We start from the raw sequence: 115,343 nt of genomic DNA, 5'->3' as shown, positions 1-115,343 counted from the left end.
AGCGGCGGCGGCCCTTATGGGGGACCATCAGATCCGCCGTCTGCCGGTGCTGGACGATGAAGGGCGGCTGGCGGGCCTGTTGTCCGTTACCGACATTGCGGTGCACGCGTCGGAACAGCTTGCGGGTGAAGCCTTGGGCGAGATTGCCGAATACCGCTAGTCCGGAACCGGTGTGATCTCGGCGGCCAGGCGCTCCGGCTCAACCCCGGCGATGTCCGACAGGGCAGCGAGGTCTTTGATCCGGACGTCCATGTGATCCGCAGTCTCAACAAGGCCGTTTCTGACAAAGCGGCGCAGGGTCCGGCAGACATGGACCGCCGTGAGGCCGGTGAAATCGCCGATGTGCCTTTGGGTCAGGGGCAGGTGGAAGGCGCAGTTTTCCGACAGCCCGAGCGGTTTGAGCCGCAGGCAAAGCTCGATCAGCGCATAGGCGATCCGGCTTTCCGCGCTGCCGCGCCCCAAGCGCAGCATGCGTTCGGACAGCCTGGCGCGCTCAGCGGCCTGGACCTGTTCATTTGCCCGCGCCAGCCGGGGCGCTTCAGCCAGCATCCGGTGCCAGGCCGCCAGGGGAATGACGGACACCAGGGCGTCGGTAACGGCCTCGATGTTCAGGCCCGCCGTCTTGCCGTCCGCGGATGTCGGGTCCGCGATGTCCCCGGGCAGCATGAAGTCGATCAGCTGAACTTCGCCGTGGAGGGAGGATTTCGACGCCGCAAGCCAGCCTTCGATCACGATGAAAACCTTGCAGCCGGACTCCCCGTCATGCAGCAGGATTTTGTTTTGCGGGATGCGCTGCAGGCTTCTTCGGAAACTGTTCAGCACCGTGTCGCCGGCATCAAAGTCCATCGCGCCAATGCGGAGGCTGGCGACGTTGGTATATTGAATGGGGATTGGGCCTTGCCTCGTCACTGAAACTTTCCCTGCAAGAAATGCCAGTACGGGTCCTGATCCAGATGCCGTACCGCACAATGATCGGCGGTAGAGTGGTATTGGCCTCACGGTGCGGCTGACACGATACTGGCGCCAAGCGATTCTGTCGACCGGACGTGGCAGCGCGGCCGGGAGCGGCCGGTTTCCAAGGTTTCTGGCAGAGGCTTCAGTTCTGGCGCGCAAGCGGCCGTATGTGCAGGCGGAAATCCTCTGTTGCCTGGAACACAACACCGTTCGGCACTTGCTCCCAGGGCTCGTCGAAAGTGACGGGTTCCGAGGCGACCTCGACGGACCTGTAATCCGTATTATGGTGATGTTTGACATGGGTTTCACCGCAGACGGTGCAAATGTGCAGGTGGTCGCGGCGCAGGTGAAACAGGGAGCGGTTGAGCCGTGAGCCAACCAGGCGGGGCCCGTCGGTCAGCACTATGTTGAGACCAGGCGGGCGGGACGGATCGATTTCAGCGCACCAGGCGTTAATCTGGTTAAGCGCGTCGTGCACAGTGTCCAGCAGTCCCTTTTCCGGGTGGCGCAGGAAGAGGCTGAGCAGGTAGCGGAAAACGTGTTCGCTGTCGGTCTGGCCGTGAATTGAGGACCGGTGCAAGGGATCCATACGCTCCAGCAGGCGGAACCGGATTTGTTCGAAATTCGGAATTGTGCCGTTATGCGCAAAAATCCAGCGCCCGTAATGGAACGGATGGGTGTTTTCCACGCTTGTGGCACCCACCGTGGCGCGGCGGACATGGGCAACCGCGGTGCGGCCATAGACCCGCGCGGCGGCCTTGGCGAAGTGTTCGCCGTGATACGCCGCCCAGACCTGTTTTTCGATAATTGGAACGCCGTCGGGATAGTCTGCAACTCCCCAGCCGTGACCATGCATCATGCCTTCCATGTCGCCCTGGCTTTGCGCCATCAGGGCGTTCTGGGCCGTGACCAGGCCGCATTCGACCCGGGTCGGCTCATTGGCGTGCATGGCATAGAGACGGCACATTTTCTGTCCGGTCGGATTGGGCCAGCGGATACTGTGATAGTATGTCCTGCAGGTGCAGCGGTAAAGAAGGGGGGCAGCCTTGAACCGGTCTCGAACCCGGGATGCGCGGGGCGGGTCAGCTGCCGATGCAATTGCAGACCGGCTGGCCCGGGATGAGCCTGCGCTGAGGTCCTCCCGCGATCTGTGGCTGGGTGTGCAGCAGGGCACCGGTAATGGCGCATCGCTGTTCATTGGCGATCAGGTCGGAATTGCGTTGTTCACACCCGAAATGGCCGGAACCCGCGACTATCGCATGGCACTACTGGCCAAACCCGGCGACGCCGTTGTGGTGCGGCAGCGCTGCCCGGAGTTCGAGGATTATCTGTCCAAGTATCCGGGCGTCCGTCAGGTCCGCTTTCTGGAGGCGGATGGTGCGGACCCGGCGCCAGTGTCCAAGCAGTGCCGGACCCGCCCTGCCCTGTTCACCCCTCTGCTGGAGCTGCTCCGGGCCGCGGGGGCGCTGACACTCCACGCCTATCTGGTGACCGGCCACCTGTGGCAGCTGGCACAATCGCTGGCTGCCGCCGCCGGGCTGCCGGTCTATGTCGCGGGCCCGTCGCCGCGGATGTCGCGCCGGGTCAATGACAAGCTGTGGTTCTGGGACGTGGCGCGGGAGGTCGCGGGGCGGGAGGCCGTGCCGCCCACGGCCTTTGCCTTTGGCCCCGCGGCGGCGGCCGGGCAGATGGCCCGCCTGGCGCGGGTGTCCGGAGAGGTTGTGGTTAAAGTTCCGGACAGCGCGGGGGCGGCCGGAAACATCCGTTTTGGCGCGGCGCAGCTTGAAGGTCTTGGCACAGCCGCGCTGCGCGATCAGCTGGAACAACGGCTGCGGGCGACCGGATGGGAGGGCGGCTATCCGGTGCTTGTCGGGGTGTGGGAAAGCGGCGTGAAGAAAAGCCCGTCGGTGCAGATGTGGCTGCCGCACACAAGCGAAGGGCCGCCCGAGATCCTTGGAATATTCGAACAGCGGGTGCAGGGGCACGAGGGCAAATTCGTTGGCGCGCGATACGCCAGCCTGGAACCGGAAACCGGCGAAAGACTGGCAGCGGACGCCTTGCATCTTGGCGCCATCTTCCAAAGGGCAGGCTATTTCGGGCCATGTTCGCTGGATGCGGTTCTGAAGTCGCCACCGTCCGGTGCCGAACAGATCCACTGGATCGAATGCAATGGGCGGTGGAGCGGTGTATCAATCCCGCTTGCCTCCGCAACCAGGCTGCTGGGGCGGCGCCCGGAGGGGATCGTCATCGTGCAGGAAACCCTTGAGCCTGAAGCGCCGGTTGATACCGCCCGGCAGTGCAGCTGTCTGCGGGACTTGCTGTTCCGGCGCGGCCAGTCGTCCGAAGGCGTGATCCTGGTCTCACCGCCGCATCCGCTCCGCCCTTCGCTGAATGCGGCGGCTGTTGCGGGCAGCCAGGCCCGGGCAGAGGCCCTGATGGTAGAAGTGTTCGAGCGGATCAGCCCGGCCGGGTGAGCAGGGCCGGTCCGGGCGGCATTGATGCCCATTAATGCGGTGCGGGCCGAAATGGCCGATCCTGATCCGGCACACATCAGCTGGAGGAAAGATTATGGCGACCACGGGTATCAAGACGCTTGATCATGCGCCGCAGGTTTTCGCCGAATGGCTGAACCAGCTTTGCGATGACCTTGAATGGCCCGACAAATCCAGGGCCTATCTGCTGCTGCACGAAACGCTTCATGCCATTCGCGATTTCCTGTCCGTTGACGAAGCCGCCGACCTGGCGGCCCAGCTGCCTGTGCTGGTCCGGGGTGTGTTCTATGCCGGCTGGGACCCGTCCAAGACCCCGGCGAAACCCCGCAGTAAAAAGGATCTGCTGGCCCGCATTGAAGCGCGGTTCGACAAGGATCCGCTGGACGACCCGGAACGCGCCGTGGCTGCGGTTTTCGACCTGCTGCGCCGCCATGTGTCGAAAGGGGAGTTCGATCAGGTCAAGAACGCGATGCGAAAGCCGATCCGGGACCTTTGGGACTAGCCCGCCACGCGCAGCGAGGCAGAGCCGTATCCGCCAAGCCAATCACCTGCCGGCGCCAGGGTCATTGCGTGACGACCACCGTGCAGGCCGCGTGGTGGAGGACCTTCTGGGAGACACTCCCCATCAGGATTTCGCGCACCAGCCCCAGCCCGCGCCTGCCGATGACGATCATCCCGAAATTCCCGGCCTCGGCGGTTTTCAGAATGCCGTCCGCGTAGTCGCCGGCGCATAGATGCGTAACCACGTCCTGTGCGTCAGCATCCCTGGCGCGATGCTCTGCCCAATTGAGAATGGTTTCGCCGACTGCCAAGACCGCATTTGCCTTGTCGCGCTCCTCAGTGGCGCTGGCAAACAGCCCCAGGAAATTCGCGGGCTGGCCGCGGGGGGTAAGGTCCTGGGCGGCAGCCACTTGTTCATACAGCTGTTCGGACCTGGCGAGCTGCATCATTTCCGCGGGCGGCCGCCCGTGCAGGTAAACGTGAACGATGCTGAGGCCGCGCCCCAGTTTGTTCGACAATTCCGCCGCGCAATCCACTGCGCGATTGCCTGATTCCGATCCGTCAGTAGCAACGAGAATTCTTTCAGCCATGGCCCGCTTCCTGTCATTCTGGAGTGTGACGGGAAGTTTAGTCAGGCAATGGCCTGGGCGCATTGCCTGGCGTTAATAACGCGAGCAGGGCACAACCCGCCAATGTGCTTTTGGGTCCCTTCCATGCGCGCAAAAGCCGGCTCAGGTCCTTTCAGCACTCAGGCAGCCGCACGGATATTCCGGAGCCGGTCCGGGCCGGCTCGAAGGCAGCAGCGGCCTAACAGGAGCCTAATCCCATCAGGCCGCCCGCCCGGTTGAGTTCCCCGCCGGTCATTGTTCCGAGAAGGCCGCGCTGCGAATGGCCTTCAGGGGTTTGAGAAAGTACTCAAACACCGTCTTGCTGCCGAGGCGGATGTCTGCCGAGACGGATAAGCCGGGCCGCAGCTTCATGGTGTGCGTCCTGGCAGTTAAATCCTGATCTAAACGGAGCCGCACAAGGTAAGCAGCTTCGTTGCTGTCCAGAATGTCCGAGCTGGGCGACACGGATACAACCGTGCCGGCAAGGGTCCCGAACTGTGAGGCGTCGAAGGTCAGAAGAGTCAATGCACCCTCAAAGCCGGGCTCGATGCCGCCGATCCGGCTGGCCGGTATCAGCACCTCTGCGAACAATTCGGCGCCTTCGGGCACGACTTCCGCCACGGGTCCGCCGGGGCCGATGACCTGACCTTCGGTATCGACCTCCACCGTCTGGACCACGCCGTCAAACGGGCTAACCAGCACACCGCTGCCGGCGCGCAGCTGGTAGCGGGCGATTTCCTCGCCCAGTTCCGCCAGCTTGGCTTCGGTTTCGGCAACGGTGCGGGCTGCGGTGCTTTTGCGGGCGGCAAGGTATTCGGTCTTTTCGCGCCGGGCCTTTTGCAGGCTGATCTCTGCAGTCCGTTTTTCGGCAGTCACCACTGCGATCTGCTCGCGGACTTCAATCAGGCTCAGTTCAGCCTGGTCTCTGTCCCGGCGGCTGATGAAGCCGCCATCCCTGAAAGACTGATCGAACGAGGCAAGACGCGCGGCCAGGATAACCCGCCGCCGTTCGAGCTCCACCAGGCGGGCGGACGCTTCGGCTTTGCGGGCACCGGCAAGTTCCAGATCTGCTGAGATCAGATCGAGCCGGGAGCGGACCGCCGCGGCCTCAGCCAGGAAGGAAACCTGCTGGCTTTGCCTGAGGCCGGTTTGCCAGCTGCTGGATGGAATGAATTCGGTGCCGTTCAAGATTGCAGACTGCAGGTCCAGTTCCAGGCGCAATGCCGCTTCGCGCACCTTTAACTGCTCCAGCTGCAGCAGGTCGCGCGACCGGTCAAAGGTGACCAGAGGATCCCCCGCGTGCACCTCCGAGCCTTGCCGCACATGAACGGCGGTGACGCGGCCGCCATGCTCGCTCTGCAAGGTGCGCACGCCATCCAGGGGCATGAGGCGGCCCTCTCCGGTAACGGTTTCGTAGACCGGGGTCATGGCGGCCCATGCGACAAAGCCCGCGGCGGCGATTGCAATCAGCCAAATCAGCCGGGTGTACCCCTTGGTGTCCGCCGGCTCAGAAAGGTCGGCCTCCAGCAACAGTGCGCGCCTTTGAATCCCATTGCCGGCCTGTACTCCGGCGGAGGCCGGTGCCGTTTGATTGTTCTGGCCTGTCATGCGGCTTGTTCCTTCTTTCGCCCGGCCGGCTTGGGCATGCCGTCCAGCAGGGGCAGTTCGAGATCCGCGAGGCGGATGTGACTGGGGCGGTGTGTCACCATCAGCGTGGTGACACGGCCTTGGCGGCGCTGGATCGCTTGGATCATCGCGGCTTCAAGGGTCCGGTCCAGGGACTGGGCCGGGTCGTCAAGCAGCAGGACCTGCGGATCGCGCAGCAGCGCCTGTGCGACCGCTAGGGACTGGCGGAAGCCGCTGGGCAGCGTGGCCTGAACCTGGTCCGTCAGCACGGTGTGAATGCCTTTGGGAAGTTTCCCGACCGCGTCGCGCAGGGAGAGTTCATCAAGTATGTCGAACATCTGCGGTTCAGTGGCGAAGGGACAGGCAAGACGCAGGTTCTGGGCCACCGAGCCATGCACAAGCACCGGCCGCGCGGGCACATAGCTTATGAACTGGCGCAGCTGCGACACCGGGATTTGGCTGACGTTGACTCCGTTTATCGTCAGCACACCGGTCTGAGGCTGCAGCAACCCTGCCACCAGCCGCAGCAATGTCGACTTCCCTGCTGCCGACGGGCCGGTGACGGCAACCAGCGCCCCTTCCGGGATCCGCGTGCTCAGACCGCGCACGGCCGGGGCGCTTTTGTTGCCGTAGCGGAAACCGACTGCGTTCAGATGAATGTCCCCCTTGGCCGAGTATTCGTGGTGGACGCGCTTGGGATCGTGCTCCTGGCGCAGGGCGGCCAGCCGGTCCAGCTGCGATGCCACGCCTGCAATCTCAGTCCATTTGGTTGCCAGCTTCAACGCGGATTGCACCGGGGCGATGGCGCGCCATGTCAGCATCACGGCCCCCAGCAACGCGCCGGATGTCAGGCTGCCCTGCATCACCAGAAAGGCGCCGAACAGGGCGGTCAGGCCCCCGGAAACCGGTGTCGCCGATTTGCAAACTGCGTCGATTGCGCTTTGCGCCATCTCTGCGCGCCGCGCTGCAATGGCCTTGCGGCGGGTGACAGTTTCCAGGCGGTCCCGCCATGCCCGCTGCTCGCCTGCGCAGCGGATTGCAACCGAATTCTGGAACAGGTCGCTGGTGATCCGGTTTTCTTCTTCTGCCGCGCTGCGGGCCGCGGTTTCCGCACGGCGCAGACGTGGCACCAGGAAGGCCGCGAACAGGCCGAAAGTCAGCATCAGCACCACGGGAACAAAGCCAAGCGGACCCGCAATGGCGAAAATTGCTGCAACTGTGAGCAAAGCAAAAGGAAGATCAGCGACGGCGTCGGCCACATTGCCGACCAGCAGGGTGGCCATGCGGCTGAATTGCCGGACACGGACCACTTGGGTGCTGACGGGGCTTGCAATTATCTGCTGGAGGGGCAGTGCGATTATCTTGCGCAGTACGGTGGTCGCGACGAGAAATTCCATTCGCGCCGCAATGCGGGCGAGGCTCCGGGCCTTGAGCCTGCGGAAGCCCATGTCGAGCAACAGGAACATGGCCAGTCCGGCCCCAAGCCAGGCGAGAGTGTCGTGAGCCTTGGCCGGGATCACGGCGTCATAGACGGCGATCACCCCGAACGCGATGGCCAGCGCTGCGCCATTGCTGGCGGTCTTGGCCGTCAGGGCCTGCAGCCAGTTCTGCCGGAAACGGGTGATGAGCTGCCTTACAAAACCGCTCTGCGCAGTTTGCGGCGGTTTGCTGAAACTGAGCATCAGAGTCCGGTATGTCACCCCTTCATTGCAGGGCTCGCCCGTCACCGGGTCGACCAGGCTGGAACCGCCCCCGGCACATGGCTGCACGACCAGGATGCGGCCTGTGCCGGTGACCAGTGTTGTCGCAGGCGGGAGGTCTTCAATCCGGCGGCTGCCGAGGCGGCTTTCCGTGCTGGATATCCCGAGCCGCGACAGGATCGACCGCAGGTCCGCGGTGGTCAGCCGGTCCGGCATATGCGGCAGTGCACGCACGAAGCTGTCGCGTGAGCCTGTCCAGCCGAACGTGCCGAGTATCCGGAAAACCGCAGCGACAACCGGGTCCCTGGATGTCACGCCCCAGCATTGGCTTGTATCAATGCCGTCGGCGATGGCATCCAGCCCGAAGGCGCTCTGCGCAGACCCGTCTGCGCCGTTAGCGGGGAGGTGTACGGTCATGCTGCACCCGATGCGCAAATGGCAGTTGAAGTGTTGCGGAGCGGTGCGGCCGGCGTTGTGCGGAGGTCCGCCAGGCGGCCGTTCTCAAGGTGGAACTGACGGTCTGCGATTGCGGCAAACGACGGCCGCTGGGTCACCAGCACCGTGATCGTCTGCTGCCGGCGCCGTTTCAGCGCCTCCAGCAGCAACCGGTCAGAGCGCAGATCCAGCAAGGCATTGGCCTCGTCAAACAGGATGACCTGCGGGGATTTCAACAGCGCTGCTACCATCGGCAATTGCGACTGAACGGCAACGGGGATGCCGGCGCCTGCGGTGTTCATGGGTTTGTACACGAAATCGTCAGGCTGGAGGGCGAAATAGTCAGCCAGCCCCAGCTCCCTGGCAGTTTCCAGTGCTTCGGGCAGGAATTCCGGCCCTCGCATCCCGGTCAGCGCATCCATCACGCTGCCGGCGGAATGCACCGGCGCGGATTGCATGAACGCAAAGCGGCTTGCGATATAATCCGGGTCATAGCGGGCAATGTCGCAGCCGTTGACCAGCACTTTTCCGGAACTCGGCCGGTGCTGGCCCAGCAGTGTTTTCAGGAGGGTGGATTTGCCGCTGCCGCTGGCGCCGCTGATGGCAATCGACTCGCCCCGCTGCAGCGACAGGGTCAGCCCCTCGCACACCAGGTTTCCGGCAGCCGAATGCACATCCAGGTCAACAACTTCCAGGGTTTCAACAGCGTCCGCCGGATGGAGCGTCCCAACCACGGCCGGTGCCGCCAGTGCGCTGTCCAGGCGGTCAAGCGCCGGGCGGATAGCCTGATTTCCGGCAAACGCCGCCTGCAGTTTCACAAAGGGAGCGATGACGCGGCCTGACAGCAGGATGGTCGCAGCCAGTTCCCCAGGGGTCAGCGTCCTGTTGATCACAAAAGGGGCACCGAACATCGCAATGAGCATGGGGGCCGCTTGCGAGATTGCTTCAGCAGATGCATGGCCCGAGGCTTGGCGGTAGACCAGCGTTTGGGTTGCCTCCGCCCCCCGGGCAACCAGTCTCTCATGACGGCGCATCATGAACTCATCCGCGCCAAGCCCTTTCAGATGCTCTATACCGGAAAGCACCTCGGACACAAAACTGCCGGAACGCGCGGAGATGTCACGGCGGTTCTCGTCCAGAGCCTGTATCGTCTTGCGGCCGCGGGTCCGCAGAAACAGAACCGCCGCCAGTATGCCCAGGATCGCCACGGCCAGCCAGGGTTCGATCACCCAGAAAACCGCGAGAAACACGCCAGCAAACGGCAAGTCGACAAGCGACAGCCGCTGACCGCCGGCATTCAGCTGCTGTACTTTGCCGATTGTTTCCAGCGCCTCCTGCCCGGCCTGTCCGGTTCCCGGCTGCCTGGCTTCTGCGGGCTGGTAGAGCATATTATTGTATAGCCGGAGCTTGGTTTCGAGCTCGTAGCGCATCCCGAACGCCGAATGGAGACCGGCAAGGGCGATCCTGACCGCAGCCTCCGCCAGGACTGCGCCCACAAGGATCACCGCCAGCACAACCAGCGTTTCGATCGCGTTGTTGGGAATTACCCTGTCAAAAACCTGAATGGTGATCAGTGGCAGCACCAGCCCAAGGGTATTCGCCAGCGCCGCCCCCATTTCCGCAGAGGCACTGGTTTGCACTTGGTGCCGTCGAAAAACCTTTAAAAACTTTCCGGCCAAGGTTCAGCCCTTCTCTATAGTGCCGCAAAGATAGCGGCGAGAGGTTAACCGTATGGAAAAAATGAATATTCCGAACATTTTCATGGCTCTACCAAGTGATGTTTTCGATGCCGTCAAAGTCAATTTCCTCGCCGTCATCAAACGTGATCCTGCCAGAGGCTCCTTCCGATAGATCCAGCGCTCCGTCGCTCACGCTTTCCACCGAACCGGACTCGACCTGCAGCACCCAGCCATTGCCTTCCACGGTATTTCCGTCAGCAACCACGCCGCCGTCCCCGTTTTCCAGGCGGATCGTATCGTGCCAGCCGCTGCCGCCATCGATCTCGTCAGATCCGTCTCCTGCCGCGTAAAGAAACAGGTCGTCCCCGGCACCGCCGGTCAGGGTGTCATCACCGCTGCCGCCCGCAATAATGTCGTCGCCGTCGCCTCCCATGAGCAGGTCATCGCCGCCGCCGCCGGAGAGGTTGTCGTCGCCGCGGTTGCCTTCGATGGTGTCGGCCTGATCGGTGCCGGTCACGGTGTCGTCGCCGTCGCCCGCGTCGATCTCCTCGATGCTGTCCAGCGTGATGCCGGTGGAGAAGTCGAGCGTCTCGCTTTCGGCGGTGCCCGCGATGGTGTCATTGCCGGTGCCGCCGCGGATTTCCTCGATGGAGGTGAGGTTTCCGAGGCCGTCGGTCACCCGGAACACGTCCGAGTAGCGGCCGCCCTGCAGCGCGTCGTGGCCTTCGCCGCCGTCGACCTGGTCGGTGCCCGCGGAGGAGCCCTGCACCAGGAAGACATCATCGCCGCTGCCGCCTGACAGCTGGTCGTCGCCGCGGTTGCCCTCGATGGTGTCGGCCTGATCGGTGCCGGTCACGGTGTCGTTGCCGTCGCCCGCGTCGATCTCCTCGATGCTGTCGAGCGTGATGCCGGTGGAGAAGTCGAGCGTTTCGCTTTCGGCGGTGCCTGCGATGGTGTCATTGCCGGTGCCGCCGCGGATTTCCTCGATGGAGGTGAGGTTTCCGAGGCCGTCGGTCACCCGGAACACATCCGAGTAGCGGCCGCCCTGCAGCGCGTCGTGGCCTTCGCCGCCGTCGACCTGGTCGGTGCCCGCGGAGGAGCCCTGCACCAGGAAGACATCATCGCCGCTGCCGCCTGACAGCTGGTCGTCGCCGCGGTTGCCCTCGATGGTGTCGGCCTGATCGGTGCCGGTCACGGTGTCGTTGCCGTCGCCCGCGTCGATCTCCTCGATGCTGTCGAGCGTGATGCCGGTGGAGAAGTCGAGCGTTTCGCTTTCGGCGGTGCCTGCGATGGTGTCATTGCCGGTGCCGCCGCGGATTTCCTCGATGGAGGTGAGGTTTCCGAGGCCGTCGGTCACCCGGAACACATCCGAGTAGCGGCCGCCCTGCAGCGCGTCGTGGCCTTCGCCGCCGTCGACCTGGTCGGTGCCCGCGGAGGAGCCCTGCACCAGGAAGACATCATCGCCGCCGCCGCCGGAGAGGTTGTCGTCGCCGCGGTTGCCCTCGATGGTGTCGGCCTGATCGGTGCCGGTCACGGTGTCGTCGCCGTCGCCCGCGTCGATCTCCTCGATGCTGTCCAGCGTGATGCCGGTGGAGAAGTCGAGCGTCTCGCTTTCGGCGGTGCCCGCGATGGTGTCATTGCCGGTGCCGCCGCGGATTTCCTCGATGGAGGTGAGGTTGCCGAGGCCGTCGGTCACCCGGAACACATCCGAATAGCGGCCGCCCTGCAGCGCGTCATGGCCTTCGCCGCCGTCGACCTGGTCGGTGCCCGCGGAGGAGCCCTGGACCAGGAACACGTCATCGCCGCCGCCGCCGGAGAGGTCGTCGTCGCCGCGGTTGCCTTCGATGGTGTCGGCCTGGTCCGTGCCGGTCACGGTGTCGTCGCCGTCGCCCGCGTCGATCTCCTCGATGCTGTCCAGCGTGATGCCGGTGGAGAAGTCGAGCGTCTCGCTTTCGGCGGTGCCCGCGATGGTGTCATTGCCGGTGCCGCCGCGGATTTCCTCGATGGAGGTGAGGTTGCCGAGGCCGTCGGTCACCCGGAACACATCCGAATAGCGGCCGCCCTGCAGCGCGTCATGGCCTTCGCCGCCGTCGACCTGGTCGGTGCCCGCGGAGGAGCCCTGGACCAGGAACACGTCATCGCCGCCGCCGCCGGAGAGGTCGTCGTCGCCGCGGTTGCCTTCGATGGTGTCGGCCTGGTCCGTGCCGGTCACGGTGTCGTCGCCGTCGCCCGCGTCGATCTCCTCGATGCTGTCCAGCGTGATGCCGGTGGAGAAGTCGAGCGTCTCGCTTTCGGCGGTGCCCGCGATGGTGTCATTGCCGGTGCCGCCGCGGATTTCCTCGATGGAGGTGAGGTTGCCGAGGCCGTCGGTCACCCGGAACACATCCGAATAGCGGCCGCCCTGCAGCGCGTCATGGCCTTCGCCGCCGTCGACCTGGTCGGTGCCCGCGGAGGAGCCCTGGACCAGGAACACGTCATCGCCGCCGCCGCCGGAGAGGTCGTCGTCGCCGCGGTTGCCTTCGATGGTGTCGGCCTGGTCCGTGCCGGTCACGGTGTCGTCGCCGTCGCCCGCGTCGATCTCCTCGATGCTGTCCAGCGTGATGCCGGTGGAGAAGTCGAGCGTCTCGCTTTCGGCGGTGCCCGCGATGGTGTCATTGCCGGTGCCGCCGCGGATTTCCTCGATGGAGGTGAGGTTGCCGAGGCCGTCGGTCACCCGGAACACGTCCGAATAGCGGCCGCCCTGCAGCGCGTCATGGCCTTCGCCGCCGTCGATCTGGTCGGTGCCCGCGGAGGAGCCCTGGACCAGGAACACGTCATCGCCGCCGCCGCCGGAGAGGTCGTCGTCGCCGCGGTTGCCCTCGATGGTGTCGGCCTGGTCCGTGCCGGTCACGGTGTCGTCGCCGTCGCCCGCGTCGATCTCCTCGATGCTGTCCAGCGTGATGCCGGTGGAGAAGTCGAGCGTCTCGCTTTCGGCGGTGCCCGCGATGGTGTCATTGCCGGTGCCGCCGCGGATTTCCTCGATGGAGGTGAGGTTGCCGAGGCCGTCGGTCACCCGGAACACATCCGAATAGCGGCCGCCCTGCAGCGCGTCATGGCCTTCGCCGCCGTCGACCTGGTCGGTGCCCGCGGAGGAGCCCTGGACCAGGAACACGTCATCGCCGCCGCCGCCGGAGAGGTCGTCGTCGCCGCGGTTGCCTTCGATGGTGTCGGCCTGGTCCGTGCCGGTCACGGTGTCGTCGCCGTCGCCCGCGTCGATCTCCTCGATGCTGTCCAGCGTGATGCCGGTGGAGAAGTCGAGCGTCTCGCTTTCGGCGGTGCCCGCGATGGTGTCATTGCCGGTGCCGCCGCGGATTTCCTCGATGGAGGTGAGGTTTCCGAGGCCGTCGGTCACCCGGAACACATCCGAGTAGCGGCCGCCCTGCAGCGCGTCGTGGCCTTCGCCGCCGTCGACCTGGTCGGTGCCCGCGGAGGAGCCCTGCACCAGGAAGACATCATCGCCGCCGCCGCCGGAGAGGTTGTCGTCGCCGCGTAAACCCTCAATGGTGTCGGCTCCGCCACCGCCGGCCAGATGATCGACTTCGTCAGTGCCCCTTAGGTACATGCCTTCAGGCTCGTCTACGGGTTCCGGGTCGACTTCCGGTTCCGGATCGGAGCCCGTGTCTGTTGCTGGCTCGTCCACGGGTTCCGGGCCGTCCTTCGGCTCGGGGGCCGTGCCCGGGCCTGTTTCAGGCTCGTCTAAAGGGTCCGGGTCGTCTTCCGGCTCCGGATCAGTGCCCGGGTCTGTTGCGGGCTCGTCCACGGGGTCCGGGTCGTCCTCCGGCTCGGGATCGGAGCCCGGGTATGTTGCTGGCTCGTCTTCGGGATCCGGATCGTCCTCCGGCGCCGGATCGGAGCCCGGGTCTGTTGCTGGTTCGTCTACGGGGGCTGGGTCGTCCTCCGGCGCCGGATCGGAGCCCGGGTCTGTTGCTGGTTCGTCTTCGGGATCCGGATCGTCCTCCGGCGCCGGATCGGAGCCCGGGTCTGTTGCTGGTTCGTCTACGGGGTCCGGGTCGTCCTCCGGCGCCGGATCGGAGCCCGGGTCTGTTGCTGGTTCGTCTACGGGGTCTGGGTCGTCCTCCGGCGCCGGATCGGAGCCCGGGTCTGTTGCTGGTTCGTCTACGGGGTCCGGGTCGTCTTCCGGCTCCGGATCGGTGCCCGGGTCTGTTGCGGGCTCGTCTTCGGGATCCGGATCGTCCTCCCGCGCCGGATCGGAGCCCGGGTCTGTTGCTGGTTCGTCTACGGGGTCTGGGTCGTCCTCCGGCGCCGGATTGGAGCCCGGGTCTGTTGCTGGTTCGTCTTCGGGGTCCGGGTCGTCTTCCGGCTCCGGATCGGTGCCCGGGTCTGTTGCTGGCTCGTCTACGGGGTCCGGATCGTCCTCCGGCTCGGGGTCGGTGCCCGGGTCTGTTGCGGGCTCGTCTACGGGGGCCGGGTCGTCCTCCGGCTCTGGGTCCGTACCCGGGTCTGTTTCGGGTACGTCTTCGGGTTCCGGGTCGTCCTCCGGCGCCGGATCGGTGCCCGTGTCTGTTGCTGGCGTGTCTTCGGGTTCCGGGTCGTCTTCCGGCTCCGGATCGGAGACCGGGTCTGTTGCTGGCTCGTCCACCGGGTCCGGCTCGTCCACCGGTTCCGGGTCAGTGCCCGGGTCTGTTGCAGGCTCGTCTACGGGGTCCGGGTCGTCTTCCGGCTCCGGATCAGTGCCCGTGTCTGTTGCTGGCGTGTCTTCGGGTTCCGGGTCGTCTTCCGGCTCCGGATCGGTGCCCGTGTCTGTTGTTGGCTCGTCCACGGGGTCCGGGTCGTCCTCCGGCTTCGGGTCTTCCCCAGGCCCTTCTTCGGGTGCGGAAGTTTCCTTTGGTTTCGGATGGGATCCCACGTCGCTTACGGGAGAGACTGCAAGTGCAGGATTGTCATTTGGTTCTGAAACCAGCCCTGCACTGGGAGCGGGATCACCTGCTTGCACAGGTTTGGAGGGCGTCATCTGCGCAGGCTCTGCCCCGCCGTTGGCCGCATCCTTTGACTGCGGGATTTCGGAACTCGTCACGGAGGAGCTGCCGTCTGATGGGGGAGCGGCGGTTTCCCGAGTGGAGAAGTCCGTATCTGCGGGCGGCTCCGCAGAATGTGCCGGAAGGGCCTCCTGGGGTGACCCGGATGCAGACCGGAGCATCTGCCAGCCTGAACTTGCCAGGTCCTGAAAGTACATTCCAAGTGCCGACAATTTGAGAGAAAAAGCCGAAGCTGCCGCTCCATCTCCTGTTGGAAAAGGCGCGTCGGTGGCAATGCTCTCCTGCTGGTTTTCATTTGATGATTGAAGCTCTTCCCGAGCCTGAATGCGGTCCGGTCTTGCGCCTGAGCCAGCTGTCTCGACTTGTTTCGAATCCGCCACTGCAAATGTCTCCCGGTTGAACTCCCCATTACGTAACCGTGAAACGTTAAGAAAAGTGAGATCCCACCGGTTGTTTGATAAATGTCTTTGTCACGCGCTGTGCGAGTTCGAGACCGGCGTTTTGAAAGGCAGTGACAAGGCCCTTCTGGCTGTGTCCTCACTCGCCGCCGAGCAAGTTTGGAATGTGATTGCAGGCGAAGCCATGGTCGCTTGTTCACTCGTCAGGCGCGCCCTCGGCCTGGCGCTGCCGCATCGGCCTCACCAGCCGTGTTTTGGTGCGAGTGAGCCGGATTTGGTTTTCCATTCCTGAGCGGCGGGCTGACCCGGGCGATACTGCCGGCACGGATACCTGTCATGAAGGCCGCAGGGTAAGTTCATGCTGAGGAAACAGTGCGGCCCGGCCTTCGCTGGAGCCGCGCGGCAAAGCCGTTCAGGTCCAAAAAACTCAATGACAGCCGTCTAGCTGACAGTAATCAGCCAACGGAATCTCCTTGGTGCTTCCCTTGCATAAAGCCCTCTTCACCTTAAGTCTCTTCCGATGCACCCGGGGATTTCGCAATTGAGTAGCGTAAATTGACAGCTTCACGCCCTCCAGAGCAGTTGCTGCACCCCCGTCCGGAGGGGCTTTACTGCCCGGCAGGGGATTTCTTCATTGATCCTGTGCGGCCCGTGCCGCGCGCAATGATCACCCACGGCCATGCCGACCATGCGCGGGCAGGCCACGGCACTGTCTGGGCAAGCCCGCAAACGCTGGAGATCATGGCGATCCGCTATGGCGAGGCGTTTTGCGATACCCGCATTCCGGTAGAAGACAGAACAGAAACGGACCGCATCCGCGTGACCTTTACGCCTGCCGGGCACGTTCTTGGCTCCTGCCAGATTACTGTCGACGATGGCAGCTCAGCCATCACCGTCTCTGGCGACTATGCGCGGGCTGACAACCCGGCTTGTGCGCCGTTCCAGCTGGCACCTTGTGATATCTTCGTCACCGAGGCGACCTTTGGCCTGCCGGTGTTCAATCATCCCGAGCCCCGTTCGGAGATCGAAAAACTGCTGCGGTCCGTCGCTTCTCAGCCTGACCGCTGTCATCTCGTCGGCGCCTACGCCTTGGGCAAGGCGCAGCGGGTCATTGCGCTCCTGAGGCAGGCAGGCTGGGAGCACCCGATTTACATCCACGGCGCATTGCAGCGGTTATGCGACTACCACATCCAGCAGGGCGTTGACCTGGGTGACCTTCGTCCTGCGACAACGGATGAGGGCAAGGCGGCTTTCAAGGGGCAGATCATCCTTGGCCCGCCCTCGGCGTTCGCCGCAACCTGGGCGCAGCGTTTTCCCGATCCGGTTATCTGTTTTGCGAGCGGCTGGATGCAAGTGCGCGCCCGGGCCCGCCAGCGCGGAGTCGAGCTGCCGCTGATCCTCAGCGATCACGCGGACTGGCAGGACCTGACCAGGACGATCCTGGAATTGGCACCGCAACAGGTCTGGGTAACGCATGGCAGGGAAGATGCGCTGGTGCGCTGGTGTGAACTGAACCAGATCGCCGCCCGACCGCTTAGGCTGGTCGGCTATGAAGAGGAAGCGGACTGATGCAGTCTTTCGCCACCCTTCTGGAGCAGCTTGCCTTTACGCCGTCGCGAAACGGCAAGATCGCTCATCTGGTGTCCGCTTTCCGCACGATGCCGGATCCGGAACGCGGCTACGCGCTGGCAGCAATTACCGGAGACCTTGCGCTGCGCAATGTTACGCCATCGCTTTTGCGGGGGCTGGTGGCAGAGGAAACCGATGCCGAGCTGTTCCGCCTGTCGTATGATTTCGTCGGTGATCTGGCAGAGACTGTTGCTCTGATCTGGCCTCATTCCGGTTCGTTGGCCGAGACGCCACTGGCCGATGCGGTGGAGGAGCTGGCCGCGGCTGCGAAGGCAGAACTACCTGCCTTGATTGCCCGCCGTTTGACGCACATGACGCCGTCGCAGCGCTATGCCTACTTGAAGCTTGCCACAGGAGGTTTGCGGGTTGGTGTGTCAGCGCAGCTTGCCAGGAGCGCGCTGGCGCAATTTGGCGGTGTGGAAGTCACTGAGATCGAAGAGCTTTGGCACGGGCTAACCCCGCCCTACCTGCCACTGTTTGACTGGCTCGAAGGCGGTGAGAAGCCGGTTAGCCTGGCGGCTGCCCCTTTTCGGCCGGTGATGCTCTCGACGGCCACCAGTCTGGAGGATCTGGCAGAGTTCGAGCCAGCTGATTTCACGGCGGAATGGAAATGGGATGGCGTTCGTGTTCAGGCGGTGAATGATGGCGGCACGAGGCGTCTCTATTCGCGGACGGGAGAGGACATTTCCCGATCCTTCCCCGATGTGGTCAGCGCCCTGAATTTCGATGGCACGCTGGATGGCGAGTTGCTGGTGAAACGGGGCGAGGAAGTTGCCCCCTTTGGCGACCTGCAAAAACGTCTGGGCCGCAAGAAACCTGGCAAAGCCATATTGGCGAGCCACCCTGCAGCGCTGCGCCTTTATGATCTGCTGTTTCTGAATGGCGAAGACTGGCGCGGGCGGCCGCTGGTTCAGCGCCGGACCGGTCTGCGTGAGATCGTGGCTGACCTCAGTGATCCGCGTATCGACCTTTCGCCTCCCCTTGTCTTTGCCCGCTGGGAAGATCTGGCGGAGCTGCGCGCGAACCCGCCCGAAAGTGTGGTCGAGGGTGTCATGATCAAGCGCCTGAGCAGTGCTTATATTGCTGGGCGTAAACGCGGGCACTGGTTCAAATGGAAGCGCGACCCGATGCTGGTGGACGCCGTTATGCTTTACGCGCAGCGCGGACACGGCAAACGGTCAGGCTATTATTCGGATTTTACGTTTGGTGTGTGGCAGGGTGATCAGCTGGTACCCGTTGGCAAGGCATATTTTGGCTTTACCGATGCGGAACTGAAGGAGCTGGACCGCTTTGTGCGCGGCAACACCATCGACCGGTTCGGGCCAGTGCGCGCCGTCAAGCCTGAGCTGGTGCTTGAAGTGGCCTTCGAAGGTTTGAGCGAGTCCACACGCCATAAAAGCGGTTTGGCAATGCGGTTCCCGCGCATCAACCGGATCAGGACCGACAAGCCGGCTTCAGAAGCGGGGACGGTGGAGGAGCTGAGGCGGCTCCTGTAATGCTTTGATCTGGGTTGAATTGGCGGCGTGCTCCGAGCAGTGCCGCCTGGTTATGCCGAGGCAGCTGCGCCGATCCGCGGACACTAAATGTGGCTGCACTCGTCTTCAGGCTCCCCAGCAAGCGGAAGACATGAACAATTCCGCCTTTGGCGAACCTGCTCAAAACACTTGCGCGGGCGGGGCTGTCTTCCTTGCAGGAAATGTGTGCCTTTGGAGTTCGGGATCTCTTAGAGCAAAAGTGAGCCGACCTGCCTGAACTGTTGTCAACGACAGTTATTGCTTCCGCTGTAAGGCGGCCCGTTCGCCGCGGCCTGCCTTAGGCTCTGATAGGCTGCAACCCCGCAAGATTGCGGATGTGCTGAGCGTTTATATCCTTTGCAAACTGTGCCGGGACGTAAAATTGCGCAAAAGCACCGCAATAAGCAACCATTAAGATTCGCTATCTACCCTGCTTGCATCAATACTCGCAGGAGCAGACTACCAATGAAGACCCCTTTTGCCGCGCTTCTCTGCGCGGCTGCAGCACTCATATCAACTCACGCAAGCGCCGCCGAGGTGGAAGTCCTCGTCGGGGATCTGCCGCCAATGGTCAACAAAGATGGCTCTGGCCGGGAGGCGGAGATCATCGCCACCACACTGGAACGGTGCGGCCATACAGCCAAGTTCACCATCCAGCCGTTCACGCGACACTGGCAGTCGTTTGAGTCAGGAAAAGGCGACGCGGTCGCCACGGTGCCTGTCGGCATGCCTACCGCCGGCACGCAGACTGAACCTTATGTTTCTTATCAGAACGGGATCTCTTTCCTTAAGTCTTCGGGTGCTCAGGTGGGCACCCTAGGAGACCTCAACGGCATGAAGATTGTTGCCTTTGAAGGCGCCGCCAGCATTATTCCGGGTCTTTCGGATGCGACCGGCGGCTTCAAATCCTATCGCGAGATGGCCGATCAGGAAACGCAGAGCAAGCTGCTGTATGGCAAGCGTGTGGATGGCATCCTCGGTGACGGCATGCTGTTTGCCGAGTTCGCTCGTCAACTGCAAGGAATGGGCAGCGCGTCGGGGGTGGATGCCAGCCAGCCGATTGAATTCCGGGCAATCTTTGAACCGACGCCCTACGGCATGAGTTTCCGCGATCCCGCCATCGCTGAAGAGTTCAACCGCTGCTTTGCCGAGCTCGAAGAAGAAGGCAAAATCGCTGAGATCAATACCCGTTGGACCGACAAGTACCGCGATGCTCTGTCGGACAACTACATGTCTTATTGATCCTGGATTCAAACACACATCACCAAGAGGCAGAGGCGAAACTGGTTTTGTACAGCTCGCAAACGCGGGTTGTGCAAATGCAGGTATTCACTGCCTGTTTATGCGTTCGGCACCGGGCTTGGTCTGGTGCCGAAGGCCGCACGGAATTGTGCTCTTCAATTAAGCGGAGTGTCGAATGAGACGCCTGAAGAAACAGATTTTTGCGATGTCGATCAAGAAGCGGCTGCTGTTGCCGATCATCGCATGCATCGTCCTTTCAAACGCAGCCTACACAGCGTTCTGGGCGTCGAAACACTCCAGCGCGCTGCTTGAAGCCTTTGATCGTGAAGTGAACTTGGCGCAGACTTTCATGGCGCCGCCGGTAGCGGCTGCGGTTTGGGATTTCAACAGCGATGCTGCGCTGGGAGCGGTTCAGGGCGTGACCGAGATGCAGGACGCACTGTTCGCCCAGGTCCTGGTGGACGGCGACCCGTTTGCCGAGATTTTTGTGGATGAAAGCCGCCGGGAAGACTGGACTGCCGCGGTGCCTGAACTGCTGGCCGCGACCGATGGCACGACGAGCCTGCAGGCAGGCGCGCTTGCCTACATCACCTTTCCCGTGCTGCATCCCGAAGGAGGGCAAGTTGCGCAAATGGTGCTGGGGTTCAACAACGGCCGGGTGCAGGCGACGATCCAGCAGCTCTATCTGCAGTCGGCTGTCATCAGCCTTGCGGTCTGCCTGATTGTCGGCCTTGTTGTGTTCTTCTCAGCCGCCTCGGTCACCAAGCCGCTGCATCGGATCATCAGTAGAATTACCGCTTTGAGAGAGGGCGATACTGTAAGCCCGGTGCCAGAGGAAGGCCGCAGCGACGAACTCGGGCACCTGGCCGGCGCTGTTGGCCAATTTATCGAAGCGATGCGGGCAAACGCAGAGCTTGAAGAGCAGTCGCACCGCGCCGCGGAGGAGCAGGCGGGCGTCGTGCGGGAGCTGGCTGCCGGTTTGAACAATTTGGCCAAGGGATTGCTGTCGCACCGCATCACCCAGGAGATGAGCGGCGAATACACAACTCTTCGCGCAGACTTTAACCAGACGGCTGAATCGCTGGACGGGCTGATCGGACGTGTGTTGCACACCATCACCGAAATCGAAGAGCAAACCAATCGCATGGCCCAAGGGTCCGACGACCTGTCGCGCCGCACGGAAACTCAGGCGGCGACCCTGGAACAAACAGCCGCAGCGCTGGACCAGATCACCACCAATGTGCGCGACGCTACTGAGCAGACAAGCTCTGTGGAGCACACGGTATCGGACACGCGCGCGGAAGCCTTGCGCTGCGGCGAGATTGTTCAGAGGGCGGTTGAAGCGATGCGGGAGATCGACGATTCAGCGGCCAAGATCTCCGAAATCAACGGTGTGATCGAAGGTATTTCATTCCAGACGAACCTGTTGGCGCTCAATGCCGGAGTCGAGGCAGCCCGCGCAGGCGAAGCGGGCCGGGGTTTTGCTGTTGTCGCCTCGGAAGTCCGCGCCCTGGCTCTAGCCTCATCCAATTCGGCGAACGAAATCAAAGACCTGATCGACGCCAGTTCGGACAAGGTGAAAGTGGGTGTAGGACTGGTCGATGAGGCGGGCCAGGCAATCACCGTGATCATCGAGAAAATTCAGAGAGTATCAGAACTGGCGGTTCAAATCGCGGTATCTTCCCGTGACCAGGCCGCGACCATAAGCGAAATCAATTCTGGGGTGACTGAGCTGGATCGCGTCACCCAGGAGAATGCCAGCATGGTTGAAAGATCCAGCGAGCAAGGGCAGATGCTGAAGCAGGCTGCCGCCGAACTTGCGGAGCTTGCGGCAAGCTTCAAACCCTCTCAGGAGACTGCCATCTCGGCGGTGCAGAGCAGTGCAGCCGGAGCGTGGGGCAGTCAGGGTCTGAATGAGACGCGCCTGGCAAGTTGAACTTGGCAGCAACAACCGGGAATGGCGGGGCGTTTTAGCCCCGCGTGGTGGTGAGCTTCCGCCAGAAATCCGAACGCCGGCAGAAGTTCTGATCTGCAGTTTTCCGGTCTTTGCCGAAACGCCCTCTTCTGCCGCCTGATGGGCGGCAGTCCATCTTCAATCGCGGTGATCAGAGCACGGGGCTGCGGCAAGGCTGCTTCGAGGCTAAGGCAGGCAGTTGCGGCAGAGCGCGCAAAGGCCGGAAACTACAGGATAGGCCTTTGTTGAGCGGTGGCTTCGGGTCCGCATCGCGACGGCGGCTGAAACGCAGGGGTAGTGGCTAAGGGGCCTTATTCATTCATCACCAGCGCGGATTGCTGGCCTGTCATCCTGCGGACCTCAGAGACAGCATCTGCAAGCGCCGGGCCAACCTCGTCAGAGATACGCTGATCAGAGAGGAGCTGTGAGGTCGAGCTTGCCAGAAAAGCGACCGGTTCGCCTAAATCAGACGGGCGGTATGGCACGGCAGCGGCGTTAATTGTCTCGGAAAATCGGTTTCCGCCGCGCACTTGGGTGTAACCGTCAGCCAGGATCTCGCCGTGCGCGGCAGTTCTGATAGCCGCGAATTCCGTCAGCAATTCTTCGGGCTCATCCCCGTGGCTTTCCAGAAACCGGGCGAACTCCTCGTCGCTGAGCGCCCCCAGATACGCTTTGCCGCTGGAAGACGTATGCAGCGGCATCCGGTAGCCGACGTCCAGCCAGATTGCCGAAGAGTTCACCGGCCGCCAAGCCCTTGTCAGCAGCATCCGCCGGTCGTCTCTGATGCTGATTGCTGTCAATGTACCTGTTGCATCTGCCAGCCGCTGCATGACTGGCGAGGCAATCTCGACAAAGGCGAATGAAGCTGCTGCGATGTTGCCCAGTGCAAGCGCCGCCGGGCCGAGGCGGTATTTGTCGTGCCGCCGCCCGTGGGTCAAGTAGCCAAGCGCGCACAAGGTGAAGGTCAGCCTGGAAACCGTCGGCCGCGGAATGCCGGTGCGCTCTGAGATTTCGAGGTTGCCCAGGCCGTCATCCGTCGGGCGGAATGCCCGCAGAATTGTAAGGCCCCGCGCCAGTGTATTTGCAAATCTCTTGTCCGATGAATCGGCTGGCATGGTGTTTCCTGTATCTATGCGGGCGTCCGGCCCATGCGGGGCCTTCACTGTTCGCTGATCTTCAATACTACTGAACCGCATTTGACAGCACCAGAGAGATCGACGGGAAAGCCACCAGCAGAAGCAGCACAACCACATCGATGCTGAGGAACCGCCATATGCCGGAAAAAACCATTCCGACAGGAGCGTCCTTACCGACGACGTTGGACAGGACAAAGACGTTCAGCCCCACCGGCGGAGTGATAAGACCAATCTCGAGCAACTTCACTACAACCACACCGAACCAGATCAAGTTCAGCCCATAGGACTCCACCAGTGGCACCACCAGCGGCAAGGTCAGTACCATGATCCCGATCGGATCCAGAAACATACCCAGCACCAGGTAGACCACGCAGATTGCAAACAGCAGCGTCGCGGTCGAGAATTCAGCCTGCGAAACCCACTCCACCAACGCGGGAGCCATGCCCGTCAGGGCGATGGCCGCAACAAAGATCTTGGCGCCCGCGGCAACAAAAAAGATGGCGCTGGTTTGCACACAGGTTTCCCGGACTGCCTGCCAGATGCCTGCCAGATCCAGCTGCCGCTGCGCCAGGCCGATCACGACAGTCAGCACGACGCTAACGGCCGCCGCTGCCGTGGCGGTGAAGTAGCCGCCGTAGATGCCGACCACGATGACGGCAAAGATCAGCGCCGCAGGCCAGGCCCTGCGGAACGCCGCCATCTTGTCGGCAAAGCTTGCGGCTTCGCCGCGGGCAGGCACCGCCGCCGGGTCTGCCTTGATCCACATGGCAATGACCAGAACAAAGCCCGCCAGCGTCAGAAGCCCCGGCAGAATGCCGGCAATGAACAGCTTGTTCACCGAAGTCTCGGTAAAGATCGCATAGATGATGAACAGGATACTCGGGGGGATCAGAGAGCCGAGTGTACCCCCGGCAGCGACGCTGGCGGTCGCCAGCCTTGGATCGTATCCAAGGCGCAGCATTTCCGGAGTGCAGATCTTTCCCATGGTCGACGCGCAGGCCAGGCTGGAACCGGTAATGGCGGAAAAACCGCCGCAGCCCATGACAGAGGCCACCGCAATGCCGCCGCGCAGGCGAAGCAGCCAAACCTTGGCCGCGTCATAGACCGCAGTCGTGATCCCGGCACGATAGGCGATGTTGCCTAGTGCAATGAACAGCGGGATCATCGACAGATCAAAGGAGTGCAGCAAATCGAACGAGTTGCTGAAGACCAGGGACGAGGTAGCCCGGAATGCACGTTCTGGCATGAAGGTGCCGGTGCGGAACGCAAATATCGTAAAGGCCGCCAATGTCGCCACGCCGATAAGGGCAAAGGCAATCGGCACGCGAATGGCCAGAAGCACAAGCATTACGGCAAAGGCCACAAGGCCGATCAGAGCGGGATCCACGGGCAGTCTCCTCGGCAGATCTTTTGAATGTCAGATGAGTGTCAGGTTTTGTGCGGTGCGATCACACCGCCGCGCATCAGGGTCAGCGCATCGTCCACAGCCATCACCGCAAGGCGAAGCCATCCCAGGGCAATGCCCAGGACAAAGGCGAGCCGTCCCGGCCATTGCGGCAGGTTCAGATCACCGTAAAACACGCTGCCGGTTTGCCACTGATGCAGAAACTCCCTGCCGCCGGAATAGAGGATCGGCGATAGCGCCAGCAGACCGAAGAGGGTGCCGAATACCGTCAGCCACCCCGACACCCGCGGCGGCAGCAGATTGGTCAGGAACTCCACCGCGATATGCGCCCGGTGCGCGGTTGCGGCAGCCAGAGGCATCACAATCGCCAGAACCATCAGTTCACGCACGATGACAATGGTGTCCGGCACCGAACTGCTGAAGAGGTTCAGCGCCACAACATCGGCAAAGATCAGCAGTGCCAGCATAATTATGGCCGCAGCCGAGACATCAACAAAAACCCGTTCCAGCCTGCGAAGCATCCTGTCCTCCCCCTGTATTGCCAGGCGGCGCTGAGGCCGCCTGGTGCCGCAGCGATCAGTTACTGCGTGTCCACGGATACCCCTTGGCCTCAAACTCTGCGGTGTATTCAGCCACTGCTGCGGTGTAGGTTGCCATCAGCCGGTCCGCATCAAAGCCGACGCTGCGGGCATTTTCCATCCAGTCCGCAATGAAAGGTTCAGCCGCAGCATTCAGCGTTGCTTTGTCCGCTTCGCTGAGCTCGATGACCTCGATCTTGCGGGTGGTCTCACCTGCGGTCATCGCTTCCATCGCCTTGTTGTTGGCACCGGTCACAATTTTGGCGAACTGGTCGGCCAGTTCCTCGCCCGCCTGCATCAGCACTTTTTGCTGACCAGTTTCCAGGCTGTCAAAAACCTGCTTGTTCATGAACATGCCGTAACCGCCGATTTGTCCCCAGTTCAGGACAGTGTAGCTGTCGATAACCTCGTCCCATTTCAGCGAAGGAATGATGTAGTCGTAGCCCTGGCTGCAGTCGATCAGCCCGGTGTCCAGACCCTGGTAGGCCTCATAGACCGACAGGTTCACGCGGGTTGCGCCCATTTCACCAAAGACCTTGCCGTACACGCCGGCGCCGCGGACCTTCTTGCCTTTGATGTCTTCAACCGAGCGGATCGGCTCTCCGGCGCAAGCCACGTTCACGGCCGAGGCGGTGAAGGTGCCGATGTAGACCAGGTTCTGGCGGGCAAGATGCTCGGTGATCTGCGGTTCTGAGCGCATCAGGCGGTCAGCTGCGCGCATGGCAACCCAGGCATTTGGTCCTCCGATCGGGAAGTCGGCCAGCGAGTATGCCGCCATCTCCTTCTGGAAATAGGCGGCGATAATGGAACCGGCATCCGCCACCCCGTCGCCGATCCCCTGCACAGCCGCGCTTGCCTTGAACAACGCGCCGCCCCATTGGACGTCCAAGCGCAGATCACCGCCGGAAAGGTCGCTGATCCGGCTGTTGTACCACTTCAGTGCGGCCGGAACCGTGCCCCTGTCCGGGCCGCTGTGGCCGTAATAAATTACGGTTTCCGCAGATACCGCCGTTGCGCCAAGGCTGGCCGCGACAGTCAGCCCTCCCAGAAAATTCTTGATCAATCCCATGACTTGCATCTCCTCCTACAAAGTCGCCAGGTTTATTTTACTATGTGGAATTTTAAAGATCTGTCCAGAACTTTATTTCACATAATGGAATTTAATGATTGCGCTTGACCATAGCTCGCCGCAGGCCGGGCAACCTGCCTTTGCCCTGCATGCATCTGAGTGAACCGCGCCGAAGATTAGACGTTTTCAGCCAATTCGCTGGCAAAGGTTTCGATCAGTTTCGCTTTCAGGATTTTGCCGGTCGGCGCCGCGGGCAGAGCCGCCGCCACTATGATGCGCGACGGACGTTTATAGGGGGCCAGGCGATCATTGAGAAAGCAGCTTAGCTCCGTCTCTGTCACATTGCTGCCGGTAGCGGCGCTAACAAAGGCCAGCACTTCCTCGTTCCCTTCGACAGAACGGCCCACGACGCTTGCCACCACCACATCCGGATGCTCGGTTAGGGCCGCTTCGATTTCGACCGGGTAGACATTGAAACCGGACCTGATGATCAGCTCTTTGGTGCGCCCGGCAATATGCAGCTTGCCTTCGCCGTCAAACCGGCCCAGATCGCCGGTTCGGAAAAAACCGTCCTCTGTCATAGCCGCTGCTGTTTGCTCTTTATCGCGGAAATAGCCCTTCATGACTTGCGGGCCGCCTACCAGGATCTCGCCGATCCCTTCCTCCGGCGTGGCGCCCGGCGCCTCCAAATCGAGCTTGAGAGTGCAATCGCCCATCGGCAGCCCGACGCTTATGTCCGGATCGCCAATGCTATTGCGGGTCGCGCAAACACCCGCTGTGCCCTCGGTAAGCCCGTAGCCGTTTTGCAGCGGCAGGCCGTAAAACGCCTCAGCCTCACGCTTCCATGCGGGATCCAAAGGTGCGCCTCCCGAGGACACAAAACGAAGTTTGGCGGCGTCATAGCGCGGCTTGCCGTGCGAGCGGGCGTAGTTGAGTAAATGGGCATGCATCTGCGGCACGGCGGGCAGCAGGGTCACATCCTCTTGCAGAGCATTGTAAAGGCGCTCCGCCGAGAATTGCGCCTCCATCCGCATTGCTGATCGCGCCAGAGTGACGGACAGCATTGTGACCAGTCCGAAAATATGGCTGAGCGGCAAGGCCAGATAGGTCACATCCGATAGCTGAATACCCCGAACCTCGGCCGACGCAGCGGCCCCTGCGATCAGGTTGGCATGTGTCAGCATGGCCGCCTTGGGCGTGCCTGTTGTGCCTGACGTGTAGAGCAGAAGAGCAACTTGTTCGCGTCCGTCCTCCGATACCGGCTCCGGCGTGGCGCCTGTCCTTGGCATCAGCGCCGCGGCTCCAAAACCGCCATGGATTTCCTGGGCGCCGTAGTGATCAGCATGGGCACGGGCCGCCGCGGAGGAGGCAGCTGTAAAGACCACCGCGCTGGGGTCGGAATGCGCAAAGATCCGGTCCAGCTCAGCTGTGGTCAGCCGCGCATTGATGGCAACCGCAGAAGCGTCCAGCATGCTTGCGCCAAAGAAGAACGCGATCACCTCCACGCAGTTTTCAAACACCAGAACCACCCGGTCGCCTGGCCTGACACCTGCGGTCTTCAATTGCTCCGCTGCGGCCGAAGCCGCTTGCGAGATTTCCAGCCAGGTCAGGCGCCGGCCATCCTGATCCCGCAGCGCCAAGGCGTCGGGGCGTGTTTCAGCGGCTGTTTGCAGCAGCCCGTGTACGCGGTTGTGCATGTCTTTGTTCCTCCCTTGCACTGTCACGCCGCCAGGCCCAGCCGCCCGAAGGCTGCCAGCGCCTCGGCCTCAAGGCGGGCGGTGATTTCGGCAAAGGGCTCCACTTTGTCTACAAACCCCAGCGCATGGCCCGCCGACAGGAGCCCTTGCGACACGTCGCCGGTGGCATAAGCCTGGCGCCCGATCTTGCCGGACACATGCTTTAGCAGCTCCTGGATTCCGATTTCGGGGTTGTCGCGTTCGAGCCGGGCAACCGTTTCTGTTGTTTGGTTGCGCAGGCTGCGCACGGTATTGCGCACCGAGTGCATAGTGAGCTGCGTGTCCAGCTCGCTGGCGTTCACCATTGCCTGCTTGTAATCCGGATGCGCGGTCAGCTCGCTGGCAACCAGAAACCTGGTGCCCATCACCACACCTGCTGCTCCCATGACCAGTGCTGCCACGATCTGCTTGCCGTGACCGATGCCGCCGCCGATCAGCCACGGGATGGTTAGCCGGTCCTCCGCCAGCCCGGCATTGACCATGCTTCCAACCATGTCCATGCCGGGATGGCCGCCGCATTCGGCGCCGACAATCGACACCATGTCAACGCCCACCTGTTCAGCCTTCACCGCATAGCGCAGGCTGGGAACCTTGTGCAGCACAGTGATCCCGGCATCCTTGAGGATCGGCATAAACGCCTCGGGGCTGCGGCCTGAGGTTTCGACAAACTGCACGCCTTCATCCGCGATCAGGCGGAATACCTCTTCGGTCTTCTCCCCCGGCACCAGCTTGGGGATCATCGAGACGTTGACCCCGAAGGGCTTGCCGCCGCACATCTCCCGGCAGCGGCGGATCTCCGCGCGCAGATTATTCATCTCGGGGAAACTTGCGGCAGTGATGAACGAGACGATCCCGGCCCGTGCCGCGGCGGACACGTATTCAGCATTGGCAAGCCATTGCAGGCCGCCCGCCACAACCGGCAGGCGCGTGCCGTAGGTCCGGGTCACGGGCGTATCGAAAACCGCCGGCAGTGCAGATGTGTGGATCATTTCGGTCTCCTTACCGGAATACAGGGGATGTCTTGGCGAGAAAGGCGCCGATGCCCGCCTGGGCCTCGGATCCGCCGAGAGCCTTGGCCATGGCATCGCGTTCATGCGCAAGCTGCTCTTCGAAGCTGGCGGTTTCTGCCTGATTGAGCAGCGCCTTGATGTCGGCGATTGCCGTCTCGGGTCCTTTGGCAACTGCGGCCGCCAGTGCTTCCGCCTGTGCGACTGCGGTGCCTGGCGGGGCTAGTTCGGTTATTGCACCCAGGTGGTGCATCCGCTCGGCGCTAAGCGGCTCGGCCAGTATCGCCATCCGCGCCACAGTTGCCCGCGGCAGCGCCTGCGTCAGTGCATAGGTAGCACCGCCATCCGGCACCAGTCCTGCCTTGACATAGGCCAGGGTAAACCTGGCGCCCTCCCCTGCGACGATCATATCCGCCGCCATCGCCAGCGACAGCCCTGCCCCGGCCGCTCCGCCTTCCACCGCTGCGATGACCGGCTTTGGACAGGTGCGGACCGCGCGGATCAGGGCGTTCAGTTTGCCGATCTGCACCCGGCGCTCTTCGTAGGGCATCTCGCGGCGTTCCTTCAGCATGTTCAAATTGCCGCCGGAGCAGAAGAAGCCGCCTTCGCCCGCCAGGATCACCGCGGCAATGCCCGGATCGGACGCCGCCCGCGCCAGCCCTTCCTGCAGACCCTGATAATACTCATAGGACAGCGCATTGCGCATCGCCGTGTTGCAGTTCCAGATGATCAGGGCCCTGCCCCGGATTTCATGCCGGAATAGCGCACTCATGCCGGATCCTCCGTCTTTGCCTGATAAACCCGTTTGAATACGCCCGTGGACGAGGCGATGAGCCGCCCTGCCTCATCCCGCAGATCGCAGGCGACGAATTTTGTTGTCTTGCCGCCGCCGGTGATCCGCCCGGCGGCCCGCACCTGCCCCTGCCGTGCCGCAGCCATGTAATTGACCGTCAGCGACAGCGTCACAAACGGGGTAATGCCCTCAGGGTCGCAGGACAGGCTGGCCGTTACGCCGCTGGCGGTATCCAGCAGCGTTGCCGCCACCCCGCCATGCAGCATACCCTGCCGGTTCAGATGCAATGCCGAAATCTCCAGCACGCAATGCGCTTCCACCGCTTCCGGATCAATTTCGATGTGATACTCCAAGGCCTCGAACAGCGGGATCATCGGGCGCTCCGGGCGAACCAGCGGCATGGCTCAGGCCACCCTGAGCGAAATGAAGCGTTCCAGATGATAATCCGTGTCGCCGAACAGATGGTCGATCATCGTCAGGCGGCGGGCAAAGTGGGACAGCGCGTATTCATCGGTCATGCCGATGCCGCCGTGCATCTGGATGCATTCCTCAGCCACCAGCGCGCCTGTCCGGCCAATCAGGTTTTTGGCAGCACTTACGTGGATTTCGCGCAGGGCACGCGGCTGCTGCAGGTTGCCTGCCAGGTTGATCACGGCCGAGCGTGCTTGCTCGATCTCGATCAGCATGTCCGCCATCCGGTGCTGCAGCGCCTGGAACTTGCCGATAGGAGTTCCAAACTGCTTGCGCTCCTTCAGGTAGCCGGTGGTGAGTTCCTTGGCGGCCTCCATCGCGCCCAGGGCTTCGGCGCAAATGGCGGTCAAGCCGCGGGCGACTGCAGCCTCCAGCGCGGCAAACCCCTCTCCGGCAGTGCCCAGGCGCGCCTTGGCGGTCAGCCGCACCCCATCCAGGGCGACCGTTGCAGCCGGGATGCTGTCAATATTCCTGTGTCCGCTGACTGTCACGCCGGGCGTATTCACGGGCACCAGAAACAGGGAAATGCCCGCCGTGTCTGCCGCATCCCCCGTCTCTCGGGCTGAAACCACCAGCGATTGCGCCTCTGCGCCGTGCAGCACATGGGTCTTGATGCCCTGCAGCACGATGGCATCGCCGCCCGCAACAGCCGAAGTCTCCACATGGTTCAAGTCATAGCGCGCGGCGGCCTCGCCATGCGCCAGAGCCGCGATATGCGTCCCGGCCATGATCTCATCAGCCAGCCCGCCGCCCAGCTTTGCTATCAGACCGCCAGCCAGCACCGCCGGCAGCACCGGTTCGATCACGCCGGCCCGCCCCAGCTCTTCAAAGACCACCATCAGATCGAAGCCCTGGCCGCCGAAACCGCCTTGCTCTTCGCTGAACAGCGCGCCCAGTACTCCAAGCTCCGCCAGACCGGCATAAACCTCCGCATCATAGGTGGTGCCTGCAGCAATCAGCGCCCGCCGGTTCTCATGCGAATACTTGTCCGCCAGGAACCGCTGCAGCGTGTCGCGGAGCATGGCCCGTTCTTCGGTCAGGTTGAAATCCATATCACATGCTCCCTCTACAGACCCAGAATGGCCTTGGTGATGATGGTGCGCTGCACCTCATTCGACCCGCCAAAGATCGACAGTTTGCGCATGTTGAAATAGTTGGGCGCAGAGGCCGCTGCGTATTCCGGTCCCATGGCATCGGCATTGTCGCCGCCGGTCAGAAAATCAGGCTGGAACGGCAGCGCATCCGGCCCCATCGCCCGGCGCAGCAGCGATGTCAGCTCCTGCCGGATCACTGTGCCCTTCACCTTGAGCATGGAGCTTTCGGCTCCCGGCGCCTGGCCCTTGGCTGCCGCCGACACCACCCGCAGATTGGTGGTCGCCATCGCCATCAGGTCGATCTCGGCCTGCGCCATGCGGGCCGCGAAATGCGGGTTGTCCGCCAGCGGCCGGCCGCCGGATTGGACCCGGGCGGCGACGTGCTTCAGCGTCGCCAGCAGCGCATTTGAAAAGCCCACTCCGGCAATATTGGTGCGCTCATGGGTGAGCAGGTACTTGGCGTAGGTCCAGCCCTTGTTCTCTTCTCCCACGAGGTTTTCCGCAGGAACGCGGACGTTATCAAAGAACACCTCGTTCACCTCCGGCTCGCCATCGATCAGCAAGATGGGCCGCACGGTGACACCGGGCGTGTTCATGTCGATCAGCAGAAACGAGATGCCTCCCTGCTTCTTGGCCTCCGGATCGGTCCGCACCAGGCAGAAGATCCAGTTCGCGTGCTGGCCCAGCGTCGTCCAGGTTTTCTGCCCGTTGACCACATAATGGTCTCCGTCCCGCACCGCGCGGGTCTTGACCGCCGCCAGATCGGACCCTGCGCCCGGCTCGGAATAGCCCTGGCACCACCAATCCTGTCCGTTCAGGATCCGCGGCAGGAATTTCTGCCGTTGCTCCTCGGAGCCAAAGGCCAGCAGCACCGGTGCCAGCATCGACAGGCCAAAGGGAAGGCTGCGCGGCGCGTGAGCCAGGCAGGCTTCTTCCTCAAAGATATGGCGTTGCACCGCATTCCATTCACAACCGCCGTATGCGCGCGGCCAGTTCGGGGCGAGCCATCCGCGTTCGCTCAGCAGGCTGTGCCACAATTCGCTGTCCGCTTTGCTCAGCCGTTTGCCCAGCCGCACCTTCTCGCTCAGCTCCCGCGGCAGCGTGGACTTCAGCCAGTCCCGCACCTCGGCGCGGAACACCTGCTCCTCTTCGGTGAAGTTCAGATCCATCTTGCGCGTTCCCTCAGAAAATCTCGAACAGCCCGGCCGCACCCATGCCGCCGCCGATGCACATGGTCACCACGCCCAGTTTGGCCCCGCGCCGGCGGCCTTCGAGCAGCAGATGTCCGGTCATCCGTGCGCCGGTCATGCCGAACGGGTGGCCGATCGAGATCGAACCGCCGTTGACGTTGCAGATCTCCGGGTCGATCCCCAGCCGGTCGCGGCAGTAGAGGGCCTGTGAGGCAAAGGCCTCGTTCAGCTCCCACAGGGCAATGTCGTCCACCGTCAGCCCGTGGCGCTCCAGCAGGCGCGGCACTGCAAAGACGGGACCGATGCCCATCTCGTCCGGCTCGCACCCGGCCACAGCGAAACCCTTGAAGGCCCCCAGGGGGTCTACCCCCTCGCGCTCGGCCAGACCGCTGTCCATCAGCACCAGCGCCGCCGCGCCGTCGCTCAGCTGTGAGGCATTGCCCGCGGTGACAAAATGCCCCTCGCCCTGCACCGGCGCCAGGCCGGCCAGCCCCTCCAGCGTGGTGTTGGGGCGGTTGCAGTCATCCATGCCAAAGGTCACCTCCTTGCGGGTGACTTCACCGGTTTCCTTATCCTTGAAGGCCTGGGTCACCGTGATCGGCACGATCTCGTCATCGAGCCTGCCCGCTGCCTGCGCGGCAGCCGTGCGCTGCTGGCTGGCCAGGGCCAGTTCATCCTGCGCTTCGCGGCTGATGCCATAGCGCGCCGCCACGATATCGGCGGTCTGGATCATCGGCAGATACAGCTCGGGCTTGTTTTCCAGTATCCAATTCTCCCGGGCCTGCGGCGGGCGCGAAGGCGGCATCTGGCTGATGCTTTCCACCCCGGCCCCGATCGCGGCCGGCGCGCCCTCCATAACGATCGAGTGCGCTGCCATCGCCACTGCCTGCAGCCCGGAGGAGCAGAACCGGTTCACGGTCGCGGCGGAAACCGACACCGGCAGCCCTGCCCGTATTACCGATTGGCGGGCGATGTTGGCGCCGGTCCAGCCTTCGGGGTAGCCGCAGCCGACCAGCGCGTCCTCAATCATGTCCGGCGCAATGCCCGCCCGCTGCACCGCATGGCTGATGGCATGGCCTGCCATTGTGGCACCATGGGTTTCATTGAACGCGCCACGGTAGGATTTGGCCAGACCAGTTCGCGCGGTGGAGACGATGACCGCCTGTTTCATTGGTTTCTCCTTCAGGTGTTCAGGCTGGCAAAGGTCCGGCCTTCAGCGGCCAGTTGCTCCAGCAGAGGCGCGGGCTGCCAAAGGATTGGGTCCTCCTCGTGGAAGCGGCAGATATCCTTCAGGATTTTATCCAGTCCTATCGTGTCGGCATAATGCATCGGGCCACCGCGCCAGCGCGGGAATCCGTATCCGTTCAGCAAAGTCACATCCACATCCAGCGGCCGCAGTGCGATGCCGTCTCCGACCACCCGCGCGGCTTCATTCACCATTGCCGCCATGTAGCGGCTTATGATCTCATCTTCGCCGATTGTGCGCGGTGTGATGCCTTTGGCGGCACGCTCTTCAGCAATGATTTTTTCAACCTCAGGATCAGGACGCGGGTCTTTGATGCTGTCATCGTAGATATAGAATCCGCGTCCGGTCTTGCGTCCGAACCGGCCCAGCTCGCACAGCCGGTCGGCAAATTCAGGATAGGTTTCGCGCGGATCCCTGGTTGGGGCCAGACGTTTGCGGTTTGCCCAGCCGATATCCAGCCCGGCCAGATCGCCCACGGCAAACGGCCCCATCGCCAGGCCAAAGCCAGTCAGTGCCTTGTCCACCGCATAGGGGCTGGCCCCGGCCAGTACCATGCCGTAGACCGCCTTGCTGTAATGCGACAGGATCCGGTTGCCGATAAAACCGTCGCAGACGCCCGCGCGCACCGCTACTTTCTTTAGACGCTTGGCCAGCGCGAAGCCCGTCGCCACTGCGTCCGGAGCGGTTTCCGCGCCCACCACCACTTCCAGCAACCGCATCACATGCGCAGGCGAAAAGAAATGCAGCCCGATCACATCTTGCGGGCGGCTGGTCATAGCGGCGATTGCGTTCAGATCCAGGTAAGAGGTGTTTGACGCCAGAATGGCCCCCGGCTTGCAGACTTGGTCAAGCCGGGTGAACACATCCTTCTTTACGTCCATGCTTTCAAAAACAGCTTCAATCACCAGATCCGCCGGTGCCAAATCCTCAAAGCTAGTGGTTGTGCTGAACGCGCCGGCAAGAATGGCATCGCGCTGCGTTTCGGTCAGTTTGCCGCGTTTCACCGCATTTTCCAGCATCTTTCTGACGCTGGCTGCGGCCTTAGACGCCGCCGCCTTATCGCGTTCGGCCAGCGTCACGTGCAGTCCGCCAAGCAGTGCGCTGACGGCAATCCCGGTCCCCATAGTACCGCCGCCTACAACACCTAAACGGCTGATTTCGCGCGGCTCAACACCTTCGATATCTGGCAGCTTTCCGACCTGGCGCTCCGCAAAGAAGCCGTGGATCAAGGCCTTGCTCTGATCGGACGCCATCAGCTCCTGAAACAGCGCGCGCTCTTTCTTCAGTCCTTCGCTGAGCGGCAACGACATTGCCGCCTCCACAGCACCCAAACAAGCCAATTGTGCAATTGCCCCGCGTGCCGATCTGGCAGTTTCAGACCGGATTTTCTCCAAAACCGCAGGCTCCAGCTGATTGCACGGCAGGCTGCCAACCGGGCGCGGCCCCTTGCCCGCCGCGATCAGCTCGCGGGCAAAGGCGACCCCTTCAGCGGAGGCGTCGCTGCCGTCCGCAATCCGGTCGATCAGACCCCAGGACAGCGCGGTATCAGCATCAACCGGTTTGCCGCCAGTGATCAGCCGGGCCGCCTCTTCAGCCGGGACCAAACGCGGCAGTCGCTGAGTGCCGCCTGCACCGGGGAGCAGCCCCAGCGACACTTCCGGCAGGCCAAACCGGGTGCCCTTCAGCGCGATCCGGTAGTGGCCGCCCAAGGCCACCTCCAACCCGCCGCCAAGCGCATTTCCCTGCATTGCCGCGATTACCGGTACGGGCGACGCTTCGATTTCATTGATTAGATCCGGCAGAACCGGCGCTTGGGATGGCTTGCCGAACTCCCGGATATCCGCACCGGAAAAGAAGCTGCGGCCCGCGCAACAGATGACTACCGCCTTTGTCTGAACGCTGTTCAGCGCTGTCCGCAAACAGTCCTGCATGCCTGCGCGCACCGCGTGGGAAAGAGCATTAACCGGCGGATTATCCACCTTCACAACAGCGATGCCGTCATCCATCGCCAGATTGACCAGGCTTTCCATTTTCCCTCGCACGTTGTTCTCAGAAGCTCTTGCTTATCGATTGGTACGCAATCAGGTTTGAAATTTCAATATGTAAAATCGCATTCCTATTAGCGGAATTTGTCCGGGCATGCCAGGAGCAACACAACTGGCTTGCGGGTACGACCCGGCCGACGCGAACCTGAGCGGAATGAGAATTGCTACACCTTAGGTCAGTAGGCTGCCGGCGGCACTCGCGATGCCCCATCCAGGCAGCAGCAAAGGCTGCGAGCTTAAACCGTACACTCAGTCTTTGCAGTGAACGGCGGTTCAGACCCACCATTGGTCGATCTCTGCGATCTCCTCGTCAGTCCATCCGAAATGATGGGCGAACTCGTGAATAACAATGTGTGCGATCAATTCGTTCAGCCCGACATTGCCGCGATCGCGCCATTCTTCCAGAATCGGCTGCCGGAAAAGCCAGACGACATCTTGAGGCGGTGCCATGTCGAAGACCGATTTCTCGGTCATGGGAATACCCTCGTAGAGCCCCGTAAGATCGCGCGGATCCGCGATGCCAAGATCGTTCAACATGGCTGGCTCAGGCCACTCAGCAATGCGCAGAATGACGTTTTCTGCAGCAGGCCGAAAAGCTCCGGGCATGGAAGCAATGGCGGCACGAGCGCACGTCTCGAAATATTCAAGGTCGTGGTGCATTCACTGAATATGGTATCTTGGAACGGCAGAGTGAACCGCATGGCCGAAGGAAAGGCACCCCGGGCCACAGGTGCAAACAACAGCATTAATAGGCCAAAAGAAGACGTCCAGCGGATCCGGCCGATGCGGCAGGCGCAAAATCATATGTGGAGCAAGCTCATTAAGGCAGCACCGGAAAATTCGCCATTGTTCGGGCAGGTTGCTGCATTCAGCTGGGGCCGTGTGGAAGCCGCCCTTTATCAGTAAAAGCCGCTTTGCAGGCATCCGCCGGGAAAGGGCGGCGCAAATGCCGGCGGATCACAGCGCAAAAATGTCCTGCCGCTCGGAAAATCCCTTAAACTCCACTTGCTGAATTTTTTCTGCCACGGAGGGATCCGGCAGGCTGTTCCGGGTTTGCATGTCAACCAGGATCCTGCGCCCGGAAGCCTTGGTATGCGCTTCCAGCCGGGCTGCCAGGTTCACGGTCTTGCCGACACAGGTGTATGCGGCCCGCTCGTCTGTTCCGGCATAACCCGCCACCACTTCCCCGGTGGCAATGCCGGCTCCCAGCCGTATTTCCGGTGAGCCAGCCGCGCTCTGCTGCTGATTCAGAACCGCTATCATGCTGAACATTTCCTTGGCCGCGGCCACCGCGTTCAGCGCCGGGTTTTCCAGAGGCCGCGGCGCGCCGAACAGGGCCATCAGCCCATCGCCGATCATCAAGTTCACAATACCGCCGTTGCTGCCGACGGCGTCGAACATCAATGTGTAGTATGTGTTCAGCAGCTCGATGGTGGTCTCTGGCGGCAGGTCCTCGGACAGCGCCGTGAAGTCGCGGATGTCGCAGAAAAGGACCGATGCGGTTATCCGCCTGCCGCCAATGGCAAAGCCGGAGTTCTGCAGGTCCAGCGCCACCTCTTGGGTTGCAAACCGGTCCAGCAGCCGTTTCTGTTCATCACGCAGGCGCTTCTTTTCCAGGCTTGAGTTCAGCCGGGCGCCCAGCAGTACCTGGTTCACGGGCTTGGGCAGGTAGTCCTCCGCGCCCAGTTCAATACAGCGTACGATATTGTCCAGCCCCTCCAGCGAGGAGGTGACAATCACCGGTATATCGCGCAGGTCCGGGGCCGCCTTGATCGCCGCCAGCACTTCGAAGCCGTCCATTTCGGGCATTTCGATGTCCAGCAGGATCAGGGCAAACGCCCCGGTCCTGAGCTGTTCCATCGCGATCTTGCCGTTTTCCGCGGCCTCGGCCCGGTGCCCCAGCAGCTCGACATTGCGCGCAAGCAGCAGCCGGTTGACCTTGTTGTCGTCCACAATCAGCACCTGCCCCTGGGTATCAGCCATCCAGCAGCTCCCGCAGCGCAGCACCGGCGCGAATGTGCTCTGCATCCAGCGCGGCAAGATCCGGTACCGGACCGCTGAGCCCAGACAATTCCATCTGCCGCGCCAATTCCGCCAGCGCGCTGGCGCCAAAGGTGTTTGCGTTGGACTTGAGCGAATGCGCTGCGCGGCGGAAACTGTTGCTATCACCCGCTGCCGCCGCCTGCTTCAGTTCCGCAATCATGCCCGGCGCCTCTTCCAGGAAGGTGGCGGCCAGTTCCGCCGCGAAATCCGCGCCGGTGGCGGCCTGCAACTCGGCAAAGACGGCGGGATCCAGGGGGCTGCCGCTCATGGGGTTTCCTTTCCGCGCGGTTGAATACCTTCCAGCGCCTCAATCAGCCGCTCGACACGGATGGGTTTGGCGATGTAGCCATCCATGCCCGCCTCCAGGCACATCTCCCGGTCGCCCTGCATCGCATTTGCGGTCATCGCAATGATCGCGGGCCTGTCGTCATCGGTGTATTTTCTGGTGATCCGCCGCGCGGCCTCCAGCCCGTCCATTTCAGGCATCTGCACATCCATCAGCACGACGTCGTAGACCTGACGCGCCACGCTTTCCAGCGCCTCGATCCCGTTGCTGGCAAGGTCGGCGCGGTAACCCATCTGCTCCAGCAGCCGGACCGCCAGCTTCTGATTCACCAGATTGTCTTCTGCCAGCAGGATCCGCAGCGGGTGGCGCGCGGCGAGTTCCGGATCGGTCACTGATTTGCCCGCCGTGCCGGCCGCAGCCGAAGGCAGAGGAGCCGAGGCAAACAGCCCGGCCAACGTATCGAACAGGTGCGACTGGCGCAGCGGCTTCGCCAGACAGGCCGCAAACAGCCCGTCCTCTGTCCCCGGGGCGCGTTCGCCAAGGCTGCTGAACAGCACCAGCGGCAGGTCGTTTTGCGTCTGCCTGATCCGGCGCGCCAGCGTCACCCCGTCCATTCCGGGCATATGCATGTCCAGGATCGCAAGATCGAATTCAGCATCTGCCGCCAGCACTTCCAGCGCCGCGCCGGCGGAGGCGACGGCGGTTGTCTGGGTCCCCCACTTACGGGTCTGCGCGGCCAGAATCTTGCGGTTGGTTTCGTTGTCATCCACCATGAGGATGCGCTTGCCGGCCAGTTCCGGCTGCTTGCCCAGAAGGCTGCGGGCCTCCGGTTTCGGCAGCCGGGACGGTTCTGCAAGGATGGTGAAACTGAACACTGATCCCCGGCCCGGCCCCTCGCTGGATGCCTGCATTGTGCCGCCCATCAGCTCTGCCAGCCGTTTTGAAATCGCCAGACCCAGCCCGGTGCCGCCGTATTTTCGCGTGGTTGAGGAGTCTGCCTGGCTGAAGGACTGGAACAGGCGGCTCATCCCTTCCTCTGACAGGCCGATGCCGGTATCGCGGACCTCGAAATGCAGTTTCACCCGGCCATCTGCAGGCGGCTCTGAGGTGACTGACAGCACCACCTCGCCGGTGTCGGTGAACTTGACCGCGTTGGACAGCAGGTTGAGCAGGATCTGCCGCAGCCGGGTCAGGTCGGTGCTGATGGCAGGCGGCACGCTGTCGTCCATGATATAGGCGACATCCAGCTGCTTTTTCGCAGCCCGCCCGCTGATCAGGTCCAGTGCGGTTTCGATGCAGTCGCGCAGATCAAATGGGTGCGCCTCTATGGCCATCTGCCCCGCCTCGATCTTGGAAAAATCGAGGATCTCGTTGATGATCCCCAGCAGCGCGTCGCCGCTGTCGCGGATGGTCCGGGCATAGTCGGCCTGCTCACCGTCCAGTTCGGTGTCCATCAGCAGCCCGCTCATGCCGATCACCGCGTTCATCGGAGTGCGGATTTCATGGCTCATCGTGGCGAGGAATGCGCTTTTTGCCTCATTCGCCTTTTCTGCTGTGGCGCGGGCCTCCTGCACTTCCTGGAACAGGCGAACGTTGCCGATGGCAATAACCGCCTGGTCGGCAAAAGACTCCGCCATTGCAATCTCATCCCGTGAAAACGCACGCGCCGCTTTGCGGATGAACCCCAGGCCGCCGATACACTCGCCATCCCGCAGCAGAGGAAGCATCAAGGAGGAGCGGAAGCCGCTGGCGTGATAGATCCGGCGGTCCATCGGAGGAAGCTTCACTTTTGACCAGTCGGGAATGTGCAGGATCTTCTTACGGGTATAGGACTGCGACGGAAAGTTCTGTGCCGGGTCGATTGGATGCCGGGTCTGGTTGATTTCATCTTCCACACCGGCAGGCGACGCCACCGCCGCTTGCCAGAACTCTTTGCCATCGCTTTCAGTAACAATGGCCAGGTCGCAGGAGATCAGTGATACTGCGAGGCGCACGATCTCGTCGAAGACCGGCTTGGTGTCGGTCGGCGACTTGCTGATCACCCGCAAGACATCGGCACTAGCGGTCTGACGCGCCAGGGCTGCCTGGGTCGCGTTGAACATGCGCGCATTTTGAATGGCGATAACCGCCTGGTCGCAGAAACTTTCTGCCAGCCGGATTTGTTCGCCGGTGAAGGCGCGTTTGCTGTCCGCACGCGAAAACGCAAGCACGCCAACGCAGCTGCCGTCGCGCAGCAACGGCAGGTAAAGGCAGGACTGCAAACCGAATTTTGCCACGGTTTCAACTTCATGCGGCGGCAGATCCGCTTCGGCGAAGTCCGGTACGTGCACCATCTTTCCGGTTTCAAAGACCTGGCTCGGGAAATTGAGCTTTGGATCAATCGGAACCGGTTCGGGGTTTAAAGTGTCCATCGGCCCGGTTCTGCGCATCCCCGCGACAGGGGAGAAATGATCCCCGTCCCGGATCAGCACTGCGGCCCCGTCGCAGTCCAGCAGCCGCACCCCCGCCTCTGCGATTGCCAGAAACACCGGTTTGGCATCCTCCTGGGCGCTGCTGATTACCCGGAGGATATCGGCGCTGGCGGTCTGGCGGACCAGCGCATTCTGCAAATCCGTGAACAGCCGCGCATTGCTCAGTGCAATCACTGCCTGCGCCGCAAAGGTTTCAAACAGCGCGATCTGCTTTGGGCTGAAGGCGTTCTTGCGGACATGGGCCAGCGTGATCACGCCAAGGGTTTTGCCGCCCTTAATCAGCGGTACTCCGAGGCTGGACAGGAACCCGCCCTTGCGCGCTTGCTCCCGCCAGCCGTAATCGGGATCGGCCTCAATGTCGGGAATATAGGTTGTTCGGCCGGTCAGCGCGGCCCGTCCGGTCGTCGTAGCCATTCCCGGCACAAATTCCTGTTGCGCCAGAATCTCCTCGAAAATTTCGTTGGCATTGTGAGTGACGGCCACTTCATAGGCGCCGGTTTCCTCGTTCAGGAGCGCTACATAGGCAACTTCCGGGCTGCAAATCCGCACAGCTACCTTTAACACCGACTGCAGCACCGGCTCCAGCTCGTTGGGTGAGCGCGAGATCACACTCAGCACCTCCGATGTCGCGGTCTGATACTCCAGCGCTTCGCTCAGTTCCGCTGTGCGCGCCTGCACCTCTTCGAACAGCCGGGTGTTGCTGATTGCGATCACCGCCTGCGAGGCAAAGGTCTCCAGCAGGCCGATTTGCCGTTGCGAGAAGGCTTGCGGCTGGCTGTGCGCCATCACAATCACCCCCAGGACCACACAATCCTTGATCAGTGGCACACCCAGCGTGCTTCTGAAATTGCCGATCCCTGCCGCTTCCTTCCAAGTGTAGCTGTCGTCGTGCAGCGTGTCGGCTACATAGACCGTCTTTGCGGTCAGAGCGGTCCGGCCGATACAGCTGCCTTGCCCCGGTGCAATCGGATTGTCCTCAAGGTAGCGGAGAAACCGCGGCCGCACGTTGTGCGACTGGCTAATCCGGTACAGGCCGTCTGCCGCGTCCAGCATGGCAAAAAACGCATACTCAGGGTCGCAAAGACGGGAGGCTACCTGGAGTATGGCGGCCAGCACTGGCTCCAGCTCATTGGGCGAACGCGAGATCACGCTCAGCACTTCCGATGTCGCAGTCTGATACTCAAGCGCCTCGCTCAGTTCCGCCGTGCGTTCCTGCACCTCCTCGAACAGCTGCGTATTGCTGATCGCAATCACCGCCTGCGCCGCAAATGTCTCCAAAAGGCTGATCTGTTTCTCTGTGAAGGCGCCGGGCTGCGCGTGGCCAAGGGTAATGACCCCCGCCACGACACCATCCTTGATCAGCGGAACCCCCAGCGCCGAACGGAAATTACCCTGCTTGGCCGCAGTCTTCCACTTAAACCCTGCATCAGTCTCCGTATCCCTGATGTACACGGTCTCCTTCAGCAGCGCCGTCCTTCCCGTGCAGCTGCCGGTTTCAGGTTCAAACGCCTGCTCCGCTAAGAAACGGCGGAAATCCGGTGTCATGCCGTGCGTCGCGGCAACCCGGTATTTGCCGTCGGTGTGATCCACCAGTGTCGCATAGGCGGTCTGCGGCCTGCAGATATCTGAGGCCACTTCCAGAATGATGTCGAGCACCGGCCTGATTTCGTTGGGTGAGCGCGAGATCACGCCCAGCACTTCTGACGTCGCGGTCTGATGCGTTAGCGCTTCCTGCGTGTCCGCAAAAAGCCGCGCATTGCCGATGGCGATGCAGGCCTGCTCCGCAAAGGTTTCCAGCAGATTGATGTCGGCCGCCAGGGCGGCCCTCCCCGTTGGCCACCCCAGAACAAGAACACCCCAAATGCCCGGCCCGGCCTTTACTGGGACGGCAACCATCTCCTTGTAACCGAACTGCCGCGCCGTTTTGCAGTCCGAATAGTCTGGGGCCTGGGCATCGGCCAGATGAACTGTACGGCCCGTGCGAATAACCGGCCCGGTAATGGATCCCTCAACAGGGGGCGCCGGGTAATTCGCCAGGTAGCCGTCCATGAACGCCTGCCCGAAGCCATGGCTTGCGCAGTAATGGATCATGCCGCCGCTATAGCGCCACAGCATACAGAATCGTGCCCCGCACAACTCACTGGCGCTCTTAACTATGGTGTCAAAAACCGGCTGGATGTCTTCCCGCGACTGCCCGATTACCCTTAGGATTTCGGAGGTAGCCGCAAACCGCGCCTTTTCCTGCGCCAACTGCTGCTCAAGCGCTCTTACAGCATCTGCAGGAGGAATCTGCGGCTCTGATTGCGTTCTTCCGTATCCCATCAAAAAGCAAAATCCGGTTGCCGGCAGTCCGGTGCAAATTCAGGATTCTGCCTAAGGCTGATCTCAAATCTTAGCGGATTTTCGGGAATTATCACAGATTTTGTTGTTCACCCCGCTTGTCGCGTCTTGGGCGGGGTCATCAAATGGCGCAACGCTGTGCAAGCGGCTGGCCTCGTGGGCGGACGCAGCCAGCGCTGAGCGCAGGCATGCTGTTCAAGTATGACGCTGTAATGCGGCGCGTCAAACCGGGCCTTGCTGCACGGCGCATTGCGCGCAGATTTCTTTCTCTTTGTGACACTGCTCACAGAGAAATCCCGGCAAACTGGCTATGCCGCACCAGTCCCGGCATCTTGACTTGCACCAGAGCTTCCACCGCCTGTAACTGTCACGTGACGCGGAACAGCAAGAGAACTGCCCCAACAGGAGTGATACGCATGCGCTTGCCCAACTCATTTGCATTTGCCGTGGCCTTGGCTGCGGGGTTTGGCGCCTTGCCTGCTGCTGCCATGGCCCAAGAGGGTCTGAAACCGGTCAAACTGCTGCAAACTTCCTCGGAAGCATTGCTTATGGAACGGCAGTTTTTTGGCCAAGTGGCGGCCAAGCAGACAGTGGACCTTGCGTTTCAGGTTTCCGGGCAAATCTTAAGATTTCCAGTAACTGAAGGCAGTGCAGTGGCAAAGGGCGGTTTGATTGCAGAGCTTGACCTGGAACCGTTCGAACTGCAGCTGGAGCAGGCGCAACTTAGAAAGGAACAGGCTGACCGCACCGTAGCGCGCCTGAAAAACCTGACTGGCACCGTCAGCCAGGTCTCAATCGACGACGCCGAGACCGAGGCAGGGCTGGCACGTGTGGCGCTGCGCGATGCGGAGTATGAATTCGAGCACGCCACCCTGGACGCGCCCTTTGATGCGCTGGTGTCCAGCCGCGAGGTGGAGCAATTCACCACCGTCAGTTCGGGGGCTCCCATCGTGCGGCTGCACGACATGTCTGAACTGTACATCAAAGTTGATGTGCCCGAAGTCCTTTTCCAAAGAGCGGAGGAAAGCGATATTCTGACGATTTCCGCAAACTTCCCTGGCCAGGAAACTGAGTATCCGCTGGAAATTCTGGAATATGACGCCGAAGCCAGCAGCGTCGGCCAGACCTATCAGGTGACATTCCGCCTTACCCCGCCTGAAGACCGCCAAATCCTTCCGGGAGCATCTGCAACTGTGAACGTGCGCGTGAACACCGGCGATACAGGCATCAGAGTGCCCGCCACTGCTTTGGTTACTGCAACCGATGGCAGCACCGGTGTGATGGTCTTTTCGCCTGCGGGCGCTGCGGAGGGCACCGTCGCATGGACCAACGTGAAGGTTGAAGCCACTCAGAACGGAGAGTTCCGCGTGGCGGACGGCCTTGCCGGAGATGAAGAGATCGTGCTGACGGGAGGCGGCGCGCTGAAAGACGGTCAGCAAGTCAGACGCTTTACTGGCTTTGGGAACTGAGGGCAGGCTGATGGACATTGCACGCGGGTCGATCAACCGGCCTCTCTATACCTGGATCATCATGCTGGCTGCTCTGCTTGGCGGCATCTGGGGTTTCCTGAATTTGGGCCGCCTCGAAGATCCGGCCTTCACCATCAAATCTGCGGTCATCGCGACACAGTATCCCGGTGCCAACAGCGAACAGGTTGCGCGCGAAGTCTCCGAGCCCCTGGAATCCGCGATCCAGAAAATGGGCGAGGTCAAGCTGATCACATCCGTGAACCAGCCTGGCTTTTCCCTGATTGAAGTGGAAATGCAGGATACTTTCGACGGCACCGAATTGCCTGCCATCTGGACCAAACTGCGTGCGGAAGTCCGCGATGCCGCCCGCGCTTTGCCCGAGGGCGTCAGCCAGCCCGTTGTGAACGACGGTTTCGGCGATGTGTTCGGCCTGTTCTATGCGGTGACGGCGCAAGGTTACACGGACGCCGAAAGGCATGATCTGGCAACCTACTTGCGGCGTGAGCTGCTGACGGTGGACGGGGTGGCCGATGTTGAAATCGCGGGATTGCCGCAGGAGGCGATCTTTGTCGAACCCACGCTGGCTGTTTCGGTCAATCAGAATGTTCCGATTGACGCGGTGAGCAGTGCTCTGGCCTCATCCAACTCGGTCCGCTCAGCCGGCAGCCTCGACGCAGGGCCTGCAGAAACCCTGATACGTGCGCCCGAAGGTTCGGACTCTGTCTCCGAAATTCAGGGCCTTGCGATTGGCTGGCAGGGCGAGGTGGTCAACGTGATCGACATGGCCGATGTGCATCGCGGCCGCATTGACAACCCGGATCTGATCATCCGCTTTGACGGGGTTGAAGCGTTCACCCTCGGTATTGCTGGCCTTGCCACCGAGAACATTGTCGAAGTGGGCAAGAACGTTGACGCCAAGCTGGCCGCACTGGACAGCCAGATCCCCTATGGTGTCGATCTGAAACCGATCTACCAGCAGCATGTGGTGGTCGAGCAGGCCTCGAACGACTTCCTTGTGAACCTCGCCATGTCGGTGTCCATCGTGGTGATCGTGCTGGCCTTGTTTATGGGTTGGCGTGCGGCTGTTGTTGTGGGCACCACCCTGCTGCTGACCGTGGTGGGCACGCTGTTCTTCATGAACATGTTTTCGATCGAGATGGAGCGGATTTCGCTCGGCGCTTTGATCATCGCCATGGGGATGCTGGTCGACAACGCCATTGTTGTCGCAGAGGGGATGCAGATTGCCATGCTGCGCGGCAAGTCCTCGCGCGAGGCGGCGCATGATGCGGCTTCGAAAACCCAGATTCCGCTGCTCGGCGCCACGGTGATAGGCATCATGGCCTTTGCCGGCATCGGTCTCAGCCCGGACGCTACCGGCGAGTTTCTGTTCTCGCTGTTTGCGGTGATTGCCATTTCGCTGCTGCTCAGCTGGTTCCTGGCACTGACGGCTACGCCGCTGCTGGGCCACTATTTCTTCAAGCAGGGCAAGGAGGGGGACAGTGATGCCTATGGTGGTATCCTGTTCCGCACCTACGGCGCAATTCTGCGGGCGTCGCTGAAGCTGCGATGGATAGTCGTCGCTGGGCTGATCGCCGTCACCGTGGTCTGCTTTATCGGGTTCGGACAGGTGCGGCAGCAGTTCTTTCCGGATTCAAACACGCCGCTGTTCTTCGTCCACTACAAGCTGCCGCAGGGTACCTCGATCCAGACCACCTCTGAGCATCTGAAAGTGTTCGAGGACTGGCTTACTGAACGCGAAGACGTGGTTTCTGTGGCGTCCTTTACCGGTCAGGGCGCAACACGTTTCATGCTGACCTATTCCGCCGAAAAGCCGAATCCCAGCTACGGGCACCTCATCATCCGTACGGAAAACCTGGACGCAATCCCGCTTCTGCAGGCGGAGCTGGAAGAATTTGGCCAGGCCAAATTCCCCGAGGGTGAGTTCCGTACCAAAAGGCTTGTCTTCGGCCCCGGCGGCGGCGACCCGATCCAAGTGCGCTTTTCCGGGCCCGACCCCCGCATTCTGCGCAGTTTGGGCGAGGAAGCAATCCGGCGGCTGGAAGAGGCCTCGCCAAATATTCTGCTGCCGCGCCATAACTGGCGCGAACAGGAGCCGGTCCTGAAACCTGTCTACGCCACTGATCGCGCGCAGACCGCTGGTGTCACCCGCGAGAACATCGCCGACGCGCTGAAATTCTCCACTGACGGCCTGCAAATGGGCGTGTTCAGGGAGCGTGACCGGCTGATCCCCATTGTGGTTCGCCGCGCACCAGAGGATTCATACAATATCTATGATCAGGTCGTGTTCTCTTCCTCTGCCGGAAAGTTCCTGCCGCTGGAGCAGATGATCGACGGCATTGATGTTGAGGTGGAGAACACTCTGGTGCATCGCCGGGACCGGCTGCCGACGCTGACTGTCGGTGCGGACATCCCGCCGGACATGACCGCCGCGACCGTTTTTGCCGAGGTGCAGGAAACAATTGAGGCAATGCAGATACCGCCCGGCTACCTGATGGAATGGGGCGGCGAGCATGAAAGCTCGGGCGACGCCAATGAAAGCCTTGGCAAGCAGCTGCCGGTGACGCTCCTGATCATGGTGCTGATTTCGGTGCTTTTGTTCAACGCGATCCGCCAGCCGGTGATCATCTGGCTCCTGGTGCCGATGTCGGTGAACGGTGTGGTGATCGGGCTACTGGGCACGGGATTCCCCTTCACCTTTACCGCGCTCTTGGGGCTGCTCAGCCTGTCCGGCATGCTGATCAAGAATGGTATCGTGCTGGTCGAGGAGATCGATCTGGTACGCGAAACCGGCAAGCCGCTGCGCGAAGCCATTGTCGAGGCCTCGGTCTCACGTCTGCGCCCGGTAATGCTGGCGGCGGTGACCACTATCCTCGGTATGGCGCCTTTGCTGACTGACGCTTTCTTCGTGTCGATGGCAATCACTATCATGGGCGGTCTGGCCTTTGCCACTGTGCTGACGCTGGTGGCTGCGCCGGTTTTCTACCTGATCTTCTTCAGGGGTGTTGAAAGACGCGAAATGGCAGAGGCCTGATCATATCCTGCAACTCGACCATCAATGCCCCGGCGGAATGCGCCGGCGCTTCCCTGTCAGGATTTGTTCGCGGGCCAGTTTCGGTCTTTTTTGAGTTTCAAAGCCACAAGACCACCGGCCCGGAAAAAGCGATTGCGAAGGAATAGCTGCAATTCTAACAGACCGCTCCCTCTCAAGGACTTCCTGCCTGTTTTTCGGATGATCCCGCTCGGGATAGGTTGCCTGCATAGGCAGAGTTGAAGGCGCCTGCTGCGTTCCGAGGAGTCTAATTGCCACAATGCCAAGGGTGTTGCGCTTAGGCTCAGGACCCATTGATTTCCGCCAAGAGGCATGAGCACGAAGCTGCACGCCGTCTGCGACAGCCTGGGTCGACCGATCAGCTTCTTTGTCACTGCCGGGCAGGTCAGCGACTACATCGGCGCACGGGCATTGGTGAGCAGCCTGCCAAATGTCGATTGGCTGCTGGGGGATCGCGGATACGACGCTGTTTGGTTTAGAGAAGCGTTGAAAGACAAAGGGATACGCCCCTGCATCCCTGGCCGGAAGCAACGAAAGAAGGCTATCAGATACGACAAGCGACGATACAAACGGCGAAACCGCATCGAAATCATGTTCGGCAGGATCAAGGATTGGCGTCGGGTTGCAACCTGATGCGACAGGTGTCCCAAGGTGTTCTTGTCTGCCATCGCTCTCGCTGCAACCGTCATGTTCTGGTTATGAAACAATAACGTGTCCTGGCCCTAGAAAGCTTTTGGAACCGTCTGTTCGCTGCAGGTCTGCTGAAGACGCGGGACGCGCAGACACCGCCGCCTATTGCAGTCGCGGCCAATACCTCTGCATCAAAAGTGCGATGAAGTTCGCCCACATGTCACCGGAAATTTTTCAGTGCAGCAGGTTTCACCGAAGCGGTCATCGAAAACCTGCCTGCGCCATGATTTTCAATCCGCCATTCGCTGCGGCCTGCGTCAACAATCAAGACGCGGGAAAATGGCGCCGATCGCATATCAAGGGCAACTCACCGGAAAGGACGCCCCGGCAGGGCGGAATCAGCCGGGGCGTTCAGGAACTGGGTTCCGCGCCGATGGGACTGGGACGCGGCGGGCTGCGCCGGCTTGCCCCGCGGCCGGCAATCCAGAGATTGCGGCTGCCGCGATGCCGCAGACCTACGCGCTCGCTGCATCGCGTCCCAAGCGGGGCGGCGGATTAGAACGCGCGGGTGTAGCCGAAGCTGAGGCCGTAGCTCTCATAGCCCGCGCTGCCCAGACCGTCGTAGCGCAGCGCCACCGACAGTTCGCCGCCGTTGTCCCAGACCCGGGTGAGGCCGGCGTTCAGTTTGCCGCGCCAGCCCGAATAGGCGGGGAGCACGGTCTCGGCCACCGCGGTGCCGCTGGCGGAGGACCAGACGCCCGCGAACCCGCCGGTCAGCAGCAACTGCCCCGTTCCCAGCGCCACCGGCCGCGCCATGTCGAGGCCGAAAGATGCCTGGCGCAGGTGGATCTTCTGCGCCCCCACCAGATTGCCGAGGCTGTCGGTATAGGCCTTCTGCTCCTCGTTCGCATAAGCCGCGTCGAGATAGGGGGTAAGCCGGACGCCTGCGCGCTCCAGATCCCCCGCCAGGCGCAGCTGCGCCAGCACGCGGCTGGTGTCGAAGTCATCCTCGTAGGTGCCGAAGGGGGCGATGCTGTTGCTGGAGCGGCCGTAGAGCAGCCGCGCGCTGGCATAGAGGTGCTGCCCGTCCAGGCGTGCCACCGCGTAGGGCCCGGCCAGCCAGCCGGTGCCGCTGGCGGAGCTGGCGCCGTCGTCCTCGCTCTGGTGGTCAAACTGCAGCATCGCACCCAGCAGGAATCCGTCTTTCACCCGCAGATGGCCGCCTGCCGCGCCGAAGGCTTGGCGGCTGTCCGCGCTGCCGTTTTCGCTCCAGGAGCCGCGCAGCTGGAACCAGACTGGCTGGCCCGTCCGCGAAGCAAAGGCGAAACTGCCAACGCCTCTGGTCACCTGCGCCTGGGCCGTGCCGCTGCCTGCGCCTGCCTGCGACAGAAAGCTGGTCAGTTCGGGCTGATTTGCAATCAACTGGTTAGCGCGGCTGTAGAGGAATCCTGCGATCTTTTTCTGGGTTTCGGTCACCGTCGTGTCCGCAATCACCAGCGTGTTGGAAGCGGTGGTATCATTCCCTGCCGCATCTTCAGCTGCGCCTGCGGGCACTTGCACGCGGATTTCACCGCTGCCGGTTGCGCGCAGCTGCGCCTCGTAGATAGCGCCGGAGCCGCTCAGCCCGGTCACCGCCGCGTTGCTTGCGGAGATGTCCGCGGCGGTGAAGCCGGTCACATCCTCGCTGAAGGTCACGGTGAGCGTGAAGCTCTCCTGATAGCTGATGCCGTTGACCGGGCCTCCGCTGATCACCACGTCCGGTGCAGTGGTGTCAACCGTGGCAGTGGCGCTGGCGGTTGCCGAGCCAGAACCTGTGGCGGTTGAAACGGTCACATCGCCGCTGGGTTGTGCGCTGGCCGAGGTCGCGCTGTAGGCGCCGGTTGCGCCGCTATCGGCGGCCAGCGGCCGCATCGGGCGCGCCGCTGCGGTTGCAGCCGCGGTGGTCTCGACATGAGAGCCGTCCGGGAAGGTGACCGTGACCAGCGCACCAAGCGCCGCTGTGCCGGTGACGGTGACGGTCCCATTGCCATTTACGGTGATATCGCTGATCGTCGGATCGGGCAGCGGGGAGCCATCTTCGACCGTGACGGTAAAGCTGACCTGCACCGCCGCATTGCCGTCGCTGTCGGTGGCGTCCATGGTCACCGTGGTCTCGCCCACAGGGAAGTCGTAGGTGCCGGTCAGCACGGTGCCGTCGACCGCGTAGGTGATCGCCGGATCCGTGCCGCTGTCATCGCTGACGGAGCCAAGACCGGTCACATCCAGCGAGACGCTGCTTTCACCAGCAGCCGCGGTTGCGGTCTGATCCTCCGGCGCGGTCAGCACCGGGGCCTCGTTGCTGGACACAGTCACGATAAAGCTGACCTGCACCGCCGCATTGCCGTCGCTGTCGGTGGCATCCATGGTTACCGTGGTTTCGCCCACCGGGAAGTCGTAGGCGCCGGTCAGCACCGTGCCGTCCACGGCGTAGGTGATCGCCGGATCCGTGCCGCTGTCATCGCTGACGGAGCCAAGACCGGTCACATCCAGCGAGACGCTGCTATCACCAGCAGCCGCGGTTGCGGTCTGATCCTCCGGCGCTGTCAGCACCGGGGCTTCGTTGCTGGACACAGTCACAGTAAAGCTGACCTGCACCGCCGCATTTCCATCGCTGTCGGTGGCGTCCATGGTCACCGTGGTTTCGCCCACCGGGAAGTCGTAGGTGCCGGTCAGCACGGTGCCGTCCACCGCGTAGGTGATGGCAACTGTGTTATCCGCATTGTCCGCGCTGGATCCCAGACTGGTCACGTCGAGAGCGGCGCTGGCTTCACCCGCAGCGGCCTGGACCGTCTGGTTTTCCGGCGCGGTCAGCACCGGGGCCTCAGCGTCGCTGACGGTCACGGTAAAGCTCACCTCGGTGGCGGCATTGCCTGCCGCGTCGGAGGCGTTCATGGTGACGGTGGTGTCTCCAATGGGGAAGTCATAGGCACCGGTCAGGGTGGTGCCGTCCACGGCGTAGGTGATCGAGGGCGTCACACCCGAGTTGTCCGCCACGGAGCCGAGCGCGGTCACATCAATCGAAGCGGTGGCAGCGCCTGCATCCGCGCTGGCGGTCTGTCTGCCGGGCGCGGTGAGGACCGGCGCCTCGGCGTCGCTGACGGTGACGGTGAAGCTGACTTCGGCGGCGGCGTTGCCTGCCGCATCGGAGACGTTCATGGTGACGGTGGTGTCTCCAATGGGGAAGTCATAGGCACCGGTCAGGGTGGTGCTATCCACCGCATAGGTGATCGAGGGCGTCACGCCCGAGTTGTCCGCCACGGAGCCGAGCGCGGTCACGTCAATCGACGCGGTTGCGGCGCCTAAGTCCGTGCTAGCGGCCTGGCTTCCGGGGGCAGTGAGCACCGGGGCTTCGGCGTCGCTGACGGTGACGGTGAAGCTTACCTCGGTGCCGTCATTGCCTGCCGCGTCGGAGGCGTTCATGGTGACGGTGGTGTCTCCAATGGGGAAGTCATAGGCACCGGTCAGGGTGGTGCCGTCCACGGCGTAGGTGATCGAGGGCGTCACGCCCGAGTTGTCCGCCACGGAGCCGAGCGCGGTCACGTCAATCGACGCGGTTGCGGCGCCTGCGTCCGTGCTGGCGGTCTGGCTGCCGGGCGCGGTCAGCACCGGGGCCTCAGCGTCGCTGACTGTGACGGTAAAGCTCACCTCGGTGGCGGCGTTGCCTGCGGCGTCGGAGGCGTTCATTGTCACCGTGGCTTCCCCGATTGGAAAGTCGTAGGCGCCGGTGAGCGTGGTGCCATCCACCGCATAGGTGATCGTGGGGGTCCCGCCAGCGTTGTCCGCAACCGACCCTAGCGCGGTCACATCGAGCGAGGCGACCGCCGCGCCCGCATCCGCGTTGGCGGTCTGGTTGGCGGGGGCGGTGAGAACCGGGGCCTCGGCGTCGCTGACGGTGACAGTGAAACTCACCTCGGTGGCGGCATTGCCCGCGGCGTCGGAGGCGTTCATCGTGACCGTGGTGACGCCGATCGGGAAGTCAAAAGCGCCGGTGAGGGTGGTCCCGCCCGCGGCGTAGGTGATTGATACGGAAGTGTCGGTGTCGTCACTGCCGGAGCCGAGCGACGTCACGTCAAGCGAGGCCGTAGCCGTGCCGGTGTCGGTATTCGCGGATTGATCGGCCGGCGCGGTCAGGACCGGGGCGGTGGTGTCGGTCAGTGGTGTCGTGGTGTGGCCGTTGGTGCTGAATTCGTGATTGCCCACGGAAAGGCCGTCTGCGTCCTCCGCGAGGGTGAAGGAGAAACCCATGTAGGTGTCGTCTGCAAAGGTCCCGTCGGCGCCATTCTGAACCAGATTGGAAATATGCGATACGTTTGCCCCAATACAGCTGGCGATGGCACTTTCGGTTATTGCGGGGGCGCTGTTATTAATTGAGCCTGCGCTGAAACGCGCCCCGCCCGCAACGTAAGTTAAATCTACGGAGACATACCCGTTTTCGAGATTGGCATCAATATATGAATCAATAGCGCAGCCATTACTGCCTGTGTAGTAATTGTTGTAGCCAGCATCTGCGTTCGTGAACGCGAATCCGAAGGACGGCACGAGGCTCAGCAAGGTCAAGCTGCCAATGCGTGCAAAATAATCAAGTTTCAATTTAACGCTCCAAAACCACGGTTTTCCGCAACTCCACTCCTTAGCCCGGGAAAGGCTACTCAATTGTTAACAAGGTAAGCATGCAGAGCATCTTTCCGCGGTAAAAATGTCGTAAAAAATCAATACCATGGCGCGAACTCCTGGCCCTGGTTCGCGGTTCGCTCATCGGGTTACGCGGCGTTAATTGCGCCATTTGGCCGTTATGAGGTTCAGGTGGGGCGGTCCCGAAAACGGCAATTTGGGTTGGATTGCAAGCAACCGCAGCTCAAGGATCCAGGCCGCGCGTTCCGCCCAAGGGAGTGACATGGCGTAACAATACTCCGCCGCTTCACGTCCTATTCTGGTTTTTGAACGCCTGACCAAAGGGTTGAAAACATGACGGCAAACAGTCGTCCGATGACCTACGTGGGCCTGGACGTATCCATCAGAAAAAGAAATGGTGAGGTGTGATTGAGCAAAGCGGCCATTCGGCTAGCCGCAGTGAATTCAAGCTCCGTCCCGCATCCTGTGAATTTGAGCTTTCCTTGTTGCTGCGTGATTCATGAATGGCCGGATCTCCCGCTGCGCCGCGAAACGAGAATTTGTGCGCGTGCAGAAAAACCGGCAATGTGCGCGCATACAGAAGAAACTCGAGAGATCCGGTATGGGCTCACTGCCGCCATGCGGCGGCAGTGAGCCCAATTAGTCCCTAAGTTAAGGCACTTAGGACAATCGGATTAATTACATCCGGTTTAGTCATCGCTGCCATGTGACCACCGTGCTCAATCTGCTTGAAGTGCCATTCAGGAATGTGCTCTTTCATCAGCTCGACTATCTCACGAATGGACCGGACCGTATCACTTGCTGATATAACAGTCGTATCGTTGGGCAAATCCCTCTGCCATTCAGCAAATGACTTTACCTCATTCATCACCGCATCCCATTCATGGAAGTTTGGAACTAAAGCGCGTGCGAATTTGGCTTTTCGATCAGCAGGCATAGCATCCCAGCTTCCAGCGCCGGTCCAGTAATCCGCAAACACTTCAGCGGCGGCTTCCCATGCCCCGGATTTCCCATTGGACTTGATCGTATCCCGCAAAATGACCGCTTCTTGGTAAGCTTCGGACCGTCCTGATTTTTCCAGAAGATAGAATGGATTAGGCTCGATGAGGACCAAACGGTGAACTTTGTTCTTGAACATAGCAGCCGCCATCATCGCAACACTGCCGCCGAATGAGTGTCCAACGATCGAAACCTTGCCAGCTCCTTTAGGCAAAAGGGGTTCGATTAACCTAGCGTGGTCCGCCAGTCGTTGTGTGCCATCAACTTCCCATGACCGGGTGTCGCCATAGCCAAACAGGTTGATTGCAATGGTATGGAAATCGTTAGCAAGCGTCTCCATCAGGCGCCGCCATTGTTTTGCACCTGCAACACTTGAGTGAATAAGGATTACCTTTTCGCCACTTCCCAATTCGATGAAGTCGGTCTCTTCTAGCTTCATTGTCAGCCTCCAAATGGCTTAATCAACTAGATGTAACATAAGACTGGTAAATTCAGAACAAGCCCAGGATCCGGCGAACCCTCATCGGCAGCTTCGTCCGGCCGCCTGGTCACGCGATGCCAGCTTCATGCTGCGCCCTTGACGTGAGGCAGTTTTCGGTCGCGGCAGCGCGGCGAAAATTGCGCCCTGATCTGGCTACTGGCATGGATTTGCAAAGCGTGCATTCTGCGCTCCGCTGCCCCCTGCGCATACCGCAGCATCACATGAGGCAGCTTAGCCCTGCCGCGGTTCCGCTTCCGGGAAGAGACCCAGATGTTTCGCACGCGCAGCATCGTTGGCCCAGGGTCTTCGGTCTACGGCCGCTTTGGGCTGCCTGCTGTCATTCACGCCTGGTGCGGCGAATGCCCGGTCAGAGCTCATTTTACCGATCTAGCATTTGCAGCAATTTGCATTTGCAGCGAATTTGCGCAAGTTATGCCAACCCAAAGCCGGTTAGGAGGGAACGCAGAAACTGTTGCACGGCGGCCTGCAAAACCCGACCTTGCTCCACTTCGGAGCACGATTGAAACTGAGATCAGGCGACTAAGAATAGAGAGCCTTTAACAGAAGCGTCAGCGCGGGCCTTCTAAGAAGTCGGAAATGTACACAGAATATGCATCGGCCAGAGGTGTTCCGCTGGGCAAATTGTTGGGTGCGGGCAGCACCGTTCAGGCAGGAGCGCCGCCGGTAGGTCGGCAGGCTCCACTCCTCGGGAACCAAGAATACGCGCCGGCCAGATCGAAGCTAACGAAGCGTTCTCAGATCCGTGCAGTTAACTCTCTGCGCTCAAAAACACAGCCCGCCGGTGAATTCTTTCACTGTGAAGCAATGTCAGGAGACAAAAACAGCGTTCTCCAACAGTCGGAAAAATGTCTTTCGTAGTTGTGAGCGTGCCCTGGCCCGCGGGGGCTCGGTGGTGCTGCAAATAGCTCCTCTAGTGCGCTCTGCCAGGATTTAATTCCTGCGCCGTCAACCAGTGCGGCTCCATGGGGCAAGTGATCCGTAAGTCCATCGACGTTGCTGACAAGCAGCCTGCGTCCCGCTGCCAGGGTTTCAATTGCAACCAGCCCGTAGGCCTCCCATCGCGAAGGCATCATAACCGCGTCAAGACCGGCCATGGCTGCCACCGGATTGGAAGAAAAGCCTTTGAAACGTATACGGGGATCACCGGCGGCAAGGTCACGGAGTCGCTTCTCCTCCGCCCCTTGCCCGAAGATATGAAGGGCAAGGTTGGGGTCGCTGAGTTCGCGGAAAGCCTTGATCAAGTCATCGAACCCCTTCTGCGGTTCCAGCCTTCCAATGGCACCGATTGTCTTCACCGCGCCCTCTGGCGGTGCCAGTTCCCGGAAAGCAGACAGATCAACGCAGGAGGGAATGACATGCAGAGCGTCCGGTCGCACGAAACCCTCATCCCTCAGCCAGTTCCCCTGCGCGGTACTGACGGCAACGACATCGTGGAACAGGGCATATGAAAGCTTGAGGAGAGCACCGAACCGCCGTTTCCGCCTGACATTCAGAGCTGTGAAGCATTTGGTGTAACTGTGCTCGACATGAACAAGCCGTGCAGCGGGGTTCAAGACACGCAAGGCAGCCAGCAAGGGTAGAAGGCGCCAGCTGATCGCAAGATGCGAAACGATCACATCCTCTTCCACCCGCCCTATGCAAAGCCTGTTCCGTTTCACCTCCAGCAAACTGTGATCAGTCTCGCGCGTAAGATCAGGCGTTGTCATCATGTGACCCACGACGCGCATCACACCGCCTGCAGTGGTGTCATCAACCAGGTGGGTTACGCGGATAACGGTCATGACATTGCCTCCGTCCGGTGTGCCCGTGCGGCCAGGTCCATTGTTTTTTGCAAAGCCTTCGGCCCCGTCACGGCAAGCAGCCCAGTCGCCGCCAGGGTTGCGCCGGACTTCAACGGCTCCTCCCAAAGCGGCCGCAGGGAACAGGCGAGCCACGCCCTGGCAAGACGTACTGCGCGGCGGCTGTCCAGATCGCTGAGGGCGCGACGGTTGAGGTAGCGGAGCTGATATGCCCGCGCCGCTTCTGTTTCTTCCGCAAAAAACTTGGGGTTGATCTGAGAAAGCTTGCGAACCATCCGCTCCCATGCGGCAAGCTGGCGGTCTGTCGCCGCCGAAAGCCCGCCTGAATTGATCCGGTAGCGTGTGAGCAGGCCCGGGATCCCCTCAAACGCCCAGTTGGTCGTCAATGCAATCCGCAGCCAGCATTCGATGTCCTCGGATTGGCGGAAAGTCTCGTCGAAGTACCAGTCGCGCTCGGTTTCAGACCGGGGCCGGAAGGCAATTTCGTCAAACACTGCCCGCCGGATCACGGCCGCAGATCCGTTTCCGACCGGGTTGCGCTTAAAAATGTGTTTGGCATCGATGTTTTGCAGCCGCGGCCGCTGCGCCTGGCCCGTAAGGGCGCCATCTTCCGAGATAAAAGCAGATCCGGCATAGCTTACGCCTACATGGGGCTTGGCCTCCAGATGGCTGATATGACGGGCCAGCTTTCCCGGCTCCCACATGTCGTCTGCGTCGCAAAACGCCACCACATCGCCCTGTGCGTCGGCAATACCCGCGTTCCGCGCTCCAGCAAGGCCGCGGTTTTTCTGGTGAAGCACGCGAAACCGCGGGTAGCTGCAGAAGCCCGCAGCAATCGCGGCGGTTGTGTCTGTGGAGCCGTCATTGACCACAATGACCTCAAACTCAGTACAGGTTTGCCTCTGCAAGGAAAGAAGAGTGTCAGCGAGCGTTTTCTCGGCATTGAAAGCAGGAACGACAATTGATGTGAAGGCCATGGTTGTGAACCTCAAAAAAGTTAACGGGAAAACAGGTTCCGGCGCAGCGGACGGGGCAGGAACGGCGCCAGAAGAGAGCCGGCCAATGTCAGGCCGCCCCTGCGGAACGGGGAGAAAAATCCGCGCGGGCTTTTGAGAATGCCGGACACGGCCTGTTTCAGCGCATAAGCCGGAGCCCCATTCAGACGAAGCGCCCGGCGGGCAAGGTAGCGGTGGTGAATGGCATGAGAGGCGGCGCTCGGAACCACGCCAAAACCGGCGGCGGTAGCAATTGCCTGTTCACGGCCTGCCCGCATTGCCTCAAGATCCGTCGACAATCCGCCAACGGAAGTGCGGTAGTAGGTATGCAGGCTGTCAATTCCGGTCACCCGCGCGCCGCCGCCGACCAGGCGGATCAGCCACTCCAGGTCTTCGTTGTGGACCATGGCCACGTCAAAGCCGCCGGTTGCCGCAAAGACCCTGCGCCGCACGGCAAAGTTCGACATGGTGCAGACCGGGTTTTCCCCAAGCAGCATGGCGATGGAAAGATCCTGCTCGGGAACTGTTGAAAACACGCGGACATCTGCCGGGTTGGCGTGGAAGAAACCGATCCGTCCATAGGCACCATCGACGGATCCCTGCCGGAAGCCCGCACGGAGCTGCGACAGCTTTTCCCGGTGCCAAATGTCGTCCGCATCGCAGAACGCGATCACATCACCGCCGGCGTGCTCCATAGCGCCGTAGTTGCGGGCTGCACTGGGGCCTTTCCCGGTGTTTTGCACCAGCCGGATCCGGGCATCGGCATCGGCAGCCGCCCGCACCAGGGCTCGGGTGTCATCCGTGGACCCGTCATCAACCACGATGGCTTCCCAGTCGGCGCAGGTTTGCGCCTGGAGCCCGGCCAGGGTTTCCCGGATCGTGGCGGCAGCGTTGAAGCTGGGAATGACTGCGGAGAAATACGGCATGTTTCAAACCTCTGCGGTGCGGTGGCGGAAGGCCCTGGAAAGGGTTGGCAGCGATGCGCCCGTCATCATCAGCGCGGCGACGACGGCATAGCCTGTGGCGACCGCTGTCAGACCATGGGGCGCAAGCAGGCAGGTGTTCAGTATCAACGCCCCGGTGGTAGCAAGCGTGACCCGGAATTCCTGGCCTGGATTGCCGTTTGCCCGCAGCCAGCCTGCGGTTGCGGACCACAGCGTGGTCGGGATCGCAACCAGGCACAGGATCGACACAACACCCTCGATGCCTGCCCAACCCTCTCCGAACAGGACCGGGACGTAGAGCGGGGCCAAAAGCGACTGCGCGATGACAGCAGGTGCGATGATCCCGATTGCCAGCAGCACGCTCTGGCGCAGCGCTTGCAGCTTGTCCGCGCTGGCACAGAGATGCGGGAACAGAACAGTGGAGAAAGCCACGGTGAAGGAGTTGGAAAGGCTGAGACCGGCATTGAAGGCCATGAAATAAAGGCCAAGCGTCTCTGCCCCCATCAGGGCGCCCACGATAACCTTGTCCGCCTGCAGGCGCAGCGCCTTGACCAGTTCGACGCCCAGAACCGCCCATCCATAGGCTAGGAACGGGCGCAGCGGCGCATAGCCTCGGGACGGATCGGGGCTCCACGGATGCAGGCGGCGCATGGCGACCAGCCAGAACGGTGCTGTCAGCAGGCGCGGCAGCACCAGCGCAAGGGCGGACGGCCAAAGCAGCGCCAGCACCACCGACATCAGGTTTGATGCCACGATCTGCGTGCCCGAAATGGCGGCAGTCTGGCGCAGCTTTCCTGCCCGCATGGCGAGGCCTGCCTGCACCAGTCCGGCGGGCATGAACAGGTATTCGCCTGCCAGAATGAGGATCAGCGTCAGCAGCATGACGCTGCCGCCGCTGGCATAAAGCACAAGCCCTGCCAGCGACTGAAGCAAAAACAATCCGACGCACCATGCCCAGAAAATGCGGTGCGCGGTGGCACAGGTCTGCTGCAGCTGAGCCTGCGGGGCCGCGATGATCTTTTGAATGACGCCGTTTTCCGTCAGCGACTTGACAATATCGGCCGCCGCCAGGGCAGCCGCGGCAATGCCGATCTGGTCCAAGTCGAGCGTGCGCGCCACCGCGACAACCACCAGAAGCCGCGAAACCTTGGCTGCCGCCTCGGACGCGCCGTAGGCAAAGAGGTTCTTTGCGAAGGAGGGAAATTGCAAGGTGCGGAGCATCGGGACCTGTCCATAGGGCTGTTGGATCAAGTCATACCGGGCGTGAGAACCCGCTGTCCCTTGCCCCCCGGGACAGGGCAACGGTGCAACAGAACTGTCGCATATCCGAACGGATAGCGCCGCGATATCAACGGGCTCTCGACCGCTGAGGCCGAATTCCGTATCACCGGTAAAACCCGCAGTGATCGCTTGAGCAGTAGAATGATGAAGCCCCTCAAAAATGGAACGGCAATTCTGGCGGTTTTGTCTTTGAGCGGCTGCGCGCAGATAGATCCGCCAGACAACCTGGAGCCGATTGCCTCTGGCGACGGGTATCAGGCGCAATACCGTGAACCGGAGGTGTCCCGCAGCGAAGCCGGTTTTCTGCAGTCTCAGACAATGAACGAGTCCAGGTGCCGGCCCGCCGCCGGCGGAACCGGCGGCAAGGGGGCCGGAACGGCGCAGGCTGCGCTCGCAGGTGAGAGGTTCACCCGCAATGATCTGGTCAATGTGCGCATCGGCGATGATGAGACCTTCAATGGTGACTACGTCATCTCCAGGGATGGCTCGCTGAAACTGCCTTTCCTGTCACCGATCCGCGCCCAGGGCCGAACGGCCATCCAGATAGAGGATGATATTGCCGCGAAACTGATCGCCGAAGACTTCTATTCTGACCGCCCGCGGTTGTCGGTCCGCGCAGCTGATTTTGCCTCGGTCACAGTGGGCGTTTCGGGTGCCGTTTTCGAGCCTAAAGCCGTGGAAATCGGCGGTGTGCCAGGTGACGAAGTGGATTCCCGCAGGCAGGGCGCACTGGGGGCCTCGACCGAAGCCCGCAACCTGTCTGCTGCATTGCGTGCGGCCGGCGGTGTACGCCCGGATGCGGACATTTCGGCAGTCGAGGTGCGGCGCGGCAGCAGCCTCTACCTGCTGGACATGCGCGGAGTGTTCGAAGGCCAGAACGCCGTCGACATCATGCTGCTGACAGGCGATCAGGTGCATGTGCCCAGCCGCGGGTGCTTCCAGGAAGACCTGATGCGGCCCAGTCCCATCAGTCCTCCGGGGGTGACACTGTTCTTGTCGAACCTCACCCAGCCGGCAGCAGGCAACGCGCTCTCTGCTATTGGCCGCGAGGTGCGCGAGTTTCCCTACGGCACGCGGTACCTGCAGGCGGTGGTGGACACCAACTGTGTAGGCGGAGCACGCGCCACCAGCGCGCACCGCTCCTCGGTTCTGTTCTCCCGCAATCCGGTCACCCAAGTGTCTGTCGTCATCGAGCGGAGGATCGAAGACCTGCTGCGCCGCGCTGACAGGGACGATTATGACCCCTTCCTCCTGCCCGGAGACGCCATTGCCTGCTATGACAGCACAATCACCAATCTGGGAGAGGTCGGCCGCCTCATCGGCGCCTTCAGCTACTAAGCCAGGTTGAGCACCGGCTTGGTGGAGGCCCAGGCCTTCCTCAAGGGGGGCAACGCGTCTTCTGCCGCTTGGTAGTCCTGGCTGAGTGACGCTTTCTCGAGACAGATCAGCGCACTGCGCAGCTCCGGAAGCCCAAAGGTCGCGGCGCTGCCGGCAATCCGGTGGGCTTCGACTGCGGTTTCGTTCGCGGCCAAAGCCGGCCCGTTCTCAAGACCTTTGAGGAAGGCTTCCATTTCAGCTGCAAAGCGGTTCAGGAGAGGTTTTAGCGCCTCGGCACCAACCGTTTCTTCCAATTCAATTAGCTGCTGCGACCGCAGCGCAGCACCTTCCGGTGCTGGCGGAGCTGGAGAAGGATGGTCTGCAATCAATTGCAACAGGCCTTCACGCGTCAATGGTTTGGTCAGCACATCATTCATGCCGTCCTTCAGAAAAGCTTCCTGCTCCTCAGCCATCGCATTTGCTGTCACGGCAATAATCGGCGCGCGCGCTGACGCGCCGCCACCGGTCCGGATCGCCCGCGCGGCGCTGCGCCCGTCCATGACCGGCATGCTGATATCCATCAGGATCAGGTCAAAGCCAGTTTCTTCTGCCATCTCGACTGCTTCCCGGCCGTTGTGCGCTTCGGTGACAAAATGCCCCTGTGCTGTCAGCATCTCCCGGGCGACATGGCGATTGATCTCGTTGTCTTCCACCAGCAGGACATTTGCCCGCTTCCTGGCGGGCGCATCAAACCGGGCCTCTCCCTTCGGCTCAGGTTCCGCAATGGCCTGAACAGGGAAGCTGACATTGAAGACACTGCCTTCTCCCGGAGTGCTTTCGACAGTGATGCGGCCACCCAGCGCTTTCACAAACCGCTGGGCAATTCCCAGACCCAGTCCGGTTCCCCCGACTTCCCGGTCATAGGAGCTGTCTCCGGTCGCGAAATCATCGAAGATATGCGGTAGCAGGCCCGGGTCGATACCGATACCTGTATCCCGTACCGAAATGCGCAGGATGGTCTTTCCCTCCTCAGCGGCACTGGCCTGAGCGGTGATGGAGATCCGCCCGTCTTTCGTGAACTTGACCGCATTGCCGACGATATTCATCAGAATGTGCTGGATGCGGTCCCGATCCGCGTGAACCCAGTTGAGCGGCGCCCCTGTCCAGCCCCACTCCAATGTGCTGCCGTTGCCGGCCGCTGCACCGCTTAGGCTGTCCACGATGTCCTTCAGCAGAGTGCTGATATTCATGTCCACCGTGTGCAGCCGCAGTTTGCCCGCGTCGAATTTAGTAATGTCCAGAACATCCGAAATATGGCTCATCAGCAGTTTGCCGGACGTCTGCATATTTCGGATGTAGCGGGATTGCCGCGCGCTGAGCCGTGTATCCTCCAGCAGTGTCAGGTTGCCCAAGAGCCCATTCAGCGGCGTACGGATCTCATGGCTCATGGTGGCCAGGAAATCGGTTTTGGCTTTTTCGCCGGCCATCGCACGGTCGCGGGCCAGAACAAGCTCGGCCTCTGCCTGCACCTGACTGGAAATATCACGCAGGAACGCGATGAAGATTTCCCCGTCCTTGGTGTCCGCCGCCTGGATGGCAAGCTCCACGGGGAAAACTTCGCCGTTTGCCCGCTTCGCTTCAAGCTTGAAGCGCCCGCTTCCCACAACACGCTTTTCGCCTGTTTCGCGCAAGCGGGCCATACCGGCCTGATGCGCAACCCGGTGATGTTCCGGAACAATCAGTTCGCCCAGATCGCAACCCACTGCATCTTTCGCGGAATAGCCGAAAATCTGTTCGGCAGCGGCGTTGAAATCCGTGATGCGCCCTGACGTATCCGCCACGACCACCGCGTCAAGAGACGTGCTTGTCACAATGTTCATGCGCTCACTGGCTTCGATGACTTGTGTCCTGCGCCGCACGTTCTGAGCGTTCAGCACAGCCAGGTAACAGGCAAGCACAGCGAGCGCTGCCACCAGCGCGGCAATGGCAATCGCCAAATGCATCAGGGTGCCTGAAAAGGCCTCGCGCCGGGAGTCGGACTCCACAGCGAAATAGTTGAGGCCGGATACGGACAGCCGCCGCACATCCGGGCGGACAGCCCCGGTTTTCTGTTCCAGCGCAGGCAATAGGGCCGGGAGGGCACCTTCTTCGCTGTCAATCACAGGGACGGCCCGGTCAAGGAAGGCTGCAACTGTCGCCAGATTGGCCGCGAACTTCGGAACTGCGCGCAATTCGCTGTAGATGGATGCCTGCTGCAGCGTGCGTATTCGGCTGAAAAAGACGTCGAACTTCCGCCGGAGGCTCTGAATATCCGGGCTATCTCCCTGCAGCGCCTGCGCCAGTTCAAGTTCGAACTGGAGAAATTCCACCTCGGTCTGAGAAAGGTTCCATTGAATGTTGTCGGAACTGGCAGAGTTCAGCCGCGTGATGTCGCGGGACACATTCAACGCCAGAAAGGCAATGGCTGCCAGGCCCAAAAGGGCGGGCAGCACAAAGACAGTCAACCGTAGCCACATCTTTCTGCGTTTTGTGCCGGCCATTGCCATCATCCTCAAATGCAGGCAGCCAAGCCAAATGCGCCGGGTTCAGCGCTCGCTACTCGATCACTTCGATGCGGTCGAGCTGCCAGATACTGCGGGAATAAACCACCTCTGATTGATATTCGGATTTGCTGTCGTAAGGGTAAACAATCCATAGCGGCCCCTTGTCACGCACCGACATTTCCTCGCCGTTAAGCTTGTAGGCAATGATCGGTCCCCCTTCGACAGCATCCGACAGCGGGATGTCCACTGCGTAATCGTTAATGGCCGTGGCCCGAAGCGTGGTTCCGGTGATGCCAAGATGGTCAACCAGCTGGTCCAGCGGCACACCTTCAAAATGCTGCACGCCCTGCGTCCAGATTGTCGACGTTTCAAACTCAACGGCACCCAGCCTTTCCAGCATGGCCAGATCGAATTGAGCCGCCCGGCCGACGCTGTCCGCGTTCGGAGCGCCGGACACAGTCAGCACCACCAGTCCCATCGGCTGGTCGAGGTTTTCCGCTGCCAGCGGCTGCGCAGCGAGCATGGAAATTGCAATTATCTTGAGTGCTCTACGAAGCATCACGCGGCCTCCTTTGCTGATTGAGCCAGATATGGCATGGCGTCGCGCGGGCGCCAAAAGGTTAGACGGATACCCGCCTATCCTTTCGAATAGGTCACGCAATCATGCCGCCCGCGGTACCGGAGCAGCACGCCCGGCAAGAAAGCCGGAAAATTCGTGGGCCAGTTCCGGCCGGTCCAGAGCAAAGGCTACCGTCGCCTGCACAAATCCTTGCACGCTGCCGCAGTCGAACCGTTCGCCGTCAAACCGGAACCCGGTTACACCTGCTGAGGGAAGGTCCGCGTTGATGGCGTCCGTCAGTTGCAGCTCCCCGCCAGCGCCCGGGCAAATGGTGCCGAGAGCCTCAAAAATCGAAGGCTCCAGAATATACCGGCCAACGACGGCATGTGTTGACGGGGCCAGCGCAGGATCCGGTTTTTCAACCATCCCGCGGGCGTGAGCGAGTTTTCCGGCCTCCCTCGCGACTTCCAGGATGCCGTAGGAAGAGGTCTGCTCGCGCGCAACTTTCATGGTTGCCACCATGTGGCCGCGGCTCACGGCATGCGCCTCCACCATCTGGCGCAGCGCCCCGCGCGGCGCGCGGATGACATCATCGGGCAAGAGCACAGCAAAGGGTTCATCACCAACCATGCGTGCGGCCAATCCCACGGCGTGGCCCAGGCCCAGCGGCTTACTTTGGCGCACGAAGGACAGGGCGCCTTCCGGCATCCGGGTCCGTGCGATGGCCGCCAAAGCCGATGTCTTGCCGCGCGCTTCCAGCGTGCTTTCCAGAGCGGCGGCAGTGTCGAAGTAGTCCTCCAATGCTCCCTTGCCTGCGGCAGTGACAAAGATGAACTCTTCGATCCCCGCTTCGCGGGCTTCGTCCACCGCGTATTGGATCAGCGGACGGTCCACCAGCGGCAGCATCTCCTTGGGGATGGATTTTGTGGCGGGCAGAAAACGGGTTCCCATGCCGGCAACGGGGAAAACAGCTTTGCGAATATGTGTCATTGGATACCTCTTGAAGTGTGGGATCAGTAAGCGCCGCGGCCGGAAATCACCGCGCCGAAGGTTCTGAGGATGAGCTGGAGGTTCAGCTTAAGCGAGCGCGCCTGAATGTAGCTGAGGTCCATTTCGATCATTTCCTTGAAGCCGACAGAGGCCCTGCCCGACACCTGCCAGACACCGGTGATGCCCGGTTTGACTTGCAGGCGCCCAAGCGCCCGGGGCGGGTAATCTGCAACTTCGCTCGGCAGTGCCGGGCGGGGGCCGACCATGGACATTTCGCCCCGCAGCACATTGAACAATTGCGGCAGCTCATCAATGGAGGTCCGGCGCAACCAGCGGCCGACACGGGTGATCCGCGGATCTTGGCGCGACTTAAAGCAGAGACCGCCCCGGTCTGAGACGTTCAGTATCTCCGCCCGCCGGGTTTCCGCATCTGCCGTCATCGAGCGGAACTTGAACATGGTAAAGGTCTTGCCGTTCAGCCCGACCCGCGTCTGTTTGAAAATCGCCGCTCCCTTGCTATCTGCCCTTACTGCAAGCGCTGCCAGCAGCAGCAATGGTGACAGCAGCAAAAGCGCCGAAAGTGCAACTGTGATATCGAGTGCGCGCTGCTGGACGTCGGCGAGGCGCTTCTGCCGCAGCGCTGCCAGCCCCGCATGGGCCAGGAAGCTAAGGTTACCGGTCAGGTAGCGGCGTGCCATCCGGCGCGGCTCCATCGCCAGCCGCCAAACCCACTCCATCCTTGCCGCCCTGACCAGTTCCGGCGCCCGTGTAACCGAGCCGGACAGAAAATCGAACAGCGCGCCTACCCCAAGGGTGAGGTCGGCCTTCAGGTCACCTGCATTGCGGTGCAGCCAAAGTTCCTGCATTGGCACGCCAAGCGCGACCAGCACGATGTCGGCACCGCTTTCGTTGATGTCCGCGACAACGGCCCTGGTGTCCTGTGCTCCCGTATACCCATCACGGGTGCCAGCAATGCGCAGGCCGGGAATATCATAGACCAACCGCCCCGCGGCTGCATCCGCAACTCCCGGCCGCCCGCCGAACAGGTAGACCGATTTGCCCAAGCTGGCCGCACGCTGCAACAACTGCGGCACAAAGTCGGTGCCGTTCAAATTGGCCGTCAGCGAATGACCGGTGAACTTTGCCGCCAGTTCAACGCCAATGCCATCAGGCAGCAGGAGATCCGCCCCGGCGACTGCCTCCGAATATTGCGGGTCGCGGCGTCGGATATTACAGCAATGCGCGTTCATGAAGAACACGCGCCGGCGGCCAGGCGACAGCAGCTTGGCAACAGCCTGTTCAGCGCTGCTGTCAACCAGATTGAAGTCCAGAGCAGGCAAGTAAACTGTGTTCAGGCGGCGGGGGTTGACCGCAAGGCCAGCCCCGAAGTTGGAAGAGGAATACGCAAGTGTCATCTGCTAAGTCCTTGAGCTGTCGTTGGTTGCTCTCAGGCTGTTGCAGGCGGCCCTGCCTCTCAACGGAGCGGGCGGACAGGTTGCTGGTCCGATGGCATCCCAGGCTTGCCTTGCGGCGTGCAGACCTACCCGCCCGGATCAGAACCTATCCAAATGCTTACCAAGCTGCGGCGGATACGCACGAATTTTGCCGTGCAAGCGCCGCATTCACGCGGTACGTGTAGTGGAAGGGATCAAGGAGCATGTTATGAGAGTATTGATTGCCGACGACCACGACCTGCTGCGCGACACGCTTGTTCTGTTCCTGGAGGGGCAAGGGTCCATCAAGACCAGCACCGCGGCGGATCTGGATCAGGCATGCAAGCTGATCGAGACCGAAGATCCCTTTGATCTGATCCTGCTGGATCTGAATATGCCCGGCATGAACGGGCTGGCGGGCCTCAAGCGGGCGATGGCCATGAGAAACGGACAGCGGGTTGCCCTGATGTCGGGAGCAGCTACACGCCAGATCGCGGAACAGGCGCTGGAGGCCGGCGCCGCCGGGTTTGTGCCAAAGACCCTGCCGGCGAAATCAATGATCAATGCAGTCAAGTTCATGGCGATGGGGGAGCAATATGCCCCCATTGATTTCATGACCGCGGCGGACCCGGAAACGGACCACCCCCTGGCGGAAAAACTCTCGCCGCGCGAGCTTCAGGTTCTGAAAGGCCTGACAGAGGGCAAGTCCAACAAGGAAATCGCCCGCGATCTGGACATTACAGAACCCACCGTGAAGCTGCATATGAAAACGCTGTACCGGAAGCTGGAAGTGGCAAACCGCACCCAGGCAGCACTGGCCGCGCGCGAGGCCGGACTGTTCTGACTGCCTGCAAGGGGTGCAGTACAGAAACCTACTCCATCGGATAGCTGCGAATACGGTTGCGCATCGGGATAGCCTTGCGCGCACGCGCGGCGGGAAAGGCGTCAGCATAGTCTCTGGTTGAAGGAGACTGACATGCTGCAGAAACTTGCCGGAAAATTTAATGCTCCGCGGCGGCTTTGGCGCGGCATCTCCCTCCGCCGCATCATCGTCGGCGGGCGCTTGGGCGACACCAGCCGCATCCGCCGCTATCTGGCATTCTTGCTGCTTGGGCTGGCACTGATCTGGGCACCGATCAACGGATACCTGCAAACCGCACCCCTTGCCTTCAAATCGCATGCCTCGCTCATCCTGCCCGGCTCAGGTGCCTCGGCCTCGTTGAACCTCAATGGCATCGGTCAGGCGTCCTCCTATGCCAATTCCGCCTTTGCCAGCAACTCCGTCAGCCCGACCGAAACCTACAAGCGCTTGATCGGTGCCGACCGTATCCTTGCCGCGGCTGCCGCCGCAATGGGACTGACCCGCCGAGACTTCGGTAAACCGCGGATCCGGCTGGTGGATCAGACCAGTCTCATCCACGTGGAGATGACGGGCCCCAGCGCAGAAAACGCCCAGCAGCGCGGCAATGCTCTGCTGCAGGCTTTCTTTGATGAACTGGACGCGCTGCGCAAGGATGAGCAATCCACCCGCGAAGACAGCGGTCTGGCCGCCATTGATGACTACCAGCGGTCGGTTGCTCTCACCCGCTTTGATATCGAGAAACTGCAACAGTCTTCCGGGCTGCTGTCAGGGGATGAATTCGATGCGATGGTCGAAGATACCCGCGAACTGGAAGGCCGGGTCGAGGACCTGGCAGGCGAGCTCGAGGAAAAGGCGCAAAGCGTCGCCGCGCTCGAACGCACGCTTGGCATTCCCGCCGCCGCCGCGGCAGCAACCCTGAAAGTCTATGCCGATGCTGATTTCCTGGCCCTTATCGAGGAAAGCGGTGCGCATGCAGCAAAACTGGCCGAGTCCCGCGCCTCCTATGGCGAGGGGCATCCGAAGGTCCAGACCGCCCGCGCCGCCCAAGCCGCGGCAGAAAGCAGCGCAATGGAACGGGCCACAGCTGTCACCGGCATCGGCCTGCAGCAGCTTGCGCTTCTTGATCTGGCCCCGGACGGGGCGCGCGCGGAACTGCTGGCGCAGCTTGTGCGCATGGACGCAGGGCGCATGGGCACGGCCCGGCAGTATCAGACCCTGTCACAGCGGCTGGTGTCGGAGCGGACCCGGCTGCAGCAACTGTCTGCCAGCGCGGCGCGGCTAAAGGATCTGCAGCGCGACTTTTCCGTCGCCGAAGCGGTGTTTGCTTCTGCCATAGCCCGTGCCCAATCGACGAAATCGGATGTTTATGCTTCCTACCCGCTGGTTCAGGTGCTTGAAAACCCGTCCCTTCCGGAACGCCCTTCTTCGCCGGACCGGAAGATCGCCTTTGCCGCGGGGGCCGCGGCCACCTTTATGCTGCTGATCGCGCTGGTGCTGGGCTGGATCAGATCCGCAGTCATCAGCCGTCTTCTGGCCGCGCCCAAGGCGGCCCAAGCATGACCCCGCAGAACCCGGCGGAGCGGATAATCTACCGCTCCATGGCTCTGACCTGGCCCTTCTACGCTGTTGGCGCGCTATACGTCGTCGGTCCTGTTCTTGCCTGGGTTCTCGGCGCGCTGGCGGTGCTGGCACTCTACCTAGGCCCGGCGTTCCGGCCCGACCTGCGTGCAACCGGTCCGGTTCCGGTGCTGATCTGGGTTTGGATCATCGGCATGGCCATTATGCTGGTGGCCCTGTGGATCGGGCACCTCGACTGGGGGCTCGGCCTCAAGAAAACAATCAAGTCATCGATCGGCTGGGCCAAGGGCTGGGCGCTGCTGGCGTTGTTCCCGCTGGTTGGCGCGGTGCTGCCAATCCGCCGCGAGGTTCTGATCCGCGGTCAGTGCGTGATCGGGGCCTGGACGCTGGCGCTGGCACCGGTCCTGTTGGCAGCGCCCTATCTTGGCCTACCGGAACAGATCTTCACGTCACCGTTGAAGGCAGTTGGCGGGCCGGGTCCGGAGTATTTCAGCGTCTACCTGTTCACTTATGATCCGGCCAGTTGGACACCCCGTTGGCAATTCTACGCCCCCTGGTCCCCCTTTGCGGCCCTGCTGGGCGTCATCATGGTGCTGTTTGCACTGGAAGAAAAAAACCAAAAGTGGATGCTGGCCGGTGTGGCCGCTGGGGTCCTGATGATTTTGGCGTCAAAGTCTCGAATGGGTCTGGTAGGGCTGGTGGCCTGCACCGTTGCGCCGCGCATGATGCCCCTGATCCTGCGCGGCTGGGCCTGGCATGTAACGGCAGGGCTGACCGCCTCATTGGCAATCACCGGCGGAACCTTGGCGGCGCTGGCCGCGGATGCGGTGGCCGCTTTCAAGGGTGCCCGGGCAGACAGCACCCGGGTCCGCGAAACATTGCAGCGGATCGCCAGTGAACGCTGGCAGACCGAAGCCTTCTGGTTTGGACACGGCACGGTACAGCCCGGGTCCCATGCCGTGGAATACATGCCCATCGGCAGCCATCACACCTGGTACGGACTGCTGTTTGTCAAGGGGGCTGCCGGGTTTGCTGCCCTTGTTGTTCCGCTTGTTTGGCACATCGGCGTTGTCATGGCGGATGCAGCAAAACACACGCGAGGCCGCCTGCCGCTGGGAATACTCATGACAATGCTGCTGCTCTCATTCGGTGAGAATATTGAAATCGAAGCCTATATGCTTTGGCCAGGCCTGATCCTGCTGGGCGTGCATCTTCGCGAAGCTGGAGCGGCTTAGGCTCAGGACCCATTGATTTCCGTTTGGCCGCGTGATTCACGGTGCTCAAAACGAGCGGTGAACATGTCTGACCTTTTCTGGCTGAGCGACGAGCAGATGGCGCGTCTGCAACCTTTCTTTCCGAAGTCGCATGGTAAGCCTCGGGTTGATGACAAGCGGGTTTTGAGCGGGATTATCTTCATCAACCGCAACGGGTTAAGGTGGCGCGATGCCCCTGCAGCCTATGGCCCGCACAAGACTCTCTACAGCCGCTGGAAGCGCTGGAGCGAGAAAGGCATCTTCGCTCGGATGATGGCGGGTCTGGCCGCCGGGCACGGCGAAGAACAGACCGTGATGATTGACGCTACCTGTCTCAAAGCCCACCGCACAGCGACCAGCATGGCCGCGAAAAAGGGGGGGCGCGGCCGCCTGATCGGTCGAACCAGGGGTGGTATGAACATCAAACTGCACCCATCTGCGACAGCCAGGGGCGCCCGCTCGACCTTTTCGTTACAGCCGGTCAGGTGAGCGGCTACATCGGCGCGCGGGCATAGCTTTGCGGCCTGCCAAACGTCAAATGGCTGCTCGGGGATCGGCATGCTGGCTTTGAAAGAGAGCGGGGCGGTGAAAGGGCGCAGAGGCAACCCGGCGCCAATCTATCCCTTCAAACAGGGCTTCGAACTGGGCCTTCGTCAGGGTCATTGTCCCATCCGGAAATTTGGGCCAGTTGAAACCAGCGCCTTCGATGCGCTTGTAGATCAGAACCAGGCCAGTACCGTCCCACATAAGCACCTTGATCTTGTCACGCCCCTTGGAGCGGAACACGAAGAAGGCACCTGAAAACGGATCGAGTTCGAAGTTGCTCATGACGTAGTTGGCGAGGCCATCAAAGCCCTTTCGGAAATCGACAGGCGTGGTCGCCAGATAAATCTTGAATCAGTTTGACGGCGCGATCATGAGGTCAGGCCGGCAACCCGAATGAGTTTCATTAAGTCGGCTTCGGGTGCCCGCTGTATCTGGTACGGTTGTCGCCAAGGGGCTGTTTCCGGTTTTCCGAGTCCTGCTGCTTCGCTTTTGCTTTCTAGAGCTTGTTTGCTGCGGAGCGTAGCACCGATGTAGCACCGACTGGATACCACAAACGCAAGGAACCACCCGAAGGTGGCTTCAATGGTCCGATTTTATTAAGGAATTTTTGGTTGCGGGAGCAGGCAACCGCCGTATCCTACCTGCCCTCTCCGCAATCATATAAACGCATAATAGCGTACGGCCTCAAAAGGCGCCTATTTGAGACATTCCGCTACGGTCTTGCTTTTGTCGGGGCAATCCTCTCGGCGTTGTTCTCAAAGCTGCGTCGTCATGACCAGTCAGAAGCAATATCTGCGATAACGTCTATCTGCCTTGCTTCGTCTCTGATTTGCGGAGTTTGGTGGATGGCAAAAGGCGCGGGCATGCCAAAGCATATCCGGCCTTAGCCTTCCGGCCTGCGTTGTCACCGCAGAAATCTTACGGCCGCGTTCCACAACACAGGCAACCCTTGGGGCCGACAGAAGTTGCAGAAGATTTGATAGGCGCAGCCGGCCCCGCCCGGCAGGAACAACCGCTCTTCACTTCAACCGCCTGCTTTAGAGAACAACAACGGCGCCGCCGACCAGCAGCACGGCATTGAGCATGCCCCACAGCGTCATCTGGAAATGCGTGTTCTGACCGCCTTCGTGCCCGAACCAGTAGCAAAACCAGTTTCCGACGATCAGAAACCCGCACCAAGTCGCGGTAAACATCAAGGTTCCAGCCAGCCCAAGGGCAATGGCCGTGTCCTGGGCCATCTGTCCGGCGGCGGACATGGCAAGCGCGGCTGACCCGGCCCAGAGCGCGGCGGTGGCCGCGAGTTCCCACGAGACAATGAGCCGGAACAGGATCCGGCGCACCTTGGCGCTGGTAATCCGGCGATGGGCGACAAAGCGGTAGGCCTCCGGGTACTCCTCCCGCATGCGGGTCATGTCCATGACCTCGGCGGTGTAGGTTTCATTCAGAAAGGGATGTAGAAGGTTTTCCAGCGCGCCGATTGTCAGCCAAGCGGCCATAAAGGCAACGCTGACGGCCTGCGCGGCCAATACGGTGGTTTCCAGCAATGCTCTGCTCTCCGCTACTGTCTGCCCGCCGAATCCAGCCGGCGGGCAGAGTGTTCAAAGGTCAGGCTTCCCAGTACATGTACTGCGGGTAAAGCTCGTTGGAGATGTGGACCGCGGCCCCCTTAAGATTGCTCTTGGAGTGGTTGTAGAGCGACCGCCAGTAGGGCTGAATGATGACGCCTTCATCCACCATGATCTGTTCGAGCTTAGCCATGATCCTGCTGCGAGCCGCCGGGTCGGCGGTTGCCAGAGCCTGTTCGACCAGAGCGTCGAACTCGGCATTGGCAAATCCAGACTCGTTCCAGCCTTGGCCGCTCCGGTAGGCCAGCGCAAGTGTCTGGATGCCCAGCGGGCGGTGGTTCCAGTTGGTGACCGAAAACGGGTATTTCGCCCAATCGTTCCAGAATGTCGCAGTAGGATAAACCTTTCGTCTGACTTTGATGCCTGCATCGCGCAGCTGCGCGGCGATAGCATCGCCCGTTGCCTTCCAGAACGCGGAATCGAGCGAGATCAGTTCATGCTCGAAGCCCGCCATGCCAGCCTCTTCCAGCAGTTTCATGGCACCTTCGGGGTCACGCACCGGCGCGCCGATATCTGCATAGTCGGGATGCACCGGTGACACATGGTGGTTCTCTGCCGCACGGCCTTGGCCGCCATAGGCGATTTCCAGCACCACCGCGTTGTCCACCGCCATTGCCAGCGCCCGGCGCACCCGCGCATCGGCATAAATGGCCGTGCCATCCACCTCGGTAGTCTGGTTGCAGCGGGCCAGAACCGTGGCCGCAGTGGTGACTTCATGCTTGGTCCAGCCGTCCAGCGAGTCGAAGGACGCGATGTAATCACCTTCGGTGTCGAAGTTGACGTCGTATTCATCGGCGTCGGCACCGGCAAAGAACGCAGCCGGGTCGGCGCCCAGGTCGAGAAATTCGACCCGGTCCATGTAGGCGCCGTTGCCGGCGTTCCACCAGGTGTGGTCCGGGTTGCGCACCAGTGCGGCACTGTCGCCGGTACTGTAGAATTCCGGCAGATAAGGGCCGGTGCCGATCGGATTGTCCAGCATCGTGACCTCGTCGAACGAAGAATGCACGATGGCGGCCGGGTAGTCGGCAAAGCCGGCGATCAGCGAAATATCCGGTTGCGGCAGTTTCAGCCGCACGGTGTGGCTGCCTGTCACTTCGACCGCATTTGGCAGCAGTTTTTTTGTTTCCGGGTCGATGATCACCTGCAGCTTGCCGGCCATGGCATTGCCCTCGACGGTGCCGTCGCAGAAGCGGGCGATGTTGGCCGCAACATCTTCGGCAGTGAAGGGGTCGCCGTTGTTCCAGGTCACACCCTCGCGCACATGAAGCACGTATTCGGTGGCATCATCGCTGATCTCCCAGCTCTCCAGCAGCACCGGGGTGAACGTACCGTCCGAATTATACTGCACCAGGTATTCCAGCCAGCCGCGGGTAAAAGTTGCTAGGGAGTTGAAGTCGAACTTGCGCGGGTCGCGCATTGCCACGAGTTGCTGCTGAATGCGGGCGGTGCCGCCCATTTGCGCGTTGACCGCGGCCTGTACGGGCGCAGTCAGGCCCATCATCGCATAGGCGGTTGCGGCAGTTGCACCAAAGGAGCACGCCGTTGCCAGGAATTCCCGGCGGCTGACAGGATCAGCTCCGAGGCAGCGGGCCTGCTGGGTGAGTGAATCCGGCAGCGGTTTTCCTGTGCTAGTTAAATAGGTCATTGTTTCCCTCTCTGTTGTGCCGTGAGGCTGGCCGATAGCGCTCTGCGGCGCAGTTTTGCGCTGGCCGGGAAAGCGCCCGCCCAGCGCGAGATTTAGGCAGGCATGCGGATGCTGCCGATCCCGTCGTCCTCTGTCACCGACGCGCAGATGCTGGACAGGGTGCGTGGCTGTTCGTAGGGCCAGGGCGTGCCGCGGTGCAGCACCGCGCGCTGATCCCAAATCAGCACATCGCCTACAGCCCACTGATGAGAATAGGTAAATTCCGGCTGCGTGCAGAACGCCATCAGTTCATCCAGAAGCGCCTGGCTTTCGGTCTCGCCATAGCCGTCGACCTTGAAGGCATGGCTGGCGATATAGAGCGCCTCTCGCCCATTGACCGGGTTCGGCCAGACCGCGTTCCAATGCTGGTCGGGCCATTTGTTGAACATCGGCAATTCAGCCAGCTCAGGAGAAATCTTTCGCCGGGAATGGCTATAGCGGTGCCAGATGCCGCGGCCGCGGATCTTTGCCTTCAGCGCCTCCGGCATCGCCGCCCAGGCTGCCCGGGTGCTGGCCAGTTCCGTTGCGCCGCCTTCGGTGGTGACAACCCGGCCGATCAGAATGTTGGTCAATGCCGGTGTGGGCAGAAAGGTGCTGTCCGAATGCCACAAAAAGTTGGACTTGAGGTTCAGCGTGTGCAGATCCATTTCGCCCGACGTGGAACCGTCCTTTTGCACGTTGGAGACCTCGGGCACCTCAAATTTCTCGCCTGGTTTCCGCTCATCCGCCTTGCGGTCCTCGATCGGGCCAAAGAGCTGCGCTAGCGCCATATGCTCTGCGTTGCTTATGTCCTGCGCCCGGAACAGCAGCGCTGAATGCTCTTCGAACAGCGCGCGCAGCTTGGCGAAATTTTGCCCCGCGCTGACGTCGGAAAGGTTCATTCCGCTCACTTCGACACCAAAGTTCGGCGTCAGCAGTTTTGTCTGAATGGTCGTCATCTCGGGTCTCCTCAGCCCTTTGCCTTTGCTTCGATTTCCTCAGCGGAGAGGTGTTTCACCTTCTCCCAGGCCCGTGACTTGCCAGGGTTCAGCAGTCCCTTGGGGTCCATGCGCTTTTTCCACGCGAGGTGCCGGTAGTCGGCGTTCTTCAATCCACCGCCCTCGACGAAATAGGTATGCGCGTCTGCTACGCTGTGTCCGTGCTGCTCGTAGATGCTGTTGATTTCGCGCAACCGCACCTCGTCCGAGAACCAGATGATCGGCAGATCAAAGGCGGCGATCCTGCCGTCCAGCCGGGCAAACTCATGGTGCTGCCAGACGTCATCACCCAAAGCCGCGCCCGCGGCGGCAACCGCATCCGCGTCCGACGGATCCGGCACCCCGATCTGCTGATACGTGGCCGAGCGGTCCGCCTTCAGCACCTGCAGGGTCGTATGGTTATACGCGAACTCAAAAACATGCGGCAGCTTTGCCGCCTGCCGCTCGGCATCACTCATCGCCAGATCCAGATGGCCGCCCTGCGCCGCAATGAGCGCGCGCAAGGCATCCATATCCTCCGCCGGGACAAGCGAGACCAGCAGGTGCCTGCCCTCCCGCAGGTGCCCTTTGAGGCGCGGGAAGTAGTCAACGATCCGCGCCTCAACTGTGCTGGCCAGCTTGCAGCCGATGTCCGGCGCAGCCGCCAGCGCATAGCCCGCGGCATAGCAGTCTCGGTAGCTGTCGAAGGTGGCCATGCAGCCGACCCAATTGCGGTGGGGCACCGTGCGCAGGGTGACTTCGGTGATTACGCCGTTCAACCCCCAGGCGTGGTGGATCTGCAGCGCCGCTTCGGCGTCAAAAGCATGCTCCTGCGGCTCTGCTTCCAGCGACAGCGCCTTGAGCTGGATAATATTGCCCTTTTCCCGCAGGGCGCCGTTGGCGATCGACCCGATCCCGGCCGATCCGCCGGCCACGAAGCCGCCGATAGTGGCAATGTCCTGGGTCGAAGGGAACATCGCCATTTCCCAGCCCTGCTCAATCAGAGCAGCGTTCACATCGGCCATCAGCGCCCCGGCTTCGGCCCGCACATAGCCCTCGCCGATTTCGAGGATGCGGTTCATTTTCGTGGTCTCGATGACTAGCCCGCCCTTCAGCGGCACCGCCTGACCGTAATTGCCGGTGCCGCCGCCGCGCAGGGTGACCGGAACATCCGCCTCAAAGGCGCGCTGCAGGCAGTGGCGCATTTCATCCGGGGTCTTGGGCACCGCAACCAGATCGCCAAAGCACTTCTTCAGCTGTGCATTCAGAACCGGACTGTACCAGAAAAAGTCGCGCGAGCGTTTCTTCACAAGCACCGGCTCGTCAATCACCTCCACCGGCGACAGGCTGTCGGCAAATGCGGCCCAATCGGTGCGGGGGTGTTCCAGCGGCATCTCTGTCATTGTTGTTCTCCTTGCAAGGCCTCGGCCAGAGGTTGCGGGGCAGCACGGCTGCCCAGAATGTCCGTGACCGAGAGAGCGTCGAACAGCTGCAGATCCCCGATTGCAGCCCCGTCGACGGTTACGGGCGCAAGGCCAAGCGCCTTGCGGGCGCCGGTGGTGATCATCGGAAGATGGCGGCCAAAAGGCGGGTCCAGATGCGCGGCCAGTGCCGCCAGCGAGAGGGTCGCCAGCGGATCGTGGCTGCCCAACGGGCAAAATGCGTCACGCACGTTGTCGGTGCCCAGCACCACATTGACCCCGGCGGCCTGCAATTCATGGATTCGGGTCAACCCGCGGCGGTCCGGGGTGCCTGCGCTGCGCCCTTGCAGGTACAGGTTGGTGGCGGGCAGTGCTGCCACCGAAATCCCCGCACGGACCAGCTTCTCCGCGATACGCTGCACGTCTTCATCGGTGTGATTCATCAGGCTGCAGGCATGACCGCACAGAACCGGGCCCTGGAAACCCGTTTTCAGCGCCGCATCGGCGATCATCTCCAATCCGTCGAGACCGGGCGCAAGGCCCTCGTCGACGTGAAAATCCAGCGCAAGCCCGGCTTCCTCCGCGGCGCGGAAGGTGTTGAGAATGCCGGCCTGCCGCTCAGGCTGGCCCAGCACAAAGGCGCCCAGAACGCCGCCGCTTTGAGCCACTCGGCGGGCGCAGGCACGGGCATAGCTGATGTCGGCCATCATGTCGGCACCGGTCAGCGCCGCCCGTTGCAGGATCACCCCTGCCGGGGCCTCTTCCTTCAGTTCCCGCAGGATGTCCCAGGCTAATGGTGCAGCCGCCGGGTCCGGGCTGATAGCCCAATCGACGTGCGTGCGCACTGTGGCACAGCCTGCCGACAGCAGCTCCTGCAGCCCGCGACCCGCCCGCCGGCGGATGTCTTCGGCTGTCCATATCCTGCGGTCCTGCGCCTGTGCGGCGATTGCATCACCCAGCCCGCCGCCGATCCCCTGCATCCGGTCAATGGTGTGGCATTTGTCGAGATGCACATGCGGCTCGGTGAATTTGGGCAGCACCAGCCGAGAGGGCTGTGCAGTGGCCGGTTCAAGTCCAGCCGCCCGTCCGTCCCGCAGCACAAGGTCCCCCGCCAGGCAATCGCCGTACAACTGCCCGCCGAACCGGTCTGCCGCAGCGATCAGTGTAGCCGGGATAAGCACACCGGGCAGGCGCGCATCTGCAGGAAGGGTATCCCTCATGAGCCGTTCCTGTGATCAAAGCGGGCAAACTCCGCAAGAAACAGCGCGAAGTTGCGTCCGGCAGAGGCCAGCATCGCCTCCCCCTTCGCCGCGGTGGCCGCGGAGGCATCGCCGCACACCCCCTCGGGGTTCAGATCGCCGGCAATCCAGCCCGGCGCAGCCGGCTGGCCGGTTAGTCCGATAAAACGGAAATTCCCGGCCCAGTCCTCCATTGCGGTGCGGAAATTCTTTGCCTTGCCCATGTCCACCAGATCGGGCCGGGCGGCCAGCATCGCCGAAGTCTCACTGTCGCCCGCGTGCAGGTCCACTGCATAGGCGCCGGGTTCGAAAAGACCCTCCGATTCAGCAAAGCCCGACCATGAGCAAACGGCCACGATCAGATCGTGGCTGATGCGCAATTCACGCGCTGCCACCTGCAGCAGCGCGGTATTGCCGCCATGCCCGTTGAACAGCACCAGCCTGGCCACCCCTGCACGAGCCACCGAGGCACCGATGTCACGCAGCACCGCCAGCAGCGTCTCCGGTGACAGGCTCAGCGACCCGGCAAAGCGGTCGTGCTCGTTGCTCTTGGTGATAGTCAGCGCGGGCAGCACCAGAACCGATTGCTCAGGGCTGAGATCCGCCAGCATCAGCCTAACCGCCGCCTGCGTCAGGTCCGTATCGACCGACAGCGGCAGATGCGGTCCATGCTGCTCGGTCGCGCCCAGCGGCAGCACCGCCACGCAATCCGCCGGCAAAGCCTGGAAATCCGGCGCCTTCAGCTCAGCCCAATGTCCCTGAACGCTCATGCCGCCTGCCCCAGAAAACTGTCAAGAAACCCGTTGAACCAGCGCGCCTGCTCCGCATCATGAGCCGCCATAAGCCGGTTCTGGGATTGCACGTCCTGAACCCCGGGTCGCCCGTAAACATGCGCTTTGCTGTCCTGCCAGCGGCGGAAGCCGGCCGGTGTCACTTCGGCGTGGAACTGGAAGCCAAAGACGTCTTCGCCATAGCGGAAGGCCTGGTTCGGGTATTCAGAATTTCCGGCAAGCCGGACCGCCCCCTCGGGCAGGTCAAATGTGTGGTAGTGCGCCTGGGTGACAACCAACGGTGCCTCCAGGAACTCTCCGGCCTCCTCAGCGGGTTCAACCGGGTAATAGCCGAACTCGAAGAATTCCCGCTCCGGCGCCCCCGCCCAAGCGCCAAGATGATAGGCGATCTGCTGGCACCCCTGGCAGATACCGAGCAGCGGGATGCCTTTCTCCAGGCACTGCGCGATCCAGCGGTCTTCCTCCAGCAGGAACGGGTATTTTTCCCTCTCAAAGACGTCGAACAGACCGCCGTAGATCACCGATGCCGCGACCTCGCCCACATCATCCAGGCGGTCGCCCGCAAAAGGTTTCCGGGTCACGGCCTCATAGCCGTTCGCCGCCAGCCAGGTAACCACACGGTCGTCGGCCGGCTCATCGCCATGGCGCACCAAAAGGACACGCGGTGCCATATTCCCCCTCCTTCAGAGAATTGGTTTTGCGTGGCCCTGATGTTGATCTGTGCCAGAGAGTGTTTTTAGGCTTGCAAACTCTTTTCCCTCTTGCAAGCCTTTTAAGCGACCGGAAAAAAGGACATGAAATGAAAGCCTTAAACCCAACCACTATTCGGCCGCCTTTCGCCGCCTATGCGCATGGCACTGAAATTCCGGCGGGGAAACGGGTCATTGTGACCTCGGGGCAGCTTGGCATTCGGCCGGATGATTCGATCCCCGAAAGCAGCTATGATCAGGCCCTCGTCTGCTTCGAAAACATCACGGAAATCCTGCGCGAGGGGGATATGAGGCCCGGTGATACCGCCCATATCTCCGCCTATGTCACCAGCCGCGAACACATGGCCGGCTACATGCGCGCGCGGGATGAATTCCTGGCTGGAACCGGGCGGATCCCCAGCTCAACCCTGCTGATCGTTTCCGGGTTCACACGCGAAGAGTTCAAGGTCGAAGTAGAGGTCATCGCCGCGAAGTAGGCAGGTCTGCTCGTGGCCTAGGAGCATGATGTGGACCGAAGCCCGCTCTGCTGAAAGGCCGCGCCCGGCGCCAGGCGGGGTCATTCTGGCAATTTTGTCCCGGCTGCCTCCGAGACCTTCCTCCAGGCAAGCTTCCGCTTGATCGTGGAAACGCTGATACCGGTCGCATCGGCGGCCTTTTGAATACTGCCCGCGCGGGCTACCTGATCGTGCAGCAGATCAGCCTCAAAGGCCCGAACCCTGTCGCGCACTTCTTCGGCTGGCACCCGGCCTGACATCCCACCCAGCGGGATCACCGGATTTGTCGCTCCGGCAAAGGCGGCTTCAACCATGGCCGCTGATATGCGTGCCTCCTCCCCGGTGACAACCATCCGCTCGACCATGGTCCGCAGCTCCCGCACGTTGCCCGGCCAGGTCCAGCGCGCCAAACGGTTAATTGCCGCGCGGTCAAAGTATTTTTCCGCACCGTGCAGCTTGTTGAAAGCTTCCAGGAAATGCTGCACAAGCCCGGCAATGTCCGCGACGCGGTCTTGCAAAGGCGGAATGCATATCTCAGCAACTGCAAGGCGGTAGTACAAATCTTCACGGAATCTGCCCGCGTTAACCATCGTGCTCAAATCGCCGCGGCTGGTTGCGATCAACCGCAGGTCCCTGCCTTCGCGGCCAGGGCGTGATTTTCCTGTACGCAGCCAAGAGGACAGCCTTTCCTGAACCCGCGGCGGCATCAGGTCGACCCGCTCCAAGATCATGGTGCCGCCAACTGCCCGCGCCAGCAGACCCTCGTCACGGCCAGCCTCGGCTGCCTCCTTGCCGAACAGCTCCTCCATAACCGCGGCTTCCGGTAAGCCGCCAAATCCGAAGCGCAGCAGCCGCTTGCGGCTGCGCTTGCTGTAACGGAAGATCAAATCCGCGAGCTTGCGTTTGCCAACACCCGACGGGCCGCTGATAAGCACCGCCGCATCTGTGCGCGCCACCCGCATCGCAAGACGGACGGTCTCCTGCATGTCCTCGCTGGCCCAGAACAACTCTCCATCCTGCGCCGCGTTCTCGCGGATTTCCCGCAACTCGCTTTCGTAGTTTCGGATCTCCTGTTCAGCAGCCGTCAGCTTACCCTGCATTTCAATCAGCTCAGTCGTGTCGCGCGAATTGATGATGACCCGCCGCACCGTGCCGTCCGGCGCCATCAGCGGGATGCCGGTGGCCAGTACCTTGCGCCCGGATTTCGTTGTTTGCAGCGCGGTTTGGCGCTTTTTGGTGGTGATGATCTTCCAGGTGATCAGCGGATCGAGATACCCCTCGCGTTCCAGTTTGCTGGCGTCGCGCCCCAGGAAGTTGCGCGCGCTCAGGCCGTAACAGCGCTCGAAACCGGCGTTCATCCACAGGGTGCGTCCCGCCCCGTCCGCGACGTAGATGCCATCAAAGCAGTTTTCAAAGATTTCGACGAAATCGTCGAAATTGTCCTGCAGCGCCTTCAGCCCTTCGTCGGTGGCCGAGACGAACCAGCTAGGCAGGAAATAATGCTCCACCGCAGTGTCGCGCCGGACGCTGGCTACGCAAAACACCGAGGCGTTGATGGTGATCCAGGCCGGCGCCTGCTCCGCCCCGTCGCGGCGGCGCAGATCCTCCAGCTCCGGATATCGGTCGGCGAGTTCAGACAGCGTCGTCAGCCCGCCGTCAAACAGGCTGCGCAGCATCCGGTTGGCATAGGTGATCCGCTCCCCCTGCAGCCTGAGCACCCCAAAGGGCAACATGTCCAGAATATCCGATTCGCGTTTCATGCCAGTGCCTCCCGAGCCCGACTTGGTGTCATTTTTGATATCATATAGGTTCAATTTTGACACCAATCACTTGCGCCAGTCAGACGAAAGCTCCGCAAGCCACTAATAAATAAAGGATAATATTTCTGCCTCCTGCCCCGGTTCAGCAGCGGCCCCGCCGCCCCGCAGCCGTAGCCTTGAAGCTGAGACATCAGGAGGAACAAGTGACTAATATCATCGAAACCGACGTTCTCGTCATAGGAGAAGGCAGCGCAGGCCAGGTCGCGGCCCTGGCAGCAAGCGAAGCGGGCGCCGATGTTGTCCTGCTGTTCAACGGGCAGGCCTCTTCGACCGCGATCTCCACCGGCTTCCTGACCTATGCCGCGCATGACGGCTTCCCGAAGGAGGAGGTCTTTGATGCCATGTCCGACGTGACCGGCAAGGGGCTGTGCGACACCGCCCTGCTGCGTCGGCTGGTGGATGAGGCGCCCGCCGAAATGGGCGCGATCATCGAAAAATACAGCATCCCCGTCGACCGCGCCCCGCGCGGCTACCGGGTGCGGCGGTCCACCGGAATGCGCGGCAAAGACATCCTGGACGAATCCTACGGCAGCGACGGTGCGGAAGACATGACCGGGCTGATGATGGAGTTCTCCTCCACCCACGGCACGGCGCTATTCTCGCAACTGCGCAAGGCGGTCAAATCCAGCAGCGTGCGCCGGATCAAGGGCAGCGCCTTGTCGCTGCACCGCGAGGGACCCAGCGTCTGGGCCGATCTGGACGGCTCTCCAGTGAAAATCGCCGCCCGGGCAGTGATCCTGGCCACCGGCGGGATGCAGGGCGTCTATGAGTTCACCGACACCCCGCAGAACCTCTTGGGCGACGGCCAATCGATGGCGCTGGAAGCGGGTGCCGAGCTGGTCGACATGGAGTTCATCCAGTTCTACCCGCTGGCGGTGAACGAAGAAGGCGCACCCGCGATCTTCCTCTACCCGGACTACCCTTCCACCGCCAAGCTGGTGAATTCCGACGGCGAGGACCTGATCCTGAAACACATGGGCCCCGGCCAGTCGGCGCTGGCCGCGCTGCACAACTGGGACTTCCTCAGTTTCATCATCCAGTCGGAGATCATCGAGGGGCGCGAGGTCTTCATCGACTTCCGCGAAACCCAGGACGCCGAATGGGCGCCGGACTCGCTGACCGCGACCTTCCTGTCCAAACACGTGCCGGATTACCGCGAGCGCCCGGTCCGGATCTCGCCCTCGTCGCACTACACCATCGGCGGCGTGCGGGTGGACACCGACGGTCAAACTTCGATCCCCGGCGTCTATGCGGTGGGCGAGGTGGCCGGCGGTTTGCACGGCGCCAACCGCCACGGCGGCACCGCGCTGGTCGAGGCGATGACCTATGGCGCCATCTCCGGCCGCCACGCGGCCACCAATCTGCAGCCGCGTTCCAACATGGCGCGTTCCACCGACAATCCGCCCCCAACCCGGCGCGCGGTCAACGGCGCCCTCCCCGCGGACCTGCTGGCACAGGTGCGCCAGCTCACCCAGAAGGGCCTTGGCCCAGCCCGCTCCGACGAGCTGCTGACGGAAACGCTGGCGCAGATCCGCACCCTGCAGGGCGAAATTGCCGGACTGGGCTGGGACGATCTCGACGGCTTTACCGAGGTCCAACGCCTAGCCCGGGTCGCCCGTCTGGCCGAGGCCATGTGCCTGGCGATGCGGAGGCGGCAGGAATCCCGCGGCACCCACATGCGCAGCGACTTCCCGGAGGAGACCGGCGAATGGCAGCGCAAACAAGCCGTGCGCCTGAACGGCGCGGGGCTGGAAATCCATGACATCGCGCTGGGGGATCAACCCCTGGCCGCAACACTTTAAGGGAGGAAAAACCATGAAACCCAACCTGTTGAAACTTGCCTGCGTCTTCGGCCTAGCGGCCAGCACCGCGCTCAATGCGCTACCCGCAGCCGCCAAGGAGGAATTCAAGGTCGGCATCGTCACCTTTCTGTCCGGCCCCGCCGCCGGGCCGTTCGGTGTACCGGGCCACCAGGGCGCCGAACTGGTCATCGAAGCAATCAACGCAGGCGAGCTGCCCGCCCCCTATAATACCCCCGGTTTTGCCGGGGCGCGGCTTGCCCCGATTTTCGTGGACGAGGCCGGCGGCAATACCAAGCAAGTCGCTGAATACCGCAACCTTGTCCAGAAACAGGGCGTGGACGCAGTGATCGGCTATATCTCGTCGGGGTCCTGCCTGTCGGTGGCGCCGGTCGCCGAAGAGCTGAAGACGCTGACCATCATCCCGGTCTGCGGTTCGCCACGTCTGTTCGAGGAGGGCGGCAAGGAGTACGTCTTCCGCACCACCGGCCACGCGGTTGGCGATGGCGTTGCTGCCGCGCTCTATGTTCGCGACAAGTTCGGCGATGCGCCTGCCTATACCGGCATCAACCAGAATTACGCCTGGGGCCAGGACAGCTACAAGTTCTTTGACCTGGCGATGGAGACCATCAACCCGGACACCAAGGCCTCCGACAACCCGCAGTTCCCGAAACTGTTCGCGGGCCAGTTCGGCACCGAGATTTCCACCCTTTCGCTCGACAAGGCGCCGCTGGTGCATTCCAGCTTCTGGGACGGCGACATGGAGGCCTTTGTTCTGCAGGCCAACGTGCGCGGCTTCTTCCGGCAGAAAACCTTCATCTCGACGCTCGGCGCCTCGGCAGTGGATCGCCTGGGCAAGGGCTTTCCCGAAGGCGTAGTGATGGGCACCCGCGGCGAATACGGCCTCCTGGTGCGCGACATGGACACGCCGCTGAACCGCTGGTTCGTCGACCACTACCAGGAAAAATACGGCGAATACCCGCTGGGGCCGTCCTATCAGTACGCCCAGTCCATCCTGGCGCTGAAGATCGCGATGGACAAAGCCGCGGAGGCAGTCGGCGGTTTCCCGGGGCAAGCGCAGGTCATCGACGCCTTGACAGGACTTGAATGGGACAGCTTCGGCGGCCGCATTTCGATGACGCTCGGTGGCGGCCATCAAGCAGTGCATCCGGTGGGCTATGGCATCACCGGCTGGAACAAGGACAGCGGCGAACCGGTTGCAACCGACGTCGTGTTCTACCCCGCTAATTGCATCATGCCGCCCGAAGGCCAGTCAGGCATCGAATGGCTTGAGGCCGGCATGCCCGGCGCCAGCTGCTGACCCCGGCTCTCCCCGGTGGCGGGCGGGGCGGCCCTGCCCTGTCCGCTGCTGGAGAAGAAGGGAGGAGGAAAATACTCATGCAACTACTGTTTACCATACTGCTGGACGGGCTGGTCTATGCTTCATACCTGTTCATCGTTGCGGCGGGTCTCACCATCATCTTCGGGGTGATGAAGATCCTGAACGTGGCCCACGGCGGTTTTTACGCCTGGGGTGCCTACACCGCCGCCTATTTCATCGGCTCCGCATCCGAGATGGGCTTTCCCGATTGGTTCGGTTTCCTGATCATCGCCGGATCGGCGCTGGCCGTCGGCATCGTGCTGGGCCTTTTGATCGAGCGGATCGTGCTGCGCAGACTGTACGATCACGAGGAAATCCTGATCGTGCTGGCCACTTTCGGGGTGTTCCTGATCCTCGAGGATCTGATCCTGCTGATCTTCGGCGTGAACCCCTATTTCGCCTATCAGCCGATGGTGGCCCTCGGCAGCGTCGAGATGGGCGGCATCTTCCGCGACGTCTACTCGCTGACCCTGTTTGGCATCGCGCTGCTCGTCGCTGCAGGCAGCTGGTGGATGCTGGCCCGCACCCGCTGGGGCAAGCTGATCACCGCCGTCATCCATGACCGCGAGATGGCGCTGATCGTCGGCATCAACGTGCGCCGCCTGTTCGTCGTCACATTCTGCGCCGGCGCCGTTCTGGGTGCGCTTGGCGGCGCCTATATCGCACCCACCGTGTCGGTGGCGCCCGGCTTTGCGGTCGATGTCATCGTGCTCAGCTTTGCCGTTGTTGTGATCGGCGGCATGGGCTCGATCCCCGGCGCGCTGATTGGCGCGCTGCTGGTCGGCCTGCTGCGCGCGCTGGCGGTCCACAAGCTGCCGGAGCTGGAACTGTTCGTGATCTTCCTGGTGATGTCCGCAGTTCTGATCGTGCGCCCCGAGGGGCTGTTCGCACCGGCCAAGGCGAGGAAAATCTGATGCTGCAAGAAATTCTATCCGACAAGACAGTGCGGCTGACCGCACTAGCATTGCTGGCGCTGGCTGCGGCCGGGCTGATGCTGCCGGCCTGGGTCGTCAACAACATGATGTTCGGCCTGGCCCGCGGCGCTGCCGTGCTGGGGCTTCTGGTGCTGTGGCGCACCGGGCTGATGTCCTTCGGCCACGGACTCTACTTCGGGCTGGGCGCCTATGCGGTGGCGCTGTCCGAGCAATGGCTAGGCCTCAGCGATTTTGCCCTGCGCATCATCATCGCCATGCTGGCCGCGGTCATTGCGGGCTTTGCCCTGGGCTTCATCCTGCGCCGCTACCGCGACATTTTTTTTGCGATGCTGTCGCTGGCGTTTTCGATGGTTCTCTACGGCATCCTGGTCAAGACCGAGGCGCTGGGATCCACCGATGGTTTCTCGGTGTCGCAGACCACCTTCCTGGGCTGGGCGCCCGAAGGCAAGCAGGTGCTGTTCACAGCCATCATCGCCGTCTGCCTGACGCTGGCGGTGCTGGTGCAGATGTATCTGCGGTCGACCCTCGGACGGCTGACCACCGCGATCCGCGACAATGAGATCCGGGTGGAATACCTGGGCTATTCGGTGGCACAGGCCATTCACATCAAATACGTGATCTCGGCCGCCCTGGCCGGCGCCGCGGGCGGCATGATGGCGATGGCGCTGGGACAGGTCGATCCCGACAGCATGGTCTACTGGACCGTCTCGGGCGAGTTGGTCTTCATCACCATCATGGCCGGACCTGGCAGCGTGCTGGCCCCCTTCATCGGCGCCATCATCTTTGAGTTCCTGCGCACCTACGCATTCGAAATCGCCCCTCACGCCTGGCAGCTGATCGTCGGCGGCACGCTGCTGCTGATCATCTTCTTCCTGCCCGGCGGTATCTGGTCGCTGCTGGAACGCATCCCCCTTATCCGGAGGCTCCGTCATGACTGATACGCCCATCCTGTCCGTCACGGACCTGCAGAAATCCTTTGGCGCCGTGACCGCAGCCAAGGACATCAACGTCGACATCCCCGCAGGCCAGGTGGTCGGCGTGATTGGTGCCAACGGTGCGGGCAAGACCACTTTCGTCAACATGGTCACCGGCTACCTGAAACCCTCGGGCGGCACCATTCGGTTCCGCGGCAAAGACATCACCGGCATCGCGCCGCGGCTGGCAGTGCATCAGGGCCTCACCCGCTCGTTCCAGGTCAGCCAGGTGTTCATGACCCTCAGCGTGCGGCAGAACCTGCTGTCGGCGCTGGCGCTGGCCCGGCGCAAGGGCGGCGCGCTGCTGCGTCCCATCGCCGGCCCGGACCTGCTGGCGGAATGCGACGCCATAATGGCCCGCTACGGCCTGTCGGATGTGGCCGATCACGAGGCCAGCGCGCTTTCGCAGGGCTCGCGCAAACTGCTCGACATCGCCATGGCGGTGGTCAGCGGCCCCAAGATGCTGCTGCTGGACGAACCCACCTCCGGCGTCGCCGCCGAGGAGAAGTTCGCCATCATGGACACGGTGATGTCGGCGCTCAAGGCCTCCGGGACCACCGTCCTGTTCATCGAGCACGACATGGAGATCGTCGAACGCTACGTCGACCGGGTGCTGGCCTTCTTCTCGGGCGAGGTGATCTGCGACGCCCCGCCCGCCCGGGCGCTGATCGATCCCAAGGTGCGGGAACTGGTGATCGGCGACACTCACGCTCCAACCCAAAAAGCGGAGACCGCCTATGCTTGAGATCAGCAACCTGAACGTTTCCATCGGCCCGGTGCCGATCCTGCGCGACAGCGCGCTGACGGTGAACACCGGCGAGATGATCGGCCTGATCGGCCCCAACGGCGCGGGCAAGACCACGATGATGCGCGCGATCATGGGGCTCTTGGCGGCACAGTCCGGCACGATGAGCTTTGACCATTACCAGCTGCCCGCCACCCCGCCGCAAGACCGCGCCCGCATCGGCATCGGCTACATGCCCGAGGACCGCAAGCTGGTACCGCAGCTTTCGGCCGAGGAAAACATCATGATGCCGGTCTGGGCGGTAGACATCCCCGACTATCAGGACCGGCTGAAATGGATTTATGACCTGATGCCCGAGGTGCGCGAGTTCCGCGGCCGCAGCGCCACCTCGCTGTCCGGCGGCCAGCAGAAACTGGCAGCGCTGGCCCGCGCCCTGATGATGGGCGGGCGGCTGATCCTGCTGGATGAGCCCTCCGAGGGCATCGCCCCGGTGCTGGCGCGGCGGATCTCGGAAATCCTGCGGGACCTGAAGTCCGAAGGCATGTCGATCCTGATCGCGGAATCCAACGATCACCACTGCGCCGACCTGCTGGACCGCAGCTACCGCATCGAACGCGGGGCCACGCATCCCGCGTGACCCCTTCCCGCAACTGGTTCAAGCCAAAGGAGACCGGAATGCTGGAACCCGAAGTTAAAGAAACCAAAGCTGGCGCCGCCGCGCGGATCACCCTGAACCGCCCCAAGGCGCTGAACGCCCTGACCCGTGAAATGGTGCAGCGCATGTCGCGCATCCTGTCGGAATGGGAAGCCGACCCAGGGGTAAAGCTGATCGTCGCCGATGCCGCCGGGGACAGGGCCTTCTGCGCCGGTGGCGACGTGGCCCGGCTTTATGCCGAGGGCACTGCGGGCAATAACGCCTATTGCACCGATTTCTGGGCAGAAAACTATGCTCTGAACGCCCAGATTGCCGCCCTCAGCACCCCCTATGTGGCGCTGATGGACGGGATTGTGATGGGTGGCGGCGTCGGCATCTCGGCCCATGGCGCGCACCGTGTCGTCACCGAACGCACCTTACTGGCGATGCCCGAATGCGGCATCGGCCTGGTGCCCGACGTGGGCGCCAGCCACCTGCTGGCCCGTGCTCCCGAAGGGCTGGCGCGGCTAATTGCGCTGACCGGGCTTCGGCTTGGTCCCGCCGACTGCATCGCGCTGGGACTCGCAGACAGTTTTGTGCCCTCCGACCAGCTGCCAGCGCTGACCAGCGCGTTGATGGAAGCGGCGGACACAAGCCCGATCGCGGCTTTCAGCGAACCGCCCGGTCCCGGAACCCTGCCCGATCCTCAAGCCGCGGCGGAGACGTTCGCAGGGCAGCTGCCCGAAGCAATCGCTGAGCGGCTGGAGCAGAATCGCCAGGATTGGGCGCAAAATGCAGCCGCTGCATTGCGCCGAGCCTCGCCGATTTCCCTCCAGCTCACATTGAAACTGCTGGATGCAGCGCGGCAAGATTCCAGCTTGCTCCGCTGTCTGGCCCGCGATCTGAACGCCGCGTCATACTGTCTGGCCGAAGGCGACTTTCTTGAAGGCGTGCGGGCCGCGATCATTGAGAAGGACCGCAATCCCAACTGGAAACCAATCACTTTCGCGTCTCCGGAAGTCAGCCTCTAGGCCCTGGCCCTGCTTCGCGGGCTTTGTGTGGCCACAAGGTTACTAAAAGTATACCGGTTGCGATTCGAAACCTGCGGTGAAACGGTAAGCGCGAACCGCCCCAACCTCGGCCCTGCCACTCTCGGCAGGGCAGCGCCAAAAGGCGTTGAAGCCAATCTCCAGGACCAGCCAAAGGAGGACACCCCAAAAATGACTGACCTCACCATCAACGGAAAGGACGTCACACTCGACGTCCCCGGCGACACGCCGCTGCTTTGGGCGCTGCGCGACGATCTGCGCCTGACCGGCACCAAATTCGGTTGCGGTATTGCCCAATGCGGCGCCTGCACAGTCATGGTCGACGGCATGCCGGTGCGCTCCTGCGTGACCCCGGTGGAGGCGCTCGATGGCTCCGACGTTGTCACCATCGAGGCGCTCGAAGGCCCCGAGGCCGACGCGGTGCGCAAGGCCTGGGTCGATATCGACGTGCCCCAGTGCGGGTACTGCCAGTCCGGCCAGATCATCGCCGCCGCCGCCCTGCTGACCGAAATCCCCAACCCGACGGATGAAGATATCGACTACGCGATGGCCGGCAACGCCTGCCGCTGCGCCACCTACGTGCGCATCCGCAAGGCGATCCACAACGCAGCCAAGATGCTGGAGGCCTGATCCATGACCAAGTTCTCCCCGACCCGGCGCGGCTTCCTGGCCGGCAGCGCAGCCCTTATCATCGGCGCGCATCTTCCTGTTGGCGGCAAGATGGCGGCGAAGGCAGCCTCCGGCCCGATCAGCCTCAACGCCTTCGTCCGCATCGCCGAGGACAACACAGTCACGGTAATCGTCAAGCACATCGAATTCGGCCAAGGGCCCTTTACCGGCTTCGCCACCCTCGTCGCGGAAGAGCTGGACGCCGACTGGTCGCAGATGCGCGCCGAACACGCGCCTGCGGACACCGCCACCTATCAGAACTTCGCCTTTGGCATCCAGGGCACCGGCGCCTCCACCGCGGTGCGCAATGCCTTTACCCAGATGCGCCAGGCCGGCGCAGCGGCCCGCTCCATGCTGGTGCAGGCCGCCGCCCGCGAATGGGGTTTGCCCGAGGATGAGATCACCGTCGCCAAGGGCGTCGTCAGCCACGCGGCCAGTGGCAATTCGGCGCAATTCGGCGAGCTCGTTGCCGCCGCTCATGACAGCACCCCGCCCGAAGAGCCCAAGCTCAAGGACCCGGCAGATTTCGTGCTGATCGGCAAGGACGTCCCGCGCCTCGATTCTGCGGACAAGACCACCGGCGCAGCACAGTTCACGCTCGACGTCTACCGGGAGGGGATGCTGACCGTTGCCGTCGCCCACTCTCCCTGGATTGGCGGCAAGGTAAAATCGGTCAATTCCGCCGCCGCGCTGGCCATCGATGGCGTCGAGAAGGTCGAGACGATCCCCACCGGCGTCGCAGTCTATGCCAAGAACACGTACAGCGCTTTCAAGGGCCGCGATGCGCTGGAAATCGACTGGGAACTGAGCGAAGCGGAAACCCGCTCTGCCGAGGAACAGATGGAAGAGGTCGCCGCCGCCGCTGCGACGGGTGAAGGCGTGGTTGCCGAAACCTATGGCGATCTGGACGCGGCCTTTGCCGGTGCCGCTGAGGTGATCGAGGCCGAATACCGCCTCCCCTACCTGGCCCATGCCCCGCTGGAGGTGATGGACGGGGTGATCGAGAATCGCGGCGACGCCGCTGAGATCTGGATGGGCAGCCAGATGCAGACCGTCGACCAGCAGGTGACCGCCAATATCCTCGGCATCGCGCCCGAGCAGGTGGCGATCAACACCCTGATGGCCGGCGGCAGCTTTGGCCGCCGCGCCCAGTATGACTCGCAGTTCGCCCAGGAGCTGGCCCAGGTGGCCAAGGCCGGCGGCCAGGGCACCTTCAAGCTGGTCTGGAGCCGCAAGGACGACATCCAGGGCGCCTATTACCGCCCGCAGGCCGTCCACCGCCAGCGCGCCGCGCTGGACGAAACCGGCCGCATCATCGGCTGGCAAGACAAGTTCGCCACCGAAAGCATCATGGGCGGCTCCGCCTTCGAAGTGGTGATCCAGAACGGTGTCGACCCCTTTTCGGTTGAGGGCTCAATCCACAAACCCTACGACTTTGGCGCCTTCGAGGCCCGCTGGGTGCGCACCGACAGCAAGGTGCCGCACCTGTGGTGGCGCTCAGTCGGCCACTCGCACACCGCATTCGCCAACGAGGTGTTCCTGGACGAGGTGCTGCAGGCCAAGGGCAAAGACCCGGTCGCGGGCCGTCTGGAGCTGCTGGGCGACAAGTCCCCGCGCGACCGCAAGGTGCTGGAGCGCGTGGCGGAAATGGCCAACTGGCAGGGCGTGAACGGTTCTGACGGCAAGGCCTACGGTGTGGCGCTGCATCCCAGCTATGACGCCCATTTCGCCTATATCGCCGAGGTCTCGGAGGTGGCCGGTGAACCCCGCGTGAGCAAGGTCTGGGTGGCCGCAGACGTCGGCATCGCCATCAACCCCGATGTGGTTAAGGCGCAGATCGAAGGCGGGCTCGGCTATGGGCTCAGCGCCGCGCTGTTCAACGAGATCACCTTTGCCGAAGACGGCCAGGTCGCGCAGGAGAACTTCGACAGTTACCGCCTGCTGCGGATCCACGAGATGCCCGAGGTCGAGATCGATCTTGCCGTCAGCAGTGAAAAACCCGGCGGCATCGGAGAAGCGGGCACCCCGCCGATTGCGCCGGCCGTCAGCAACGCCTGGCGTGTCCTAAAAGGCCAGCCAGTGCGCCGCCTGCCGCTGGTGCGCGCGTAAAAGGAGACCGGACAATGAACTTCATCAAACGCGCTGCGGCCCTGACCGTTGCGGCCCTGCTCGCGCAATTCACCGCCGACGGCACAGCCGCCGCCCAGGAGGTGAATGGCCTGAAAACTGCCGAGGCTTTCGAAGGCATTGCCCCCGAAGAGGCGCGCTCTGCCGCGATCTTCGGCGAAATGGCCAAGGTCATCACTCACCCGCGCTGCATGAACTGCCACCCGGTCAACAGCGGACCGCTGCAGGGCGACGAGCGCAAACCGCACTCGCCGCCCGTGCCGCGTACCGAGGACAACTTCGGCGTTGTCGCGATGCGCTGCACCACCTGCCACGGCGAAGAAAACCGCCCGTTTCTGGGGGAAAGCGGCTCGGTTCCTGGCAATGGGCACTGGCAGCTGGCACCCGCCAGCATGGGTTGGGTCGGCATGACCGTGCCGGAGATCTGCGCCCAGTTGAAGGATCCAGAGCGCAATGGAGGCCGCACCATGGCCGAGGTGGCGCACCACATGGGCCATGACTCCCTGGTCGGCTGGGCCTGGACCCCCGGCGAAGGCCGCACCCCGGCCCCGGGCACCTGGGAGGCTTTTGCCGAACTCGCGGAAAACTGGATCGAAACCGGCGCCGCCTGCCCCGGCTGAGCCGGCAGCTTGCGCGAAAGATAAAACCGGCGGCCCCTCGCGGCCGCCGGTTTCCCGTTCAGACCATTGTCAAATCCGGATAGACCCGCTCAGAGCGGCACGAACCGCCAGACATCGCCCTCCGTCTCGACCCGGCCCAGACCCGGGAACGGCAGGTGGGTGGCGGCGATCGGTGTGCCCGACTGCGCCGCATCAGCCAGCAGCGCGCGGCGGGTGGCGGCGGCGGCATCAGCGTCGCTGTCCAGCGCATAGCCTGCGTCAGGCTCGGAAAAATGCACCTGTCCCGAGATCACCGCGTCACCGACAATCAGCAGTTCCTCGCCGCCAGACCTAAGGCGCAGCCCTGTGTGGCCTGGGGTGTGGCCCGGCAGCGGCACCAGCGTCAGCCCCTCGCCAAGGTCAGCGGCCCCCTCATGGGTCACCACACGGTCCGCGAAAGATGCGGCCACTGCCTGCACCATTTCGATCATCGGGCGCTGTTCCTCCGGCACTGCATCGGCCAGCCCGACCTGCGTCCAGAACTTCCATTCCGGCTTCGACACATGCACCCGGACCCCGGAAAATCCGCCGCCCAGCAGCCCACCCAGGTGGTCGGCGTGCATATGAGTCAGCACGATGTCGGTGATCGCTTCGCCCGAGACGACTTCCAGCGCCTGGCCTGTCGCGGGGAACATCTGCCGCAGTGCTTGGCCGGAACCAGTATCGACCAGGACCCGACGGCTGGCTGTATCAATCTGCCACAGGTTGGCGCCGATGGTCAGGGGTGCGCTCAGCCGTTGGGACAGATCGCCGGACAGGCCGGAAAAATACTCCAGCGGCAGATCAAAATGGCCGTCGTCGAACACCGTAAGGCTGATCTGGCCGACGGACAGGGTATGAGGGGCATTGGGCATGGGCGCTCTCCTTTTCGCGTGTGGTGATCCGGATATGGCGCAAAGCTGAGGTGGCAGGTATTGTCGCCGGTGACAAACTATTTGCCAGTTACGCCAATCATGCCATCTCAACAGCCCACAGTGATCCTGAACTATCCCGGCTCCATGCCCTCTGCTGCGCTGGGGCTGAATGACATTCTGAGCCATGCCGGGCTGGCTACGCTAACGGTTGCACAGCTGGACCAGGCACCCGTCCATGCCCGTGCCGTGATCCTGCCGCCTTCCGCGCGTGAGGTGCATCCCTCGGAAGCGCCCTGGGTCACCGGCTGGCTAGCGGAGCAATCCGCCCAGGGTGCGCTCATCTGCTCTGCCTGCACCGGGCTGCACTGGATTGCCGCCGCAGGGATCGACCGGGGCCGTCCAGTAACCACCCATTGGGGGCTAGAGACGCGCATACGGCTGGAATACCCCGCGCTTCAGCTCGATACTGCCCGGCTGGTGATCGAGCACACGGATTTGGTGACCGCTGGTGGGCTTATGGCCTGGATCGACCTGGCGCTGGTGGTGATTGAGCGGCTAGCGGGCCGCGCCGCAATGCTGGACACCGCCCGGCATTTCATCATCGCCCCCGGCCGCCGCGACCAGCGCCGCTACCGCCGCTTCCTGCCGCCGATGGACCACGGAGACCGGCCTGTTCTAGCCGCGCAGCAACGGATCGAGGCTCAGTTGGCTGAGCCGCTGAGTGCCGCCGATCTTGCTGCCGCTGTTGGCCTGTCGCTGCGCAGTCTGCAGCGGCGGTTCACCCGCACCACCGGTCACAGCCTGACGGCCTACCAGCAGAACTTGCGTATCGAACGCGCCCGCGACCTGCTGACCACAACTGGACGCAGCGTGGCAGAGATCGCGGCAGAGGTGGGCTATTCCGACCTGCCAGCCTTTCACCGGGTTTTCTCACGTCAGGCCGGCATGACCCCCAGCCGCTTCCGGCGCACGCATTGGAACGCGCCTAGCCCTGCAACGCCGCCGCCAGTTCGTTGAAACGGTCCACTTCCAGATCATAAGCACCGGTTTCGCCCCGTGCAGGCGTCTCCGGCGTCCGGTCTCCCCATTCCCGAGGCCGCCGCACCAGCGCGGTGCGGAACCCCACCTGCCGCGCAGCGTCCAGGTCATAGGGGTGGCAAGCCACCATCAGGCATTCCTCAGGCGCCAGCTGTAGCCGCCTTGCCGCCCGCCGGTAGGCTTCTGGCAGCAGCTTGTAGAGGCCCAGCCCCTCGCATGACAGCACTGCATCCCAGACCAGCCCGTTCCGGCGCGAGCTGTCGATGATCAGCCGGTAGGACAGCAGCGAGAATGACGCCACGATGCGGTTCATGCGAAGCGCCGCCAGCCCTTCCTGCACGTCGGGCCAGGCATCAAACCTATGAGGTGCATCCCAAGCAATCGCTTGCCGATCCTGCGCGTCAAAAGTCTCCAGCCCTTCATCGATCAGCAGCGCTTCCAGACAGAACCGGTGCGCTTCGTCGAAGTTGTATACCGGCGGGCCATCCTCACCGAGATTCAGCATCGCCTGCATCGACCGCCGCCGCAGGTCATTGGCCAGCGCCGCCCAGTCACGGCTGATCCCGTGGCGCTGTCCCGCCGCGGCGAATGCATCGCGGAACCCGCTGTGCCAGTCCAGCACGGTGCCGCCGGTATCAAATGTCAGCGCCTTGATGTCTTGAAGTCTCATGCGGTTACTCCCTCACCAGCAATTCCGCACCAGGCCGGGCCAGCAGGCGCCGGCTACCCTTAACTGCTGTTCAGGCCGCCTGCGCGGCCTTCAACTGCTGCAGGATACTGGCATAGTTTTCTTCGCCCTGCGCACCGCTCACCAGATGTTGGCGCTCAAAGATCATCGCGGGCACGCCCTGGACGCCGCGGCTGGTCCAGAATTGCTCCTTGGCGCGCACCTGTTCGGCGCGACCGCCGCTTTCCAGCATGGCGCGGGCCGCATCGCCATCCAGCCCCGCGCCAGCGGCAACCGAGGCCAGAACATCAATGCTGGAAACATCCTCGCGCCGGGTAAAGAAGGCCGCAAACAGCGCCAGCTTTACGTCATGCGCCTTGCCCTGCTCCTCCGCCCAGCCGATCAGCTGATGGGCGTGGAAGGTGTTATACATCCGCATGTCGTCGGCGTAGTTGAAGGTGAACCCCAGCGCCGCGCCCATCTCTGTCAGTCGCGCCCGCGCCTGGCGCGAACCCTCCGGCGTGGTGCCGTATTTCGCGGCCAGATGCTCGCGCAGGTTCTCACCCTCCGGCGCCATCTGCGGGTTCAGCTCGAACGGATGCCAGCGGATATCCACCCCGATGCCGGTCTCGCGCACAGCCTCGGCCAGCTGGTAATAGCCGATGGCGCACCAGGGGCATACAACGTCCGAGACGATGTCGACGCGGATCGGCTGGGTTTCTGCGGTCATGGGATCACTCCTTGTAATTGGCGGCATTGGCAGCCGCCGCAGCTTCGGTGTCGCCTTGGCCAAAGACGGCAGGTCGCGGTTTCGGCAGCTGCAACGCCGCCTGGGTGGCAGGCCGCGCGTCAATGCGAGCGAGCCAGGCGTTCAGAGTATCCAGGCTGGAGACATCAACTCCGGCCCAGAAATAGGACCGTGCCCAGGGGTAGGTGGCGATATCAGCAATCGACATCTCCTCCCCCACCAGCCATTCGCGCCCCTGCAGGCGGCTGTCCAGCACCTCCAGCAGGCGGCGGGACTCGTCCACATAGCGCTTGATTGCATAGGGGTCATCATGGCCGTTGGGCCGGGCAATGCGCTGCAAGTACATCGCCTGCCCCATCATCGGCCCGATGCCGCCCATCTGAAACATCAGCCATTGATGCGTCTGTGAGCGTTCCCTGGGATCCTCGCTCAGGAACCGCCCGTATTTCTCGGCCAGGTACCACAGGATCGCGCCGCTTTCGAAGACCGCGAAACCATTGTTGCTGCGGTCTACGATGGTGGGGATGCGGCCATTTGGGTTGAGCTTCAGATACTCTGGTGCCTTCTGTTCCCGCTTGGAGAAATCCACCGCCGACAGCTCATAAGGTACATCCGCCTCATGCAGGAAGATCAGCGGCTTCCAGCCGTTCATCGTCGGCGCCGTATACAGCAGGATATCCGGTTTACCCTCGTTCATAACCTAGGTCTCACAGGCTCGCATCTCCCTTGGGCGGCGGGGTCCAGCCACGTTCCGAACGGTCGTGAGTGTCATGGCGGTCCGCCTTCATCAGCTCGAACAGAGTCTGCGAATGCGCCCGCATGGCATCGATATAGCTTTTCGACACCCCGCTTTCATTCCAGCTCTCCCGCAGCCCGTCCAGCGCCTCGCGGTCATGGCTGCGGAAGGTGCGGCTGGCGGCCTCGGCCCGGAACGGGTGGTAGCCGATGGCGGTCATCGCATCGCGGCCCATCGCCAGCGCGCCCTCAAAGGTCTCCCGCTGGGCCAGATGGGCGCCCGCCCGCTCCAGCTCGTAGACATGATGCCGGTCATGGGCGCGGGCGTGGATGGTGACCTGCGGATAGGTCTTGGCGACATGATGCACCAGTTCGGTCTGCTTTTCCCGGTCATCCAGCGCGGCGACGAACAGCTTGGCACCTTCCAGTCCGGCGCTGTGCAGCAGGTCCGGGCGGGTGGCATCGCCGTAGTAGGCGCGGAAGCCGATCCGCGACAGGTTCTCGATGGTTTCAGGATCGTGGTCCAGCACCGTGACCTTGTGACCGTTAGTGACCAGCATCCGGGTGATGATCTGGCCGACCCGGCCAATGCCCGCCACCACGATGCTGCCCGCCTCGTCGATCTCATCCGCCGCGCGGTCCTCTGTCCGGACCGCACGCGGCGCCAGCACCTTTTCATAAAGGATGAACAGCAGCGGTGTCAGCAGCATGGTCAGCGCCACCACCAACGTCATCGGCTTGATCACCTCGGCGCCCAGGATGCCGGCCCCGGCAGCAAAGCCAAACAGGACAAAGGCGAACTCCCCTGCCTGCGCCAGACCCAGCGAGAACAGCCAGCGGTCGGCGCCGCGCAGGCCGAAACCAGTGCCCAGCACGTACAGCACCCCCGCTTTCAGCGCCATCAGCCCCAGCGCCAGGCCAACCAGCCCAACGGGGTTGGACAGCAGCAGCTGGAAATCGATGCCCGCGCCGACCGTGATGAAGAACAGCCCCAAGAGCAGCCCCTTGAAGGGCTCAATATCGCTTTCCAGCTCATGCCGGTATTCGCTGTCCGACAACACCACGCCGGCCAGAAAAGTGCCAAGCGCAGGCGACAGGCCCACATAGTTCATCAAAAGCGCAATGCCGATCACCAGCATCAGCGCCGCGGCGGTGAAAATCTCGCGCAGCCGCGCCTCGGCGATAAAGCGGAAGACCGGCCGGATCACCGTCCGCCCCGCCACGATGATGCCCCCGATGATCAGCAGGACCGCCACCGCCTGCGCCCAATCGGGCAGCGTGTCGAACAGCGTCGGCGCGCCATGACCATGCCCGTGCGCGTCAGCCGCAGGCGCACCATGGCCGGAATCGCCGTGACCGTCATGGCCGCCAGCAACGGCATTCACCGCCAGCAGCGGCATCAGCGCCAGCATCGGAATCACCGCAATATCCTGAGTCAGCAGCACCGAGAAAGAGCCCTTGCCGCCCGCTGTCGGCATCAGCCCCTTTTCCCCCAGCGTCTGCAGCACGATCGCTGTCGAGGACAGCGCCAGGATCATCCCCAGCGCCAGTGATGCCTGCCAGGCAACACCAAAGACCAGCGCCGCCGCAGCAATCAGCACGGCGGTGCCCAGCACCTGCATCCCGCCCAGCCCCAACAGCTGCGCCCGCATCCGCCACAGCATCGCGGGCTGCAGTTCCAGACCGACCAGGAACAGCATCATCACCACGCCGAATTCGGCAAAATGCTGGATGTCGACGGTCTCGCCGCCGACAACGCCCAGCACCGGGCCGATAACCACCCCCGCGATCAGGTACCCCAGCACCGAGCCAAGCCCCAGACGCTTGGCCAGCGGCACCGCAATCACCGCGGCAACCAGATAGACAAAACCAGCAGCAAGAAGATCCATCACACGGCCTCCAGCTTGGCGACCCCGGCCGCCTTGAATCCATTCAGCGACAGCGCCGCGCGGGCGGCCGCAATATCCAGCCTATCGTCCCGCAGCGCCTTTAGCAGTGTCCGCCACTCGGCGAGGTGAGGTTGGTCCCGCCCCTCTTCCACCGCGCGCCCCGCGCCGAACAGCGCGAAAGGCGCCAGGTAGCGCATCCGGCATAGATCAGCGGTTTTCTCGAATGGCATCAGCAAGTCACGCAGATGCGCGCCATTTGCACCCTCGGGTGTGTAGGCTTCGGCCGCAGCACCGCAAGTGACCGCGTTGAAGGTCACCTTACCGTCCAGTGCGTGGCCCGCATGGCCATAAGCGAACCCATGCTCCAGCACCAGGTCCTGCCACTCCTTCAGCATTGCTGGTGCGGAATACCAGTACAGAGGATGCAGAAAAACAATCGCATCATGTTCTGTGATCAGCTGCTGCTCATGGTCGACGTCGATCTCAAAAGACGGGTATTCGCCGTACAGGTCGACGCAAGTTATGCCCTCGATCCCGCGCGCAACCTCGAACATCGGCGCGTTTATCTCTGACCGGTCAGGCCGGGGATGCGCCAGATAAACCAGGGCCTTCATGCTGCCCCCTCTTAACGGCTGCGTGCCCAGCGGACGACCTCCAGCTGCTCCTCATCCGCGATCACGCGGGCGTATCCGGGCTGCGCATAGCAGCGATCCAGCCAGCTCCGGATAGACGGCCAGCGCGCATCGTCCAGTGCGAACCCCGCCAGCTCCGCTCCGCGCAACCAGCTCGACAAAGCGATATCCGCCACGCTGAAGGTGCCCGCGGCATAGTCCGCATCGGCCAAGAGCTCTGCCAGCGAATCCAGCAATTGCGGAGCCAGCACGGTCATCGCATGTTCGACCATGTCTTCCTTGCCGTCGGCCTTTCCGAAGTAATAGGGCACAACGATGCGCTGGCCGAACATCATGCCGCCAAAGACCTGCGCCATCTGGCTGTCAGCAAACTGCTGAATCCGCAGCGCCCGCTGTTGCAGCTCCGGCTGCGGCGGGATCAGCACCGGCAGCGGCACCGACTGTTCCGCCCAGGCGGCGATATCAGCGCTTTCGGTGACTGGCGCCAGGCCATCACCTGTCAGCAACACTGGCACGGTGCCGGCCGGGTTGACCGCCAGCACCTTCTCCCGCTCGGTATAGGGAACGGCGGGGTCCAGAGAATAACCGATCCCCTTCTGCTCCAGCACCACCCGCACCTTGCGCACAAAGGGCGAGACCGGGTAGCCAACAAGTGTAATGCTCATTTCATTGCGTCTTTCTCATCTGGTTTGCCCCCGGCCCTCGGCGGCCCGGAGACCGGCCGCCAGCTAGGCTGCGGCTGGATCAGGCGTTTTTCACATCGCCGGCAAACCGCGCCGCGTTTTCCTTCAGGAAGGCATCGGCATCCGCGTTTTCGTCCCAGAACTGGGGCTGCGCCTTGGGGATGGTCAGCGCCTTCTGCACCGCCGGGCGCGCGTCGATGCGGTCGAACCAGGCCTTCAGGTGCGGCAAGTCGTCAACTTCGACCCGCGCCCACGGGTAAGCCCGCGCCCACGGGTAGATCATCATGTCGGCGATGGAGTATTCCCCGGCAATGAAATCGCGGCCTTGCAGCTGTGTGTTCAGTACTTCCATCAAGCGGCGGGATTCATCCACGTAACGCTTGATCGAGAACGGCTCCTCATGCCCGTTCGGGGCAGCAATGCGCTGAAAATACATCGCTTGCCCCATCATCGGGCCGACGTGACCGACCTGAAAGAACAGCCACTGCAGCGTTTCCGACCGGGTAACCGGATCGTTTGACAGGAACTTGCCGTATTTGTTGGCCAGATGCCAAAGAATAGCGCCGGACTCAAAAATGGCCCGATCTTCGGCCCGGTCATAGATCGTGGGGATCTTTCCGTTCGGGTTCAGCTTGAGGAAATCGGGGGTTTTCTGCTCCTGCTTGGAGAAATCGATGAAAGTCAGGTCATAGGGGACACCAGCTTCTTCCAGAAAAAGAACCGGCTTGTAACCGTTCATAGTGGCGGCGGTGTAAAGGTGAATGTCCGGTTGGGTCATGATTGTCTCCTGAGGGCAAGTGTCCGGGCCCGCTCGTTGCCGCGCAGGCCCGAAGGGTTCAGATTTCCAGCGTCCAGTGTTTCTGCTGGTAATCCAGCACGTCCTTGATCGCCTCTTCCGGGAAAACAGTGCGGAATTTGTGGTGATCCGCCGCGATGACCTCGGCCATCTTGTCGATCATTGGCTGCGGATCCATCTGCAAGCCGTCGCCTGCAAACAGGTCGCGGACCTTGCGGATCGCTTCCGGCGGCGTAATGCTATTCGAAGGATCGTACCACTCGTCCATCTTGTCATACATCCGGTCATTAAACCCGGTCCGGTACGCGCCCGGATTGATGGTCGCGACCTGTACCCCCATCGGTTCAAGCTCTTCCCGCATCAGTTCTGCGATGGCCTCCAGCGCGTGTTTGGACGCGGTATAGGGGGCCAGATACGGGAAGGTCAGGAACCCGGCGATCGAAGAGACGAACACCACCTTGCCGCGCCCACGGCGGGCAAAAGCCTGCGCATAGGGCTGCACGAACTCGACGGTCGAGAACACGTTGGTTTCGAACACATTCCGGATGCGGTCCACGTCAACCTCGGCAATCGGGCCGGTATCGCCGATGGCGGCGTTTGCCACCACGACATCCACATCGGCGCCCAAGCGGTCAAAGGCGGCCTGACGGTCCTCGGCGCTGGTGATGTCCAGCTTGGCTGTTTCCAGCGTCAGACCCAGCGCGGCCGCTTCTGCCTTGAGCGTTTCGGCACCTTTTGCGCCGTGGGTCGTCGAAATCACGCGATGACCCTGTTTCGCCAGTTCGAAGGCCGCGCCCTTGCCAAGCCCGGAGCCGGCACCAGTGATCAGAATAGTCTTGGTCATCTGTCGTTCCTCGCCTCAGTTCTGCGGTTCCACGTCATTGTCCAGACGCTCAAACAGCACCGCCTCAACCGTGGTGGTGCCGACATTGCTGACCTGATGCGTCCAAGGTCCGTTGTGCATGAAATCGCCATCGGCGACCTCCTTCACGATGGTTCCGCCATCTTCCAGCTTGATCGACAGCAGGCCGCCCTTGATGAAGTAGACGATCTCCTCAGGGTGGCGGTGCGGCTCATCTGTCGCACCCGGCGGCATCTTCATGCGGACCAGACGCGTAATGCCGGTGTTCACCAGCTCTTCATACATGTCGGGCGACGCTTCGTCGGCCAGCGGCGCGCGCTGGCCTTCGGTGATCAGGGGAGAGTTGCTCACCTCATGAGCCTCCTTTTTGGAATGAGTTCCACAAACGTGGATCAGGCCACTTCCGATACGGAATTGGCACCGAAGACACGGGCCAGATGCGCGTCAAAACGGGCGAAATCCGTGTCCACATCGGCGTTCTTCATCACGTCAAAGGCGCCAAAGGTGGGCAGCGGCGACATGCCGAAGAACTTGGCGTTCAGGTGCATCGGGCGCAGCAGATCGTCGAGCGACGCGCCTTCGAAGAACGGCTCAGCCGGGTTGTCGAATGCCTCAGCCGGAGCGTTCAGCGTAACGGACAGCATGTAGGTGGTGCCGGTCAGCGAGCCGCCCATGCCGTAGTTTTCTTTCGGGGCTTCGGCGACGCGGCCATCACCATTGGTCAGGCGGCCATCCATACCTGCGGTATAGACCTCATCCATGTATTTCTTGAACGACCACGGTACACCCATCCAGTTTACCGGGAACTGCATGATGACGGTGTCGGCCCATTGGTGGCTGGCGATTTCCTGCTCGACATCATAGCCCTCGGCGACCTTGGTCACACGCACGTCATGTCCGGCTTCTTTCAGGTACGCGGTGGCACGGTCAATCAGCGCTGCGTTCAGTTCACCCTTGGCAAAGGGATAGGGCTGGTGGCCGTTGAGGATCAGAATATTGCTCATGGTGTCTTCCTTGCGATTGACTGCGGCATGGCGGGATCAGCCGCCGCACAGCCCGCAATCTGGACACGACGAAACATTTCGCAACTAGTATACTTTTGGTAACCTTCACCAAATTCAGCCTGGAAGGATGGGGCGGTTTCGCAAATGACCTGACTAAAGTCATGAAATAAGACCGGAAAACTTCCACGCCCTGCCCACGTTGACAAATTTGGACATTTGTGAAATTTGTTTCTCAAGCAACGAAAAGAGACCTGATCACTTTTCCTGCCCTCCCGAATCCTCTCCGGAAACCCATGGAGGCAATGATGCGAGCACGCGTGGAAGAAGACGACCAAGGCCGCCGCAACGCCTACGACGCCTGTTTTGAACCCTGCGCAATCGAGCGCGGCATGCGGATCATCGGCGGCAAGTGGACCGGCTCCATCCTGTGGCACCTGAAAGACGAACCCGTCCGGTTCAACGATCTCGCCCGCATGGTCGGCGGTGCCAGCAAGAAGATGATCACCGAACGCCTGCGCCAGCTCGAAGGACAGGGTCTTGTGACCCGCCAGGTTCTGGATACCGCACCGGTGTCGGTGCAATACGCGATCACGGATCTTGGCCGCACCGCACTGGGGTTCCTGGACGAGTTGCGCAAATGGAGTGAAGGACTGCCGCAGCATATAACGGCAGAGGCCTGACGTGCTGAAGCGGCTAAAACCGTCCCCGCTGCCACCCATCCGCCCCGTGCCCGAACGCGCCGCAACCGGCGAACTGGCGGAAATCTACGAGCGCACCAAACGCGGGCTGGGCGTGCCTTGGATGGGGGTCGTGGCGATGGCCTTCGCCCGTTATCCAAGCTTCTACAAAACGTTCTGGCAAGCGCTGGAGCCGGTGGCCGCGACAGAGGCCTTCGCCGCGGCCTGTCAGGACCTGCGCAACTTCGCGGAAATGCGGGCAGACTCGTTCTCGCCGCCGCCCATCAAGGCATGGCTCGAGGACGCGGGCTATGACGCGGCGGAACTGGAGCAGATCATCGCTTGCAACGAGGTCTTCTCTGCCGGCAACATGCCGTATCTGCTGATGGCGTCGCTGGCCCGGACGCTGCTGGAAGGCCAGGCCTGGACCGCGCAAGGCGAGGCCGCACCCCGGTCCGCGCTGGCGGCAGCAGGCGAACACCCGGTCCTGATGGAGGCCCATCATGCCAGCCCGGACACCGCGGCGCTTTACGCCGACTTGCGCGAGACGCTTGGGTTGCCGTTTGTAAATACCGATTACCGCGCCTTTGCCCGCTGGCCGAGTTATTTTGCGGCGGCTTGGGAAGATCTCAAGCCCGTGATCCAGTCCGGCGGATACGAACCCGCGGTCCAGGACATTCACGAACGGGCGGTGGAACTGGCACTTGGCCTGCCAAACGCCACCGGTCTCACGCCGGATGCTCTGGAAGCCGCTGCGGCACAGGATGCGGACCCGAATGAAGTTCTCGCCGTCGTGCGGTTGTTCCAATGGCTTCTGCCTGGTCTTGCGTTCAACGTCGCCTTCCTGCGCGCACAGCTTGTGACCGGCTGACCACCGCCAGACGGCATGTCTATTGCGTCGGGCTAAAATCGGTGACGGCAACAGAGGCGAGCGTCATTCAAGCGACCTTGTCGGCTGTATCCCAGGCTGGTGAAGCAACTTCACGGTGCCCTCATCCCGCCTGCCGCCCGCCTTGCAGCCCAATCGAGCGCGAGCGGTGTTTCAATTTATGGCGCTCCGACGCTGATATCTTCGCAGCTTGCAGGCGGCGCAGGATATCAGACGGGATCGCCGTCGCGTGCGGTTCCGGCTTCTGCTGAACGTGAAGCTCCATGAACTCACCTGCGGCTGCAATTTTGTCGCCGGCTAGCATTTGCATGTGCAGGTGAAAACGCTTGCCATCGCAGTCCAGCAGCCGCGTTTCGACACGGACACGGTCCCCTTCCTTCACCTCGCGCAGGAAAAACTTGTGATCCTCAAGCAGATAGATCGTGCAGCCGGTCCGTTCGCGATAGGCGGCGTCGAACCCGACCTCATCCTGCATCGCATCAACGGCCAGGCTGAACACCAACCCATAGTAGCTGTCCCGCATATGGCCGTTGTAGTCGATCCATTCGGGCATAATCTTGGTCTCAAAGGCAAAGATCGTCACTGTGGTGCCTCCAGATTGTAGAACCGGGCCGCGGTGCCGCGAAACACGGCGCTGTGCATCTCTGCCGGGACCAACCCGCGATAGGCCTGCGCCAGAGTGCGGTAATCAGAATACAGCCTGTCGACCGGGAAGTTCGACCCGAACATCACCCGATCGGCGCCGAACTGCGCCAGGCAGGTCTCGACAATCGGACGGATGCTGGCCACTGTCCAATTGTGTTCGAACATGCCCAGGCCTGACAGTTTGCAAGTGACATGGGGCAGACGCGAGAAGTGCTTCAGTTCCTTCCCCCAAGCCGTCAGCCCCTCGGCGGAGCGGTCATGGGGTGAGCCTGCATGACACAGCGCCACCGGGGTATCCGGGGCCTGCGCCAGAACCCTTGCGGTTTTCTCCATCAGTTCCGGGATCAGCTGCAAATCAAAGCTGAGCCCCCGCTGTCCCGCCTCTTGCAATCCTGCCAGAAACCGCGGGTCATCCAGCAGCGCATTGGTGCCGGTTTGCGCGTCTTCGCCCGGTGCGCGGCCGATGATCTGGCGCACACCGCGCACGGTTGGCAGGCTCTGGAACCGGTCGAGCTGTTCGGACAGGTCCGGCGCGGTCAGGTCACAAAACACCACTTGTGCCATCGGCCAGTCCGGATTCGCTTCTGCCACCGACTGCACCCAGCGCGCCTCTGCCAGACCGTCCTCGGCGCCCACCTGGATATGCACCGATGCAATGACACCTTCGGCTGCGGCCTCGGTGCGGAATTCTTCCAGCAGGTAATCCCGCTGGATCGGCGCCGGATCGCCAAAGAACCGTGTCTCCCCCTTGGCCATCAGCCAGGGATAGCGAACCGCCCCAAGATCCCACAGGTGGTGATGCGCGTCGATCCACCCGGTCATGTACGCGGCACCTCTGCCATGCGGGCCAGAATGTCGACGCCCTGCTGGTTCCAAAAATACAGCAGATCGATGAAAATCCAGTTCTCGGCGAGTTTATCCCCCTCGCGGCGGTAGATGTCGATCACCCGGAACTCCCCGGCCTTGCCGGTGGCGGGCATGCCCATGAAGCCCCCGGTGGGACGGGCGGTGAAATTCGGCCAGCCGAAGAAGCCGCCAAAACTGCCCTCGGCCAGACGGCAGATGTGATTGGTCTTGGAGCGGTCTGTGAAACCCGCACGGAACGGCCCCGAGTGCTGCTTGGCATAGCGTTCGATCGTATAGGTGGCGCCGATCCCCGCAGGGCCCCACCAGATCATGTCCTCGGCCCAGGTCCGGCGCAGCTCATCCTCCAGGCTCAACCCGCTTTTCCACTGCCCGAGGTCGGAGATCATTGCGTTAATTGTTGCCAGGGTCTTTTCGCCCTCCTCCGGCGGCTGTGGGTCGAACATCAGCCCGTCATGGGTCATCGGTCCGGGCTGCACCAGATGCGCGGCGGTCTGCGGCGGGAACGGCTGCAAGCCCGCCTGCATCATCAGATGCGGTATATCGAAGTACATCGCCGTTTCGGTGACCTTGCCATCTTCGACCTTGTTGAACTCGCAATAGCGCAGGAACGCCATCTTGCCGGTCGGGGCGATCCCCAGCCAGGGCGCATCGAACAGCCCCATCAGATGCCCCATCGAGACCACCCAGACCGAAGCGAACCCGTCCATCGCGTTGGCACCCGCCATGAAGATGTCCTCACGCCTCTGCATATTCTTCAGTGACCCGCGCAAGGGGGTCCAGAACACATCAGCGACCGCTTCGGCGCCCTGCTGCTCATGGAACGGATGGTAGCCGCGCCAGATATGATTCGAGGCGTAGTACCGCGCAAGCACCTCGCCTGCTTGCCCTGCCTTCGACCTGTCCAAATCGGTGTAAAGGTTTCGGATCACTTGCTTTTCCACTGAAAAGTCAGTCATGAGAGGTTGCCCCTTGCATACGTGTGCAAAAAAGTCTTGCCAAAAAGTCATCTATAAGTCTACCCTCTTTGCATTCGTATGCAAAACGGCCGGTCACAGCCGGCAGAGGGGAAGCCATGGCCGAGATACAATTGCAGAATGTTGGCAAACGCTGGGGGTCGTTCGTCGGCGTCGACAACTTCGACCTGACCATTGCCGACAAGGAGTTCCTGGTGCTGCTGGGGCCTTCGGGCTGCGGCAAGACCACCACTATGCGGATGATCGCAGGGCTGGAGGAAGCCTCTGAGGGCGACATTCTGATCGACGGTCAGCGCGTCAACGACATGGAACCCAAGGACCGCGACGTGGCGATGGTATTCCAGTCCTACGCGCTCTACCCCAATATGAACGTCTACGAGAACATCCGTTTTCCGCTGAAGGTCCGCGGCATCGACCCCAAGACTCATGATGAGAAGGTCCGCCGCGCCTCGGCGATGGTGGAACTGGACGACTTTTTGCACCGCAAGCCGGCCGAACTCTCCGGCGGCCAGCGCCAGCGCGTTGCTTTGGCCCGCGCCATCGTGCGCGAACCCAATGTCTTCCTGATGGATGAGCCGCTGTCAAACCTCGATGCCAAGCTCCGCGTCTCCACCCGCGCCCAGATCAAGAACCTCAGCCACGAGCTGGCTGTGACAACGATCTACGTGACTCACGACCAGATCGAGGCGATGACCCTGGCCGACCGCGTCGTGGTGATGAAAAAGGGCGTGGTTCAGCAGGTGGGCTCACCGACCGAAATCTACGACCGGCCCGCCAATACCTTTGTCGCCAGCTTCATCGGCAACCCGGCGATGAACCTGATGGAGGGAGAGGTCCAGGGCGGTACCTTCCGCGCAAAGAACGTGGAAATCAGCGGGCTGAACGCCCCGGACGGACCGCTCACACTGGGTTTCCGGGCCGAGGACGCCAGCATCGCGGCACCCGGCGAGGGTCAGATCAACGCGCCGATCTACACGATGGAACTGCTGGGCGACGCAACGATGATCTCGGTGCGCGTGGGCGGGGCTCTGGTTTCGGTAAAGGCGGACAAGAATTTCCGGGCTGAAATCGGCCAGACGGTGTCGCTCTCCGTGCCGCAGGGCATCTGCCACCTGTTTGACGGTCAAACCGGCGCGCGGATCGGGGGCTGATCCCCCCTGTCGGCGCTTCCGCCGCTGCGGTCCATCGAACGGGCGCAAGCCGCCTGCATCCATTCTAGAAAAACAGGGAGAATGATATGTTACTGAAACGACTTGCCGCAGCATCGCTGTTTACCGGGCTGATGGGCTCGGCAGCTTTCGCGGCCAACTGCGGCCCCGAAGGGCAGTCAATCCGCATCCTGGCCAGCGACTTCCCGGCAATCCACGCCGTGGTCGGTGCAGCTGAAGCCAATTGCGCAGGCTCGGCGGAGGAGTTTTCCGCCAACCACACCACCGAAGCTCGCCAGATCATGAACGCGGCGCTAACGCCGAACCCGGCGGAATACACCTCGGTGATCCTCGCCAACGCCACGCTGACCCAGCTGATGAACGATGGTCTGGTCCGGCCGCTGAATGACCTGGTCGAGAAATACAAGGACAGCATCCCGCCGAATGTGCTGATCACCATCGACGGCAACGTGATGGCGGTTGCCTTCATGGCCAACTCGCAGCACCTGTTCTCGCGCAAGGATATCCTGGAGCAAGCGGGTGTTGACAGCATCCCCGCATCCTATGAGGAAGTGCTGGAGGCCGCAGAGAAGATCCGCGCCGCGGGCATCATGGAACATCCCATCGCGATGAACCTGCAGACCGGCTGGAACGTGGGCGAAGTCTTCAACATGATCTATCTCGGCCACGGCGGCGAGTTCTTCGCACCCGGCTCTGCCGAACCCTCGATCAACAATGAGCAGGGCATCGCCACGCTGGAAACCATGAAGGCGCTGGCCGAATACGCCCACCCGGACCACCTGACCCATGCCTCCAACGAGACCCAGGGCCTGTGGGAATCCGGCCAGGCGGCGCTGGCCGTCATGTGGGGCTCGCGCGGTGCGCCGATCCTGGATGACGAAGGCTCCACCGAGGAAGTGACCTCTAACACCGTCCTGTCCGCGGCCCCCACCGTCGGCGGCGGCTCGATCCCGGCGGCCACCCTGTGGTGGGATGGCATCTCCATTTCCTCCAATGTCTCAGATGAAGAAGCTGAGGCAACCTTCGCCGCGCTGATCAGCGGGCTGACCCCCGAGATGGTGGCGGAGAACAACGACGACGCGGTCTGGCTGCTGCCGGGTTTTGAACCCGGACCGGCAGCAGCGGGCGTGGCCGGAACCGTGCAGGGCGGGGCCCGGCCCTATCCGATGATCCCGCAGATCGGCCTGCTGCACGCAGCACTCGGTTCCGAACTCACCGACTTCCTGAAGGGTGGTGAAAGTGCCGAGCAGGCGCTGTCGGATGTCGAGACCGCCTACCGAACCTCGGCCAAGGAAGCCGGCTTCCTCAAGTAAACCTCCCCGACTGGAGGGGGCTCCGGCCCCCTCTCTTTTCCCGGACTAAACACCGAGACCCACACCATGAAGCACCGCACCTTTTTCTGGTTCATCCTGCCGACGCTATCCGCAATGATCCTGTTCATCGCGCTGCCCATCGTCTCGGTTTTTATCCAGTCGCTGTTTGTCGAGCACGAGCAGGTTCTGGTGGTTTCCGAGAGTTGCGGCCCGTTCGGCTGCACGCCCACCACCACTGTTGATACCGCGGCCACAGCCGCACTGCAGGAAGAGCAGCCGCTGGGGCGGTACAACGGGCTCAACACCTACATCAACCGCTCGCACCTGGCCTTCGTCGAAGTCGGCGAAGCCTGGCGCAGCACGGAAACTTTCGGCGCGTTCTGGAAACAGATCATCAACCTGCCCTTCTACCGCGCGCTGATCTTCACGCTGACTTACACGGCGGTGGTCACTCCGGTCGTTATCGCGCTTGGCCTGGCAATTGCAGTGGGCGTCAACAACCTGCCCCGCATCCTCAAGGGCCCGTCGATCTTCATCTCGCTGCTGCCGTTCCTTGTCACACCGCTGGTTGGCTCCCTGATCCTGTTCTGGATGGTCGACAGCGACGGCGTCATCGGTGCCACCATCCAGCGGATTTTCAACGATCCCTCGCTGAGCCTGAAGGCCTCCACCGCGCTCACCTGGACTATGCTGATCGTTTACGGCGTCTGGCACACCCTGCCGTTCAGCTTCATCACCTTCTACGCGGGCCTCCAGACCGTGCCCGAGGACACCATGGAAGCGGCGATGATTGACGGCGCGTCGAAGTGGCAGCGCATGATCCATGTGATCGTGCCGCACCTGGCGCCGCTGATGTCCTTCGTGACGCTGATGCTTCTGATGGACAACTTCCGCGTCTTCGAGCCGATCGTCAGCTTCAAAGCCGAGGCCCACGCCACCTCGCTCAGCTGGATCATCTACAACGACCTGCGCGAAAGCGGCAATCCGCTCTACGGCTCGGCCGGGGCGACCTCGATGATGACCATCATCGGCGTGGTCATCCTGCTGACCCCGGTGCTGATCCGCACCTGGCGCGACTTCTCCCGCAAAGCACACTGAGGGCACGAACATGGCAACCAATGCACAATCCTCCATCGCAGTCCCGGCAGTGAACCCGAAATCCCGCTCCCGCGTCCCTCTGCTCACGGTGGTTTCGCTGACGCTCGTGGCGCTCTGGCTGATCATCGCTGCTTTCCCCTTCTTCTGGACCTTCTGGGGCAGCTTCAAGGTGCAGTCGGACTTCTTCTCCAAGACCGACTGGCAGAACGCCATCTACGGGGTCAACACGATCCAGCAGACCGGCAGCGCCTTCACGCTCGAAGGCTACCAGGGCGCCTGGGTGGACGAGGAATTCTGGCGCAACGTCATCAACTCCGGGATCGTGGTGTTCTTCACCGTGGTGATCTCACTCACCTTCGGCACTCTGGGCGGCTACGCCCTCGCCCGCTCCGGCCGCCGCTATGCCTTCTGGCTCCTGATGGCAGCGCTAGTGTTCCGCGCCATGCCGCATATCACCCTGGTTTCGGGCTACCTGCTGCCGTTCTTCGAGTGGAACATCTGGGGCATCCTGCCGACCACCATCATCGTGCTGGTGGCAATCAACCAGCCTTTCACCCTGTGGATGCTGCACTCCTTCTTCCTCAACATCCCCAAGGACATGGACGAAAGCGCCATGGTTGACGGCTGCACCCGCTTCCAGGCCTTCCGCCACGTGATCATCCCGGTGATGTGGCCCGGCGTCATCACCACCGGCCTGTTCAGCTTCCTGCTCGCCTACAACGACTTTGCGGTGACCGCGATGCTGCTCAGCTCCGAGAACGAGACCATCATCCCCGCGATCAATAGCTTCCTCGGCACCACGCAGGTCGAAGGCAAGGTGATGTACGCCGTCGCCGCCGTGGTCTCTGCCACCGCCCCGCTGTTCGTGCTGATCCTGTTCTTCCAGCGACAGATCGTCAGCGGACTGACCGCAGGCGCGGTGAAGGGCTGATGAGCAGCGCAGCAAGACATAATGCCGTTGCGCGCCACCCGGCGCTCAACCGGATGCCAAGGGATTTTCTGACAGGCGGCCGTCTCCTCCTCGTCTGATCACATCATCCCTTGGCAACAAATTAAGGAACAGAGCATGAAAGGCTCCCGCCCCGAACAAGCCGTGCTGACCAAAGACACGGACATGAGCAAGACTGAAGAAACCCGCCGCGTGATCGAAAACATGGTGGACGGGCTGAACGACCACCGGATCAGCGACATCGGCGAATTCTTCTCCGAAGGCTTCCGCTGGATGGGCAACCAGGGCTGCGGCACCAAGACCGGGCTGAAGGAATTCCAGGACAACTGGCAGCGCCCGTTCCAGGCTGCCTTCTCTGACAAGGTCTGCATCGACGAAGCCCGCCTCTATATGGGCGAATGGGCCGCCGCCTTCGGCCGCCAGGAGGCCACTCACTCCGGCACGTTCCTAGGCATCGAACCCACCGGCAAGCGAGTCGAGATCCGCTACATGGACTTCTGGAAAGTCGTCGACGGCAAGATCGTCGACAACTGGGTGAACGTCGATTTTGCCCATGTAGCCGCTCAGCTCGGCGTTGACCTGTTCAACGGCGAAGGCTGGGAAGCATTTGACCGCGGCGAGAAAGTGCCGCCGCGCCCCGAAAACTGAGGACCTGACCATGACCATCGAATACCTGAAACGCGGCAAGCCTGAAGCGGACCGTGCCGAGGACGACGCCAAGACCCGCGCCGTGGTCGAAGCGACGCTGAAGGATATCGAAACCCGCGGCGATGCCGCCGTGCGGGAGCTGTCCGAGAAATTCGACAACTACAGCCCCGAAAGCTTCCGCCTCAGCCAGTCGGAAATCGACGCGCTGATCGCCTCGCTGAGCGACCGCGAGCTGGAGGACATCAAATTCGCACAAAAGCAGGTGATGAATTTCGCCCAGGCGCAGCGCGATTCCATGCTGGACATCGAGGTGGAGACACTGCCCGGTGTCATCCTCGGCCATAAGAACATCCCCGTCCAATCGGTCGGCTGCTACGTGCCCGGCGGCAAGTTCCCCATGGTGGCTTCGGCGCATATGTCCGTCGCCACCGCCAAGGTCGCGGGCGTGCCGCGCATCATCGCCTGCACCCCGCCTTTCAACGGCAAGCCCAACGCCGCTGTGATTGCCGCGATGCACCTGGGCGGTGCCCATGAGATCTACGTGATGGGCGGCATCCAGGCGATTGGCGCAATGGCGATCGGCACCGAAACGATCGATCCCGTCCACATGCTCGTCGGCCCCGGCAACGCCTTCGTGGCGGAGGCCAAACGCCAGCTGTTCGGCCGCGTCGGCATCGACCTCTTTGCAGGCCCGACCGAGACCATGGTGATCGCGGACGAGACCGCCGCAGACGCCGAGCTCTGCGCTACCGACCTCTTGGGCCAGGCCGAGCACGGTTACAACTCCCCCTGCGTGCTGCTGACCAACTCGCGCAAGCTGGCCGAGGAGACGCTGAGCGAGATCGACCGGCTGCTGGACATCCTGCCGACCGCCGGCACCGCCAAGGTGTCGTGGGAGGAATACGGCGAGGTGATCGTCTGCGACACCTATGAGGAGATGCTCCAGGTCGCCGATGACATTGCCTCCGAGCATGTGCAGGTTATGACGGACCGCGACGACTGGTTCCTGGAAAACATGACCTGCTACGGCGCGCTGTTCCTCGGCCCGCGTACCAATGTCTCCAACGGCGACAAGGTCATCGGCACCAACCACACCCTGCCGACCAAGAAGGCGGGGCGCTACACAGGCGGTCTCTGGGTGGGCAAGTTCCTGAAAACCCACAGCTATCAGAAGGTCACCACCGACGAGGCCGCCACCATGATCGGCGAATACGGCTCGCGCCTGTGCATGCTCGAAGGCTTCGTCGGCCACGCCGAGCAGTGCAACATCCGCGTCCGCCGCTACGGCGGCAAGAATGTGCCTTACGGGACCGCCGCAGAATGACCACCGATATTCACACCCGGAACAAGGCGCTGATCGCCCCGATGCGGGACGCGATGCGCGACTTCACCGAAAAAGGCGTGCGCGCCGCGCTGGAGGAACTGATCGCGCCGGACGCGGTGGTGCATATGTGCCACCCGTTCGGCGACCTGACCGGCTCCGCAGAACTCTATGAAACCTGCTACGCCCCGTTGTTGCACGCAATGCCGGACCTGGAGCGCCGGGACTGGATCGTCATGGGTGGCCGTACCGAGCACGGCGGCGACTGGATCGGCTGCGGCGGCCACTACTACGGCACCTTCGTGAAGCCCTGGCTCGACATTCCGCCAACCGGCCATCTGACCCACATGCGCTACCACGAGTTCTACCGCTTCGAGGAAGGCCGCGTGGTGGAAATCCAGACCATCTGGGACATCCCCGAGGTGATGATGCAGGCAAAGGCCTGGCCGATGGCGCCGTCGCTGGGCCTTGAATTCTGCATCCCTGGCCCGGCAACGCATGACGGCATCGTCCCCGGCCCCTGGGACGAGGAGAAGTCGCAGGCCTCCTGCAGCCACATCGTCGACATGCTGACCCACTTGAAGAAGCACCCGAGCCAGGGCGGCCCGGAAGTGATGGAGATGCCGAAATTCTGGCATGAGCGGATGAACTGGTACGGCCCTGCCGGCATCGGCACCGGCCGCGGCATCGCAGGCTTCCGCAACTGGCACCAGATCCCGTTCCTGAACGGCATGCCCGACCGCGGCCAGTATCTGGACGAGATCACCTATCACTTCTTCGGCGACGGTGAATACGCCGCGGTGACTGGCTGGCCGAACATGATCCAGACCATCACCCATGACGGCTGGATGGGCATCGCCCCCTCGGGCCAGCGCGTCACCATGCGAAGCCTCGATTTCTGGAGGCTGGAGAACGGCAAGATCCGGGAAAACTGGGTTACGGTGGACATTCTGGACGCCTACCGGCAGTTGGGCGTAGATGTCTTTGCCCGCCTGCGCGAGTTCAACAAGGCCCGCGTGGCTGGCGAAATCCCCTTCCCTGTCAGCGAGGTTTGACATGCCCACCTTCCCCAGCACCCCCAGTTTCAGCCTAGAGGGCAAGCGCGCCCTGATTGCCGGCGCGTCTTCCGGCATCGGCACGGCCTGTGCCGTGGCCCTGGCGGAACTGGGTGCTGAGGTCACTCTTGCAGCGCGCCGCACTGACGCGCTGCAGGACATCGCAGCGGAAATGACCGCCCGCGGCTGGAAAGCCAGGGTGCTGAAACTGGATGTCGCCGATGTTGCGGCAACGGCGGAGGCGGTGGCTGCAGGCGGCCCCTTCGACATCCTGGTCAACTCGGCAGGCCTTGCCCGCCACGGCAAGGCCACCGACACCTCGCCAGAGGATTTCGACGCGGTAATGCAAGTCAACGTCCGCGGCGCCTACTTTCTGACCCAAGCGGTGGCCAAGGGATTGCTGGCAGCCGGCCGCCCCGGCTCTCTCATCAACATCTCCAGCCAGATGGGCCACGTCGGCGGCCGCGAGCGTGCAGTCTACTGTGCCTCCAAATTCGCGGTCGAAGGCTTCACCAAGGCGATGGCGCTGGAGTTCGGCCCGGACAAGATCCGCGTCAACACGATCTGTCCGACTTTTATCCTCACCGATCTGACCCGGACGACCTTTGACGACCCGGAAAAACGGGCCTGGGTACTGGATAAAATCAAGCTCGGCCGCCCGGGAGAGATCGAAGACATCATGGGGGCCGCTGTCTACCTGGCCTCAGACGCCTCTGCCCTGGTGACCGGAACCGCGATGATGGTTGATGGAGGTTGGACGGCAGACTGATGGGAGCAAGCAAGGTCACCTCAATGGACGTCGCCCGCCTGGCGGGTGTCAGCCAATCTGCGGTCAGCCGGGTGTTCACCCCTGGCGCGTCCGCCTCTAAGAAAACGATCGAGAAAGTCCGCAAAGCGGCCGAGGAGCTCGGCTACCGGCCGAACGTGCTCGCCCGCGCAATGGTGTCCGGAAAAAGCGGCATCATCGGGCTGGTCGTTGCCTATCTGAACAACCAGTATTACCCCGAGGCACTCGAAAAACTGACCAACGCGCTGCAAGACCGCGGCTACCACGTTCTGGTCTTCCTGGCGTCGCACGCTGCGGGCAACATCGACCGCGTGGTCGAGGAGATCCTGGATTTCCAGGTCGACGGCATCATCGCGGCCTCGGTTGCGCTCTCCTCCGACCTCTCCGCTCGCTGCCAGACAGCCGGCGTGCCGATGGTGCTGTTCAACCGCGCGCAGGACGACCCGTCGATGTCGGCCGTGACCTCCGACAATATCGCCGGCGGGCGCAAGGCGGCGGAGTTCCTGCTGGCAGGCGGCCACGAGAAAATCGGCTATATCGCCGGCTGGGAGGGCGCCTCGACCCAGCGCGACCGGGAGGCCGGCTTTACCGCCGAACTGGCCGCCGCCGGCAAGACGCTGCATGCCCGCGAGGTCGGCAATTTCGTCACCGAAGAAGCCCAGGCCGCCACCCGCCGCATGTTTGCAAACGACCCGCCGGATGCGGTCTTTGTGGCCAATGACCACATGGCCATCGCCGTGATGGACACCCTGCGCTTCGAGCTCGGCCTCAGTGTGCCGGACGACGTTTCCGTCATTGGCTACGACGATGTCACCGTTGCCTCCTGGCCCACTTACAACCTCACAACCGTGCGGCAGCCTGCCAACCGTATGGTGGCGGAAACCGTCGATATTCTCCTCGCCAAGATCGAAGGCCCCGACGCCGGGCCGCGCCGGGTCGAGATCGACGGCCCTCTTATCGTTCGCGGCTCGGCCCGCATACCTGAAGGATGGAAGACATGAAGGGATTTGACCCTAAATTCAAGGATTTCCCCGATTATATCATTGGCATTACCAAGGAAATCTGGGAAGACCGCGGCATCGCCACGCTGCATGATTACTACGCGCCCGATATCGTCGTGCGTTCGCCGGCTTCGGTTGTTGTCGGCAATCAGGGCGTGATCGCCGCCACCATGGCAACCCTAGCCGAATTCCCCGACCGCACCCTTCTGGGC

Annotated in this window: 94 protein-coding genes and 2 pseudogenes (2 of these 96 cut by a window edge); 40 read left to right on the top strand and 56 right to left on the bottom strand. The window is 62.3% G+C overall.

Annotated elements, in window-relative coordinates; all coding sequences use genetic code 11:
- Nucleotides 1-160, top strand: partial view of a CBS domain-containing protein gene (locus AC5STI_RS19380; RefSeq protein WP_490398921.1) — the 3' portion only. The gene continues 257 nt to the left of window position 1, outside the view; only the last 160 of its 417 coding nucleotides appear in the window; its start codon lies off the left edge, out of view; it ends in the stop codon at nt 158-160.
- Here AC5STI_RS19380 and AC5STI_RS19375 read toward each other — a convergent pair.
- On the bottom strand, nt 157-846 hold the full coding sequence (locus AC5STI_RS19375; protein ID WP_495447905.1) for a Crp/Fnr family transcriptional regulator: 690 nt from the start codon (nt 844-846) through the stop codon (nt 157-159). The genes AC5STI_RS19380 and AC5STI_RS19375 overlap by 4 nt on opposite strands.
- A 250-nt stretch (nt 847-1,096) precedes the next feature.
- On the bottom strand, nt 1,097-1,921 hold the full coding sequence (locus AC5STI_RS19370) for a class II glutamine amidotransferase (protein ID WP_495447904.1): 825 nt from the start codon (nt 1,919-1,921) through the stop codon (nt 1,097-1,099).
- A 79-nt stretch (nt 1,922-2,000) separates the two neighbouring features.
- On the opposite strand from AC5STI_RS19370, the gene AC5STI_RS19365 reads away from it, so the two are divergent.
- Nucleotides 2,001-3,428, top strand: a complete 1,428-nt coding sequence (locus tag AC5STI_RS19365; RefSeq protein ID WP_495447903.1) for a preATP grasp domain-containing protein — start codon at nt 2,001-2,003, stop codon at nt 3,426-3,428.
- Nucleotides 3,429-3,522: 94 nt separating this feature from the next.
- Nucleotides 3,523-3,948, top strand: a complete 426-nt coding sequence (locus AC5STI_RS19360; protein WP_490398925.1) for a DUF2267 domain-containing protein — start codon at nt 3,523-3,525, stop codon at nt 3,946-3,948.
- A 61-nt stretch (nt 3,949-4,009) separates the two neighbouring features.
- Here the strand turns inward: AC5STI_RS19360 and AC5STI_RS19355 are convergent, their stop codons facing one another.
- From AC5STI_RS19355 to AC5STI_RS19335, 5 genes are all read right to left on the bottom strand, one after another.
- Nucleotides 4,010-4,537 carry a universal stress protein gene (locus tag AC5STI_RS19355; RefSeq protein WP_495447902.1) on the bottom strand — a complete coding sequence of 176 codons (528 nt, stop codon included), beginning with the start codon at nt 4,535-4,537 and terminating at the stop codon, nt 4,010-4,012.
- Nucleotides 4,538-4,807: 270 nt separating this feature from the next.
- Nucleotides 4,808-6,163, bottom strand: a complete 1,356-nt coding sequence (locus AC5STI_RS19350) for an HlyD family type I secretion periplasmic adaptor subunit (RefSeq protein WP_495447901.1) — start codon at nt 6,161-6,163, stop codon at nt 4,808-4,810.
- Nucleotides 6,160-8,298: a peptidase domain-containing ABC transporter gene (locus AC5STI_RS19345; protein ID WP_495447900.1), complete on the bottom strand. Its 2,139-nt coding sequence runs from the start codon at nt 8,296-8,298 to the stop codon at nt 6,160-6,162. Before AC5STI_RS19345 ends, AC5STI_RS19350 begins: the two co-directional genes overlap by 4 nt.
- Nucleotides 8,295-9,956 (bottom strand): ABC transporter transmembrane domain-containing protein, encoded by a 1,662-nt coding sequence (locus AC5STI_RS19340; protein WP_495447899.1) that lies wholly within the window; start codon nt 9,954-9,956, stop codon nt 8,295-8,297. The genes AC5STI_RS19345 and AC5STI_RS19340 overlap by 4 nt, the downstream gene beginning before the upstream one ends.
- Nucleotides 9,957-10,083: 127 nt before the next feature.
- Complete coding sequence (locus AC5STI_RS19335) at nt 10,084-14,814, bottom strand: hypothetical protein (RefSeq protein WP_495447898.1); 4,731 nt, start codon at nt 14,812-14,814, stop codon at nt 10,084-10,086.
- A 1,170-nt stretch (nt 14,815-15,984) separates the two neighbouring features.
- Here AC5STI_RS19335 and AC5STI_RS19330 point away from each other — a divergent pair.
- From AC5STI_RS19330 to AC5STI_RS19315, 4 genes are all read left to right on the top strand, one after another.
- Entirely contained in the window at nt 15,985-16,998 is a 1,014-nt protein-coding gene (locus tag AC5STI_RS19330; protein WP_495447897.1) for a ligase-associated DNA damage response exonuclease, read from the top strand.
- On the top strand, nt 16,998-18,554 hold the full coding sequence (locus AC5STI_RS19325) for a cisplatin damage response ATP-dependent DNA ligase (protein WP_495447896.1): 1,557 nt from the start codon (nt 16,998-17,000) through the stop codon (nt 18,552-18,554). Before AC5STI_RS19330 ends, AC5STI_RS19325 begins: the two co-directional genes overlap by 1 nt.
- A gap of 483 nt (nt 18,555-19,037) precedes the next feature.
- Nucleotides 19,038-19,814: a transporter substrate-binding domain-containing protein gene (locus AC5STI_RS19320; protein ID WP_495447895.1), complete on the top strand. Its 777-nt coding sequence runs from the start codon at nt 19,038-19,040 to the stop codon at nt 19,812-19,814.
- Nucleotides 19,815-19,989: 175 nt separating this feature from the next.
- A complete protein-coding gene (locus AC5STI_RS19315; protein WP_495447894.1) occupies nt 19,990-21,750 on the top strand; it encodes a methyl-accepting chemotaxis protein in 1,761 nt (586 codons plus the stop codon).
- A gap of 329 nt (nt 21,751-22,079) precedes the next feature.
- On the opposite strand, the gene AC5STI_RS19310 is transcribed toward AC5STI_RS19315, so the two are convergent.
- The 13 genes from AC5STI_RS19310 to AC5STI_RS19250 all read right to left on the bottom strand — a co-directional run bounded on the left by AC5STI_RS19310 (nt 22,080) and on the right by AC5STI_RS19250 (nt 36,198).
- Nucleotides 22,080-22,883: an IclR family transcriptional regulator gene (locus tag AC5STI_RS19310; RefSeq protein ID WP_495447893.1), complete on the bottom strand. Its 804-nt coding sequence runs from the start codon at nt 22,881-22,883 to the stop codon at nt 22,080-22,082.
- 67 nt (nt 22,884-22,950) lie between these two features.
- The gene (locus AC5STI_RS19305; RefSeq protein WP_495447892.1) at nt 22,951-24,291 is read right to left on the bottom strand and encodes a TRAP transporter large permease; all 1,341 of its coding nucleotides are present in this window, start codon (nt 24,289-24,291) and stop codon (nt 22,951-22,953) included.
- A gap of 41 nt (nt 24,292-24,332) precedes the next feature.
- On the bottom strand, nt 24,333-24,830 hold the full coding sequence (locus tag AC5STI_RS19300; protein WP_495447891.1) for a TRAP transporter small permease: 498 nt from the start codon (nt 24,828-24,830) through the stop codon (nt 24,333-24,335).
- Nucleotides 24,831-24,885: 55 nt separating this feature from the next.
- Nucleotides 24,886-25,956 carry a C4-dicarboxylate TRAP transporter substrate-binding protein gene (locus AC5STI_RS19295; protein WP_475046374.1) on the bottom strand — a complete coding sequence of 357 codons (1,071 nt, stop codon included), beginning with the start codon at nt 25,954-25,956 and terminating at the stop codon, nt 24,886-24,888.
- Between the two features lie 176 nt (nt 25,957-26,132).
- A complete protein-coding gene (locus AC5STI_RS19290) occupies nt 26,133-27,653 on the bottom strand; it encodes a class I adenylate-forming enzyme family protein (protein ID WP_495447890.1) in 1,521 nt (506 codons plus the stop codon).
- A 23-nt stretch (nt 27,654-27,676) separates the two neighbouring features.
- Nucleotides 27,677-28,681 (bottom strand): NAD(P)H-dependent flavin oxidoreductase, encoded by a 1,005-nt coding sequence (locus AC5STI_RS19285; protein WP_495447889.1) that lies wholly within the window; start codon nt 28,679-28,681, stop codon nt 27,677-27,679.
- Between the two features lie 10 nt (nt 28,682-28,691).
- A complete protein-coding gene (locus tag AC5STI_RS19280) occupies nt 28,692-29,471 on the bottom strand; it encodes an oxepin-CoA hydrolase, alternative type (protein WP_495447888.1) in 780 nt (259 codons plus the stop codon).
- On the bottom strand, nt 29,468-29,893 hold the full coding sequence (locus tag AC5STI_RS19275; protein WP_495447887.1) for a PaaI family thioesterase: 426 nt from the start codon (nt 29,891-29,893) through the stop codon (nt 29,468-29,470). The genes AC5STI_RS19280 and AC5STI_RS19275 overlap by 4 nt, the downstream gene beginning before the upstream one ends.
- 3 nt (nt 29,894-29,896) lie before the next feature.
- Nucleotides 29,897-31,015, bottom strand: coding sequence for an acyl-CoA dehydrogenase family protein (locus AC5STI_RS19270; RefSeq protein WP_495447886.1), 1,119 nt, complete (start codon nt 31,013-31,015; stop codon nt 29,897-29,899).
- 14 nt (nt 31,016-31,029) lie between these two features.
- On the bottom strand, nt 31,030-32,226 hold the full coding sequence (locus AC5STI_RS19265; protein WP_495447885.1) for an acyl-CoA dehydrogenase family protein: 1,197 nt from the start codon (nt 32,224-32,226) through the stop codon (nt 31,030-31,032).
- Between the two features lie 13 nt (nt 32,227-32,239).
- Entirely contained in the window at nt 32,240-33,418 is a 1,179-nt protein-coding gene (locus AC5STI_RS19260; protein ID WP_495447884.1) for an acetyl-CoA C-acyltransferase, read from the bottom strand.
- Between the two features lie 11 nt (nt 33,419-33,429).
- Nucleotides 33,430-35,523 carry a 3-hydroxyacyl-CoA dehydrogenase NAD-binding domain-containing protein gene (locus AC5STI_RS19255; protein ID WP_495447883.1) on the bottom strand — a complete coding sequence of 698 codons (2,094 nt, stop codon included), beginning with the start codon at nt 35,521-35,523 and terminating at the stop codon, nt 33,430-33,432.
- Between the two features lie 288 nt (nt 35,524-35,811).
- Complete coding sequence (locus tag AC5STI_RS19250) at nt 35,812-36,198, bottom strand: metallopeptidase family protein (RefSeq protein ID WP_495447882.1); 387 nt, start codon at nt 36,196-36,198, stop codon at nt 35,812-35,814.
- A gap of 30 nt (nt 36,199-36,228) precedes the next feature.
- On the opposite strand from AC5STI_RS19250, the gene AC5STI_RS19245 reads away from it, so the two are divergent.
- Nucleotides 36,229-36,444, top strand: coding sequence for a hypothetical protein (locus AC5STI_RS19245; protein ID WP_495447881.1), 216 nt, complete (start codon nt 36,229-36,231; stop codon nt 36,442-36,444).
- Nucleotides 36,445-36,495: 51 nt separating this feature from the next.
- On the opposite strand, the gene AC5STI_RS19240 is transcribed toward AC5STI_RS19245, so the two are convergent.
- Genes AC5STI_RS19240 through AC5STI_RS19230 form a run of 3 tightly spaced genes read right to left on the bottom strand, consistent with a single transcriptional unit; the run spans nt 36,496 to nt 42,660 of the window.
- Nucleotides 36,496-37,521, bottom strand: a complete 1,026-nt coding sequence (locus AC5STI_RS19240; RefSeq protein WP_495447880.1) for an adenylate/guanylate cyclase domain-containing protein — start codon at nt 37,519-37,521, stop codon at nt 36,496-36,498.
- Nucleotides 37,514-37,849: an Hpt domain-containing protein gene (locus AC5STI_RS19235; protein WP_475046197.1), complete on the bottom strand. Its 336-nt coding sequence runs from the start codon at nt 37,847-37,849 to the stop codon at nt 37,514-37,516. The genes AC5STI_RS19240 and AC5STI_RS19235 overlap by 8 nt, the downstream gene beginning before the upstream one ends.
- A complete protein-coding gene (locus tag AC5STI_RS19230; protein WP_495447879.1) occupies nt 37,846-42,660 on the bottom strand; it encodes a GAF domain-containing protein in 4,815 nt (1,604 codons plus the stop codon). The genes AC5STI_RS19235 and AC5STI_RS19230 overlap by 4 nt, the downstream gene beginning before the upstream one ends.
- A gap of 434 nt (nt 42,661-43,094) precedes the next feature.
- Here AC5STI_RS19230 and AC5STI_RS19225 point away from each other — a divergent pair, with 434 nt between their 5' ends.
- The 3 genes and pseudogenes from AC5STI_RS19225 to AC5STI_RS19215 form a co-directional block, all read left to right on the top strand.
- Nucleotides 43,095-44,147 (top strand): efflux RND transporter periplasmic adaptor subunit, encoded by a 1,053-nt coding sequence (locus tag AC5STI_RS19225; RefSeq protein WP_495447878.1) that lies wholly within the window; start codon nt 43,095-43,097, stop codon nt 44,145-44,147.
- A 10-nt stretch (nt 44,148-44,157) separates the two neighbouring features.
- Nucleotides 44,158-47,199: an efflux RND transporter permease subunit gene (locus AC5STI_RS19220; protein ID WP_495447877.1), complete on the top strand. Its 3,042-nt coding sequence runs from the start codon at nt 44,158-44,160 to the stop codon at nt 47,197-47,199.
- A 327-nt stretch (nt 47,200-47,526) separates the two neighbouring features.
- Nucleotides 47,527-47,919 (top strand): annotated as a pseudogene (locus tag AC5STI_RS19215) (IS5 family transposase); the annotation flags it as partial.
- Between the two features lie 483 nt (nt 47,920-48,402).
- Here the strand turns inward: AC5STI_RS19215 and AC5STI_RS19210 are convergent.
- The 6 genes from AC5STI_RS19210 to AC5STI_RS19185 form a co-directional block, all read right to left on the bottom strand.
- Complete coding sequence (locus AC5STI_RS19210) at nt 48,403-52,131, bottom strand: HYR domain-containing protein (protein WP_495447876.1); 3,729 nt, start codon at nt 52,129-52,131, stop codon at nt 48,403-48,405.
- 1,033 nt (nt 52,132-53,164) lie between these two features.
- The gene (locus AC5STI_RS19205; RefSeq protein WP_495447875.1) at nt 53,165-53,956 is read right to left on the bottom strand and encodes an alpha/beta fold hydrolase; all 792 of its coding nucleotides are present in this window, start codon (nt 53,954-53,956) and stop codon (nt 53,165-53,167) included.
- Nucleotides 53,957-54,810: 854 nt separating this feature from the next.
- The gene (locus tag AC5STI_RS19200) at nt 54,811-55,800 is read right to left on the bottom strand and encodes a glycosyltransferase (RefSeq protein ID WP_495447874.1); all 990 of its coding nucleotides are present in this window, start codon (nt 55,798-55,800) and stop codon (nt 54,811-54,813) included.
- Nucleotides 55,797-56,795 carry a glycosyltransferase family 2 protein gene (locus tag AC5STI_RS19195; protein WP_495447873.1) on the bottom strand — a complete coding sequence of 333 codons (999 nt, stop codon included), beginning with the start codon at nt 56,793-56,795 and terminating at the stop codon, nt 55,797-55,799. The genes AC5STI_RS19200 and AC5STI_RS19195 overlap by 4 nt, the downstream gene beginning before the upstream one ends.
- 20 nt (nt 56,796-56,815) lie before the next feature.
- The gene (locus tag AC5STI_RS19190; RefSeq protein WP_495447872.1) at nt 56,816-57,739 is read right to left on the bottom strand and encodes a glycosyltransferase family 2 protein; all 924 of its coding nucleotides are present in this window, start codon (nt 57,737-57,739) and stop codon (nt 56,816-56,818) included.
- 3 nt (nt 57,740-57,742) lie between these two features.
- Nucleotides 57,743-58,978 (bottom strand): oligosaccharide flippase family protein, encoded by a 1,236-nt coding sequence (locus tag AC5STI_RS19185; protein WP_495447871.1) that lies wholly within the window; start codon nt 58,976-58,978, stop codon nt 57,743-57,745.
- A gap of 201 nt (nt 58,979-59,179) precedes the next feature.
- Between AC5STI_RS19185 and AC5STI_RS19180 the strand changes: the two genes are divergently transcribed.
- Entirely contained in the window at nt 59,180-60,376 is a 1,197-nt protein-coding gene (locus tag AC5STI_RS19180) for a polysaccharide biosynthesis/export family protein (protein WP_495447870.1), read from the top strand.
- Here the strand turns inward: AC5STI_RS19180 and AC5STI_RS19175 are convergent.
- The 4 genes from AC5STI_RS19175 to AC5STI_RS19160 form a co-directional block, all read right to left on the bottom strand.
- The gene (locus AC5STI_RS19175) at nt 60,373-62,895 is read right to left on the bottom strand and encodes a hybrid sensor histidine kinase/response regulator (protein ID WP_495447869.1); all 2,523 of its coding nucleotides are present in this window, start codon (nt 62,893-62,895) and stop codon (nt 60,373-60,375) included. The genes AC5STI_RS19180 and AC5STI_RS19175 overlap by 4 nt on opposite strands.
- Before the next feature lie 55 nt (nt 62,896-62,950).
- Nucleotides 62,951-63,457, bottom strand: a complete 507-nt coding sequence (locus tag AC5STI_RS19170) for a putative pterin-binding protein (RefSeq protein ID WP_495447868.1) — start codon at nt 63,455-63,457, stop codon at nt 62,951-62,953.
- Nucleotides 63,458-63,559: 102 nt separating this feature from the next.
- Nucleotides 63,560-64,447: a UTP--glucose-1-phosphate uridylyltransferase gene (locus tag AC5STI_RS19165; protein WP_495447867.1), complete on the bottom strand. Its 888-nt coding sequence runs from the start codon at nt 64,445-64,447 to the stop codon at nt 63,560-63,562.
- A gap of 23 nt (nt 64,448-64,470) precedes the next feature.
- The gene (locus AC5STI_RS19160; protein WP_495447866.1) at nt 64,471-65,862 is read right to left on the bottom strand and encodes a WecB/TagA/CpsF family glycosyltransferase; all 1,392 of its coding nucleotides are present in this window, start codon (nt 65,860-65,862) and stop codon (nt 64,471-64,473) included.
- 247 nt (nt 65,863-66,109) lie between these two features.
- On the opposite strand from AC5STI_RS19160, the gene AC5STI_RS19155 reads away from it, so the two are divergent.
- From AC5STI_RS19155 to AC5STI_RS19140, 4 genes and pseudogenes are all read left to right on the top strand, one after another.
- A complete protein-coding gene (locus AC5STI_RS19155; protein ID WP_019296427.1) occupies nt 66,110-66,724 on the top strand; it encodes a response regulator in 615 nt (204 codons plus the stop codon).
- Between the two features lie 132 nt (nt 66,725-66,856).
- Entirely contained in the window at nt 66,857-68,302 is a 1,446-nt protein-coding gene (locus AC5STI_RS19150; RefSeq protein WP_495447865.1) for a GumC domain-containing protein, read from the top strand.
- The gene (locus AC5STI_RS19145) at nt 68,299-69,555 is read left to right on the top strand and encodes an O-antigen ligase domain-containing protein (protein WP_495447864.1); all 1,257 of its coding nucleotides are present in this window, start codon (nt 68,299-68,301) and stop codon (nt 69,553-69,555) included. Before AC5STI_RS19150 ends, AC5STI_RS19145 begins: the two co-directional genes overlap by 4 nt.
- 63 nt (nt 69,556-69,618) lie before the next feature.
- Nucleotides 69,619-70,085: pseudogene (locus AC5STI_RS19140) on the top strand (IS5 family transposase); the annotation flags it as partial.
- A gap of 22 nt (nt 70,086-70,107) precedes the next feature.
- Here AC5STI_RS19140 and tnpB read toward each other — a convergent pair.
- From tnpB to AC5STI_RS19100, 8 genes are all read right to left on the bottom strand, one after another.
- Entirely contained in the window at nt 70,108-70,458 is a 351-nt protein-coding gene (tnpB, locus tag AC5STI_RS19135; RefSeq protein WP_495447967.1) for an IS66 family insertion sequence element accessory protein TnpB, read from the bottom strand.
- Nucleotides 70,459-71,156: 698 nt separating this feature from the next.
- Nucleotides 71,157-71,663, bottom strand: a complete 507-nt coding sequence (locus tag AC5STI_RS19130) for a DUF2165 domain-containing protein (protein WP_495447863.1) — start codon at nt 71,661-71,663, stop codon at nt 71,157-71,159.
- Between the two features lie 61 nt (nt 71,664-71,724).
- Nucleotides 71,725-73,389 carry an ABC transporter substrate-binding protein gene (locus tag AC5STI_RS19125; RefSeq protein ID WP_495447862.1) on the bottom strand — a complete coding sequence of 555 codons (1,665 nt, stop codon included), beginning with the start codon at nt 73,387-73,389 and terminating at the stop codon, nt 71,725-71,727.
- 92 nt (nt 73,390-73,481) lie between these two features.
- Nucleotides 73,482-74,366, bottom strand: a complete 885-nt coding sequence (locus AC5STI_RS19120) for a TauD/TfdA dioxygenase family protein (protein WP_134830490.1) — start codon at nt 74,364-74,366, stop codon at nt 73,482-73,484.
- An 11-nt stretch (nt 74,367-74,377) separates the two neighbouring features.
- Nucleotides 74,378-75,787: an FAD-binding oxidoreductase gene (locus AC5STI_RS19115; RefSeq protein ID WP_495447861.1), complete on the bottom strand. Its 1,410-nt coding sequence runs from the start codon at nt 75,785-75,787 to the stop codon at nt 74,378-74,380.
- Entirely contained in the window at nt 75,784-77,025 is a 1,242-nt protein-coding gene (locus AC5STI_RS19110) for an amidohydrolase family protein (RefSeq protein WP_495447860.1), read from the bottom strand. The genes AC5STI_RS19115 and AC5STI_RS19110 overlap by 4 nt, the downstream gene beginning before the upstream one ends.
- Nucleotides 77,022-77,813 carry a creatininase family protein gene (locus tag AC5STI_RS19105; protein ID WP_495447859.1) on the bottom strand — a complete coding sequence of 264 codons (792 nt, stop codon included), beginning with the start codon at nt 77,811-77,813 and terminating at the stop codon, nt 77,022-77,024. Before AC5STI_RS19105 ends, AC5STI_RS19110 begins: the two co-directional genes overlap by 4 nt.
- Complete coding sequence (locus AC5STI_RS19100; RefSeq protein ID WP_495447858.1) at nt 77,810-78,505, bottom strand: glutamine amidotransferase-related protein; 696 nt, start codon at nt 78,503-78,505, stop codon at nt 77,810-77,812. Before AC5STI_RS19100 ends, AC5STI_RS19105 begins: the two co-directional genes overlap by 4 nt.
- Before the next feature lie 128 nt (nt 78,506-78,633).
- Between AC5STI_RS19100 and AC5STI_RS19095 the strand changes: the two genes are divergently transcribed.
- A complete protein-coding gene (locus AC5STI_RS19095) occupies nt 78,634-79,020 on the top strand; it encodes a RidA family protein (RefSeq protein WP_495447857.1) in 387 nt (128 codons plus the stop codon).
- Nucleotides 79,021-79,100: 80 nt separating this feature from the next.
- Here AC5STI_RS19095 and AC5STI_RS19090 read toward each other — a convergent pair whose 3' ends face one another.
- Nucleotides 79,101-80,798: a sigma 54-interacting transcriptional regulator gene (locus tag AC5STI_RS19090; protein ID WP_495447856.1), complete on the bottom strand. Its 1,698-nt coding sequence runs from the start codon at nt 80,796-80,798 to the stop codon at nt 79,101-79,103.
- Nucleotides 80,799-81,001: 203 nt separating this feature from the next.
- Between AC5STI_RS19090 and AC5STI_RS19085 the strand changes: the two genes are divergently transcribed.
- From AC5STI_RS19085 to AC5STI_RS19040, 10 genes are all read left to right on the top strand, one after another.
- The gene (locus AC5STI_RS19085) at nt 81,002-82,660 is read left to right on the top strand and encodes an FAD-dependent oxidoreductase (RefSeq protein WP_495447855.1); all 1,659 of its coding nucleotides are present in this window, start codon (nt 81,002-81,004) and stop codon (nt 82,658-82,660) included.
- A gap of 13 nt (nt 82,661-82,673) precedes the next feature.
- Nucleotides 82,674-83,978: an ABC transporter substrate-binding protein gene (locus tag AC5STI_RS19080; RefSeq protein ID WP_495447854.1), complete on the top strand. Its 1,305-nt coding sequence runs from the start codon at nt 82,674-82,676 to the stop codon at nt 83,976-83,978.
- A gap of 77 nt (nt 83,979-84,055) precedes the next feature.
- Entirely contained in the window at nt 84,056-84,952 is an 897-nt protein-coding gene (locus AC5STI_RS19075) for a branched-chain amino acid ABC transporter permease (RefSeq protein WP_495447853.1), read from the top strand.
- Nucleotides 84,952-85,911: a branched-chain amino acid ABC transporter permease gene (locus AC5STI_RS19070; RefSeq protein WP_222481331.1), complete on the top strand. Its 960-nt coding sequence runs from the start codon at nt 84,952-84,954 to the stop codon at nt 85,909-85,911. Before AC5STI_RS19075 ends, AC5STI_RS19070 begins: the two co-directional genes overlap by 1 nt.
- A complete protein-coding gene (locus tag AC5STI_RS19065) occupies nt 85,904-86,692 on the top strand; it encodes an ABC transporter ATP-binding protein (protein WP_222481330.1) in 789 nt (262 codons plus the stop codon). The genes AC5STI_RS19070 and AC5STI_RS19065 overlap by 8 nt, the downstream gene beginning before the upstream one ends.
- Entirely contained in the window at nt 86,685-87,329 is a 645-nt protein-coding gene (locus AC5STI_RS19060) for an ABC transporter ATP-binding protein (RefSeq protein ID WP_495447852.1), read from the top strand. Before AC5STI_RS19065 ends, AC5STI_RS19060 begins: the two co-directional genes overlap by 8 nt.
- A gap of 38 nt (nt 87,330-87,367) precedes the next feature.
- On the top strand, nt 87,368-88,357 hold the full coding sequence (locus AC5STI_RS19055) for an enoyl-CoA hydratase/isomerase family protein (RefSeq protein WP_495447851.1): 990 nt from the start codon (nt 87,368-87,370) through the stop codon (nt 88,355-88,357).
- A 189-nt stretch (nt 88,358-88,546) separates the two neighbouring features.
- A complete protein-coding gene (locus tag AC5STI_RS19050; RefSeq protein WP_211038085.1) occupies nt 88,547-89,005 on the top strand; it encodes a (2Fe-2S)-binding protein in 459 nt (152 codons plus the stop codon).
- Between the two features lie 3 nt (nt 89,006-89,008).
- Nucleotides 89,009-91,153, top strand: a complete 2,145-nt coding sequence (locus AC5STI_RS19045) for a xanthine dehydrogenase family protein molybdopterin-binding subunit (protein ID WP_495447850.1) — start codon at nt 89,009-89,011, stop codon at nt 91,151-91,153.
- A gap of 14 nt (nt 91,154-91,167) precedes the next feature.
- Entirely contained in the window at nt 91,168-91,791 is a 624-nt protein-coding gene (locus AC5STI_RS19040; RefSeq protein WP_247676871.1) for an Isoquinoline 1-oxidoreductase subunit, read from the top strand.
- An 89-nt stretch (nt 91,792-91,880) separates the two neighbouring features.
- On the opposite strand, the gene AC5STI_RS19035 is transcribed toward AC5STI_RS19040, so the two are convergent.
- Nucleotides 91,881-92,684, bottom strand: a complete 804-nt coding sequence (locus AC5STI_RS19035; protein ID WP_495447849.1) for an MBL fold metallo-hydrolase — start codon at nt 92,682-92,684, stop codon at nt 91,881-91,883.
- Nucleotides 92,685-92,783: 99 nt separating this feature from the next.
- Here AC5STI_RS19035 and AC5STI_RS19030 point away from each other — a divergent pair, with 99 nt between their 5' ends.
- The gene (locus AC5STI_RS19030; RefSeq protein WP_495447848.1) at nt 92,784-93,701 is read left to right on the top strand and encodes a GlxA family transcriptional regulator; all 918 of its coding nucleotides are present in this window, start codon (nt 92,784-92,786) and stop codon (nt 93,699-93,701) included.
- Here AC5STI_RS19030 and AC5STI_RS19025 read toward each other — a convergent pair.
- From AC5STI_RS19025 to AC5STI_RS18980, 10 genes are all read right to left on the bottom strand, one after another.
- On the bottom strand, nt 93,670-94,392 hold the full coding sequence (locus tag AC5STI_RS19025; protein ID WP_495447847.1) for an HAD family hydrolase: 723 nt from the start codon (nt 94,390-94,392) through the stop codon (nt 93,670-93,672). The two genes, AC5STI_RS19030 and AC5STI_RS19025, sit on opposite strands and share 32 nt — an antisense overlap.
- A gap of 70 nt (nt 94,393-94,462) precedes the next feature.
- On the bottom strand, nt 94,463-95,119 hold the full coding sequence (locus AC5STI_RS19020; RefSeq protein ID WP_134830507.1) for a DsbA family oxidoreductase: 657 nt from the start codon (nt 95,117-95,119) through the stop codon (nt 94,463-94,465).
- 4 nt (nt 95,120-95,123) lie between these two features.
- Nucleotides 95,124-95,834 (bottom strand): glutathione S-transferase family protein, encoded by a 711-nt coding sequence (locus AC5STI_RS19015; protein ID WP_495447846.1) that lies wholly within the window; start codon nt 95,832-95,834, stop codon nt 95,124-95,126.
- 10 nt (nt 95,835-95,844) lie between these two features.
- On the bottom strand, nt 95,845-97,761 hold the full coding sequence (locus AC5STI_RS19010; protein ID WP_495447845.1) for a monovalent cation:proton antiporter-2 (CPA2) family protein: 1,917 nt from the start codon (nt 97,759-97,761) through the stop codon (nt 95,845-95,847).
- On the bottom strand, nt 97,761-98,375 hold the full coding sequence (locus AC5STI_RS19005; protein ID WP_495447844.1) for an NAD(P)H-dependent oxidoreductase: 615 nt from the start codon (nt 98,373-98,375) through the stop codon (nt 97,761-97,763). The genes AC5STI_RS19010 and AC5STI_RS19005 overlap by 1 nt, the downstream gene beginning before the upstream one ends.
- Nucleotides 98,376-98,386: 11 nt before the next feature.
- The gene (locus tag AC5STI_RS19000; protein WP_495447843.1) at nt 98,387-99,058 is read right to left on the bottom strand and encodes a glutathione S-transferase family protein; all 672 of its coding nucleotides are present in this window, start codon (nt 99,056-99,058) and stop codon (nt 98,387-98,389) included.
- 79 nt (nt 99,059-99,137) lie between these two features.
- Nucleotides 99,138-99,854 (bottom strand): glutathione S-transferase family protein, encoded by a 717-nt coding sequence (locus tag AC5STI_RS18995; protein WP_495447842.1) that lies wholly within the window; start codon nt 99,852-99,854, stop codon nt 99,138-99,140.
- Between the two features lie 58 nt (nt 99,855-99,912).
- Entirely contained in the window at nt 99,913-100,716 is an 804-nt protein-coding gene (locus AC5STI_RS18990; RefSeq protein ID WP_495447841.1) for an SDR family oxidoreductase, read from the bottom strand.
- A 15-nt stretch (nt 100,717-100,731) separates the two neighbouring features.
- Nucleotides 100,732-101,085, bottom strand: coding sequence for a cupin domain-containing protein (locus tag AC5STI_RS18985; RefSeq protein ID WP_222481302.1), 354 nt, complete (start codon nt 101,083-101,085; stop codon nt 100,732-100,734).
- A gap of 41 nt (nt 101,086-101,126) precedes the next feature.
- A complete protein-coding gene (locus AC5STI_RS18980) occupies nt 101,127-101,738 on the bottom strand; it encodes an NAD(P)H-dependent oxidoreductase (protein ID WP_222481299.1) in 612 nt (203 codons plus the stop codon).
- A 305-nt stretch (nt 101,739-102,043) separates the two neighbouring features.
- Between AC5STI_RS18980 and AC5STI_RS18975 the strand changes: the two genes are divergently transcribed.
- The gene (locus AC5STI_RS18975) at nt 102,044-102,418 is read left to right on the top strand and encodes a winged helix-turn-helix transcriptional regulator (RefSeq protein ID WP_134831337.1); all 375 of its coding nucleotides are present in this window, start codon (nt 102,044-102,046) and stop codon (nt 102,416-102,418) included.
- Between the two features lie 46 nt (nt 102,419-102,464).
- Nucleotides 102,465-103,286, top strand: coding sequence for a halocarboxylic acid dehydrogenase DehI family protein (locus AC5STI_RS18970; RefSeq protein WP_495447840.1), 822 nt, complete (start codon nt 102,465-102,467; stop codon nt 103,284-103,286).
- 121 nt (nt 103,287-103,407) lie between these two features.
- Here the strand turns inward: AC5STI_RS18970 and AC5STI_RS18965 are convergent, their stop codons facing one another.
- Genes AC5STI_RS18965 through AC5STI_RS18955 form a run of 3 tightly spaced genes read right to left on the bottom strand, consistent with a single transcriptional unit; the run spans nt 103,408 to nt 105,772 of the window.
- On the bottom strand, nt 103,408-103,887 hold the full coding sequence (locus AC5STI_RS18965) for a thioesterase family protein (protein ID WP_495447839.1): 480 nt from the start codon (nt 103,885-103,887) through the stop codon (nt 103,408-103,410).
- Nucleotides 103,884-104,771 carry an amidohydrolase family protein gene (locus AC5STI_RS18960; protein WP_495447838.1) on the bottom strand — a complete coding sequence of 296 codons (888 nt, stop codon included), beginning with the start codon at nt 104,769-104,771 and terminating at the stop codon, nt 103,884-103,886. Before AC5STI_RS18960 ends, AC5STI_RS18965 begins: the two co-directional genes overlap by 4 nt.
- The gene (locus AC5STI_RS18955; protein WP_495447837.1) at nt 104,768-105,772 is read right to left on the bottom strand and encodes a nuclear transport factor 2 family protein; all 1,005 of its coding nucleotides are present in this window, start codon (nt 105,770-105,772) and stop codon (nt 104,768-104,770) included. The genes AC5STI_RS18960 and AC5STI_RS18955 overlap by 4 nt, the downstream gene beginning before the upstream one ends.
- Nucleotides 105,773-105,888: 116 nt before the next feature.
- On the opposite strand from AC5STI_RS18955, the gene AC5STI_RS18950 reads away from it, so the two are divergent.
- The 10 genes from AC5STI_RS18950 to AC5STI_RS18905 form a co-directional block, all read left to right on the top strand.
- Nucleotides 105,889-106,941 carry an ABC transporter ATP-binding protein gene (locus tag AC5STI_RS18950; RefSeq protein WP_495447836.1) on the top strand — a complete coding sequence of 351 codons (1,053 nt, stop codon included), beginning with the start codon at nt 105,889-105,891 and terminating at the stop codon, nt 106,939-106,941.
- Between the two features lie 86 nt (nt 106,942-107,027).
- Nucleotides 107,028-108,272: an ABC transporter substrate-binding protein gene (locus AC5STI_RS18945; protein ID WP_495447835.1), complete on the top strand. Its 1,245-nt coding sequence runs from the start codon at nt 107,028-107,030 to the stop codon at nt 108,270-108,272.
- A 66-nt stretch (nt 108,273-108,338) separates the two neighbouring features.
- Complete coding sequence (locus tag AC5STI_RS18940) at nt 108,339-109,370, top strand: carbohydrate ABC transporter permease (protein ID WP_495447834.1); 1,032 nt, start codon at nt 108,339-108,341, stop codon at nt 109,368-109,370.
- A 10-nt stretch (nt 109,371-109,380) separates the two neighbouring features.
- Nucleotides 109,381-110,301, top strand: a complete 921-nt coding sequence (locus tag AC5STI_RS18935; protein WP_495447833.1) for a carbohydrate ABC transporter permease — start codon at nt 109,381-109,383, stop codon at nt 110,299-110,301.
- A 135-nt stretch (nt 110,302-110,436) separates the two neighbouring features.
- Nucleotides 110,437-110,967: an ester cyclase gene (locus AC5STI_RS18930; protein WP_222481283.1), complete on the top strand. Its 531-nt coding sequence runs from the start codon at nt 110,437-110,439 to the stop codon at nt 110,965-110,967.
- A 10-nt stretch (nt 110,968-110,977) separates the two neighbouring features.
- Nucleotides 110,978-112,291 carry a histidinol dehydrogenase gene (gene hisD / locus AC5STI_RS18925; protein ID WP_495447832.1) on the top strand — a complete coding sequence of 438 codons (1,314 nt, stop codon included), beginning with the start codon at nt 110,978-110,980 and terminating at the stop codon, nt 112,289-112,291.
- Nucleotides 112,288-113,343, top strand: a complete 1,056-nt coding sequence (locus tag AC5STI_RS18920) for an ester cyclase (protein WP_495447831.1) — start codon at nt 112,288-112,290, stop codon at nt 113,341-113,343. The genes hisD and AC5STI_RS18920 overlap by 4 nt, the downstream gene beginning before the upstream one ends.
- 1 nt (nt 113,344) lies before the next feature.
- Complete coding sequence (locus tag AC5STI_RS18915) at nt 113,345-114,112, top strand: SDR family NAD(P)-dependent oxidoreductase (RefSeq protein ID WP_495447830.1); 768 nt, start codon at nt 113,345-113,347, stop codon at nt 114,110-114,112.
- Nucleotides 114,112-115,131 (top strand): LacI family DNA-binding transcriptional regulator, encoded by a 1,020-nt coding sequence (locus AC5STI_RS18910; RefSeq protein ID WP_495447829.1) that lies wholly within the window; start codon nt 114,112-114,114, stop codon nt 115,129-115,131. Before AC5STI_RS18915 ends, AC5STI_RS18910 begins: the two co-directional genes overlap by 1 nt.
- Nucleotides 115,128-115,343, top strand: partial view of a nuclear transport factor 2 family protein gene (locus AC5STI_RS18905; RefSeq protein WP_495447828.1) — the beginning only. It continues 759 nt past the right edge of the window; the window shows 216 of its 975 coding nt (coding positions 1-216); its start codon is at nt 115,128-115,130; its stop codon lies beyond the right edge, outside the window. Before AC5STI_RS18910 ends, AC5STI_RS18905 begins: the two co-directional genes overlap by 4 nt.

It is taken from the genome of Leisingera sp. CC-HEC096, from assembly GCF_059429235.1.
The sequence above is the reverse complement of the archived record's forward strand: the minus strand, read 5'-3'. Positions and strand labels throughout refer to the sequence as shown.

Coding starts and splice junctions, on each gene's coding strand:
- AC5STI_RS19035 (WP_495447849.1), bottom strand. CDS start 92,684: ATGCCCAATGCCCCTCATACCCTGTCCGTCGGCCAGATCAGCCTTACG.
- AC5STI_RS18980 (WP_222481299.1), bottom strand. CDS start 101,738: ATGAGCAATATTCTGATCCTCAACGGCCACCAGCCCTATCCCTTTGCC.
- AC5STI_RS19025 (WP_495447847.1), bottom strand. CDS start 94,392: ATGAGACTTCAAGACATCAAGGCGCTGACATTTGATACCGGCGGCACC.
- AC5STI_RS19015 (WP_495447846.1), bottom strand. CDS start 95,834: ATGAACGAGGGTAAACCGGATATCCTGCTGTATACGGCGCCGACGATG.
- AC5STI_RS19160 (WP_495447866.1), bottom strand. CDS start 65,862: ATGACACTTGCGTATTCCTCTTCCAACTTCGGGGCTGGCCTTGCGGTC.
- AC5STI_RS19050 (WP_211038085.1), top strand. CDS start 88,547: ATGACTGACCTCACCATCAACGGAAAGGACGTCACACTCGACGTCCCC.
- AC5STI_RS19065 (WP_222481330.1), top strand. CDS start 85,904: ATGACTGATACGCCCATCCTGTCCGTCACGGACCTGCAGAAATCCTTT.
- AC5STI_RS19030 (WP_495447848.1), top strand. CDS start 92,784: ATGCCATCTCAACAGCCCACAGTGATCCTGAACTATCCCGGCTCCATG.
- AC5STI_RS19210 (WP_495447876.1), bottom strand. CDS start 52,131: ATGGGTTTCTCCTTCACCCTCGCGGAGGACGCAGACGGCCTTTCCGTG.
- AC5STI_RS19275 (WP_495447887.1), bottom strand. CDS start 29,893: ATGCCGCTGGTTCGCCCGGAGCGCCCGATGATCCCGCTGTTCGAGGCC.
- AC5STI_RS19240 (WP_495447880.1), bottom strand. CDS start 37,521: ATGGCTGATACCCAGGGGCAGGTGCTGATTGTGGACGACAACAAGGTC.
- AC5STI_RS19150 (WP_495447865.1), top strand. CDS start 66,857: ATGCTGCAGAAACTTGCCGGAAAATTTAATGCTCCGCGGCGGCTTTGG.
- AC5STI_RS19360 (WP_490398925.1), top strand. CDS start 3,523: ATGGCGACCACGGGTATCAAGACGCTTGATCATGCGCCGCAGGTTTTC.
- AC5STI_RS19345 (WP_495447900.1), bottom strand. CDS start 8,298: ATGACCGTACACCTCCCCGCTAACGGCGCAGACGGGTCTGCGCAGAGC.
- AC5STI_RS19375 (WP_495447905.1), bottom strand. CDS start 846: ATGGACTTTGATGCCGGCGACACGGTGCTGAACAGTTTCCGAAGAAGC.
- AC5STI_RS18990 (WP_495447841.1), bottom strand. CDS start 100,716: ATGACCAAGACTATTCTGATCACTGGTGCCGGCTCCGGGCTTGGCAAG.
- AC5STI_RS19290 (WP_495447890.1), bottom strand. CDS start 27,653: ATGCACAACCGCGTACACGGGCTGCTGCAAACAGCCGCTGAAACACGC.
- AC5STI_RS19095 (WP_495447857.1), top strand. CDS start 78,634: ATGAAAGCCTTAAACCCAACCACTATTCGGCCGCCTTTCGCCGCCTAT.
- AC5STI_RS19180 (WP_495447870.1), top strand. CDS start 59,180: ATGATGAAGCCCCTCAAAAATGGAACGGCAATTCTGGCGGTTTTGTCT.
- AC5STI_RS19040 (WP_247676871.1), top strand. CDS start 91,168: ATGAACTTCATCAAACGCGCTGCGGCCCTGACCGTTGCGGCCCTGCTC.
- AC5STI_RS19225 (WP_495447878.1), top strand. CDS start 43,095: ATGCGCTTGCCCAACTCATTTGCATTTGCCGTGGCCTTGGCTGCGGGG.
- AC5STI_RS19265 (WP_495447885.1), bottom strand. CDS start 32,226: ATGGATCTGAACTTCACCGAAGAGGAGCAGGTGTTCCGCGCCGAGGTG.
- AC5STI_RS19295 (WP_475046374.1), bottom strand. CDS start 25,956: ATGGGATTGATCAAGAATTTTCTGGGAGGGCTGACTGTCGCGGCCAGC.
- AC5STI_RS19250 (WP_495447882.1), bottom strand. CDS start 36,198: ATGCACCACGACCTTGAATATTTCGAGACGTGCGCTCGTGCCGCCATT.
- AC5STI_RS19115 (WP_495447861.1), bottom strand. CDS start 75,787: ATGACAGAGATGCCGCTGGAACACCCCCGCACCGATTGGGCCGCATTT.
- AC5STI_RS19370 (WP_495447904.1), bottom strand. CDS start 1,921: ATGTGCCGTCTCTATGCCATGCACGCCAATGAGCCGACCCGGGTCGAA.
- hisD (WP_495447832.1), top strand. CDS start 110,978: ATGACCATCGAATACCTGAAACGCGGCAAGCCTGAAGCGGACCGTGCC.
- AC5STI_RS19315 (WP_495447894.1), top strand. CDS start 19,990: ATGAGACGCCTGAAGAAACAGATTTTTGCGATGTCGATCAAGAAGCGG.
- AC5STI_RS19190 (WP_495447872.1), bottom strand. CDS start 57,739: ATGCCGTATTTCTCCGCAGTCATTCCCAGCTTCAACGCTGCCGCCACG.
- AC5STI_RS18930 (WP_222481283.1), top strand. CDS start 110,437: ATGAAAGGCTCCCGCCCCGAACAAGCCGTGCTGACCAAAGACACGGAC.
- AC5STI_RS18920 (WP_495447831.1), top strand. CDS start 112,288: ATGACCACCGATATTCACACCCGGAACAAGGCGCTGATCGCCCCGATG.
- AC5STI_RS19260 (WP_495447884.1), bottom strand. CDS start 33,418: ATGAAACAGGCGGTCATCGTCTCCACCGCGCGAACTGGTCTGGCCAAA.
- AC5STI_RS19205 (WP_495447875.1), bottom strand. CDS start 53,956: ATGAAGCTAGAAGAGACCGACTTCATCGAATTGGGAAGTGGCGAAAAG.
- AC5STI_RS18975 (WP_134831337.1), top strand. CDS start 102,044: ATGCGAGCACGCGTGGAAGAAGACGACCAAGGCCGCCGCAACGCCTAC.
- AC5STI_RS19090 (WP_495447856.1), bottom strand. CDS start 80,798: ATGAAACGCGAATCGGATATTCTGGACATGTTGCCCTTTGGGGTGCTC.
- AC5STI_RS19285 (WP_495447889.1), bottom strand. CDS start 28,681: ATGATCCACACATCTGCACTGCCGGCGGTTTTCGATACGCCCGTGACC.
- AC5STI_RS19270 (WP_495447886.1), bottom strand. CDS start 31,015: ATGGATTTCAACCTGACCGAAGAACGGGCCATGCTCCGCGACACGCTG.
- AC5STI_RS19200 (WP_495447874.1), bottom strand. CDS start 55,800: ATGACCGTTATCCGCGTAACCCACCTGGTTGATGACACCACTGCAGGC.
- AC5STI_RS19300 (WP_495447891.1), bottom strand. CDS start 24,830: ATGCTTCGCAGGCTGGAACGGGTTTTTGTTGATGTCTCGGCTGCGGCC.
- AC5STI_RS19110 (WP_495447860.1), bottom strand. CDS start 77,025: ATGAGGGATACCCTTCCTGCAGATGCGCGCCTGCCCGGTGTGCTTATC.
- AC5STI_RS19280 (WP_495447888.1), bottom strand. CDS start 29,471: ATGAGTGCGCTATTCCGGCATGAAATCCGGGGCAGGGCCCTGATCATC.
- AC5STI_RS19195 (WP_495447873.1), bottom strand. CDS start 56,795: ATGGCCTTCACATCAATTGTCGTTCCTGCTTTCAATGCCGAGAAAACG.
- AC5STI_RS18915 (WP_495447830.1), top strand. CDS start 113,345: ATGCCCACCTTCCCCAGCACCCCCAGTTTCAGCCTAGAGGGCAAGCGC.
- AC5STI_RS18955 (WP_495447837.1), bottom strand. CDS start 105,772: ATGACTGACTTTTCAGTGGAAAAGCAAGTGATCCGAAACCTTTACACC.
- AC5STI_RS18950 (WP_495447836.1), top strand. CDS start 105,889: ATGGCCGAGATACAATTGCAGAATGTTGGCAAACGCTGGGGGTCGTTC.
- AC5STI_RS19005 (WP_495447844.1), bottom strand. CDS start 98,375: ATGAAGGCCCTGGTTTATCTGGCGCATCCCCGGCCTGACCGGTCAGAG.
- AC5STI_RS19185 (WP_495447871.1), bottom strand. CDS start 58,978: ATGCTCCGCACCTTGCAATTTCCCTCCTTCGCAAAGAACCTCTTTGCC.
- AC5STI_RS19255 (WP_495447883.1), bottom strand. CDS start 35,523: ATGGAAAGCCTGGTCAATCTGGCGATGGATGACGGCATCGCTGTTGTG.
- AC5STI_RS19165 (WP_495447867.1), bottom strand. CDS start 64,447: ATGACACATATTCGCAAAGCTGTTTTCCCCGTTGCCGGCATGGGAACC.
- AC5STI_RS19045 (WP_495447850.1), top strand. CDS start 89,009: ATGACCAAGTTCTCCCCGACCCGGCGCGGCTTCCTGGCCGGCAGCGCA.
- AC5STI_RS18945 (WP_495447835.1), top strand. CDS start 107,028: ATGTTACTGAAACGACTTGCCGCAGCATCGCTGTTTACCGGGCTGATG.
- AC5STI_RS19020 (WP_134830507.1), bottom strand. CDS start 95,119: ATGACCGCAGAAACCCAGCCGATCCGCGTCGACATCGTCTCGGACGTT.
- AC5STI_RS19355 (WP_495447902.1), bottom strand. CDS start 4,537: ATGGCTGAAAGAATTCTCGTTGCTACTGACGGATCGGAATCAGGCAAT.
- AC5STI_RS19310 (WP_495447893.1), bottom strand. CDS start 22,883: ATGCCAGCCGATTCATCGGACAAGAGATTTGCAAATACACTGGCGCGG.
- AC5STI_RS18995 (WP_495447842.1), bottom strand. CDS start 99,854: ATGACCCAACCGGACATTCACCTTTACACCGCCGCCACTATGAACGGT.
- AC5STI_RS19350 (WP_495447901.1), bottom strand. CDS start 6,163: ATGACAGGCCAGAACAATCAAACGGCACCGGCCTCCGCCGGAGTACAG.
- AC5STI_RS19175 (WP_495447869.1), bottom strand. CDS start 62,895: ATGGCCGGCACAAAACGCAGAAAGATGTGGCTACGGTTGACTGTCTTT.
- AC5STI_RS18910 (WP_495447829.1), top strand. CDS start 114,112: ATGGGAGCAAGCAAGGTCACCTCAATGGACGTCGCCCGCCTGGCGGGT.
- AC5STI_RS19230 (WP_495447879.1), bottom strand. CDS start 42,660: ATGGGATACGGAAGAACGCAATCAGAGCCGCAGATTCCTCCTGCAGAT.
- AC5STI_RS18960 (WP_495447838.1), bottom strand. CDS start 104,771: ATGACCGGGTGGATCGACGCGCATCACCACCTGTGGGATCTTGGGGCG.
- AC5STI_RS19060 (WP_495447852.1), top strand. CDS start 86,685: ATGCTTGAGATCAGCAACCTGAACGTTTCCATCGGCCCGGTGCCGATC.
- AC5STI_RS19120 (WP_134830490.1), bottom strand. CDS start 74,366: ATGACGACCATTCAGACAAAACTGCTGACGCCGAACTTTGGTGTCGAA.
- AC5STI_RS19170 (WP_495447868.1), bottom strand. CDS start 63,457: ATGCTTCGTAGAGCACTCAAGATAATTGCAATTTCCATGCTCGCTGCG.
- AC5STI_RS19320 (WP_495447895.1), top strand. CDS start 19,038: ATGAAGACCCCTTTTGCCGCGCTTCTCTGCGCGGCTGCAGCACTCATA.
- AC5STI_RS19125 (WP_495447862.1), bottom strand. CDS start 73,389: ATGACCTATTTAACTAGCACAGGAAAACCGCTGCCGGATTCACTCACC.
- AC5STI_RS18935 (WP_495447833.1), top strand. CDS start 109,381: ATGGCAACCAATGCACAATCCTCCATCGCAGTCCCGGCAGTGAACCCG.
- AC5STI_RS19220 (WP_495447877.1), top strand. CDS start 44,158: ATGGACATTGCACGCGGGTCGATCAACCGGCCTCTCTATACCTGGATC.
- AC5STI_RS18940 (WP_495447834.1), top strand. CDS start 108,339: ATGAAGCACCGCACCTTTTTCTGGTTCATCCTGCCGACGCTATCCGCA.
- AC5STI_RS19105 (WP_495447859.1), bottom strand. CDS start 77,813: ATGAGCGTTCAGGGACATTGGGCTGAGCTGAAGGCGCCGGATTTCCAG.
- AC5STI_RS19080 (WP_495447854.1), top strand. CDS start 82,674: ATGAAACCCAACCTGTTGAAACTTGCCTGCGTCTTCGGCCTAGCGGCC.
- AC5STI_RS19055 (WP_495447851.1), top strand. CDS start 87,368: ATGCTGGAACCCGAAGTTAAAGAAACCAAAGCTGGCGCCGCCGCGCGG.
- AC5STI_RS19000 (WP_495447843.1), bottom strand. CDS start 99,058: ATGAGCATTACACTTGTTGGCTACCCGGTCTCGCCCTTTGTGCGCAAG.
- AC5STI_RS19075 (WP_495447853.1), top strand. CDS start 84,056: ATGCAACTACTGTTTACCATACTGCTGGACGGGCTGGTCTATGCTTCA.
- AC5STI_RS19100 (WP_495447858.1), bottom strand. CDS start 78,505: ATGGCACCGCGTGTCCTTTTGGTGCGCCATGGCGATGAGCCGGCCGAC.
- AC5STI_RS19155 (WP_019296427.1), top strand. CDS start 66,110: ATGAGAGTATTGATTGCCGACGACCACGACCTGCTGCGCGACACGCTT.
- AC5STI_RS19070 (WP_222481331.1), top strand. CDS start 84,952: ATGCTGCAAGAAATTCTATCCGACAAGACAGTGCGGCTGACCGCACTA.
- AC5STI_RS19235 (WP_475046197.1), bottom strand. CDS start 37,849: ATGAGCGGCAGCCCCCTGGATCCCGCCGTCTTTGCCGAGTTGCAGGCC.
- AC5STI_RS19010 (WP_495447845.1), bottom strand. CDS start 97,761: ATGGATCTTCTTGCTGCTGGTTTTGTCTATCTGGTTGCCGCGGTGATT.
- AC5STI_RS19325 (WP_495447896.1), top strand. CDS start 16,998: ATGCAGTCTTTCGCCACCCTTCTGGAGCAGCTTGCCTTTACGCCGTCG.
- AC5STI_RS19145 (WP_495447864.1), top strand. CDS start 68,299: ATGACCCCGCAGAACCCGGCGGAGCGGATAATCTACCGCTCCATGGCT.